Source organism: Dechloromonas hortensis, assembly GCF_009469765.1.
Taxonomy (GTDB): Bacteria; Pseudomonadota; Gammaproteobacteria; order Burkholderiales; family Rhodocyclaceae; genus Azonexus; species Azonexus hortensis.
This window is the reverse complement of the sequence record NZ_SSSQ01000008.1, coordinates 1-112,446: the sequence shown is the minus strand read 5'-3', so window position 1 is coordinate 112,446 and position 112,446 is coordinate 1. Positions and strand designations below refer to the sequence as shown.

Annotated in this window: 113 protein-coding genes and 2 riboswitches (1 of these 115 only partly in view); of the genes, 51 read left to right on the top strand and 62 right to left on the bottom strand. The window is 61.7% G+C overall.

Translation table 11 applies throughout. The annotated features are described in order from the left end of the window. Positions 1-36: the start of a PIN domain-containing protein gene (locus GH663_RS13810; RefSeq protein ID WP_153132300.1), read on the bottom strand. The gene continues 576 nt to the left of window position 1, outside the view; 36 of the gene's 612 nt are visible here — the first part of the coding sequence; it begins with the start codon at positions 34-36; its stop codon lies beyond the left edge, outside the window. Between the two features lie 133 nt (positions 37-169). On the opposite strand from GH663_RS13810, the gene GH663_RS13805 reads away from it, so the two are divergent. After that, a complete protein-coding gene (locus GH663_RS13805) occupies positions 170-439 on the top strand; it encodes a hypothetical protein (RefSeq protein WP_153132299.1) in 270 nt (89 codons plus the stop codon). A gap of 240 nt (positions 440-679) precedes the next feature. Further along, positions 680-2,326: a hypothetical protein gene (locus GH663_RS13800; protein WP_153132298.1), complete on the top strand. Its 1,647-nt coding sequence runs from the start codon at positions 680-682 to the stop codon at positions 2,324-2,326. Positions 2,327-2,618: 292 nt separating this feature from the next. Here GH663_RS13800 and GH663_RS13795 read toward each other — a convergent pair whose 3' ends face one another. The 5 genes from GH663_RS13795 to GH663_RS13775 all read right to left on the bottom strand — a co-directional run bounded on the left by GH663_RS13795 (position 2,619) and on the right by GH663_RS13775 (position 10,747). Continuing rightward, the gene (locus GH663_RS13795) at positions 2,619-3,533 is read right to left on the bottom strand and encodes a hypothetical protein (RefSeq protein WP_153132297.1); all 915 of its coding nucleotides are present in this window, start codon (positions 3,531-3,533) and stop codon (positions 2,619-2,621) included. 235 nt (positions 3,534-3,768) lie between these two features. Then, positions 3,769-4,446 (bottom strand): DUF2971 domain-containing protein, encoded by a 678-nt coding sequence (locus tag GH663_RS13790; RefSeq protein ID WP_153132296.1) that lies wholly within the window; start codon positions 4,444-4,446, stop codon positions 3,769-3,771. 232 nt (positions 4,447-4,678) lie between these two features. Beyond that, a complete protein-coding gene (locus tag GH663_RS13785) occupies positions 4,679-6,916 on the bottom strand; it encodes a DEAD/DEAH box helicase (RefSeq protein WP_153132295.1) in 2,238 nt (745 codons plus the stop codon). Next, positions 6,888-8,183 carry an ATP-binding protein gene (locus tag GH663_RS13780; RefSeq protein ID WP_153132294.1) on the bottom strand — a complete coding sequence of 432 codons (1,296 nt, stop codon included), beginning with the start codon at positions 8,181-8,183 and terminating at the stop codon, positions 6,888-6,890. Before GH663_RS13780 ends, GH663_RS13785 begins: the two co-directional genes overlap by 29 nt. Then, positions 8,180-10,747 (bottom strand): tellurite resistance TerB family protein, encoded by a 2,568-nt coding sequence (locus GH663_RS13775; protein WP_211371152.1) that lies wholly within the window; start codon positions 10,745-10,747, stop codon positions 8,180-8,182. Before GH663_RS13775 ends, GH663_RS13780 begins: the two co-directional genes overlap by 4 nt. A 696-nt stretch (positions 10,748-11,443) precedes the next feature. On the opposite strand from GH663_RS13775, the gene GH663_RS13770 reads away from it, so the two are divergent. Next, entirely contained in the window at positions 11,444-11,710 is a 267-nt protein-coding gene (locus GH663_RS13770; protein ID WP_153132293.1) for a hypothetical protein, read from the top strand. 462 nt (positions 11,711-12,172) lie between these two features. Here the strand turns inward: GH663_RS13770 and GH663_RS13765 are convergent, their stop codons facing one another. Then, positions 12,173-12,940, bottom strand: a complete 768-nt coding sequence (locus tag GH663_RS13765; RefSeq protein ID WP_153132292.1) for a hypothetical protein — start codon at positions 12,938-12,940, stop codon at positions 12,173-12,175. A 550-nt stretch (positions 12,941-13,490) separates the two neighbouring features. On the opposite strand from GH663_RS13765, the gene GH663_RS13760 reads away from it, so the two are divergent. Further along, complete coding sequence (locus tag GH663_RS13760; RefSeq protein ID WP_153132291.1) at positions 13,491-17,111, top strand: hypothetical protein; 3,621 nt, start codon at positions 13,491-13,493, stop codon at positions 17,109-17,111. Between the two features lie 228 nt (positions 17,112-17,339). After that, positions 17,340-20,453 (top strand): hypothetical protein, encoded by a 3,114-nt coding sequence (locus tag GH663_RS13755; RefSeq protein ID WP_153132290.1) that lies wholly within the window; start codon positions 17,340-17,342, stop codon positions 20,451-20,453. 103 nt (positions 20,454-20,556) lie between these two features. Here the strand turns inward: GH663_RS13755 and GH663_RS13750 are convergent, their stop codons facing one another. Beyond that, positions 20,557-20,982, bottom strand: coding sequence for a hypothetical protein (locus GH663_RS13750; protein ID WP_153132289.1), 426 nt, complete (start codon positions 20,980-20,982; stop codon positions 20,557-20,559). A 147-nt stretch (positions 20,983-21,129) separates the two neighbouring features. Between GH663_RS13750 and GH663_RS13745 the strand changes: the two genes are divergently transcribed. After that, complete coding sequence (locus GH663_RS13745) at positions 21,130-21,375, top strand: helix-turn-helix domain-containing protein (protein WP_153132288.1); 246 nt, start codon at positions 21,130-21,132, stop codon at positions 21,373-21,375. 482 nt (positions 21,376-21,857) lie between these two features. Here the strand turns inward: GH663_RS13745 and GH663_RS13740 are convergent, their stop codons facing one another. Beyond that, complete coding sequence (locus GH663_RS13740; protein ID WP_211371151.1) at positions 21,858-22,823, bottom strand: transporter substrate-binding domain-containing protein; 966 nt, start codon at positions 22,821-22,823, stop codon at positions 21,858-21,860. A gap of 143 nt (positions 22,824-22,966) precedes the next feature. Between GH663_RS13740 and GH663_RS13735 the strand changes: the two genes are divergently transcribed. Then, positions 22,967-24,544: a tetratricopeptide repeat-containing glycosyltransferase family protein gene (locus tag GH663_RS13735; RefSeq protein WP_170291427.1), complete on the top strand. Its 1,578-nt coding sequence runs from the start codon at positions 22,967-22,969 to the stop codon at positions 24,542-24,544. Between the two features lie 49 nt (positions 24,545-24,593). On the opposite strand, the gene GH663_RS13730 is transcribed toward GH663_RS13735, so the two are convergent. From GH663_RS13730 to rapZ, 5 genes are all read right to left on the bottom strand, one after another. Next, positions 24,594-25,226 (bottom strand): LON peptidase substrate-binding domain-containing protein, encoded by a 633-nt coding sequence (locus tag GH663_RS13730; RefSeq protein WP_153132286.1) that lies wholly within the window; start codon positions 25,224-25,226, stop codon positions 24,594-24,596. Then, entirely contained in the window at positions 25,226-25,834 is a 609-nt protein-coding gene (locus tag GH663_RS13725; protein WP_153132285.1) for a flavin prenyltransferase UbiX, read from the bottom strand. Before GH663_RS13725 ends, GH663_RS13730 begins: the two co-directional genes overlap by 1 nt. Then, complete coding sequence (locus GH663_RS13720) at positions 25,827-26,363, bottom strand: Gx transporter family protein (RefSeq protein WP_066883117.1); 537 nt, start codon at positions 26,361-26,363, stop codon at positions 25,827-25,829. Before GH663_RS13720 ends, GH663_RS13725 begins: the two co-directional genes overlap by 8 nt. Further along, the gene (locus GH663_RS13715; RefSeq protein ID WP_153132284.1) at positions 26,344-26,718 is read right to left on the bottom strand and encodes a NusG domain II-containing protein; all 375 of its coding nucleotides are present in this window, start codon (positions 26,716-26,718) and stop codon (positions 26,344-26,346) included. Before GH663_RS13715 ends, GH663_RS13720 begins: the two co-directional genes overlap by 20 nt. Before the next feature lie 82 nt (positions 26,719-26,800). Then, positions 26,801-27,646, bottom strand: a complete 846-nt coding sequence (gene rapZ / locus GH663_RS13710) for an RNase adapter RapZ (RefSeq protein WP_153132283.1) — start codon at positions 27,644-27,646, stop codon at positions 26,801-26,803. A gap of 71 nt (positions 27,647-27,717) precedes the next feature. Here rapZ and GH663_RS13705 point away from each other — a divergent pair, with 71 nt between their 5' ends. Further along, complete coding sequence (locus GH663_RS13705; protein WP_153132282.1) at positions 27,718-28,893, top strand: M20 aminoacylase family protein; 1,176 nt, start codon at positions 27,718-27,720, stop codon at positions 28,891-28,893. Positions 28,894-28,900: 7 nt separating this feature from the next. Here GH663_RS13705 and GH663_RS13700 read toward each other — a convergent pair whose 3' ends face one another. The 18 genes from GH663_RS13700 to GH663_RS13615 all read right to left on the bottom strand — a co-directional run bounded on the left by GH663_RS13700 (position 28,901) and on the right by GH663_RS13615 (position 44,650). Beyond that, the gene (locus GH663_RS13700) at positions 28,901-29,818 is read right to left on the bottom strand and encodes an MBL fold metallo-hydrolase (RefSeq protein WP_153132281.1); all 918 of its coding nucleotides are present in this window, start codon (positions 29,816-29,818) and stop codon (positions 28,901-28,903) included. After that, entirely contained in the window at positions 29,815-29,991 is a 177-nt protein-coding gene (locus GH663_RS21005; protein ID WP_170291426.1) for a DUF1289 domain-containing protein, read from the bottom strand. The genes GH663_RS13700 and GH663_RS21005 overlap by 4 nt, the downstream gene beginning before the upstream one ends. Positions 29,992-29,995: 4 nt before the next feature. Further along, positions 29,996-30,199 carry a DUF1289 domain-containing protein gene (locus tag GH663_RS13690; RefSeq protein ID WP_153132279.1) on the bottom strand — a complete coding sequence of 68 codons (204 nt, stop codon included), beginning with the start codon at positions 30,197-30,199 and terminating at the stop codon, positions 29,996-29,998. After that, entirely contained in the window at positions 30,200-31,189 is a 990-nt protein-coding gene (locus GH663_RS13685) for a hypothetical protein (RefSeq protein ID WP_153132278.1), read from the bottom strand. After that, positions 31,186-32,091, bottom strand: a complete 906-nt coding sequence (locus tag GH663_RS13680) for a hydroxymethylglutaryl-CoA lyase (protein ID WP_153132277.1) — start codon at positions 32,089-32,091, stop codon at positions 31,186-31,188. The genes GH663_RS13685 and GH663_RS13680 overlap by 4 nt, the downstream gene beginning before the upstream one ends. A gap of 30 nt (positions 32,092-32,121) precedes the next feature. Continuing rightward, the gene (locus GH663_RS13675) at positions 32,122-32,358 is read right to left on the bottom strand and encodes a hypothetical protein (RefSeq protein WP_211371150.1); all 237 of its coding nucleotides are present in this window, start codon (positions 32,356-32,358) and stop codon (positions 32,122-32,124) included. After that, positions 32,355-34,352: an acetyl/propionyl/methylcrotonyl-CoA carboxylase subunit alpha gene (locus tag GH663_RS13670; RefSeq protein WP_153132276.1), complete on the bottom strand. Its 1,998-nt coding sequence runs from the start codon at positions 34,350-34,352 to the stop codon at positions 32,355-32,357. The genes GH663_RS13675 and GH663_RS13670 overlap by 4 nt, the downstream gene beginning before the upstream one ends. A 2-nt stretch (positions 34,353-34,354) precedes the next feature. Continuing rightward, positions 34,355-35,140, bottom strand: a complete 786-nt coding sequence (locus GH663_RS13665; RefSeq protein ID WP_153132275.1) for an enoyl-CoA hydratase/isomerase family protein — start codon at positions 35,138-35,140, stop codon at positions 34,355-34,357. A gap of 10 nt (positions 35,141-35,150) precedes the next feature. After that, positions 35,151-36,758 (bottom strand): carboxyl transferase domain-containing protein, encoded by a 1,608-nt coding sequence (locus tag GH663_RS13660; RefSeq protein WP_153132274.1) that lies wholly within the window; start codon positions 36,756-36,758, stop codon positions 35,151-35,153. A gap of 54 nt (positions 36,759-36,812) precedes the next feature. Next, positions 36,813-37,412 (bottom strand): LOG family protein, encoded by a 600-nt coding sequence (locus GH663_RS13655; protein ID WP_153132273.1) that lies wholly within the window; start codon positions 37,410-37,412, stop codon positions 36,813-36,815. 7 nt (positions 37,413-37,419) lie between these two features. Beyond that, complete coding sequence (locus GH663_RS13650) at positions 37,420-38,025, bottom strand: 2-hydroxychromene-2-carboxylate isomerase (protein ID WP_153132272.1); 606 nt, start codon at positions 38,023-38,025, stop codon at positions 37,420-37,422. A 69-nt stretch (positions 38,026-38,094) separates the two neighbouring features. Next, the gene (locus GH663_RS13645) at positions 38,095-39,231 is read right to left on the bottom strand and encodes an acyl-CoA dehydrogenase family protein (protein ID WP_153132271.1); all 1,137 of its coding nucleotides are present in this window, start codon (positions 39,229-39,231) and stop codon (positions 38,095-38,097) included. Continuing rightward, a complete protein-coding gene (locus GH663_RS13640) occupies positions 39,231-40,142 on the bottom strand; it encodes a DMT family transporter (RefSeq protein WP_153132270.1) in 912 nt (303 codons plus the stop codon). The genes GH663_RS13645 and GH663_RS13640 overlap by 1 nt, the downstream gene beginning before the upstream one ends. Then, entirely contained in the window at positions 40,143-41,333 is a 1,191-nt protein-coding gene (locus tag GH663_RS13635; protein ID WP_153132269.1) for an acetyl-CoA C-acyltransferase, read from the bottom strand. Positions 41,334-41,361: 28 nt separating this feature from the next. Then, the gene (can, locus tag GH663_RS13630; RefSeq protein ID WP_153132268.1) at positions 41,362-42,510 is read right to left on the bottom strand and encodes a carbonate dehydratase; all 1,149 of its coding nucleotides are present in this window, start codon (positions 42,508-42,510) and stop codon (positions 41,362-41,364) included. 54 nt (positions 42,511-42,564) lie between these two features. Continuing rightward, a complete protein-coding gene (locus GH663_RS13625) occupies positions 42,565-43,737 on the bottom strand; it encodes an isovaleryl-CoA dehydrogenase (RefSeq protein ID WP_153132267.1) in 1,173 nt (390 codons plus the stop codon). Between the two features lie 24 nt (positions 43,738-43,761). Further along, positions 43,762-44,205 carry a PaaI family thioesterase gene (locus GH663_RS13620; RefSeq protein ID WP_153132266.1) on the bottom strand — a complete coding sequence of 148 codons (444 nt, stop codon included), beginning with the start codon at positions 44,203-44,205 and terminating at the stop codon, positions 43,762-43,764. Positions 44,206-44,257: 52 nt separating this feature from the next. Continuing rightward, the gene (locus GH663_RS13615) at positions 44,258-44,650 is read right to left on the bottom strand and encodes a MerR family transcriptional regulator (RefSeq protein WP_153132265.1); all 393 of its coding nucleotides are present in this window, start codon (positions 44,648-44,650) and stop codon (positions 44,258-44,260) included. A gap of 101 nt (positions 44,651-44,751) precedes the next feature. On the opposite strand from GH663_RS13615, the gene GH663_RS13610 reads away from it, so the two are divergent. From GH663_RS13610 to GH663_RS13595, 4 genes are all read left to right on the top strand, one after another. Next, positions 44,752-45,789: an MBL fold metallo-hydrolase gene (locus tag GH663_RS13610; protein WP_153132264.1), complete on the top strand. Its 1,038-nt coding sequence runs from the start codon at positions 44,752-44,754 to the stop codon at positions 45,787-45,789. A 16-nt stretch (positions 45,790-45,805) separates the two neighbouring features. After that, entirely contained in the window at positions 45,806-47,641 is a 1,836-nt protein-coding gene (locus GH663_RS13605; protein WP_153132263.1) for a PHA/PHB synthase family protein, read from the top strand. 109 nt (positions 47,642-47,750) lie between these two features. Beyond that, the gene (locus GH663_RS13600) at positions 47,751-48,035 is read left to right on the top strand and encodes a ubiquitin family protein (RefSeq protein WP_153132262.1); all 285 of its coding nucleotides are present in this window, start codon (positions 47,751-47,753) and stop codon (positions 48,033-48,035) included. A gap of 102 nt (positions 48,036-48,137) precedes the next feature. Beyond that, positions 48,138-49,388, top strand: a complete 1,251-nt coding sequence (locus GH663_RS13595; protein ID WP_153132261.1) for a SpoIIE family protein phosphatase — start codon at positions 48,138-48,140, stop codon at positions 49,386-49,388. Here the strand turns inward: GH663_RS13595 and ubiT are convergent. From ubiT to GH663_RS13550, 9 genes are all read right to left on the bottom strand, one after another. Beyond that, on the bottom strand, positions 49,374-49,829 hold the full coding sequence (gene ubiT, locus GH663_RS13590; protein ID WP_153132260.1) for a ubiquinone anaerobic biosynthesis accessory factor UbiT: 456 nt from the start codon (positions 49,827-49,829) through the stop codon (positions 49,374-49,376). The genes GH663_RS13595 and ubiT overlap by 15 nt on opposite strands. A gap of 2 nt (positions 49,830-49,831) precedes the next feature. After that, positions 49,832-50,734, bottom strand: a complete 903-nt coding sequence (locus GH663_RS13585) for a U32 family peptidase (RefSeq protein WP_153132259.1) — start codon at positions 50,732-50,734, stop codon at positions 49,832-49,834. 10 nt (positions 50,735-50,744) lie between these two features. Continuing rightward, positions 50,745-51,752, bottom strand: a complete 1,008-nt coding sequence (ubiU, locus tag GH663_RS13580) for a ubiquinone anaerobic biosynthesis protein UbiU (RefSeq protein WP_153132258.1) — start codon at positions 51,750-51,752, stop codon at positions 50,745-50,747. Positions 51,753-51,860: 108 nt separating this feature from the next. Next, positions 51,861-52,847: a septal ring lytic transglycosylase RlpA family protein gene (locus tag GH663_RS13575; protein ID WP_153132257.1), complete on the bottom strand. Its 987-nt coding sequence runs from the start codon at positions 52,845-52,847 to the stop codon at positions 51,861-51,863. Beyond that, positions 52,844-53,956 (bottom strand): rod shape-determining protein RodA, encoded by a 1,113-nt coding sequence (gene rodA, locus GH663_RS13570; RefSeq protein ID WP_153132256.1) that lies wholly within the window; start codon positions 53,954-53,956, stop codon positions 52,844-52,846. Before rodA ends, GH663_RS13575 begins: the two co-directional genes overlap by 4 nt. Next, the gene (gene mrdA, locus GH663_RS13565) at positions 53,953-55,863 is read right to left on the bottom strand and encodes a penicillin-binding protein 2 (RefSeq protein ID WP_153132255.1); all 1,911 of its coding nucleotides are present in this window, start codon (positions 55,861-55,863) and stop codon (positions 53,953-53,955) included. Before mrdA ends, rodA begins: the two co-directional genes overlap by 4 nt. 15 nt (positions 55,864-55,878) lie before the next feature. Further along, entirely contained in the window at positions 55,879-56,400 is a 522-nt protein-coding gene (gene mreD / locus GH663_RS13560; RefSeq protein WP_066882189.1) for a rod shape-determining protein MreD, read from the bottom strand. Next, positions 56,400-57,338, bottom strand: coding sequence for a rod shape-determining protein MreC (gene mreC, locus GH663_RS13555; RefSeq protein WP_153132254.1), 939 nt, complete (start codon positions 57,336-57,338; stop codon positions 56,400-56,402). The genes mreD and mreC overlap by 1 nt, the downstream gene beginning before the upstream one ends. 30 nt (positions 57,339-57,368) lie before the next feature. After that, positions 57,369-58,412 (bottom strand): rod shape-determining protein, encoded by a 1,044-nt coding sequence (locus tag GH663_RS13550; RefSeq protein ID WP_066882192.1) that lies wholly within the window; start codon positions 58,410-58,412, stop codon positions 57,369-57,371. A gap of 104 nt (positions 58,413-58,516) precedes the next feature. Between GH663_RS13550 and gatC the strand changes: the two genes are divergently transcribed. Genes gatC through gatB form a run of 4 tightly spaced genes read left to right on the top strand, consistent with a single transcriptional unit; the run spans position 58,517 to position 62,261 of the window. Then, positions 58,517-58,804, top strand: coding sequence for an Asp-tRNA(Asn)/Glu-tRNA(Gln) amidotransferase subunit GatC (gene gatC, locus GH663_RS13545; RefSeq protein ID WP_066882194.1), 288 nt, complete (start codon positions 58,517-58,519; stop codon positions 58,802-58,804). Further along, positions 58,801-60,258, top strand: coding sequence for an Asp-tRNA(Asn)/Glu-tRNA(Gln) amidotransferase subunit GatA (gene gatA / locus GH663_RS13540; protein ID WP_153132253.1), 1,458 nt, complete (start codon positions 58,801-58,803; stop codon positions 60,256-60,258). Before gatC ends, gatA begins: the two co-directional genes overlap by 4 nt. 2 nt (positions 60,259-60,260) lie before the next feature. After that, positions 60,261-60,791 carry a hypothetical protein gene (locus GH663_RS13535; protein ID WP_153132252.1) on the top strand — a complete coding sequence of 177 codons (531 nt, stop codon included), beginning with the start codon at positions 60,261-60,263 and terminating at the stop codon, positions 60,789-60,791. Between the two features lie 12 nt (positions 60,792-60,803). Continuing rightward, the gene (gene gatB / locus GH663_RS13530) at positions 60,804-62,261 is read left to right on the top strand and encodes an Asp-tRNA(Asn)/Glu-tRNA(Gln) amidotransferase subunit GatB (protein WP_153132251.1); all 1,458 of its coding nucleotides are present in this window, start codon (positions 60,804-60,806) and stop codon (positions 62,259-62,261) included. Here gatB and GH663_RS13525 read toward each other — a convergent pair whose 3' ends face one another. Beyond that, a complete protein-coding gene (locus GH663_RS13525; protein ID WP_153132250.1) occupies positions 62,262-62,909 on the bottom strand; it encodes a hypothetical protein in 648 nt (215 codons plus the stop codon). Beyond that, on the bottom strand, positions 62,902-63,543 hold the full coding sequence (gene pyrE / locus GH663_RS13520) for an orotate phosphoribosyltransferase (protein WP_153132249.1): 642 nt from the start codon (positions 63,541-63,543) through the stop codon (positions 62,902-62,904). The genes GH663_RS13525 and pyrE overlap by 8 nt, the downstream gene beginning before the upstream one ends. Positions 63,544-63,590: 47 nt before the next feature. Between pyrE and GH663_RS13515 the strand changes: the two genes are divergently transcribed. The 5 genes from GH663_RS13515 (at position 63,591) to GH663_RS13495 (ending at position 65,777) form a co-directional block, all read left to right on the top strand. Continuing rightward, entirely contained in the window at positions 63,591-64,370 is a 780-nt protein-coding gene (locus GH663_RS13515) for an exodeoxyribonuclease III (protein WP_153132248.1), read from the top strand. A 79-nt stretch (positions 64,371-64,449) separates the two neighbouring features. Next, positions 64,450-64,764: an ElaB/YgaM/YqjD family protein gene (locus tag GH663_RS13510; RefSeq protein ID WP_066882208.1), complete on the top strand. Its 315-nt coding sequence runs from the start codon at positions 64,450-64,452 to the stop codon at positions 64,762-64,764. A 4-nt stretch (positions 64,765-64,768) separates the two neighbouring features. Next, on the top strand, positions 64,769-65,176 hold the full coding sequence (locus tag GH663_RS13505; protein ID WP_153132247.1) for a phage holin family protein: 408 nt from the start codon (positions 64,769-64,771) through the stop codon (positions 65,174-65,176). After that, positions 65,173-65,466 carry a YqjK-like family protein gene (locus tag GH663_RS13500; protein WP_153132246.1) on the top strand — a complete coding sequence of 98 codons (294 nt, stop codon included), beginning with the start codon at positions 65,173-65,175 and terminating at the stop codon, positions 65,464-65,466. Before GH663_RS13505 ends, GH663_RS13500 begins: the two co-directional genes overlap by 4 nt. Before the next feature lie 2 nt (positions 65,467-65,468). Then, entirely contained in the window at positions 65,469-65,777 is a 309-nt protein-coding gene (locus GH663_RS13495; RefSeq protein ID WP_153132245.1) for a hypothetical protein, read from the top strand. On the opposite strand, the gene GH663_RS13490 is transcribed toward GH663_RS13495, so the two are convergent. Genes GH663_RS13490 through metX form a run of 3 tightly spaced genes read right to left on the bottom strand, consistent with a single transcriptional unit; the run spans position 65,761 to position 68,761 of the window. After that, positions 65,761-67,029, bottom strand: a complete 1,269-nt coding sequence (locus GH663_RS13490; protein WP_153132244.1) for an AmpG family muropeptide MFS transporter — start codon at positions 67,027-67,029, stop codon at positions 65,761-65,763. The two genes, GH663_RS13495 and GH663_RS13490, sit on opposite strands and share 17 nt — an antisense overlap. Then, positions 67,029-67,640: a methionine biosynthesis protein MetW gene (metW, locus tag GH663_RS13485; protein ID WP_153132243.1), complete on the bottom strand. Its 612-nt coding sequence runs from the start codon at positions 67,638-67,640 to the stop codon at positions 67,029-67,031. Before metW ends, GH663_RS13490 begins: the two co-directional genes overlap by 1 nt. Beyond that, the gene (metX, locus tag GH663_RS13480) at positions 67,637-68,761 is read right to left on the bottom strand and encodes a homoserine O-succinyltransferase MetX (RefSeq protein WP_153132242.1); all 1,125 of its coding nucleotides are present in this window, start codon (positions 68,759-68,761) and stop codon (positions 67,637-67,639) included. The genes metW and metX overlap by 4 nt, the downstream gene beginning before the upstream one ends. A gap of 260 nt (positions 68,762-69,021) precedes the next feature. Here metX and GH663_RS13475 point away from each other — a divergent pair, with 260 nt between their 5' ends. Both GH663_RS13475 and GH663_RS13470 read left to right on the top strand, forming a co-directional pair. Next, positions 69,022-69,627 carry a PilZ domain-containing protein gene (locus GH663_RS13475; RefSeq protein WP_170291425.1) on the top strand — a complete coding sequence of 202 codons (606 nt, stop codon included), beginning with the start codon at positions 69,022-69,024 and terminating at the stop codon, positions 69,625-69,627. 8 nt (positions 69,628-69,635) lie between these two features. After that, a complete protein-coding gene (locus GH663_RS13470) occupies positions 69,636-71,750 on the top strand; it encodes a TonB-dependent receptor plug domain-containing protein (protein ID WP_211371149.1) in 2,115 nt (704 codons plus the stop codon). A gap of 19 nt (positions 71,751-71,769) precedes the next feature. Here the strand turns inward: GH663_RS13470 and GH663_RS21370 are convergent, their stop codons facing one another. From GH663_RS21370 to bluB, 9 genes are read right to left on the bottom strand one after another with little or no spacing between them, the layout of a single operon-like run. Continuing rightward, complete coding sequence (locus tag GH663_RS21370; protein WP_153132239.1) at positions 71,770-73,866, bottom strand: diguanylate cyclase; 2,097 nt, start codon at positions 73,864-73,866, stop codon at positions 71,770-71,772. After that, entirely contained in the window at positions 73,863-74,759 is an 897-nt protein-coding gene (locus GH663_RS13460) for an ABC transporter substrate-binding protein (RefSeq protein WP_170291423.1), read from the bottom strand. The genes GH663_RS21370 and GH663_RS13460 overlap by 4 nt, the downstream gene beginning before the upstream one ends. Positions 74,760-74,812: 53 nt before the next feature. Continuing rightward, positions 74,813-75,403, bottom strand: coding sequence for an SCO family protein (locus GH663_RS13455; protein WP_153132237.1), 591 nt, complete (start codon positions 75,401-75,403; stop codon positions 74,813-74,815). Next, the gene (locus tag GH663_RS13450) at positions 75,400-75,732 is read right to left on the bottom strand and encodes a hypothetical protein (protein ID WP_153132236.1); all 333 of its coding nucleotides are present in this window, start codon (positions 75,730-75,732) and stop codon (positions 75,400-75,402) included. The genes GH663_RS13455 and GH663_RS13450 overlap by 4 nt, the downstream gene beginning before the upstream one ends. Positions 75,733-75,789: 57 nt before the next feature. Beyond that, positions 75,790-76,581, bottom strand: a complete 792-nt coding sequence (locus tag GH663_RS13445) for a cobalamin-binding protein (RefSeq protein WP_153132235.1) — start codon at positions 76,579-76,581, stop codon at positions 75,790-75,792. 6 nt (positions 76,582-76,587) lie between these two features. Then, positions 76,588-77,502: a cobalamin-binding protein gene (locus GH663_RS13440; RefSeq protein ID WP_170291422.1), complete on the bottom strand. Its 915-nt coding sequence runs from the start codon at positions 77,500-77,502 to the stop codon at positions 76,588-76,590. Beyond that, positions 77,499-78,491 carry a threonine-phosphate decarboxylase CobD gene (cobD, locus tag GH663_RS13435; protein ID WP_153132234.1) on the bottom strand — a complete coding sequence of 331 codons (993 nt, stop codon included), beginning with the start codon at positions 78,489-78,491 and terminating at the stop codon, positions 77,499-77,501. The genes GH663_RS13440 and cobD overlap by 4 nt, the downstream gene beginning before the upstream one ends. Further along, positions 78,484-79,374, bottom strand: a complete 891-nt coding sequence (gene cbiB / locus GH663_RS13430; RefSeq protein WP_153132364.1) for an adenosylcobinamide-phosphate synthase CbiB — start codon at positions 79,372-79,374, stop codon at positions 78,484-78,486. The genes cobD and cbiB overlap by 8 nt, the downstream gene beginning before the upstream one ends. Before the next feature lie 23 nt (positions 79,375-79,397). Continuing rightward, positions 79,398-80,153, bottom strand: a complete 756-nt coding sequence (gene bluB / locus GH663_RS13425) for a 5,6-dimethylbenzimidazole synthase (protein ID WP_153132233.1) — start codon at positions 80,151-80,153, stop codon at positions 79,398-79,400. Positions 80,154-80,194: 41 nt separating this feature from the next. After that, positions 80,195-80,382, bottom strand: a riboswitch (cobalamin riboswitch). A gap of 85 nt (positions 80,383-80,467) precedes the next feature. Between bluB and GH663_RS13420 the strand changes: the two genes are divergently transcribed. Beyond that, positions 80,468-81,934, top strand: coding sequence for a cobyric acid synthase (locus GH663_RS13420; RefSeq protein WP_153132232.1), 1,467 nt, complete (start codon positions 80,468-80,470; stop codon positions 81,932-81,934). On the opposite strand, the gene GH663_RS13415 is transcribed toward GH663_RS13420, so the two are convergent. The 4 genes from GH663_RS13415 to cobU all read right to left on the bottom strand — a co-directional run bounded on the left by GH663_RS13415 (position 81,931) and on the right by cobU (position 85,003). Beyond that, entirely contained in the window at positions 81,931-83,289 is a 1,359-nt protein-coding gene (locus GH663_RS13415; RefSeq protein ID WP_066882238.1) for a response regulator, read from the bottom strand. The genes GH663_RS13420 and GH663_RS13415 overlap by 4 nt on opposite strands. Beyond that, positions 83,289-83,897, bottom strand: coding sequence for a sensor histidine kinase (locus tag GH663_RS13410; protein WP_153132231.1), 609 nt, complete (start codon positions 83,895-83,897; stop codon positions 83,289-83,291). Before GH663_RS13410 ends, GH663_RS13415 begins: the two co-directional genes overlap by 1 nt. Positions 83,898-83,980: 83 nt before the next feature. Beyond that, complete coding sequence (locus tag GH663_RS13405; RefSeq protein WP_153132230.1) at positions 83,981-84,406, bottom strand: Pvc16 family protein; 426 nt, start codon at positions 84,404-84,406, stop codon at positions 83,981-83,983. A 36-nt stretch (positions 84,407-84,442) separates the two neighbouring features. Beyond that, entirely contained in the window at positions 84,443-85,003 is a 561-nt protein-coding gene (gene cobU, locus GH663_RS13400) for a bifunctional adenosylcobinamide kinase/adenosylcobinamide-phosphate guanylyltransferase (RefSeq protein ID WP_153132229.1), read from the bottom strand. Between the two features lie 36 nt (positions 85,004-85,039). Then, positions 85,040-85,222, top strand: a riboswitch (cobalamin riboswitch). Between the two features lie 80 nt (positions 85,223-85,302). On the opposite strand from cobU, the gene cobT reads away from it, so the two are divergent. The 18 genes from cobT (at position 85,303) to GH663_RS13310 (ending at position 102,744) form a co-directional block, all read left to right on the top strand. Further along, positions 85,303-86,352: a nicotinate-nucleotide--dimethylbenzimidazole phosphoribosyltransferase gene (gene cobT, locus GH663_RS13395; protein ID WP_066882246.1), complete on the top strand. Its 1,050-nt coding sequence runs from the start codon at positions 85,303-85,305 to the stop codon at positions 86,350-86,352. A 5-nt stretch (positions 86,353-86,357) separates the two neighbouring features. Then, positions 86,358-87,119, top strand: a complete 762-nt coding sequence (locus GH663_RS13390) for an adenosylcobinamide-GDP ribazoletransferase (protein WP_153132228.1) — start codon at positions 86,358-86,360, stop codon at positions 87,117-87,119. Positions 87,120-87,202: 83 nt separating this feature from the next. Next, complete coding sequence (locus GH663_RS13385) at positions 87,203-87,775, top strand: hypothetical protein (RefSeq protein WP_153132227.1); 573 nt, start codon at positions 87,203-87,205, stop codon at positions 87,773-87,775. Next, on the top strand, positions 87,775-88,371 hold the full coding sequence (locus tag GH663_RS13380; protein ID WP_153132226.1) for a DUF938 domain-containing protein: 597 nt from the start codon (positions 87,775-87,777) through the stop codon (positions 88,369-88,371). Before GH663_RS13385 ends, GH663_RS13380 begins: the two co-directional genes overlap by 1 nt. 54 nt (positions 88,372-88,425) lie before the next feature. Beyond that, the gene (locus tag GH663_RS13375; protein ID WP_153132225.1) at positions 88,426-88,758 is read left to right on the top strand and encodes a YnfA family protein; all 333 of its coding nucleotides are present in this window, start codon (positions 88,426-88,428) and stop codon (positions 88,756-88,758) included. A 57-nt stretch (positions 88,759-88,815) separates the two neighbouring features. Next, positions 88,816-89,274 (top strand): CopD family protein, encoded by a 459-nt coding sequence (locus tag GH663_RS13370; protein ID WP_153132224.1) that lies wholly within the window; start codon positions 88,816-88,818, stop codon positions 89,272-89,274. Further along, positions 89,271-89,783 carry an alpha-ribazole phosphatase family protein gene (gene cobC / locus GH663_RS13365; RefSeq protein ID WP_153132223.1) on the top strand — a complete coding sequence of 171 codons (513 nt, stop codon included), beginning with the start codon at positions 89,271-89,273 and terminating at the stop codon, positions 89,781-89,783. The genes GH663_RS13370 and cobC overlap by 4 nt, the downstream gene beginning before the upstream one ends. Before the next feature lie 25 nt (positions 89,784-89,808). After that, on the top strand, positions 89,809-90,906 hold the full coding sequence (gene rfaQ / locus GH663_RS13360) for a putative lipopolysaccharide heptosyltransferase III (RefSeq protein ID WP_246181587.1): 1,098 nt from the start codon (positions 89,809-89,811) through the stop codon (positions 90,904-90,906). Further along, on the top strand, positions 90,903-92,066 hold the full coding sequence (locus tag GH663_RS13355; RefSeq protein ID WP_153132221.1) for a glycosyltransferase family 4 protein: 1,164 nt from the start codon (positions 90,903-90,905) through the stop codon (positions 92,064-92,066). Before rfaQ ends, GH663_RS13355 begins: the two co-directional genes overlap by 4 nt. Before the next feature lie 33 nt (positions 92,067-92,099). Beyond that, a complete protein-coding gene (msbA, locus tag GH663_RS13350; protein WP_153132220.1) occupies positions 92,100-93,857 on the top strand; it encodes a lipid A export permease/ATP-binding protein MsbA in 1,758 nt (585 codons plus the stop codon). After that, positions 93,857-94,942, top strand: coding sequence for a glycosyltransferase family 4 protein (locus GH663_RS13345; RefSeq protein ID WP_153132219.1), 1,086 nt, complete (start codon positions 93,857-93,859; stop codon positions 94,940-94,942). Before msbA ends, GH663_RS13345 begins: the two co-directional genes overlap by 1 nt. Beyond that, positions 94,939-95,769: a polysaccharide deacetylase family protein gene (locus tag GH663_RS13340; protein WP_153132218.1), complete on the top strand. Its 831-nt coding sequence runs from the start codon at positions 94,939-94,941 to the stop codon at positions 95,767-95,769. Before GH663_RS13345 ends, GH663_RS13340 begins: the two co-directional genes overlap by 4 nt. A gap of 1 nt (position 95,770) precedes the next feature. Further along, a complete protein-coding gene (locus GH663_RS13335; RefSeq protein ID WP_153132217.1) occupies positions 95,771-96,919 on the top strand; it encodes a glycosyltransferase family 9 protein in 1,149 nt (382 codons plus the stop codon). Beyond that, the gene (locus GH663_RS13330) at positions 96,916-98,112 is read left to right on the top strand and encodes a glycosyltransferase family 4 protein (RefSeq protein WP_153132216.1); all 1,197 of its coding nucleotides are present in this window, start codon (positions 96,916-96,918) and stop codon (positions 98,110-98,112) included. The genes GH663_RS13335 and GH663_RS13330 overlap by 4 nt, the downstream gene beginning before the upstream one ends. A 23-nt stretch (positions 98,113-98,135) precedes the next feature. Further along, entirely contained in the window at positions 98,136-99,260 is a 1,125-nt protein-coding gene (locus GH663_RS13325) for a glycosyltransferase family 9 protein (RefSeq protein ID WP_153132215.1), read from the top strand. A gap of 108 nt (positions 99,261-99,368) precedes the next feature. Continuing rightward, the gene (locus tag GH663_RS13320) at positions 99,369-100,433 is read left to right on the top strand and encodes a CgeB family protein (protein ID WP_153132214.1); all 1,065 of its coding nucleotides are present in this window, start codon (positions 99,369-99,371) and stop codon (positions 100,431-100,433) included. Then, complete coding sequence (locus GH663_RS13315) at positions 100,430-101,722, top strand: O-antigen ligase family protein (protein ID WP_153132213.1); 1,293 nt, start codon at positions 100,430-100,432, stop codon at positions 101,720-101,722. The genes GH663_RS13320 and GH663_RS13315 overlap by 4 nt, the downstream gene beginning before the upstream one ends. Then, a complete protein-coding gene (locus tag GH663_RS13310) occupies positions 101,719-102,744 on the top strand; it encodes a glycosyltransferase family 9 protein (protein WP_153132212.1) in 1,026 nt (341 codons plus the stop codon). Before GH663_RS13315 ends, GH663_RS13310 begins: the two co-directional genes overlap by 4 nt. Here the strand turns inward: GH663_RS13310 and polA are convergent. Then, positions 102,741-105,461, bottom strand: coding sequence for a DNA polymerase I (polA, locus tag GH663_RS13305; RefSeq protein WP_153132211.1), 2,721 nt, complete (start codon positions 105,459-105,461; stop codon positions 102,741-102,743). The two genes, GH663_RS13310 and polA, sit on opposite strands and share 4 nt — an antisense overlap. Positions 105,462-105,464: 3 nt before the next feature. Between polA and GH663_RS13300 the strand changes: the two genes are divergently transcribed. The 9 genes from GH663_RS13300 to GH663_RS13260 are packed head-to-tail and all read left to right on the top strand — an operon-like array spanning position 105,465 to position 111,116. Then, a complete protein-coding gene (locus GH663_RS13300; protein WP_439329177.1) occupies positions 105,465-106,193 on the top strand; it encodes an LOG family protein in 729 nt (242 codons plus the stop codon). 33 nt (positions 106,194-106,226) lie between these two features. Continuing rightward, complete coding sequence (locus GH663_RS13295) at positions 106,227-106,556, top strand: DUF2782 domain-containing protein (RefSeq protein WP_066882289.1); 330 nt, start codon at positions 106,227-106,229, stop codon at positions 106,554-106,556. A gap of 3 nt (positions 106,557-106,559) precedes the next feature. Continuing rightward, the gene (locus GH663_RS13290) at positions 106,560-107,486 is read left to right on the top strand and encodes a homoserine kinase (protein WP_153132210.1); all 927 of its coding nucleotides are present in this window, start codon (positions 106,560-106,562) and stop codon (positions 107,484-107,486) included. A gap of 9 nt (positions 107,487-107,495) precedes the next feature. Further along, positions 107,496-108,245: a BPSS1780 family membrane protein gene (locus tag GH663_RS13285; protein ID WP_153132209.1), complete on the top strand. Its 750-nt coding sequence runs from the start codon at positions 107,496-107,498 to the stop codon at positions 108,243-108,245. Positions 108,246-108,247: 2 nt separating this feature from the next. Next, positions 108,248-109,021 carry a BPSS1780 family membrane protein gene (locus GH663_RS13280; protein ID WP_153132208.1) on the top strand — a complete coding sequence of 258 codons (774 nt, stop codon included), beginning with the start codon at positions 108,248-108,250 and terminating at the stop codon, positions 109,019-109,021. After that, a complete protein-coding gene (gene nadD, locus GH663_RS13275) occupies positions 109,014-109,679 on the top strand; it encodes a nicotinate-nucleotide adenylyltransferase (RefSeq protein WP_439329176.1) in 666 nt (221 codons plus the stop codon). Before GH663_RS13280 ends, nadD begins: the two co-directional genes overlap by 8 nt. After that, positions 109,679-110,044 carry a ribosome silencing factor gene (rsfS, locus tag GH663_RS13270; protein ID WP_066882299.1) on the top strand — a complete coding sequence of 122 codons (366 nt, stop codon included), beginning with the start codon at positions 109,679-109,681 and terminating at the stop codon, positions 110,042-110,044. Before nadD ends, rsfS begins: the two co-directional genes overlap by 1 nt. After that, positions 110,041-110,511, top strand: a complete 471-nt coding sequence (gene rlmH, locus GH663_RS13265) for a 23S rRNA (pseudouridine(1915)-N(3))-methyltransferase RlmH (protein WP_153132207.1) — start codon at positions 110,041-110,043, stop codon at positions 110,509-110,511. Before rsfS ends, rlmH begins: the two co-directional genes overlap by 4 nt. Next, positions 110,511-111,116 (top strand): Maf family protein, encoded by a 606-nt coding sequence (locus GH663_RS13260; protein WP_153132206.1) that lies wholly within the window; start codon positions 110,511-110,513, stop codon positions 111,114-111,116. The genes rlmH and GH663_RS13260 overlap by 1 nt, the downstream gene beginning before the upstream one ends. On the opposite strand, the gene GH663_RS13255 is transcribed toward GH663_RS13260, so the two are convergent. Together GH663_RS13255 and GH663_RS13250 are read right to left on the bottom strand one after the other, a co-directional pair. After that, a complete protein-coding gene (locus GH663_RS13255) occupies positions 111,088-112,146 on the bottom strand; it encodes a hypothetical protein (RefSeq protein ID WP_153132205.1) in 1,059 nt (352 codons plus the stop codon). The two genes, GH663_RS13260 and GH663_RS13255, sit on opposite strands and share 29 nt — an antisense overlap. 36 nt (positions 112,147-112,182) lie before the next feature. Further along, a partial coding sequence (locus GH663_RS13250) for an enoyl-CoA hydratase-related protein (RefSeq protein ID WP_246181536.1) occupies positions 112,183-112,446 on the bottom strand: 264 nt, incomplete at its 5' end.

Below are 112,446 nucleotides of genomic sequence, written 5' to 3'. Positions count from 1 at the left end.
ATTTTCAAAATCGACAAGAACGATATTGGTACGCAATCAGGTCTCCGCATGCTAAGTGGGTGCTCCTCCGTGCGCCCTTGGTAATCATAGCGCATACGCATTGGCACTTCATCGGCTCGCCACCAAAACTGGCGCTCCGCTGCCATCCATTTTGGTAATTGATTCGGTAATGAAGAACGTCAGCGAGCGGGAGAACCTGGAATTTTTCCAAGCCTTCTACAGCATGGTGTACGAACTTGCTGCGGGCGAACTTAAAGACACACAGTTCATTATCATTGATAAAGAGATGTTTCCCGTTCCCGAGGATTTGGATTTGGAATTGAAGTTCAGTTCCCATCACATGGCTCCAGGCAGCCGAGAACACCACCCTCTGGTGCCGTACTACAACGTGCCTGAGGATAAGAAGCAGTCACCAGAGTCAGACAAGGATGAGACTTAAAACAGATTGAATACCAAATGTTGCCAACGCGCTGCAAGGCCGACGCTTAGGAACGTTCGTTCTGTGAAATGGCTGATAGTACGGACTGTGACAATAGAACTTTTACAGATTTCACTCGTGAAATTATCAACGTATTGATTTTATGTAGATTGTGCGTTGCCCTAATGAAGAAAAATCCTTCGAAGTTATATATGGATTTAGTTTATAAATAGCGCTGTGTGACATATGTGAAAAATTAAGATGGCAGACGAACTAACTGACTACCTTCTGGAGCAAGGGCCGCAGATGAGCGGCGACCTTGCAGCTGCTCTTGCGAAGCTGAATGGCATCTCAGCCTCGGCGGCCCGGAAGCGAATTGAGCGTCGCAGCGATTCTATTCGAGCGCTTGACCTTCAGTTTTCTCGGGGTGCCCAGTTCCTGTACGTTGCGGGTCAGTATGGAAGCCCTAGGTTCTGGCGGAAATTGGCGGAAGCCTTGGTGAAAACCAATGGTGCCTACGCAAGGGCTATATGGGCCCTGAGCGCCCGTGGGGGAGTGATTCCTTTGACCAATTTTGCGTCAGCGGCTGGCGCCTCCAGTGGGCTTCGCCAACTATCTGGCGAAGCTGTGTACGGTCGATTGGTTTCTACTGGGCTTCTACAGGAATTAGAGATACCAGGTTTGGGAGCATGCATTGCATTCGCTAAGGGGGAGACCTTTATTGACGAATTGCTTCCGCCGTTACGAGCGCGTTTGATTGCAGAAACCGTACTGTTGCAATCGGTTCAAGAGTGGGCAGCCAAACTTGGTATTGGCAGTTTCCACAGTTTCAAGCTACGTAGTGACGTACCGGGTTCTGTGCCTACCGTGGCGAGTTTCGAGTGGGATTTGTCAGCACCGTCATTCTTAGGTCCACTGGCGACTTGGAGCAATACGGATAAGCCAAAGCCAGGTTTCGTCGTCGTGGACGTTCTTCTGACTGACGAAGTTGGAGCAGACGATGTTCGCCCATTTATCTACAAATGTGTGTCATTACGCCAGTTCCGTGGGGTGGGCCGCTGCTTGCAGTTTTTCGTCGCACATAGATATTCCAAGGATGCCCTGGACATGATTCGAAGGGCTGGTATCGTGCCGGCTACCCCCGAGTCTCTCTTTGGTACCGACGTTGCCCGGGCATTGATGGATTTAGCCAGCACGCTTATTCATGCTGCGACGCACGCGGTTGCCCCCGAAAAGTTTACTGAGCTGTTTGAGAGGCTGGGCAAAGTTGAAGGGGCAGCTGGCACGCTTCGAGGTGCTCTGTTTGAGTTCGTGGTGGCGGACGTAGTCCGAAAGACGACGCCCAATGTCGACATCACTATGAACAAGATATACAGAGAGGGCGGCAAGGACGTCGCTGAGGTCGATGTGCGCGCTATTGTCAAAGACCGGGAGATTCGCTTCATTGAGTGCAAGGGACTCCTTCCTGGCAATTTGCTGAGCGACAAGGATGTGGATGATTGGCTGACTAAACGGATTCCGCTTGTGAGGAAATATACGCTTCAGAATGCAGAATACCATCGGTATAAATTGAAATTTGAGCTGTGGCTAACGGGTAAGCTATCTCCTGAGGCCGAGATGAAAATCTTGATGGCTCAGCAGACTATAGGCCCGCAAAAGTACACAATTGAAGTGTTCTACGCTGATGAGCTCGAGAAGACGGTTCGGGAAACTAATGATTCGTCACTTCTCAAGGTGGTAAGTCAGCACTTTCTAAAGCATCCGTTGGCTTTTTTGGATGATGCAGTGAACCAACTTATCAAACGGCAAATACTCAAGAATCCGTTTGGGTTCGACGGCATCCCAGAAGAAATGGGTTCGGCCTCAGGCTTACTCGGCCAAAGTCTTCCCGCCCTACCTTCTGAGTGAACTATTGTCCAATTGCATATGCACAAATAGCATAATCGGTGAGCCTGGCCAGTTATTCAAACTAAATACCCTAGTCCCATAGCGAGCGCTCCTCCAAATTTGCAGTCGACTTGCGAACAACGTCAGCCATCAGCTGGTCAATCACAATGGCATCGCAATACAGTCTGTAAGTAGAGATATTTGCGACTTCGTAGAAGTAGCCATTGAATTTTCTGTGCGCAAGAGCCTTGTTCGTAAAGTTTCCACTCTTCCCCGAAGGGGAAATTCACAAATCAACAGACCCCGTGGTGGCTCATGTTGAATTTGCCGTTTCTTGAGTTGATTTTTCTTGAAGGGCGCAGATATCACTGCTCGCGGGGCGCGCAGGCGGAAACTCCGGGAATCGTGCCCATTCGCTCTCGTTTGTCATGAAGGCTGCCACCGCTCCAGTCGTGCAGAGACGGCTGAACCAATTATGGCCAAACGAACTCTTGTAGGTCGTAATTGCAAGCGGAGAGCACCATCCAACCAGTTCCTGCATCTCGGTATGAAGCTCGCGCAGCTTTTTCACTGCTCGGCTCCAATGTGTACCGTCAGCTCCTAACCAATGGTGCTTCCAGACAGCCTCGAAATGACACACGCGATTCCGGAGGTCTTGCAAACGTTTCAGCTTCAGCACGACAACTTCTTTGTTCTTGTCAAAAGACCAGTGTCGCCTAGCTGAATGCGGGTGGTGAGAGAAGACATCATTAAAGGTTTGCGGGGCGTAGCGTTGATTTAGCTCCTCCATGACATTTGGCCAAAACCCGAAAGACAACCTAGAAACCACTAGGTCAGGTGTTGGTTGTATTGCTTTACGGATAGGTGGTGTTCCTTCAAACAGCAAATTCTCTACCTTGGTTTGCGATTTTCCTTTCAGGATAATGCTGCCGTTTGCCGCCCGGTCATACCAAGGATATGAAGTGCTGGAGTCCTTTGAGCACTGCATAGACAGGCTTTGATGGATTGCATTACGGATGACTACTTCCGCAAATCCAAGAAAAGGATGGAGGCTGGCACTTACTGCTTGCCCCCACAGGTAGGCGCCGAGCTGTCCTTGGTCGGAGGCAGGCTTAAATGCTTGGACGTATGGCTGTAGACGTGGTGATGACAGGAGCTCCAGCATCTGGGCGGTAGGGCTCGGCTCGGTAGCCGTAGTTGAGGATACTTGTTCTTGGGTACTGGTCATCTCTTTTTTGAGGCGCTATACTTGCCTTGTAAGCACTGAGGACCCCACTCCCGCACCTGTCTCAGGTACCTAAGCCGGTGAAGCCCTCAGCAGCATAAGAGTTCAACGCCACCCTCGAGGTGGCGTTGCGCTTTGTGGCGTTCGTTTTCTCGATGAAAGCCAAGATTCTATAGTCTATTTGAAAAAATAGAGTTGGGCCGTACCTGTTAGTAGAGCACTTCTCAGTGGCAGACGCCTACTTGTTAGCCTTGATTGGTTGGAGTGAGGCCGAGTGGTTGTGCGAGTAATCTTCCAAGGTGCGTAGGTTGAAAACAAACTTCCGAGGGTCAGTCTGGCACACCAGGTGCTGGACGTGGCTTGCCTGCGGATTCTCAAGGAATTTGATGGCCTCCATCACTGCTTGTCCGTCGTGGCCGTGGATGATGGCAGACAGGGCGTCAAACGGGAATGGAACGGCCACGGCCTGCTCAGAAACTAGGAACCGTTCTTTTGCGGATAGATGACGCGGCAATTCGGTGAAGCAACGCCACTCGCGCTCATACGCCCACTCCTTGTTCTTTACCAGGAGGGCATCGCGTAGATTTTTAACCGTCGGTCGTTTCGTCTGATACCGGACCTTGTAAGGCTCGTGACGCTTGAAAAACTCCGAATCGGTATCGAACTCCAGTACGACGCCTTCACCTTTCTCACCGTAATGGCCCCACATAGGCGTAGATGTTGGGGTCTCGCAAAGACATAGGACAGGAATGGCCCCAAACTCATCCGTCGGATGTGAGCCAGCGGGGCGCATGTCAAAAACGTCGTTGAACTTGTTCGATAAACGAAACCAGATAGAAGGCTTTTCGAATAGGTTCGTTGCGCCATCAGACGACAGGTACTTGTAGAGCTTTCTTGGAGCGGAAAATGGGTTCATGTTTGCCAGAACGGTATTGTGGAGTGATGTTATTGTGAATGGCTAATATTCCATTGGGAATATGTTCTTACTCAAGCGGCACAACAAGGATTTAGTGGGGCATAGCCATCAGCCGTATGAGCGGAGGCTAAGGTAATGGCTCTTTCCATGAAGTCCGGTGCGATTCAGTCTGCCTGTGTTGGGGGCGAATCCCCACTTTCGTCAGTGGTGATTGACTGTAACCCCCATCTACTCAGCGCTCCTGCATGTATAACGTTCGGGCCGTATCCCTTGCTCCCTCCAGGTCGAGGCATAACGAGGCAAATGAACGTCGTGCCATTTCATCTGGCATGGCCCAATCCCACTTCTCTCTAAGAGTGTTTTTTGCTTCCGCAAGTAACGTGACGGGGTCGAGGTCTTCAAGTTGCGAGATACCCCGAAGCGCTTCAATAACTTTGTCCTTTGAGCCCCCTGAAACGCTGATTACCAGCCCATCATTGTTAGAAGCCAACCCTCGTTGGGTCAGAAGAAGGGCCAGAGCATCGTTCACCCAGTCTCCACGCCAAGTCAGTAGTTCGACCTCGGCACCCCGCTGAGTAACCTGAGTCGTTTTTAGGTCAGCGCGTCTGTAGTGCTCACGTCCCTCTTGAAGGAGTTGCTGGGCCTCATGGTCGAGAAACGCAACAGCATCGGTCTCGGCAAGCACCTTACGCATCTCTTGGCGAATTCGGTCGTGAACCATCGAGTGGCCACTCTCGAACATAGGAGGAGCTCCTCCTTTGTAGGGAGAAACAACAATCAACTTCTTCTCGGTATCGACATCAATCACCCGCCAACGTCTTCCCGCAAAAATCACACCCTGTTGAGGCAATAGCGGCCGGCTGAGCGGGAGCGTGCCTAGCGTTTTCCCATCACATACCAAGCGGAATTCCTCTTCCGTGGCAAAGGCCGCGTAGAAGGTGTAGTGGTTAACGAGTTGCTCCCCGACCTCACCGTGGAGAAGCAGGCCCGAGCTTTCCTGGGTGAGCACGCGTAACGTTCCCAAGTGCCGCAACAAGGCAACAAAGTCGTCTTTCGATACCCCCGCGAAGGGGCCATCGGACGCGACCAAGGCCGACCAGAGCTGTGCTGCCGTAGCACCGCCTCGCTCGGCAATAATCGATAAGATTTGTTGAATCAGTGTGGAGCCATGTAGCCCGCTTACCCGCGGTGGCTCAAACCACCCAGCTATCAGCAGGCGAATCATCGCGATTGACTGGACCAGTGCTTCGCGCAGGCAATCTGAGGTGGACGAGCTTTGTTCCAGTTGAGGCTCGATGCAGTAAGCCCTGAGGATGGCAGACTCGCCTTTGCGGCGCCCTGAACGCCCCAATCGCTGCCGAAGGCTTGCAACCGAGGGCGGCTCACCAACCTGGCAGATGCTCCTGACCGAGCCAATATCGATGCCAAGCTCAAGGGTGGTTGTGCAAATCGCCGTTGCCGGTCGACTTCCCTCCTTTAGCGCTTGCTCGGCTTCTTCTCGATATTCTTTCGAAAGGCTTCCGTGATGGGCCCAGAACTCGTTTGGAACACAGTCGCGCTCGCACTTCCTTCGAAGCAGGTCCGCGAAGGTCTCAACCTTTTGCCGGCTATTCGGGAACACCAGATTGTTTGTACCCCGCAAGACCTTGTAGAGATGAGAAGCCACATCAAGAATGCTTCCATTGACGACGTCTTCGGGTTCCGGGTTTGCCAGGTCAGGCTCAAGTTCAATCCGTGGGGGCTTGACCTCATAGCCCTTCAACAGGACTTTAAGCTCCTGACCACTGACTTTCGATTCAATGAGCTCAACCTTTTCGGGGTCGGTGCTACGGAGAAAATGCGCAGCCAATCGCATATCCCCCAGGGTGGCGGACAAGCCGACACGCGGTACATGATGACCAGCTACTCGCTCCAGCCGGTGAAGCAAAGACTGGAGTTGCTTACCCCGCTCCGAGCCAATGAAGGCATGGAGTTCATCAATGACCACATAGCGAAGGTTCGCCATGAGGCCGGACATCGAGGTGCCGCGCGTCACAAACAAGGCCTCCAGCGACTCGGGGGTAATCAACAAGACCCCTTGAGGCGACTTCAGAAAGCGATGCTTTTTACTGGCGGCGACGTCCCCATGCCAACCTACAACGGGGATGTCCAGGGATTCACACAACCCAGTCAGCCGCCCCCACTGGTCATTAATCAACGCCTTGAGCGGGCTGATATAAACAACTAGGCCGGAGGTGGATGGCTGCTGAAGCAGATGGGTCAGAATGGGGAAGAAGGCGGCTTCAGTCTTTCCGGCGGCCGTGGCCGCGGCCACAATGACATCACGGTCAGCATCAATAAGGGCCGGGATGGCCCTTTCTTGAGCGTCTCTTAGTGCGGTCCAGCCTTCAGTCCATATCCATCGCTGAATTCGCTCATCGAGTCGAGCAAATCCAGACGACTCAGAGTTGGAAGCTTGCAAGCTCGTCATCATCCTCAACCGAAAGGTCGGCCGCACCGCCGTTGTCACTGGCGATTTCGGTTAAACCGATGAGTTCTCGCCAATCGACGTCAGGGTTCTGCTCAAGTACAGCAAGCAGATTGATGAATGCCGTAATCGTCGTGCGGGGGGTTCGGAAGTATGCTTCACCAAGTCGGGAGGCGCAGTGCTCCATGAATGCGGGGATAGCCTCATCAGGCAACAGGTAGCGTGCAGCATCCCCTGAGGCGTAGACATGCCTCAGCTTATGAAGCAGCACATAGAAGTCTTCCGGGGTCAGGCTGGCAAGGCGCATTACCGGCCCCGAGTAATCAACCATTCCGGCCCGGGCAAAGGTGTTCTCGGCGAGCCGCGACTGGAGCGCTGCGTAGCTGTATAGGCCCCGCCGAGTGTCCAGCAGGAATTCCGGCGTCCCCCCGAGGACAAAGCCCAGTCCTTCAGCCGAACCCTGCAGCGAATCGTTCAGTATGCGAAGAATCTGCTCGTAGTTGGAGTTTCGGGCCTGGGTGTTCGCCAGCTTGTACAGATTGACGAGTTCATCCAGGCAGACCATGAGGCCACTGTAGCCCGCCAGGCGGACGAACCGGGCCAGCAGCTTCAACTGGTCATAAACGGAGGCGTCATCGACGATGGTACGGACCCCCAGCGCCGCCCGCGCATCTGTTTTGGTCGAGAATTCTCCCCGCAGCCATCGAATGGCGTCGGTCTTGAGCTGTTCATTGCCTTCCTCGAAACCACGGCAATAGGCCGCGATGACTTCCGCAAAGTCGTAGCCATTGACCATCTCGGCAAGCTGCCCTAGGCGCTGGCGGATGACGTCCTCCGTTGTCACCCCCCCCGCTTTCGCATCGGCCTTTGCTTGCGCCACGAATTTTTCGACAACGCCAGCCAGGGCGCCGCCCTCGGGTTTGGTCCGGGTTGCCATGCTCTTCGTCAGCTCGGCATAGAGAGAGCGTGCTTGGCCACTGCTCGCATGCAACCGCCTATCGGGATTCAGGTCCGCATGCATCGTGACCAACTTCTTCTCGAGGGCAATCGCGCGAACCAGGTTCAAGAAGAATGTCTTACCCGAGCCGTACTCGCCGATAACGACACGGAAGCCTGACCCGCTATCCGCAATGCGTTCAACATCGCGCATGAGCGCCTCCAGCTCTTTGACGCGGCCAACCTGAACCAGGTGCTGGCCGGCACGAGGGACCACGCCGGCGCGTAGAGATTGGACCAGGGCGTCGCGGTCCTTGGGTCGAATGGCACTCATAGGGGTAGCTGCTCCAGAAGTTCTTGGTTAATTTCGATGGGGTCATCACCCTCGGTGAGGGGCGCTTCAAATATGTCTAGCATTGCCTCGTTGATATGCTCGAGCGCGCCGTCCAGCATCAACTCCATGTCGGCAGCAACATCACCCAGGTCCTCCCGTGCCCAGAGTGGGCGGGATACTAGGTGGCGAACAAACGACGAGTAGTCCTCGCTCAGCCCGAGTATGCTGCTTTCAGCCTTGGCCGGCTCTTCTGCAGGCAATTCCTCCTGGGGCACCGCAGCCTCGTTAAGGGTGTCATCGGTGAAAATGCCGGCGAGCAAAGCGGAAACAGCTTCTGTTTCCTTGTGCAGTTGTGCGATGCGCTCATGGTCGAGGGTAAAGCTTTGGGTTGCCCCTGCCTTTTTCGGCTCAGTCCTCGATGCGGGCACGGCGACTGCAGCGCCCTTGAGGGGCGCCTCTGGTGCAACGTGAAGGTCCGAATAAACGAGTTGCGTGTCCAAGCCCAAGGTCTTGTAGACACGCTCAAGAAACTTGACCTCTTCCGGAGAGACCAGGCCGTCTGCTTGGCAGAGGTGCGCGAGGAATTGGCCGACCGCTCGCTTGGCTTCGCCGGACAGGGGCTCCATTTTCTTCTTTAGCGAGGCCAGCGTAGGGGGCTGCTCCAACCCCAAGCGCAGACGCGCCTTGAGCCGTTTTCGGTGGGCGTCACTAAGATGTGCCCATGAGTCAACTTGCCTGCTTAAATGGAGCATTTCATGTGGCGACACCTCCCCATCGGCACGAGCGGCAGCACAGCTTAAATCCAGCGTAACGGTTGCCGCTACGTAGGTTGGTGTGAGCCGCACTGCCCCATCTTCGGGCAGCGTCGGAAACAGCACGATTTTGTCTTCGGCTTTTGGCGCCTTGGTTCCAGCGATGACATCTGGCTCGATTCCCAGATTAAGGCTCTCGAGGGCATGTGCCAGGCCTAGCATCTTGTCGCGAGACAGGGGGCCGGAGCTCTTCAGCCGGCTGGCCAGCTCCCCAAAGGGTATCAAGACCATTCCATCACCAACGCGATTCTTCAAGGCCCCCAACTCGGCACGAACCTCAGTTGGCCAAAGAGCGACAGGAAGTAGTAGTAGCGCTTCCAGGGCCAGTGCCTTGTCTGGATTACGGCCAAGATAGCGGCTGTAGGCGTCCAGCGCATCGCTGCATTTGTTTGCGAGTTTGCGCAACTCGGCGACCGGCGCTGTCACGGCCGATACGTCGGGTAATCCTGGTAGCGTGCGGGAATACTCCGCATAGCGCAGTCCAGAGGAGGCGGGCTGGTAGCTGATTTTGAGTTTCGTCCGATTGACCTTCAGGCGAAGGCCACCCCGGAGCTCATCGGTGTACTGCTGCTTGAAGAGAGTCGCGAAATGTTCGTGGCACCTAAGGGCTGGCGTCCGGAGATAGGTGTTGGGGTCGGCACGTAGCCAAGCCAGTGCCCACTCAGCAGGGACTGGTTTTTGGTCACGAGCAAATAGTCCCAACCCGATTCGAAGGCTGAGGGGCAGCTCAAACCCCCTCTCTTCCGGGAGCGCGGGCGGGGCGCCGGGGGTCTCGGGGTCGGCGGGGGCAAAGGCGAACTCCAAAAAGCGGCTGGCGTAGCCCTTAAAGGAGCGATTGTGTCCGTACGCGGCTAGCAGCCGATGTATTTCGGCCTCAATCGCAGCTAGCTCAGGGCTCCCTCTATTCTCGCCGGTCATGTCTTCGAGAACGCGGCGCTCGAGCCCGTAGAAGAACAAAAACACGTACCCGATATCAGCTGAGGGGTACTTGCGGCCGCCAGCTAGCCACAATAGGTATGCCTTCCGGGCTTCCGGGGAAATGGTTGAGTAGCTGGGCCAGTAGCCCATCTGCTTCAACGTAAGGTTGGGACTACCTGATGCCACGGGAAGGCGGGGGTTGATAAGCGAGGGGTCTGGCTCTTGGTGGCTTTTCTGCGGCCCCGTGATGTACAGCATGCCGCCGGGTATCTCAAGCCCGCCTACGGAGACTGACTCACCGGGCTGCACCCAGCGAACCCCTTTTGATAGCCCCGGAGGGGCTGCTGGAATTGGGCGGTCCGTATCTTGGTGACTGGAGATGCGGACTGCTACGAAGCCATCCGCATCGGCAACCATGCGAGGGGTGTCTTGTTTGGCAGCGGGTATGGTCATAGGTGCTGGCATAGCAGGTGTGCTGCTGGCCGCCTGCGGAGCTGGTGTCAAGGCAATAGCCGTATCAGCGACGTTGGGCTTGGCTTCGCTGAGGTCCAGTTCTACACCGTTGGCGCTCGTTTCGTTCGTCTCCACTTCTTGAGGTGCCGCGACTTTGGTGGCGTTTGCCGCCCAGGCTTTCACTCCGGGCCGGACCTGTGCATTTTGGAGGTCAGGGATTGGTTCTGGTTGTGCCTTGTTGGGTCGTTGAATCTTGATGAAGGCGTACGCCACTAGGATGAAGCCGCCGAGGAGAAACAGCACTTTTTTCGGAATAAACACGAAAGCAAAAACGACCAGAGCAGCGCCGATAAGGAGAGGGGTGTTCTTCTTTTTTGCCACGGTTAGCACATCTTCATTGGTTAGCTCCTTGTCATGGTACGGGGTGGCATTTATCTAGGCAACCGAAGAAGCTAGCACGATGCAAGACGGTGCAAATAGCAGCCAATTTCACGGTGCATATCTATTTGGAGCAATATGCGATGGACTCAAAGTCGGGAGCAGAATCCCAGATGAGTTATGCAGCGAAGGTTCCGCGGAATGCGCTCGTTAGGCATTCTGGTCGTCGACGAGACGCAGAAATTGTTCCACGGAACCGTAAGGTGCTGATGACCTATTGGGTCTCGCCATCGAATGAACTCGGCGTATTAGTCCAATTTGTGGGCAGCAGAACCGCACTCGACTTAGTAACCGGAAGCTTTCGACAGGCACGGCGCTCGAGTGCCTTAGTCTGCCGGCAGGTTGAACGGCAGGAGTTGCCCAGAAGCAGAAGTTGATGCGTTACCACCAACGCCATGGGAATCTTTCCAAAATCCGAATGGCTAATACCTGCGGAAAAGCGGCATCAGGCTGTTGTCGGCCACAACCGGACAGTGTGGGGCTCTCGATAGCGGACATCGAAGCCAATTGCCTTGCTGCACAAGGGATTTGGTATGCATAATGGATGCGTGCATGTCAGTTTTTATACGGACTCAGGGGGCCGCCTATTAACTGTTTGGCACCACAAAACCCTTACTCAGCCTTTACTTGGAGATAGAAATGCGTTTATTCCGTGTGCTTACTAATACCTTAAATGACCATAGCGTTCACGAATACATCGTCATGGCAGAGGACGAGAATCAAGCTGCCTATATTGCTCAAGGCAATGCTAAAGCCAACAATCCTTCTGATGGCTATAACACCCCCGCCCAGGCTCAGCAAAACACCCGCGTCTTAGCCGTGCAAAGTACCAATGTGCAGGATTGCATCGAGGTGCATAAGTTCCCATTAGCTATGGCCCGGCAACTTATCGGCCAGCAGTTCTAGGAGCACGTGGTGCCCAACCCGGCAGTCGAGAGGGACAACCAAAATGCTGCGCTTTTTGGTTCCCTCCGTGCTACACGCTCCGGCGGCCGGCTATGCCCAACTTTGAATGAACGTCCTCTTTTCCAAACCCTGAGCGTCGCCTTTGGGGCGAAGGCGGCCCCTGGTCACAGAGGTGATTCCGCGTTGCAAAGAGGGCTCAATTTTGCTAAAACTGGGTATCGAAAGAGGCTGGCACCTCCCTCGTTTAGTTGTTCCAGGATAGTTCGAGTTTCATCTGGAGGTCCTCCTAATGGGAGGATTGGATTGACAGAAGCGGAGCCTGAAGTTCTCAGGCAGCAGGCGCCGCCCAGTCATCTCTGAGAAAGCCCCGTACGCGGGTTTTTTTTTGTGCGTGCAGTTTTCCGCCACTCGATAGGAGTTACCCTGAATGCACTCTTTAAAGTGCTGGCGTAGGGATTTTGCCTATTGCCCGAAGTGCTCCAGAAGTGCAGTGACGGCACCGCCAACCACTTTTGCTCCCTTCTGAAGTTTCTCGGCATCGCCACAAGCCTCAACCGCGCCCTTCCAGACCTTAACGAACCCTTCCATCACCTTTTTTGCGGTGCTGGTGCCAGCGGATGCCAGAACCTCCTCCTGGAGGTGTTCCGACTCTAGTTCGCATTCTTGCAGGGTCGTACGAACTGCTTTCTGTAGCGGTCTTGCGCCGGCAATGCGCGATTGCCGCAAAGCAGTTTGCATGAGCTTGAGATGGCTCAGCAAGAATAGTCGTAAGCTCACTGACAGTTCAGAGGTCATCAGCTCAGCTTCAAGGTCAGCCATCTCAGCCAGCAGCTTGGTGACATCCTCTTGATTGACGACGTGCGCATCTTCATTGAGTTCGTAGGCGAACCACTGAAATGCCAGCAAGGTATCTTGAGCGAAGTGCTGCACAACGTTATTCCAGGTGTTGTTGAGCAGTGTCGGCGACACAGCGTTTCGAGCCCTTTCAATGTAGGGAACGACTAGCCCCTCGGGAACCCCCTTACTCAGCAGCGTAGCCTTCATTGCATTCAGCTCAGCATCAGCGGCCGCGAGCAATGAGGTTGCTTCTGCCACAATGTCATTCGTCTGAAGACTACTGGGGAGCTCGAAGGCTTCAGCCCAGACGCTTAGAACCTGAGTGTTATGTTGTCTGCCTTGGTTGTCCTGGAACAAGCGAAGAAGTCTGCTTGCTGAGTTGTTCTTTTCCATCAGATTTGTCGAAATCATGGCTAGGCTGGGGTACTGCCCTAAACAGGCCAAAAAAAGAACAATGGTATCAGCTTCCAGCCTGAACTAACCTGCCCCAATAGGTTCCGTTTCAGACCAAAATTCCAAACCTCGCCTCCTACACTTGCTATACGATTTCACACCTTACGCGACAACGCGTTTGCATAAATATGTAAGGATTCATTACCTATCGTTCGAATGCGACTGGTCAATATCAGCTACGGCCTAGCGGCACGCAGCCAAGGACTTCATGTCCTTGGGTAGCCGACACAGGTGCACGTACACGACCGAGGTCCCCTCACGGCAATTCGGCAAGGTCTGTTCGAACGAGCTGATGTTCATCACTTAGGTAGCGACGCGCAAGACCGTCAGGTCATCCAGCAACATGGCGCGCTCAATGCATTCGAGATGTTCGGAGAAGGCGGGGTTGAATACTGTTGACCCGCTCGGTTGCGGTGAACTGAGCCATTTGCCGAGATGCGGCGGCTTCGTGACGTAACATGCGTGGCTGAGAGACTAGATAGGGGGATTCGTGGTCGGATTCGAAGAGGTGCGTCCGCTCGACGGCATGTGGGCACCGCTGAAGGTGCGTATCGAGCTGAGACAGATGTTCGAGCGTTGGTTGTCGCGGTCGCGTCACTTGCGCCCTATCTTCGGACAAGATGGGATAGTCGACGAACTCAGTCTTCTCGACCTTTGCCAGCACTACCGATTGGAGTTTCAGGGTGGAGCAGAGGACGTTGCTAAGGCCTGGGACGAATCAGAGCAGCGCATTGCAGAAGGCGGCCCGACGTTCGACGACCTCACTTGTTTGGGTTGGGTGTTCTTCGACGGCGGCCGCTGGATTGTGCAGAGAACACCTCTAGGCACACTCTCGCACATTACGTACCCGAGCCCGAGCACGAAGGCCTTTTTGACGGGACTCAGCAAGGTTCGGCTCGTTGCCAAGACTGACACGACACCTCCTCACGCCAAAGCGCTTGCAGCCAGGATATTGGAAGAGAACTGGCTCGACCGGCGCCTTCCTACCAAAGACCCAGACTGGCTTGCAGGTCGGCTGTGGGAACGACTCTGCCCGAAGCCACAGTCTCTTGCTGCGGACGAAAGCGGCAATGCAAGGCAGGCAGCTATTGTTGTCGATAACGAGGTTAGTGGTTCGTCGGAATTACTAGAAGCTAATGCCGAGGCTATCGACAGAGCCTTCTTGGAGTGGTCTGCGTGGTGCAAGGTCCTCGGCGGTACAGGCAGATGGGACATTGGCTGGGGCCAGACTGAGATGCGGTATTGCCGTGAGGCGGCTCAGCGAGCCTTGAAGCGACAGACCCTTTGGGGGACTTGGGACAACGATGTTGCGCACTATACAGACGCTCTCGAAAAGGTATTTGCGATTCCGCAGGACCAACTGCGGTATGCAAGGACTCCGAGGGTAGCTCCGCCGCGGACACTGGTGTCTCGGGGCGACTGGCTAAAATGGCCCGAGGTCGAACATCTCATGATGGAGCGCCTCGGCGCAAGCACGGTCAGCTTTGCATTTGGGCTGCTTTGCTCCGAGCTTGAGAAGAGCGATATCGGGCAGAGCGTCACGGGCACAGCGGCAACGGTTCTATCGTTCGCAGCCGAACACCCGATGGCATTGCAGCAACTCCTGTTCCATGTAGATGCCGTACCTGCGCTGTTGGTGGACATGCTGATGCACCAGCGTGCTGCAGGCCTTGCTGCCAAGTTGGCCATTGAATGGCGTTCGGAGTTAGGGCGAGATAGTGACCGAAATGTGAGCCGTGAAGCCCAGACCAAGGCGTTTGCTGTCCAGGACGCGCTATCGCTCCTAGCTTACCACTTACGTGAGGGCACGCTTGACCTCGAGGAATACGCATCTTTGATTACTTGGTGCTATGCCAGCAGCGATGGCAGAGGTAGGGCCGTTGCAGATTCGAGGAGACCCATCGGGCGGCAGCTTCTCGGGGTGGTCGCAAGGGAAACGGAAGAACTTCAGTCTGCGGTGTTGCACCACCTGGTGTCCCAGATGGCCTACGAAAATAACGTACCCCGTGCGTGCTTTGCGGGAGTGCTCACCGGGCTGAACTGCCTTTCGAACGTGCCAGTTGTCGACGCGCGCCCCATCGTCGCACTGTATTCAAAGTTTGCGCACGACCTGCACCTGGAATGGACCGACGCGCCCAGCTTGTCCACAGAACTGGCCGCGCGGCTCGTCGCTACTGCACTTACACAAGCCGAATCCGACCGAGATGCGCTGTTAATCCCATTCGATATCTCAAAGCTGCTGCGAGAGACGCCGGAGGATGAAAGACCATCCTTGCATTCATCGATTGCTCGAACCCTAAGAGGGCATGTGCGGTTGCTCGCTCGCGCCGTAGCGGGTTGGCCTGACGGAGACGTACCGGCAGAGCTTTGCGACGCATTTCAAGTGCTCATTTCGCGCAGTGCCATTGAGCATGCCGAGAAAGGACGCATCGGAGCCCTCACGGACAGGTACAGCCCACTTCCCTTTCTTGCACGCGAGGACGGCTCGCCGGCACAAGACCTCGCCGCCGCATGGCGTCGGCTAGACGGCAGTCATCAGGAAGCCATGCTGCAGGCGCTTGCTCAGTCCGACGACCCGGTGCTACTTGCTGAGCTTATCCAGCACCTACCCGCGACGGCTAAACCATGCATCCAAGCGAGGTTGCGGCAGCTGAAACCAGGAGAGGCTTCAACGCTTTGGACCTGGCCCGAGATACACCACCGCATCGAGTCCTTATTGGTCGCTGGTGAGTACGGGCTTGCCCGCGAGCATCTGGATGAAGCAGCACAGCACTTGGACCGTGCTCCCCAGGAGTTCCAGCTTGGTCTTTTTGGCCTCGGGCTTCGGCTACTGTTGAAGGAGAAGAACTGGATTGCACTTGACGACATGCTCGTTCCGTCCGCACTGAATGAGTTCACAACGCGACAAGCGCAAGAGCAACTGGACTTCTATAAAGCGACCTCCCAACTGCTGCGTCCGAACGGCAATTTGGCTCGAGCTAGGGACGTACTGGAACGCCTCGCAGCGCATCCCGGTGCGGCCTCTGCATACAAGGAGAACGCCTTTGCGGTTGCCATTCAACAGATTCTGGGGACAACCCTTCATCCATTGAGCGGTGCGGACAAAGTGACCGGCGAGGGCCTACTTGCAGAAATCAATGCCGCGGTCACAACGAACGAGGGGCAAGCCAGCAGCAACTTACTTGCAAACCGTGCGCTGCTATTGCTTGCCTTGGGAAGGCCAGAGGATGCATTGGAGAGCGTGGCTGCGCGTCGTCGGGAAAAGCGAAGCCCAGACCTTGAGCACATCGTCGTACTTGCAACATCAGAGATGGGGCGCCGGGACGAGGCGATGGCGATATTGGATGCTGCAATAACCGAGTTCGGTACTGACGACCAACTGATTGCCCTCAAGAATGACCTGGAGGCTGGCATTCCAACATCCAGCGTCACATCGCCAACAGTTACCGTCGATACGATTTCACTCATTCGGGCCGCCTTGCAGCAGTTGACCGAGCTTCCACCTTCTCAGGTTGGTAACGTACTCGGCCCCCCCGGGTGCGGAGTTCGAGGCTATCTCATACGGCAAGTCTCACGTGCCGTTGCCGCGCTTCAACACATGGCGGCGATGTTGCGTGACCGGAAAAATCCAGAGGACGAGGCAAGGCTCGAGGACGACCTCAACACAGCAGTGCGAGAGGTGTTGGGAGCTTCGCTCGCAGTGGCCAAGTGGGATGTCGCTGACCAGTCGCTCGGTGGGGCAACTTCAAACGGCAATCCAGGCGAACGGGACGCCGTTATTCGAGTCTCTGGTCAGGAATTATCCATCTATGAGGCGCTCGTCTGCACCAGCCTTGACCGGACTAATCTCAAAAAACATTTCGACAAGCTATTGTCGTATGGCATCTGTGATATCTATTTCCACGTCACTTACGCGTACGCGAAGGAGGTCAAACCTCTCTTCGAATATGTCAGGCGCATGCTCGAATATGAGGCTCCTCCCGGTCTCACATACCTTGACTGCGAGCATCTAGGGCCTCCCGATAACGAGACAAGCGGATATATCGCCACCTATCTAGCCGGACACAGAGAGGTCGCAGTGGCGTTCTTGATTGCGGACCTTAAGGCCTAAACATCTATTGCACTAAAAGGGAGGGGACGAATGACAAATACCGTCGAATGGATATTCAGCCTCATACTGCAATTTGTAGTCGCCGTAATCCCGCGACGCCTATTGGGCTCGCTCTCTTGGCACGTGGGCCAATACATATATCAATGGCAAAAGTTTGCCCCAGACCTCCGAAAGAACACTTGGTTTGAGCGTCTTTTGCTTGGCGCGGCTGCGCACCCCTGGAGATTCTTGCTGGTAGCCGCCTTTCTGTGGGTATGTGTCATAGCGTCACTGCTGACCCTTGCCGAACGTTGCTCACTATCTCTCGAGCTTTGGATTAAGTCTGACCTACCAACTTACTTCGGTACTGCTTGGTCGGTCCAGGCGACTGTCGTGGCCCTGGTGTATCCGTTGGTCATATCATTTGTGGCCTTCCTGCTGCAGCGACGTGCGACTGCGAAAGTGGCGCTAACGGCCTTTTTGCTCGAGACAGGTGTCAAGCCATCGGGGACCAGTTCGTTTGCCTTACTAGTATTGATGACGCTCCAGTACCTAGCTCTGCCTTGGATGTCGATACAGCAAGTTCAGGCAGCAATGGTCGCCAATGTCGTTTGGCTGGCCATCAATCTATTCCTTACTGGGTGGTTCCTCGCTCGCACCGCCCAATACCTGCAGGACGAACGGCGAGTCCAGACATTGCAGTGGCTCACTCAGTGCATCACCCTACCAAGAGAAGTTCGGACCTTTGCCATGGGCTTGGCGCTGCAGAACGCGCAGAAACAAGGTTGGGTACCAGAGACAAACCCATCGGACGAGGGCGCCAATCCGAAAGTTCTCTTGTTCCCAATGGGAGAGGGCAGCCCAGTGATAAATCGCCTCTTCTCCACGCCGAAATTGCTCGGCGATGTTCACTTTAAACTACTTGGCTGGGCTGTCACCAGATGGATGCATGCACCACGCTCCCTCCATGGCGGGCACCCGCTTCTTGAGTTCCCTTGTACTCCGGACAATCCTGCTGAAAAACACGTGCTGTGTCGGGTACGCGATGCCGACTCACCAGACATGTTTGCCCGGGTTGCTATTCGGGGGGCGTATCGGTTCATGCGTCCGACATTGTCAGCCATGCCATTCACCTCCGTGGAGGTGATGGAAGAACTCGGCCAAGAGGCAGCATCTCAAATCGAACTCGGTCGAGAACCTGGGTTCAGGCAAGCGCTCGATGACTTGGTGGAGGTTCACACTGGGTTGCTACGTGCAGCCCGATTTCGCTTGGGCGACGACTCCTTGGACAGTGTTTGTATGCTTCGAGACCCCTATGGATGGGGGTCTCAGGTCATGTGCCACGAATGGATGGAGCCGTATCGCACCATCGCAGAGGCTGCAGTTGCGGGGCTGGAGAACGACGACCGTTTTTTTCTACGTGCCTCAGCGATTTCAGCGCGACTAGCTCGCCAGGTCGAACAACAGCCTCAGGAGATACTGGTGCCCTTGCTCCTTTCGTCAACCCTGTTGATGTATCACCTGAGTCTTTGGTGGAGTCGTCGCGTAGCGTCAGAACCGACTCTCGCAGCACATGGCCCGCACCTCTTGTCGCTTCCTCTACGAAACGTCTATCGCGATGCGGTCCAAGGCTGGGTTGGCTCCTGGGAGAGCATCCACATCACTATCGAAGAGGATACAAACTGGCGCGATGCCAAACTGTGGCAAGCTCATGTCACACGGGTCAAAGTCTACGCGGCGCACATCGACGAAACGGCTCGACTTCTTCTTGCTGCTGTAGCACGAGGTGATGCCGAGGCGGCAAGGCGTTTGGAAGACTCACTAGTCAAGTGGTGGGGTGGGCGACAATTTGAATTCGATGCGGACCGCGGTGCGCCACAAGCCGGTTGGAACCTACTGACTCTGGCGGTTGCTGACCTGAGCTGGGACGAGGTTCGGATACATATTCCTGACCTTCCGGAAGGGGCTCAATCAAAAGAAGCGGCCACTCAACTCCTTGCCGTAGTCCTGAAGAGGTACTGGACAGACATCTGCATGGTGAGCGCCATCGTTTTGCTTGAGCACGCGGCTGGTATCGAATGCGCAGAAGATTCGTTGTGTATTGAAATCGTGGGTGCCCTGATAGGAGGGCGGGGCTACGATGCAGGAGGCACTGCCGAAGTTGAGCGGTATCAAAACGCCGGTACGGCAGTAGCTCGACTCGCCCGTGCGCAATTCGCTGACCCTACCTACTCGCAACGCTTGGATAAAATCGTCGAGCGGTTCCGTGCGGACACTAGAGAGCCTATGACATCAGGGCGCATTTACTCACTGTCGGGGGCCAACGATGTCGATGCGTTGGTCCTTGGGCAAGTCATGTACTTGACGACCTTGGCGGTTGGTCGCCGTGACGACGTTCGTACATTCTCAACCCTCGTCGAGACATGGCACGAAGACCTCAGACGACTTAGCCGCATCTCGCGGCACTTCAATGGACTTGCGACCAAGCTTGGCCAGGATGACATCAAAAGGCATTCGACTACTATCGAGAAGCTGCGTGATGTCCTTGAGCGGACTGAACCATTTGAGGAGGCCGTAACGTGGGCTGCCGCTGTCTGCGAGGAGGCTGCAACGGTAGCGTCAAAGGCTCATGAGACAACCGTCAATGATGCTTTGCTCGACCAAGCTCTATTGGTGGAGTTGGCGAAGCGAGTCCACTCCTGCGTTTTCAGCAACGAAGAACAGACAGAGTTCCCCATTGCTGTGACCACGAACTACGAAGCGACTGACGATGTACTCGAGTCAGCGAGCCAACGCTTCACAAATCTTTCTAAGTTGCCGTTCACAAATCTTCCGCTCGAAGCACCAGATGAGCAGCTCATACATTGGTTCGGTGAGTACACAGCTCGCCGAGCGTTTGCTGTTGCCTTGGTCAAGATGCAGCGAACGCGCGGTATCGAGCCGGTCCGCGACGACAACGTAGATGCCTTCTACGCAGACCTCAATGCAAGGATTTCTTCAGTTACTGCCGAAGGTGGGACTCCAGTCATACTTGTGGCCTCAGGGCAACGCGCAGAGCATCTATCCCCTTATCGTTTGCCTGAAGATGGTCCGGTGCCGACGGGGTTCGTCATTCGCCCACCTGCCAGCGCGAAGCGCGGCCTGTATTCCACTGTGAATGACGTGGAGGTTTATACCGTGCCAATGAGTTCAGCTAGGTATTTGGTGCTCCACAAAGAGTGGCTACAGAGGCTGCGATTTCAAAAGCGGCAGGGCGATAGTGGAATCGCGGTCCATGCGGGAAATGAATCTCAAGGAAAGGTGGACATAACATTTGAATTTGCCTGTGAGTTTGCGGCTTTACCGACCGACACAGAGGCATAGCGTTTGCTCCCTACCCCCTAGCAATAGCTTGCTTTGGAAATCATTCAATGTTGCCACCGAAATGCCCCACACCCGGGAATCCACCTTCAGAGTTGAGCCATGCTCATCTAAATGTCCATTTGGCTGCGGATATGATTGCTTCCGCTTGAGCTACCCCATACGAAAGTATTGAAGTCGCCATATTTTGCACACTATTCAGGTTCCCACGCGCAGTAATCCTTAGCTCAAGGTGCCCTGTTGAAGTCAGACAAAGATTGGCAGGTGCTACATCGATGCACTGCTCAATACAGTTCATCAAGAAGGCTGCTTCCATGCCTACCGGTACCTTCTGAACGACAGCCACGGTATGGATGCACTCATTATTTTTCTCAAGCTGATGCTCAAGGATTTCTATGGCAGCGACCAACTCTTGCGAGGCAGTTGAATTTTTTGCCAGCACCAGAGCCGTAGCCAATTGCGTATGCCAATCCCCGTCATAAAAGAGATTGTGAAAGCGATTTGGGCGATGCCCGAACAGTTTGCGTTCCAAATCTCCCTCCTCAATGATTCCAGGCGAGCCCACCTCTGCCACTTAAAGGCATGCTCATCAGTTATGACCACTTTATGGTGGAACACTTTGGTGTGTAGATTCTAACAGAAAAGCGCCTGAAACTCGGCCGAAAACCGGTGAGCAGGCATGACACGAATTGAAGCTTTGGGAGTTGTTATACGGGAAGCGCGTACGCGTCTGAACATTTCGCAAGAGAAGTTGGCTGAATCTGCCAAACTTCACAGAAATGGATTAGGTCGCATTGAACGCAGTGAGGTTGCACTGAACCTCAATACGCTTTGGCTTATCGCTGACGCAATGGGGATGAGCGCATCCGAACTCGTGCAGAAAGCAGAAACATTGGCTGGAGACAACACAGCTGGCGCCGTATAGTCGCCGTCACCAAGGAGCTATGCCCGTAACGCTATCGGCTTCTCTGTACCCAAATTTGTGAACAGGGGTACTGAAATGAATGGGACGGTGGAAACACCGAGTCTTAGGTTTGTATGTAGTACGGTATCCATACATACATCGCCAAAGCAGTTAAAACCAATTGTTGGCAACGAACTCAGCAGTCCCAGGTCAGCCGTGTATCAGCAGTAGGGTATAAGTGGCATGCGGGACGTGGAGCCAATAGGTGTAATACGCATCTAGATGCATAGTTTGTCCGCGAGCTAGATTTGCCAATTTGAATGGTATCCAGCCCACTCACACACTGTTTGTCGTGCTGTAACCCAATATAAGGGTTCGATTCCCATCGCCCGCTCCACATCGAATTCAGGCAGGTCGTTGATCTGTAAAAGAAAAAGCCAACCTTTCTCGGTTGGCTTTTTTGTTGTCTGGTCGATATCTGCTTGCCTGCCCCTTCGTCGCACCTAAAACTCCGGCTTGTCGCTCATCGCTTTGAGATTGGCCTTGAGTTGTTTGCTCATCGGCATGCCGAGGACCACGCCTTTCGGTGGAATCGGTGATTCGAACCACTTGGCGTAGAGCCGGGCAAATTCACCTGACTTCATCAGGCGGGCGATCGTCCCATCGACCAGTTTCTTGAAGGCTGGATCATCCTTGCGCAGCATGCAGCCATAGGGCTCGACCTGTAGCGTATCGCCGACCACTTCGAGTGAAGAGGGGGCTTTCGAATTGGCGCGCAGGCCGAAAAGCAGGACATCGTCCAGTGCAAGGGCCGCAGCACGATCTTCCTCAACAATCTGGAGCGACTCGGCGTAGTCCTTCCCCGAGATAAATTGCAGGTTGAGGTTGTTGTCGGTGCTGTACTTGCGTACGACTTTTTCATTCGTGCTGCCGGCGGGAGCGACAACCGTCTTGCCGGCAAGATCGGCGTAGTTTTTTATCTTGCTGCTGGTCTTCGCCAACAGCCGCGTCCCGGTATAGAAATGGCTGATTGCAAACGAGACATCTTTGCCGCGTGCCGCCGTATTGGTCGTCGATCCGCATTCCAGATCGTAGGTGCCATCGACCAGCATCGGAATGCGGTTCTGACCCGTAACCGGGATGCGAACCACTTTGAGGTTCGGTTTCTTCAGTTTGGCTCGCACGTCATCAATGATGGCATCCGTTAAATCTACCGAGAAGCCGACGGCTCGGGTCGGACTGAGTGCATAACTGAATGGCACCGCTGCTTCACGGTAAGAGACGGTAATCTGGTTGCTGCTGGCGATTTTTTCCAGGGTCTGTGCATTGCCGGTGCCGGGTAATGAGGCAACCGAAGCAAATATCAGGGTGGCAGTGGCCAATTTATTAGAGTTCATGTCATCCTCCGCGCTCAATGATCTGAGGCCGCGATCCAATAGATAGCGACCTCGCCATTCAATGATTGTCATCTGGCTGCTTCTCTGGCTGAAGCCTTCAGGCTTTAAAGCCTTAGCGACATCATGGTTTTGTTATAGGTCAACCGGGAAGATAAGGACAGAATCGCTTGTGGCGCACCTGAATGCAGATCCCTGTTTTGGCTGGTTGATGAATGATGGATAACCCGTTCCTACAGCATGCCGAGTTGCAGTTGCTCCGCGGGGCGCCGGCCGAGGCGCTGGCGGCGGCACGGATGGGGCTGACGCTATTTGCCGATGATCCGGCGCTGCTCGAAATTGCCGCGACCTGCGCTGTGCAACTGGCTGATGACGAATTGGCGGCCACCTGCTGGCAGCGGCTGATCGAACTTGATCCGCAGGCAACCGATGCCCGCAACAGTCTGGCCCTGGCCCTTGAACGCCTGCAGCGGCCGGTCGAGGCCGAAGCCCTCTACCGTGAAGCGCTCGCCTTGTTGCCGGAGGAGGCCAGCCTGCACGCCAATCTCGGCCTGCTGCTGGAAAACCTTGGGCGGTTTGCCGAGGCGGAGCGGCATCTGCGGCGGGCTGTTGAACTGGCGCCTGATTCGGCCGCCATTCATTCCAATCTGGCCGGCTTGCTGGCCCGGCTGGGTTTGCTGGCGGAGGCAGAGGCCGCTTACCGGACGGCGCTGCACCTGCAGCCGGAATTTGCGACAGCGCATTCGAATCTAGGCGTGTTGCTGACCGATCAGGGGCGAATGGCCGAGGCCGAGGCGTCCTTTCGCGAGGCGCTGCGCTGGCAGCCGGATTATCTGCAGGGTCGGATGAATCTCGGCCAGCTATTGCTGGCGCTGGGCCGGTTTGCCGAAGGCTGGCCGCTCTACGAAGGGCGCCAGCAGGTTTATGCCGAGGCGGGGAGCGGGCCGGCCGCCTTGCCGCCGGGCTGTCCGCAATGGCAGGGCGAGCCGCTGGCCGGCAAGACGATTGTCGTGATGCCGGAGCAGGGCCTGGGCGATGAACTGCAGTTTTGCCGCTATTTGCCTTGGTTGAAGGCGCAGGGGGCGGCGCGCGTGACGCTGGTCTGCCGGCCGAGCCAGCAGGCCTTGCTGCAGACGCTGGCCGGGCCGGATGTCGTGCTCAGCCTGAGCGAGGCCAAGCCCTGTTTGAGCGAACACGATTACTGGACTTTCCTGCTCAGCCTGCCGCTGCATGCCGGAACCCGGCTGGAAACGGTGCCGGCGGCGATTCCCTATTTGGCCGCTGAGCCGCAGCGCCAGGCCCGTTTTGCACCCAGCCTGGCTGGAGCGGGCTTGCGGGTCGGCCTGGTCTGGCGTGGCAATCCGAAGCACAGCAACGATGCCGAGCGCTCGTTGCCGGGGCTGGAGGTGCTGGCGCCCTTGTGGGCGGTCAGCGGTGTCCGCTTTTTCAGTTTGCAGAAATCGGACGCAGCCTTGCCGCCGCTGCCGGCCGCCCAGCCCTTAGTCGATCTGGCGCCGCTGATCGGCGATTTTGCCGATACGGCAGCCTTGCTCAGCCAGCTCGATCTGCTGATCAGCATTGATAGTTCGGTCGCCCATCTGGCCGGAGCGCTCGGCGTGCCGTGCTGGATCTTGCTACCGGCCTGGAAGACCGACTGGCGCTGGTTGCTCGGGCGGAGCGACACGCCGTGGTACCCGCGCAGCCGCTTGTTTCGCCAGCCGCAGCGCGGCGATTGGGCGACCCCGGTAGCGGAAATGGCGGCCGCACTGGCTGCTTGGCGCGACGAGCGGGGCTGAAAAACGGCGATTTTGAGCGGTCGACCGCAGGCATTGCGGCGCTGGCGTTTCAGTCGAGCAGTTTGCGCTGGTCGAGGTACTTTTCGAGGATTTCCAGGCGGGCGATCGGGTCTTCCAGTTCGAGCAGCTTCTGCTTGGCGAGATTCTGGATCGGCAGCACTTCGGTGATCCGGTAGCCGACCCATTCGGCTTCATCGAAACGATGTGGCTCGGGTATTCGTTCGCTGCCCAGGTCATTGACTACACGGCGCAGCAGCGGGAGCAAGCGCTCACGTTCGGGGGGCAGCGGGGTGGGGCCGGTTTCGGCGATCAGTTCGACTGTGCCTTCGAGCAGGCCGCCGGGGCCGGTGTGGCTGTCGAGGATGCGAAAGCGCCGGCTGCCGACGGCCGAGATCATCAGGATGCCGAGCTGCTCCATTTCCCAGTTGCCGATGCTGGCCAGCGTGCCGACGGCGTGCGGCTCGGCGCTGCCGCCCACTTCGCTGCCGCTGGCGATCAGGCAGATGCCGAAGGGGGTGTTGTCCTTCATGCAGGCCGCCGCCATGTCGAGGTAGCGCTGCTCGAATATCTTCAGCGGTAGGATGCTGCCCGGGAAGAGCACGGTATTCAGTGGAAACAGCGGAACGTGCAGGGTTTCAACGCTGCCGCCGGACGGCGAGCGGGCGAAATCGAACCAGCCCATCAGTTTTCTCCCCAGCGTTGCATCAGCGTGTGCGGCACGCCGATCTGGTCAAGGACGCGGGCGACGACGAAATCGACGATGTCCTGGACGCTTTGCGGATGATGGTAGAAGCCCGGGCTGGGCGGCAGGATGACGGCGCCGGCCCGCGACAGGCGCAGCATGTTTTCCAGGTGGATGGCCGAGAACGGCGTTTCACGTGGAACCAGTACCAGCTTGCGGCCTTCCTTGAGGACGACGTCGGCGGCGCGTTCGATCAGGTTGTCGGCCAGGCCCTGGGCGATGGCGGCCAGCGTGCCCATCGAACAGGGGCAGACGACCATCGCATCGGGTGGGTTGGAGCCGGAGGCGACCGGGGCGAACCATTCCTCGCGGCCGAAAACGGCCAGTTTTTCGCTGTCGACCGCAGGATAGCGGGCGAGCAGCGCGGCCTTGGCCTCGCTCGGCCGCGACGGCAGTTCGAAATCCATTTCCTGGCGGGCGACGACCTGCGATGCCTGCGAATAGAGCAGTTGCACCTTGCAGCCGGCGGCGAGCAGGCATTCGAGCAGGCGCAGGCCGTAGGGCATGCCGGAGGCACCGGTCAGCGCAAGGCAGATGGTTTTAGACATGGGTCGTTTCCGCAGGCTCAGGTTCAGCCAGCAGTTTAGCCGCGATCAGGCCGTTGATGGTGCCGAAGACCAGGGCTGCGCCGGCGAAGACCGGGGTGAGCAAAAAGACGCCGTCGTGCGGAATCAGCCAGGCGCGGGCGAGCAACAACTGGCCGCCGATATGGGCGAAGGCGGCGAGGATGGAGAGGCTGACCGGGCCGAACCAGCGGGCCGGAAGATGGCGGGCCAGACCGAGCGTCAGCAGGCTGAGCGTGGTCCCGGTCAGCGACAGGAAAAAGCCGGGGGCGAGGAAGAAGCCGAGTAGCAGGCTGCCGGCCAGCACGCGCAGGCCGCTGACCCAGACCGCGGTGCCCCAGCCGTAGCGGGTGAGGACGACCAGGGTGACGATATTGGCCAGGCCCGGCTTGACGCCGGGTAGCGGCGAGGGAATGGCGGCATCGACCAGCGACAGGGCGACGGCTGCCGTCGCCAGCCAGGCGACGCGGCGGTCCTGGTCGGTGACAGCGAGTTCAATAACTGATTGAGTCATAGACCTTGGTCCGCCCGGCGATCTGCAGGCTGACGCGGTTCGGGGCGCAGATGGCGATCTCGCCCGGGCGCATCAGCCAGCCCTGGCGCACGCAGTACTGGCGCGGCCCCGGGTCGGAGACGATGCGGGCGCGGCCGGGTTCGACGGCGATCAGCGTCGTGCCGAGCGGGCCGCCGACCTCGAATTGCTTGCGGCTGCGCAGATCGACTTCGGCAAAGACCTTGCCTTCCTGGCGAATGATGGCGCGGTCGGCGAGGCCGCCTTGCCAGAAGATGGGGATGCTGCCGCCGACGGTGGCCAGCCCGGCCAGCATCATCAGCCAGTCGCCGGGGCGGATCAGGCTCAGCCAGTGCATGGTCGGCCTGATTTTTGCCGCTGGCGGCCGGTCGACCGCAGGGCTAAGCAAAAATGGGCAGGCATGCCGAAATTCGGGCCGCTCAACTGCCGGCCAGTGTCCGGTGGCGGACCAGCACGCGGGCGCGCTTGGAAAATTCACGGCTCAGCCATTCGGCGATATACACCGAACGGTGCTGGCCGCCGGTGCAGCCGATGGCGACCGTCAGGTAATTGCGGTTGTCGCGGATGTAGCAGGGCAGCCAGGTGTCGACGAAGTGGGCGATGTCGTCACGCATGCGGCAGACTTCCGTTTCGTTTTCGAGGAAGTTGACGACCGCCTGGTCCTTGCCGGTCAGTGCGCGCAGTTCGGGGTCGTAGTGCGGATTGGGCAGGCAGCGGACATCGAAGACGAGGTCGGCATCGAGCGGAATGCCGTGTTTGAAGCCGAAGGATTCGAACATCAGCGTCAGCCCTTGGCCGGGTTCGGCCTCGATGAACTGACGCACCCACTCGCGTAGCGCATTGGCTTTCAGACCGCTGGTGTCGATGCGATGGCCGAGGTCGGCGATCGGGTCGAGCAGGGCGCGTTCGGCGCGGATTGCCTCTTCCAGCGATTGATCCGGGGTGGCCAGCGGATGCCGGCGGCGCGACTCGGAATAGCGCTTGAGCAGCGTTTCAGTATGCGCGTAGAGGAACAGGACGGTATGCCGCACGCCCTCGTCGGACAGTGTTTTCAGCTTGGCTGGCAGCAGTTCGATGCCGTGGCCGGAACGGCCGTCGATGGCGACTGCCACCTTCTCGGTATTCTCGCCCTGCAGCATGCGGACAAGTACCGTCAACATAACGACCGGCAGGTTGTCTACGCAGTAATAGCCGGCATCTTCGAGCAGGTTGAGGGCGACCGATTTACCGGAGCCGGAGAGGCCGCTAATGAGAATGAGTTCCATGGAGTGCAGCATAATGAACGCGGCGCAGCGCCGCAACCTTCGGCATAATAGAAATAAACAAGGAGACGACCATGCCCCCGACCCTTCCCCTGCTTGACCTGCCTTTTCTCGCCGAATTGACGGCCCAGCGCCGCGATATCCACGCCCATCCGGAGCTCGCTTTCGACGAAAACCGGACGGCCGAACTGGTGGCGCGCGAACTGGAGCGTTACGGCCTGGAGGTTCATCGCGGCATCGCCAAGACTGGCGTCGTCGGCGTGCTGCGGGCCGGCTCGTCGCCGCGCATGATCGGCCTGCGCGCCGACATGGACGCGCTGCCGCTGGCCGAAATGAACGAATTCCCGCATCACTCCCGGCATCAGGGCAAGATGCACGCCTGCGGCCACGACGGCCATACCGCGATGCTGCTCGGCGCGGCCCGCTATCTGGCCGAACATCCCAACTTCGACGGTACGGCCGTCTTCATCTTCCAGCCGGCCGAGGAATCGGAAGGCGGGGCGGCGGTGATGATCGAGGACGGCTTGTTCGAGCGCTTCCCGGTCGAAGCAGTCTATGGCCTGCACAACTGGCCGGGCATCCCGGTCGGCGAAATGATGGTCATGCCGGGGCCGGTGATGGCCGGCACCTGCGCCTTCGAGATCTTCGTGCGCGGTCATGGCTGCCACGCCGCGATGCCGCACCAGGGCGTCGACTCGATCGTCGCCGGGGCGCAACTGGTGCAGGCCCTGCAGACCGTGGTCAGCCGGACGCTGCATCCCTGCGAGTCGGCCGTGGTCAGCGTCACCCAGTTTCATGCCGGCGAAGCCTGGAACATCATTCCGGAAGAGGTCGTGCTGCGCGGCACCATCCGCAGCTTCAAGCCGGAGGTGCAGGACAATATCGAACGCGCTATCGAGCGCCTGTGCAGCGGCATTGCCGCCGCCAACGGGGCGCAGATCAGCGTCCAGTTCGACCATCGCTACCCGCCGACGGTCAACAGTGTTCCGGAGGCAAATTTCTGCCGCGAGGTTGCTGGTTCGGTGTTTGGAGGTGAGCGAGTGCTTACCGACATCCTGCCCTCGATGGGAGCGGAGGACTTCGCCTACATGCTGCGCGAAAAGCCGGGCTGTTACGTCTGGCTTGGCAACGGGCCGGGTACCGGCGGCTGCACGCTGCACAACCCGCATTACGATTTTAACGACGAGTTGCTGACCCTCGGCGTCAATTACTGGGTCAGGCTGATCCAGCAGGCGCTGCCCAAAGCCTGAGTCAGGCTCAGGCGCCGGCGACCAGCCAGCCGTCTTCGCGGCGCAAGGCGTTGACCAGCAGCAGTTCGCGCTCGAGGCGTTCGCTCAGCTTGTCGTCGGGCAGGCTCAGGTAGCGGGCATTGACGTCGACGGCGAAGGGCAGGCTGAGGACGAAGGCTGGGAAATCGGCCTGCGGCAGGCGGCGCCTTTCCAGCATTGCAAACGAGACAATGACCTTGATGGCGTGCCAGGCGAGTTGTTCGATATTGGCCTCGAAATTGCCGAGGCGACGGAAAGCCCGCTCCAGCGCACCGTCGACCGCAGCAAACGGGCGACCGTGGCCGGGAATGACGATGTCGATCGGCAGTTGCGCCAGCATGTCCAGCGTCGCCCGCGTGCTGGCCAGGCCATCGGCCTCGCCGAGCAGTTCCGGGAAGATGACGCCGAAGCCGTTTTCCCACAGCGCATCGCCGGAGATCAGGATGCGTTTTTCCGGGTTGTAGTAGGCCAGCGCTTCCATATCGTGGCCGGGTACGGCCAGCGCCTGCCAGTTGAGGCCGCCGAGTTCCAGTTCGCTGCCGGCGACGAGCAGGCTGTCGTGCTGGAAGCGGGCCGCCTGCTGGCCGAGCGGCGAGAGCAGCAGCGCATCCTCGTCCCATTCGGCAATCACCGCATGGAGGCCGGCCGGGACGATGACTTCGCAGCCGAAACGGGCCTGTACGGCAGCGTTGCCGCCGATGTGATCGGAGTGCGAGTGGGTATTGATCAGCCGGCTCAGGCGGCGACCGTCCAGCGCGTGTTCGACCAGGGCGACGGTCTGCTCGGCGTGCGAGACATAGCCGCTGTCGATCAGTGTCGCAGTGTCGCCCTCGAAAAACAGCACGTTGTTGGCCGACAGCCAGCCGCGCTCGAGGACAAGCAGCGACTCGGGCAGCTGGACGCTCATGCCGGGCTGTCCGGGTCGGTACTGGTCTGGCTGGGGGCGACCACCGGCTGGCTGATTTCGGCGACGATGGTCGGGCTGGCCAGCGGCGGGCGGCCGCAGCCCAGGCAGTAACCGGAGTCGGGGTCGGCCATGCAGATACCGACGCAGGGGTAGAGGTCTTCTTCGTTATTCATGGTTCTATCGCTTGCCATCGCCACGTACTTCGCCGGCCGTCGGGGGCTGCTCCAGTCGGCGCCGGGCGACGGCGGCCAGAATGCCGGCCCGGGTCGCATCGTCGGTCCGCGACCACAGGGTGATTTCGTCGAGGGTGCGGAAACAGCCGGTGCACAGGCCGCTTGTCGCATCCATCTTGCAGATGTTGATACAGGGAGATTGGAGCATTTAGATGAGCATGAAACGGTGTTGCTGATCGCGCACCATTTCAACGGCTTCGAGCGCTTCGTCACGGCTGATTCTGGCGAGCATGGCCAGATGCAGACGCTTGTCGCGGGCAGTTAGTTCCGGAAAGTTGAGGGTTTGCAGGCCGAGATCATTGCTTGGCTGCTCGCTGACCACGCCGAGCCGGTCCACGGTGATGCTGACCGGGCACAACCGAAGGGCGGTTTCGGGGGCCTGCAGGAATTCGGCCAACGCTTCGAGCAGTTGCTCCGGCATCAATGATTCGGCGTTGTCGCGCAACTTGCCGTCGAGATCGTCAAGATGGCGTGTCCGCACCTCGTATTCGTGGCCCGGTGTCGCGCCGCGCAGCACGGTCAGGTGTGCCCGCTCGACCGAAACATCGGCGCGTAGGCCCTCGCGTTCGTGGCGCAATGCGGCAACGTGGGCGTGAAAGGTGTGGAGCAGGCTTTCCAGCGCCTTGCTGCGCAGGCCAGTTAGGGTGGTTTCAAGGTGGCAGCAAGGTTCGACCAGCGTGTGGTCGGAAAAGAAGAGCACCTCCTGCGGCACGTCGCTGCGGATGACATCACCAATCCGCGCCATGCCCAGTTGTTTCTTCTGCTGGCGGCGAGCGGCGAACATGGCATAGAAATGATCGGATTCCCAGCACGACGGTTCGGCGAGAAAGTCGCGTACCGCCTGGCTGCGGCCGAGCATCTGGTCGATATCGTCGGCCGTGGCGAACAGCGCATGGACCAGCGGATCGTTGGCAAAGGACTTGCGGTTGATGTCGATCGGGCCGGGCAGGCCGGCGACCAGGCCATCGCAGTAACCGAGCGCATGCTGCAGCGGGAAGGCGAGGCGTTTTTCGAAATCGCCGGCGGCCTTGAGCATCGGGTCGACCAGTTCGGCCACCCGATCGAGCGCCTTGAGCAGGGCCGGATCGAGGGGCGGGGCGGGTTTTAGTAACTCGGCAACAGCGGAAAAAAGGCTCACTCGGTCCTGGCGCAAAGAGCCCGGCCGGCCTTGGCGCCGTTCGGACGATTGATGGTGCTGGAAATCCAGTCACCGATAGCTGCCAGTTTAGCCAGATCGATGCCGGTTTCAATGCCCAGGCCCTGCAATAAATAGACGACATCCTCGGTCGCGACGTTGCCGGAGGCGCCTTTGGCATAGGGGCAGCCGCCGAGGCCGGCGATCGAACTGTCGAAAACCGCCATGCCCATCTGCAGCGAGGCGTAGATGTTGGCGATCGCCATGCCGTAGGTGTCGTGATAATGACCGGCCAGCCGTTCGATCGGCACCACTTTGGCGCAGGCTTCGATCATGCGCTGGATCGAAGCCGGATTGCCGACGCCGATGGTGTCGCCGAGCGAGACTTCGTAACAGCCCATGTCGTACAAGGTTTTGGCGACGCTGGCGGCCTGCTCGGGAGCGATGGCGCCTTCATAGGGGCAGCCGACGACGCAGGACACATAGCCGCGGACCTTGATTTCCAGCGCACTGGCGGCTGAAACCACCGGTTCGAAGCGTTTCAGGCTCTCGGCAATCGAGCAATTGATGTTTTTGCGCGAAAATGACTCGGAAGCGGCACCAAAAATGGCGACTTCCGTGGCGCCAGCCTGTACGGCACTGTCGAAACCCTGCAAATTGGGCGTCAAAACCGGGTACACCGCCGCCGGGTGCTTGCGTATGCCTTGCATCACCGCCGTGTTGTCGCCCATCTGCGGCACCCATTTCGGCGAGACGAAGGAGGTGGCTTCGATGACGCGCAGGCCGGCTTCGGCCAGGCGGTTGATCAGTTCGATCTTGATTTCGGTCGGGACCACCTGCTTCTCGTTCTGCAGGCCGTCGCGCGGGCCGACTTCGACTATCTTTACTTGGGCGGGAAAGGACATGGCAGGGGCTCGCAAAAGAAGGAACGTGGACTAGGTGCTGCTCGAGGATGATTCGCCGGCCTGAAGCAGGGCGTGCAGATCGAGCGCGCGCAGGGCGCCGACCGCAACTTCCCAGCGCCCTTCGGCGCACAGGCCTTGGGCGCCGGCCGCCTCGTAGGCGGCAACCGCCGCTTCGAGGCAGGCACGGCGCACGGCTTCCGCCAGTTGCTCGGAGCTGTCAGCGGTGCATTGTCCAGCACCGCTGACGGGCAAAGGCGGCGTCTTCACTCGCCCTCGAACTCGACCAGTGCCGCGCCGTCGGCCACCTGTTCGCCGGCCGCGTAGCAGAAGGCCTTGACGACGCCGGCTGCGGGGGCGGTGATGGTGTGCTCCATCTTCATCGCCTCGAGGATCAGCAGCGGCGTGCCTTTGTCGACCTTCTGGCCGGCTTCGGCAAGCAGCGCAACGACCTTGCCGGGCATCGGCGCGGTCAGGCCGCCACCCTGCGCCCCGCCTGCTTCAACGAGATGTAGCGGGTCATCGCGCAGAAGTGAGTACGTGCTACCGTTGAGAAAGATACTGCGCTTGTCGTCGACCGCAAGAACGCTGGCGATCAGCCGGCGGTCGTCGAGTTCGACGGCAAAGGCATCGCCGTCCAGCTTGCGGCCGCGGGCCTGCGTCGTTTCACCATTCAGGGTGATCGACCACTGGTCGCCCCGGTAGCGGACCTGGGCTTCGACCAGCTTGTCACCATCACGGAAGCCGATCATCCGGGCGGCCGACAGGTTCATCCGCCAGCCGTCGCGGGCATGCCACGGTGACCAGGGGTCGCCGCTGTGCTTGGCGGCCAGTTTGGCGGCGTGCTGTTCCCAGAGCAGCTCGCCGACCGTGGCGACGAGCAGTGCGTCGCGCGGCACGGCCTGGGCGGCCGGGAAGAGGAAATCTTTCTGCCGCTCGATCAGGCCGGTGTCGAGATCGGCGCCGGCGAAAGCCGGGCAGCTGACGAGGCGGGACAGGAAGTCGATATTGGTCGTCACGCCGGCCACCCGGTAGTCGGCCAGCGCCTTGCGCATGCGGGCCAGCGCGCCGTCGCGGGTTTCGTCCCAGACGATCAGCTTGGCGATCATCGGGTCGTAGAACGGGGTGATTTCGTCGCCTTCCTCGACCCCGGTATCGACGCGGACATTCAGGCTCTCGGCCGGCGGCAGCAGGCGAACCAGCTGGCCGGTCGAGGGCAGGAAGCCCTTGCTGGCGTCTTCGGCGTAGATGCGGGCTTCCAGCGCGTGACCGCGAATCGGCAATTGTTCCTGGCTGAGCGGCAGCGGCTGGCCAGCGGCGACCCGCAATTGCCATTCGACCAGATCCTGGCCGGTGATCATTTCGGTGACCGGGTGCTCGACCTGCAGGCGGGTGTTCATTTCCATGAAATAGAAGGAACCGTCCTGATTGGCGATGAACTCGACGGTGCCGGCGCCGACATAGCCGACCGCCTTGGCGGCGGCGACGGCGGCTTCGCCCATCTGCCGGCGGCGTTCCAGCGTCATGCCGGGGGCGGGCGCTTCTTCCAGGACTTTCTGGTGGCGGCGCTGCACCGAACAGTCGCGTTCGAACAGGTAGACGCAGTTGCCCAGCGTATCGGCGAAGACCTGGATTTCGATATGGCGCGGCCGGGTAATGTATTTCTCGATCAGCACGTGCTCGTTGCCGAAGCTGGAGGCGGCTTCACGCTTGCAGGAAGCGAGCGCGTCGGGGAAGTCCTCGCTTTGCTCGACCAGGCGCATGCCCTTGCCGCCGCCACCGGCCGCCGCCTTGATCAGCACCGGGTAACCGATCTGGTCGGCTTCCTGGTGCAGCAATTTGGGCGTCTGGTCGTCGCCGTGGTAACCCGGGGTCAGCGGTACGGCAGCGTTGCCCATCAGTTTCTTGGCTTCGGACTTCGAGCCCATGGCGCGAATGGCCGAAGCCGGCGGGCCGATGAAGGTGATGCCGCTGGCGGCCAGCGCATCGGCGAAAGCGGCATTCTCGGACAGGAAGCCGTAGCCGGGATGCACGGCCTGGGCACCGGTGCGCTTGCAGGCTTCGATGATCTTGTCGGCGACCAGGTAAGACTCGCGGGCGGCGGCCGGACCGAGCAGCACGGCCTCGTCGGCCAGCCGTACGTGGCGGGCATTTGCGTCGGCCTCGGAATAGACGGCGACGGTGCGGATGCCCATGCGGCGGGCGGTTTTAATTACCCGGCAAGCAATTTCGCCGCGGTTCGCGATAAGGATTTTGTTGAACATGCTTATTCCCCAATCCAGCTGGGTGAGCGTTTGTCGAGGAAGGCGGCGATGCCTTCGCGGGCTTCCGGCGTGGCACGCAGGTGGGCGATGCGGTGCGCGGTTTCCTCGACCAGCGTTTCGTTGATCAGCTGGCCGTTGACCGCACGGATCAGGTCCTTGGCGGCGGCCTGGGCGAGCGGGCCGCCCTGCAGCAGCGCGTCGACGATTTCCTGCACCTTGGCGTCGAGTTGTTCCGGTTCGACCGTTTCATGGACGAGGCCGAGTTCGCGAGCGCGGGCAGCATCGATCCGTTCGGCCGACTGAAAGTAGCGGGTCGCCTGGCGGGCGCCGATGGCGCGCAGCACGTAGGGCGAAATGGCCGACGGGATGATGCCGAACTTGACTTCGGAGGTGGCGAACAGCGCCTTGCTCGAAGCGACCGCGATGTCGCAGGCGGCGGCCAGCCCCATGCCGCCGCCGAGGGCGGCGCCCTGGACGCGGGCAATGGTCGGTTTCTTCATCTCGGCCAGCGTGCGCAGCATCTTGGCCAGGGCGCGAGCGTCGTTCAGGTTGTCGTCGACGCCGTTGTTGGCGGCGCGTTTCATCCAGTTGAGGTCGGCGCCGGCCGAGAAGCTCTTGCCGCGCCCGGCGAGAACAACGGCACGAATGTCCGGGTCGGCGTCGAGGGCGATGCAGGCGGCGGTCAGTTCGGCGATCAGCAGTTCGTCGAAGGCGTTGTGCAGCTCGGGCCGGTTCATCCAGATGGTGGCGACCGGGCCGTTCAGTTCGATTTCCAGGGTCATGAACATGGTGCGCTCCTTACATCCGGAAGATGCCGAATTTGGTTTCTTCGGCCGGGGCATTCATCGAGGCCGACAGGCCGAGGCCAAGGACGCGGCGGGTGTCGGCCGGGTCGATGATGCCGTCGTCCCAGAGGCGGGCCGAGGCATAGTAGGGGTGGCCCTGCGTCTCGTACTGCTCGCGGATCGGCGCCTTGAAGGCGGCTTCCTCCTCGGCCGTCCACGTCTTGCCGGCCGCTTCCAGGCCGTCGCGCTTGACGGTAGCCAGTACGCCGGCCGCCTGTTCGCCGCCCATCACCGAAATGCGGGCGTTCGGCCACATCCACAGGAAGCGCGGCGAGTAGGCGCGGCCGCACATGCCGTAGTTGCCGGCGCCGAACGAGCCGCCGATGACGACGGTGAATTTCGGCACCTTGGCGGTAGCGACCGCCGTCACCATCTTGGCGCCGTCGCGGGCGATGCCGCCGTTTTCGTACTTGCGGCCGACCATGAAGCCGGTGATGTTCTGCAGGAAAACCAGCGGAATGCCGCGCTGGGCGCACAGTTCGATGAAATGGGCGCCTTTCAGCGCCGATTCCGAGAACAGTATCCCGTTGTTGGCGACGATGCCGACCGGGTAGCCGTAGATGCGGGCGAAGCCGCAGACCAGCGTCGTCCCGTAGCGCGCCTTGAATTCGTCGAAATCGGAGTCATCGACGATGCGGGCGATGATCTCGCGGACGTCGAACGGCTTCTTGCTGTCGGTCGGAATGACGCCGTACAGCTCACCACTCGGGTAGCGCGGCTCGACCGGTGCGGTCAACGTCACCGGCGGGGCCTTTTTCCAGTTGAGGTCCTTGATGATGCGGCGGGCAATGGCCAGCGCGTGCGCATCGTTCTCGGCCAGATGGTCGACGACGCCGGAAATCCGGGTATGGACGTCGGCGCCGCCCAAATCTTCGGCCGACACCACTTCGCCGGTCGCTGCCTTGACCAGCGGCGGGCCGCCCAAAAAGATGGTGCCCTGGTTCTTGACGATGATCGACTCGTCGCACATGGCCGGCACGTAGGCGCCACCGGCGGTGCACGAGCCGAGCACGGCGGCAATCTGCGGAATGCCCTGGGCCGACAGGTTGGCCTGGTTGAAGAAGATGCGGCCGAAATGTTCCTTGTCCGGGAAGACTTCGTCCTGCATGGGCAGGAAGGCGCCACCGGAGTCGACCAGATAGACGCAGGGCAGGCGGTTTTCCAGCGCGATTTCCTGGGCCCGCAGATGCTTTTTCACCGTCAGCGGGTAATAGGTGCCGCCCTTCACGGTCGCGTCGTTGGCGACGATCATGCATTCGACGCCTTCGACGCGGCCAATGCCGGCGATCACCGAGGCGGCCGGGACATCGCCGCCATACATGCCATACGCTGCGAATTGTCCTATCTCGAGGAAGGGCGTGCCGGGGTCGAGCAGGCCATTGACCCGCTCGCGCGGTAGCAGCTTGCCACGGGCCAGATGCTTCTGGCGCGCCGCTTCCGGACCGCCGAGGGCGATCTTGTCGACCTTTTCATGCAGGTCGGCAACCACCGTCCGCATGGCGTCCGCGTTGGCCTGAAAGTCGGCCGATCGCGGGTTCAGTTGGGTTTTCAGTACGGTCATGTCTCCTCGCTTTTTTGTCGTATCCGTTGCCTGAACAAATTGTCTTGTGCAGCCCTACAACTGCTTTTCCTCTTTCAGCCACTTGCTGACCGGTTCCGGCCTGTAGGCCGCCATCGCGTCGAGCAGCCGCTCGAGGTCGGTGTCGGCCAGTGCCATCGCGCGGTTCTGCTGGCGCAGGAAACCTTCGCCGACGGCCTGCTCGAACAACGCCAGCAGCGGGTCGTAGAAGCCATTGACGTTGAGCAGGCCCATCGGTTTCACGTGGAACCCGAGCTGGCCCCAGGTCAGCACTTCGCAGAATTCCTCGAAGGTCCCGAAGCCGCCGGGCAGGGCGATGAAGCCGTCGGCCAGTTCGGCCATCCGCGCCTTGCGGGTATGCATCGAATCGACCACTTCGAGCCGGGTCAGTGCCCGGTGGTCGACCGGGCGGCCGGCCACTTCCTTGCCCATCAGGGCTTCGGGAATGATGCCGATCACTGTGCCGCCGGCGGCCAGGCAGGCATCGGCGACGGCGCCCATCAGGCCGATGTTGCCGCCGCCGTAGACCAGTTCGATGCCGCGGGCGGCCAGCAGACGGCCGAGTTTTTCGGCTTCGTCACGGTAGATCGGGTTGGTGCCGGCATTCGAGCCGCAGAAGACGCAGATTCTTTCCATGGTGTTCTCAGAAGCCGCCGGTTGCGAGCCACTGCTCGATCTGCGGCAGGCGGTCGGCGCCGAAGAAAGCCTCGCCGTCGATGATGACGTGCGGCGAGCCGAAGACGCCGGCAGCGATGGCGCCATCGACTTCACTCTTGAGGCGGGCCTTGATCTCCGGGCTTTGCAGCGCGGCGGCGAGAGTGGCGCGGTCGACGCCCAGTTTTTCGGCAATATCGAGCACGGTATCGGGTGCCGAAATGTCACGGTCGTCGACGAAGAAGGCGCGATAGACGGCGCGGGCAAATTGCCGGGCCAGCACGCCGTCCTGGCCGTCAAGCCAGTAGAAGGCGCGGGCGGCATTCTGGGTCGGCAGCGGGAAGCGGCTCGGCGGGTTGTAGGGCAGGCCGAGGAAGCGGGCCGAACGATGGAAGTCGCGCAGCATGTAGGTGCCCTTGCTGCTGACGCCATCGGCCGGCGGCCGCGAGCCGGTGGCGTGGAAGATGACGCCGAGCAGGATCGGGTGCCAGTTGACCTGGCGGCCGTGGCGGGCGGCGACAGCGTCGATCTTCTCGGCCATCAGGTAGCCGTAGGGGCTGGAAAAATCGAAATAGAAGTCGATTGCGGCGGACATGCTTTGTCTCCTTGGGGGGCGGTCGCAGGCATTTTTGTGTTTTTTAGCCCGTCGACCGCAGGGGTTTGCCTAGTCGGCCAGCACGGCGCGGGCGATGACCAGTTTCTGGATTTCGGAAGCGCCTTCGTAGATCTGGCAGACGCGGACATCACGATAGATGCGCTCGACCGGGAAATCGGCCGTCACACCGTAACCGCCGTGCACCTGGATGGCGTCGGAACAGACTTTCTCGGCCATCTGCGAGGCGAACAGCTTGGCCTGCGAGGCCTCCTTCAAACACGGCAGGCCAGCGTCGCGCAGCGCGGCGGCATGCCAGACGGCCTGGCGGGCGACGTCGATCTGGGTCGCCATGTCGGCCAGCATGAAGGCGATCGCCTGATGCTCGGTCAGTGGCTTGCCGAAGGAGGTGCGCTCCTTGGCGTAGCGTACGGCGGCTTCGAGCGCGGCACGGGCCATGCCGATCGACTGGGCGGCGATGCCGATGCGGCCGCCTTCGAGGTTGGAGAGGGCGATCTTGTAGCCTTCGCCTTCCTTGCCGAGCAGGTTGGCGGCCGGAATACGGCAGTTCTCGAATAGGATCTGCGCGGTATCGGAAGCGTGCTGGCCGATCTTCTCTTCCAGGCGGGCGACGATGTAGCCAGGGTTGGCAGTCGGCACCAGGAAAGTCGAAATGCCCTTCTTGCCTGCCGCCTTGTCGGTAACCGCGAAGACGATGGCGACATCGCCCTCCTTGCCGGTGGTGATGAACTGCTTGACGCCATTCAGCACCCACTCGTCGCCTTCGCGGCGGGCCGTGGTGGTGATGGCACCGGCGTCGGAGCCGACGTGCGGTTCGGTCAGGCAGAAGCAGCCGAGCTTTTCACCACGGGCCAGCGGCTTCAGCCATTCTTCCTTCAAGGCATCCGAGCCGTACTTGAGCAGGATCATGCAGGCCAGCGAGTTCTGCACGCTGACGATGGTCGAGGTGGCGCCATCGGCGGCGGCGATTTCCTCGATCGCCAGGCCGAGTTCGAGATAGCCGAGGCCGGCGCCGTCCCATTCTTCCGGGACGACCATGCCGAGCACGCCGAGTTCGGCCAGGCCGTTGAGGGCGGCGCGCGGGAAAGTGTGGTTCTTGTCCCAGTCGGCGGCGAAGGGGGCGATCTGTTCCTGCGCGTAAGCGCGGATCGAGTCGCGGATCATTTCCTGTTCTTGCGTGAGAATCATTATTTACTTTCCAGAGAGGTCTTTTTCAGGGTGGTCAGCCAGACGCCGGCAATGACCAGCAGGCCGCCCGCCAGTACCGGCAGGCCGAGCCGCTCGTCGAGCAGGACGGCCGCCTGCAGCACGGCAAAGACGGGAACCAGATTGATGAAAACGGCAGCCTGGCCGGCGCCGATCCGGTGCACCGCAGCGGTGAACCAGGTGTAGGCGATGGCCGTGCCGAAAATGGCGAGGAAAAGCAGGCTGGCCCAGACGCGCCACGACCAGGCGGCGAGCTCGATGTCGCCCTGGAAGAGCGCGGCCAGACCGAGCAGCAGGGCGCCGCTCAGGCTGGCGTAGAGCGTCGTGGCGATCGGCGTAAAGGTTCGCGTCGCCTGCCAGCCGATGAAGGTGTAGGCCGTCCAGCTCGCGACGCAGCCGAGGATGAGCAGTTCGCCGAGGCCGACCGAGCCGTGCAGCAGGGCGAGCGGGTCGCCGTTGCCGATCACGGTCAGGCAGCCGGCCAGCGCGATGACGCTACCCAGGGCCTTGCGCGGCGTCATTCCTTCCTTGCCGGTCAACCAGGCGGCGATCACGATCACCACCGGGTTGAGGGCGACGACCAGGGCGCCGCGCCCGGCCGGAATGTGGCGCAGGCCGAAGAAGAAGCACAGGCCATAAAGGAAGATGCCGAAGAAGCCGAGCGCCCAGATCAGGCCCCATTCCCGGGCGCCCTGCGGCACCTGGATGCCGCCTTCGGCATAGAGGGCGACGCCGGCCATCAGCAGCGCGGCGAGCAGGAAGCGCAGGGCGGCCACGGCGAGCGGGGCCGACAGCTCCTGCGCGACGATGCGTCCGGCGATCCAGGTGCCGCCCCACATGGCCATGGCTGCTACCAGCTTGACGTAGGTGAACGAAGGCGCCCGTTGCGGCAATTACAGCATTTCCACGGCGAGGGCCGTGGCTTCGCCGCCACCGATACAGAGCGAGGCGATGCCGCGCTGCTTGCCGTACTTCTTCAGCGCGCCGAGCAGGGTGACGACGATGCGGGCACCGGAGGCGCCGATCGGGTGACCGAGGGCACAGGCGCCGCCGTGCACGTTGACCTTGGCCGGATCGAGCTTCAGGTCGTGCAGCGCGGCCATCGTGACGACGGCGAAGGCTTCGTTAATTTCCCACAGGTCGACGCTGTCCACGCTCCAGCCGGTCTTGGCCAGCAGCTTCTGCATGGCGCCGACCGGGGCGGACGGGAAGAGGGCGGGTGTGCCGGCATTGGTGGTGTGGCCGACGATGCGGGCAATCGGCTTGAGGCCGAGTTCGGCCGCCTTCGAGGCGCGCATCAGGACCATGGCGGCGGCGCCGTCGGAAATCGACGAGGAATTGGCGGCGGTGACCGTGCCATCCTTCTTGAAGGCCGGCTTCAAAGTCGGGATTTTTTCGACGTTGACCGCAAACGGGCCTTCGTCCTTGTCGATGACGACATCGCCCTTGCGCCCGGCGACGGTGACCGGGGCGATTTCCCAGGCAAAGGAACCGTTGTCGCTGGCTTCCTTGGCGCGGGTGGTCGAGCGGACGGCGAATTCATCCTGTGCTTCGCGGCTGAAGCCGTAGCTGCCGGCGCAGTCTTCGGCGAAGGTGCCCATCAGGCGGCCGCGGGTTTCCTTGGAATACGCGTCTTCCAGGCCATCCATGAACATGTGGTCGATGACCTGGCCGTGGCCGAGACGGAAGCCGCCGCGCGCCTTGGGCAGCAGGTAGGGGGCATTGGTCATCGATTCCATGCCACCGACGACGGTGATGGCGTTCGAACCGGCGAGCAGGCCGTCGTGGCCGATCATCGTCGCCTTCATGCCGGAACCGCAGACCTTGCTGACCATCGCGCAGCCGGCCGAGAGCGGCAGACCGGCGAGCAGCGCTGCCTGGCGGACCGGTGCCTGGCCGACGCCGGCCGGCAGGACGCAGCCCATCAGCACTTCCTCGACCAGATTGGCATCGATGCCGGCCCGCTCGACGGCGGCCTTGATGGCGACGGCACCGAGCTGCGGGCCGCTCAGGCCGGCGAAGCCGCCCTGAAAGCTGCCCATCGGGGTACGGGCGGCGGAAACGATAACGATCGGGTCATTCATGCTGATTTCTCCTGAGTGCTTGTTATGGCTAAGCTTCCAACGCCTTCAAGGCGGCGTCGTAGCGGGTGGGTAAATCTTCGGGGCAATCGATGGTGATGCCGAGATCGTGCATCAGGCCATCCTTCAGGCCATAAATCCAGCCGTGGATGGTCAACTCCTGGCCGCGCTGCCAGGCGTCGCGCACGATCGGGTTATGCGACACATTGACCACTTGCTCGAGCACGTTCAGCTCGCATAGGCGGTCGTGGCGCTGGGCTTCCGGCAGGCTGTCGACGGCCGCCAGGTGCTTGTTGTGCACGTCCTGGACATGGCGCAGCCAGAGGTCGACGATGCCGACCCGCGCCTTGTTCAGTGCGGCCTGGACGCCGCCGCAGCCATAGTGGCCGACGACCATGATGTGCTTGACCTTGAGGACGTCGACGGCGTACTGGATCACCGACAGGCAGTTGAGGTCGGTATGGACGACGACGTTGGCGACATTGCGATGGACGAACACTTCGCCCGGCAGCAGGCCGACGATCTGGTTGGCCGGGACGCGCGAGTCGGAGCAGCCGATCCACAGGAATTCCGGGGCCTGCAGCTTGGACAGCTTGTTGAAGTAGGTCGGGTCGACTTCCTGCATGCGCTGCGCCCAGGCGCGGTTGAAGTCGAACAGGTGGGAGAGGTTCTCGTTGCGGATTTCCTCTTCCGACCAGTTGTCGAGGTCGAGCGCCAGAAACATCGTGCCTTCGACCGGCGTCTGGTAGTAGTTCGGGGCCTCGGTGAAGCCCAGTTCGCGGTACAGCTTCACGGCCATCCGCATGTTGGGCAGGGTGTCGATGATCAGCTTGCGGTAGCCGATTTCCTTGGCCGCCTTGATCGCTGCCAGCGCCAGCGTCGCGCCGATGCCCTGGCCGCGCACTTCCGGATCGACGTAGAGGCGCTTCATCTCGCAGACGCCGTCGCTGTCGCTGAGTGGGCGGACGCCGACACAGCCCGCCGGTCGACCGTCGATTTCGGCAAAAAACAGGCGTCCTTCCGGGGCCGAGTAGGCGCCGGGCAGCGAGGCCATTTCCTGCTCGAAGTTCTGGTAGGACAGGTCGACGCCCAGCCAGGCCGCGTAGTTGCGGAAAAACTGGCGAACCTGTTCCAGCGCTTCGCTATCGTTGGCGGTGAGGGTGCGTAGGGTAACGGACATGCTGTTGAGCTCCTGTTGCGGTGCCCCCGGTCCGGGGGCGCCGGCGGGAGCTGTTTATGCGGTTTCGGCGAAAAGTTCGCGACCAATCAGCATTCTACGGATTTCGGAGGTGCCTGCTCCGATCTCATAGAGCTTGGCATCGCGCCACAGGCGGCCGGTTGCGTACTCGTTGGTGTAGCCGACGCCGCCCAGCGTCTGGATCGCCTCGCCGGCCATCCAGGTCGCCTTTTCGGCGGAATAGAGAATGGCGCCGGCGGCATCCTTGCGCAGCGTCCGGGCGTGGTCGGTCGCATCGCAGGCGCGGCCGACGGCATAGACATAGGCGCGGTTGGCCATCCAGGTCGAATACATGTCGGCGACCTTGCCCTGCATCAGCTGGAACTCGCCGATCGCCTGGCCGAACTGCTTGCGCTCGTGGAGGAAGGGGACGACGATATCCATGCAGGCCGCCATGATGCCGAGCGGGCCGCCGCAGAGCACGGCGCGCTCGTAGTCGAGGCCGGACATCAATACCTTGGTGCCGTTGCCGACGCCGCCCAGCACGTTTTCTTCCGGCACTTCGCAGTCATCGAAGAACAGAGGGAAGGTATTGGAGCCGCGCATGCCCAGCTTATCGAGATGGGTGCCGTGGCTGAAGCCCTTGAAGCCCTTTTCGACGATGAAGGCGGTCATCCCCTTGGCCCCGGCGGCGAGGTCGGTCTTGGCGTAGACGACCAGGGTGTCGGCATCGCCGCCGTTGGTGATCCACATCTTGGAACCGTTCAACACATAACGGTCGCCCTTCTTGTCGGCCTTCAACTTCATCGAGACGACGTCGGAGCCGGCGTTCGGCTCGGACATCGCCAGCGCTCCAACGTGTTCGCCGGAGATCAGTTTCGGCAAGTATTTCTGGCGCTGCGCTTCCGTTCCGTTGCGGCGAATCTGGTTTACGCACAAATTCGAGTGTGCACCGTAGGACAGGCCGACCGAGGCCGAGGCGCGGGAAATTTCCTCGAGCGCGACGATGTGGGCGAGGTAGCCCATGTTGGTGCCACCGTATTCCTCGCCGGCCGTCATGCCGAGCAGGCCCATGTCGCCGAACTTTTTCCAAAGGTCGGCCGGGAATTCGTTAAGGCGGTCGATTTCCGCGGCGCGCGGGGCGATTTCGGCGTCGGCAAAGGCCTTCACCGCATCGCGCAGCATGTTGATGTCTTGGCCGAGGCCGAAGTCGAGGCTGGGAATGTTCATATGGTTTGTCTCCGTCTTTTAAGTTTATTTTTCCGTCTTGCCGTGCATGACCATGATGGTCTGCTGCATCAGCGCGCACAGGGTTTCCTGGCCGTCTTTCAAGGCGAAGACTTCGGCCTGGGTAATGATCAGTGTCCGGCCCGGCCGCACGACCTTGCCGCGGGCGATAAGTTGCTCGCCGTCGGCCGGCGCGACCAGGTTCATCTTGTATTCCACGGTCAGCACCGAGGCGGTCGGCGACACCATGGTCATCGCCGCATAGCCGGCGGCTGAGTCGGCAATCATGCCGACCACGCCGCCATGCACGAAGCCGTGCTGCTGTTCGACGCCTTGCCAGTGCGGCAGGTGAATTTCGGTCCGGCCGTGCTCGATCACCGGCAGGCTGGCACGGATCAGGCTCATGGCGTTCTGCCGCTCGAAACTGGCGCGGACACGTTCGGCGAAATGCGGATCGGAAATTCGATTCATGGTGTGATTGTATTTACGTTGACGTTAACGTCAACTGGTTGTTCGAAAAATTTCAGACGCCATCGCGGCGGGCCAGTTCCTGCTGGCATTGCTGTTCGAACTGAGCAATTTCGGCCAGCATCGCCTCGATGTCTTCGCGTTGCTGCTCGAGGGCCTGGCGCCGGCTCGACATGATGCGCAGACATTCCATGAGCTGCGGCGTTTCGTCCTCGGTCGAGTTGTACATCCCGATCAGGTCCTTGATCTCGGCCAGCGACAGGCCGAGCCGCTTGCCGCGCAGCGCCATCTTCAGGCGGGCCCGGTCGCGGCGGTTGAATATGCGCTTGCTGCCTTCGCGGGCAGGCGACAGGATGCCCTGGTCCTCCCAGAAACGGATGGTGCGCGGGGTGATGCCGAACTCGCGGGCGAGGTCGGAAATGGCGAAAGTGATGGCCGGTTGGCTCAAGCTTGTCTCCTTGCAGGTGCGCGCCAGTAAATCAGAAGGAGGGGGATTTTTCAATCCGACACCGTATGGTAAGTTGTGCTTCCCCTCCGACAGGTTTGCCCATGTCCCTGCACTATCCGCACGACCAGCCGCCGGCCGCCGGCGAGTTGATCGAAGTTGCGCCCGGCGTTTTCTGGTTGCGCATGCCTTTACCGTTCCAGCTCGACCACATCAACCTCTGGCTGCTCCGCGACGGCGCCGCCTGGGTCATCATCGATACCGGCTTTTCCGACGACGAGGTCAGGGCTGTCTGGTCGCAGATCCTCGATCGTCTCGATGGTCCGGTGAGCCGACTGGTCGTCACCCACTTCCACCCGGATCACCTCGGCCTGGCAACCTGGCTGATCGAGAAGACTGGCGCCCCGCTGGCGATGACCACCGGCGAATTCCTGACTGCGCACGCCGTCTGGCACGAAGTCGGCGGCCACGGCGCCCGTTTCATGGTCGAACAGTTCCGCCAGCATGGACTGGATGCGGAGCAACTGGAGCGTTTCGCCAGGCGTGGGTCCGGTTACCGCAAGGCGGTGCCGGCGCTGCCCGAGTACTACCAGCGTCTGAAGGCAGCCGACACCCTGACGGTGAACGGCAAGAAATGGCAGGTTTTGATCGGTCATGGCCATGCGCCCGAGCATATGGCGCTTTACTGCGCCGAACTTGACGTGTTAATTTCTGGCGACATGCTTTTGCCAAGAATTTCCACGAATATCAGCGTTTTCGCGGCGACGCCGGAGGCCGATGCCCTTGGCTGGTATCTCGATTCGCTGGATGAAATGTCGCGGGAAATACCGGCAAATACCCTGGTGTTGCCTTCGCACGGATTGCCGTTTTTTGGCGTGCAGTCCCGGGTTGAGGCGTTGCACGCGCACCATGCAGAACGATTGCGTGCTCTGGAGAATAGCTGTGAAGATGCGCCAAAGAGCGCAGCCGAGTTGCTGGAGACCTTGTTCCAGCGAGCACTCGATACGCATCAAACCATGTTCGCGATGGGCGAAGCGATTGCCCATTTGAACCATCTAGAACAAGCCGGCCGGCTGTCACGCATGACCGACACTGACGGCGTGATTCGATATACGCGGTGTAAAGCCCGCACCGTGCACTGACAGAGGGAGTTTGAGTATGTCGCAGCAACAGAATGACCAGGCAATGAATCTGCCCAATCCGGCTGAAATCGCCAAGACCTATGCCGAAGTCGCCCAGCGCGCTTCGCGCCTGATTACCCAGTTCATGGAAAAGAAGGCCAAGGACGGCGTCAATGCGCCGGCTGACGAACTTGGCGTGGCCAAGGCTTTCATGGACCTCTCGTCGCGCCTGATGGCCAATCCGTACAAGATGGCCCAGACCCAGATGAACATGATGTGGGACTACTTCTCGCTGTGGCAGAACACGACGATGAAGATGATGGGCATGCCGGTGCATGGCCCAGTCGCCGCGCCGAAGAAGGGCGACAACCGCTTCAAGGACGAGGAATGGGAGCAGCATTTCCTGTTCGACTTCGTCAAGCAGTCCTATCTGATCACCGCCCGCCACCTGCATGACACGGTCGCCGGCACCGAAGGCCTCGACGAAGCGACGCAGCAGAAAGTCAATTTCTTCACTCGCCAGTACATCGACGCGCTGTCGCCGTCCAACTTCGCGCTGACCAATCCGGAAGTCTTCCGCGAAACGGTGAAGAGCCATGGTCAGAACCTGATCAAGGGCCTCAACAACCTGCTGCACGATGTCGAATCCGGCGACGGCCAGCTGCGCATCCGGATGACCGACACCTCGGCTTTCGAAATGGGCAAGAACGTCGCGACGACCCCGGGCAAGGTGGTCTTCCAGAACGAACTGTTCCAGCTGATCCAGTACGATCCGACGACGCCGGACCAGAACAAGAAGCCCTTCCTGATCGTCCCGCCATGGATCAACAAGTACTACATCCTTGACCTGCGCGAGAAGAACTCGCTGGTCAAGTGGGCGACCGACCAGGGCCACACCACCTTCATCATGTCCTGGACCAATCCGGACGAGAAGCTGGCCGCCAAGTCCTTCGAAAACTACCTGCTCGAAGGTTCGCTCGAAGCGGTCAACCAGGTCTGTGCCCATACCGGCGAAGACAGTGTCAACATGGCCGGCTACTGCCTGGGCGGTACGCTGCTGATGACGACGCTGGCCTACATGACGGCGAAGAAGGACAAGCGGGTCAATTCCGCGACCTTCTTCACGACCATGCTCGATTTCTCCGAGCCGGGCGAACTGGGCATCTTCCTCGATGAAGGCGCTGTCTCCGGCCTCGAAAAGCGCATGCAGGAACGCGGTTTCCTCGAAGGCTCGGAAATGGCCGGCACCTTCAACATGTTGCGCGCCAACGACCTGATCTGGTCCTTCGTGGTCAACAACTACCTGATGGGCAAGGATCCGTTCCCGTTCGACCTGCTCTACTGGAACTCCGACTCGACGCGCATGCCGGCCGCGATGCACAGCTTCTACCTGCGCAACATGTACCTCGGCAACCTGCTCAAGGAACCGGGTGGCATCACGCTGGGCGGCGTCAAGATCGACATCAGCAAGGTCAAGACCCCGTGCTACTTCATCTCGACCATCGAGGACCACATCGCACCGTGGAAGAGCACCTACATGGGCGCCCGCCTGCCGTCCGGCAACACCAAGTTCGTCCTGGGTGGTTCCGGCCACATCGCCGGCATCGTCAATCCGCCGGCCGCCAACAAGTATGGCTTCTGGACCAATGATGCGACCGACGGCAACCTGCCGGAAAGCCCGGACGACTTCCTGGCCGGCGCGACGCAGAACGCCGGCTCCTGGTGGACGCACTGGAACCAGTGGGTGAACAGCCTGCCGGGCGGTTCGGCCAAGGTCAAGGCGCGCAAGCCGGAAGACGGCGCGCTGAAGGTGATCGAGCCGGCGCCGGGCAGCTACGTCAAGTTCCGCCTGGATGCCCAGAAAAAGGCCTGAGCATAGCTGTTGGCAGTAGAAAAACGGGAGGCGGTAGCCTCCCGTTTTATTTTCAGAACTCGCGCCGGCTGGTCATGTCTCATGAACACAGACTGCAAGGAGGCCTGCCATGTTCGATTCTCCCGTCGTCTCCATTCACATTCCGCCCGATTTGCGCAGCTACGCCGGGGGGCATGACGAAATTACGGCCAGTGGTGATACCGTAGGTGAGCTTTTCGATGCGCTGTGCCATGAATATCCGGCGATCCGCTCGCATCTGATCGCTGCCGGTGGTGAATTGGCCCCGGGCTTCGCCGTCTATCTTGGTCCCCACAGCATCCGCGAGTTGGCCGGACTGTCTACCCCGGTTGAAATGGAGGAAGTGCTCAGCATCGTGCCGGTCGGCGCCGTCTGAGTGATGGATTTTCCCGTTTGAAGGTGGTTCACCGCAGCAATTACGGAAGGCGGAAGGCCGGGTGTATGCTTGTCTGCTAATGCCGACGAAGGGGAGGCCGTCATGTCGCAAGCCGTGGTTGCGCAAATTCGCGATGCGCTGAAGCATCAGGAACAGCATCTTTCCTTTGCCATCACCCTGATGGAACATCTCGTGGTGCCCACCTTCGTCCTCGATGCCGAGCGGCGGGTGCTGATCTGGAATCGCGCCTGCGAAAGGCTGACCGGTGTAATGGCGGCGGAGGTGATCGGCACGCGCCATCACTGGCAGGCTTTTTACGAGCAGGAGCGGGCCTGTCTGGCCGACCTGGTGGCAACCGCCAGCTACGAACAGATCGCCAATCTCTACACTGTTTTCGAAGACCCGGGCCAGCCGGTCTTCGGTGTTCATGCCGAAAACTGGTGCTGGATGCCGCGCCGCCAGCAACGCCTCTATTTGGCCGTCGATGCCGGGCCGGTCTACAACGAAACCGGTGCCTTGATTGCGGTTGTCGAAACCCTGCGCGACATCACCGAAAAGCAGCTGGCCCAGAGCAAGGTGGCGGAGCAGGCCAGTCTGTTGAAGGCGCATTACGACGAGCATCAGCGCGAGGCCGAACTGGCCCGGCGCATCCTCGAACACCAGATTCGCAGCGATCTGCTGAAACAGGCGGCGGTTGAATATTCGGTAACGCCGGCCGACCATTTTTCCGGCGACATGGTACTGGCGGCGCGGGCGCCATCCGGTTTGCGCTATGCCATCCTGGCCGACGCGACCGGTCATGGTCTGGCCGCCGCGGTCAGCATCCTGCCCATGGTCCAAGAGTTCTACCGGCTGGTTGAACTGGCGCAGCCCCTGGCCAGCATTGTCGAGTCGATCAACTTTTTGCTCAGTAACTCGCTGCCCTTGGGACGTTTTGTCGCTGCAGCCTTCGTCTGCGTCGATGACGCGGCGCAGCGCGGCCAGATCTGGGTCGGTGGCGTGCCCGACGTGCTGCGGATCGATGCGGCAGGCGACGTGCTGCAGCGCTTTGTCTCGCGCAACCTGCCGCTGGGCATTACGCGGGCACGGGGCGACGAGGCCGGCTTCGAGGACTTTTCCTGGCGGGAGGGAAATGCACTGGTGCTGCTCTCCGACGGTGTGCTGGAAGCCAGTGATCAGGCAGGCGAGCAGTTTGGCGAGCCGCGCCTGACCGCTGCCCTCAGGCAGCGTGGCGGGCTAGCACCGATTACAGCGGTCCATCAGGCCCTGGCCAGCCACCTGAAAGGGAATTTGCCGCATGACGACATGTCGGTACTCGTCATCGACCACTGCCAGTCTTCAGTGGCGCAGTAGCGGCAGGCGGTCCGATAGTTTCGGCCATTCCACCGCATCGAGCATGTTCTTGACGATCAGGCCGAGTTCGGTGTCGCCGGTGATTTCCAGCTCGCGGTTGAAGAACAGCGTGTCCGGGTCTTCCTGGCGAGCCAGCAGCTGCAGGTAGGCCGACAGGTTGGCGGCGAAGGCCAGGTCGGGTTCGCGTTCGGGCCGGAAGACCGGGCGGAACAGGCCGCCGCGGTAGGTGTAGCTGGCTTCACCACCGGTATCGAGCACGCGGACGCGGAACAGCTTGTCTTCCAGCGCGGTTAACTCGTCTTCAGGCAGCAATTTCATTTTCAGCGCCGCATTCAGCCCGGCAACAAGAGCCAGCGCATGCGGCCATTGCGGCAGCTTTTGCCCGAGGCTGGCGATGAAGGTCGGCAGGCGAAACTTCGGGATGGTGAAATTCGGATTCATGCTCAGGCTTCCAGTTGTGCAAGGGCTTGCGTGTGGCGCTGAACGATCCCGGCATCGCCGAACCAGTAGCCGTCAACCAGGCCGCTGGCGCTCCAGTCGCGGCTGTCGACGCTGACCGTCTGGCCGTTGCGGGCCGCATCGAAGGCGGCGATGATGGCGTCGAGATGCTGCTTCTGCGGGCTGATACGAACGATGTCGATGCCCATCTGCCGCATGTCCGGGATTTCGTGCAGCAGGTTGTAGCTTTGCGCCGACATCGTCTGGATACCGTTGATGGTCAGGAAATCCTGGCCTTCGCGGGTTTTCAGGGTCAGGCCTTCGGCATGGTCGAGGCACTTGAACTGACAGTCGTCCTTGTTCAGGTCGTAATGGCGGGCCGTGAAGCAGCGGGCCGAGAAGGCGAGCGGGATCTTGCCGAAAACGAAGACCTCGCTCTCGACGCCGGCCGGCTTGTTGCGGTGCAGGGTCTCGATCAATGTGCGTGGCGCTTCGAGCGGGGGCACCCAGCGCGTCATGCCATAGCGGGCGTAGGTGGCGAGCGTAGCTTCGTTGTAGATGTTCAAGTGCGGGCCGGCGACGAAATTCTTGCCCTGGGCGAGGTTGACCGCGCCGAGGTCGTTGGCTTCGAGGCTGCAGCCGGCATCGTCAATCAGGCGGCGTAGCGCCTTGAGGTCGCTTTCAGATTCGAGCAGGGCCTGGGCCGAGACGACGACTTGCTTGCCGGCATCGGTCAGGTCGCGGGCGAGACCGATCCAGTCGGCGGTGCGCAGTTGCTGGCGGCGCGAGCAGACGACTTCGCCGACGTAGATGATGTCGAGGGCAGGGTTCTGCGCCATTTCGGCGTAGAACTCCATGACCTCGGCTTTCGGCCAGAAATAGAGCAGGGGACCGAGCGAGAGTTTCATACGTCTTCCTTTAGCGCCATGGCCGGTTGTAGGCGCCGAGCGTTGCCTGGCTGCCTTCCGAGACCTTGGAGAGTTCGGCCTGCCAGGCCGGTTTCACGTGGAACCGTTCGCTGCCGTTGGCCAGCGAATCGAGCGCGGCGCGCAGCGTGCGGGTGACCTGGGTGACGTAGGCCGGGCTGCGCTGGCGGCCTTCGACCTTGATCGCCTTGACGCCGATCTTAATGATCTCCGGCAGGATGGACAGCACGTTGAGGCTGGTCGGCTCTTCCAGCGCGTAATAGGTTTCGCCTTCGACTTCAAAGCGGCCCTTGCACAGTGTCGGGTAGCCGGCCGGTTCGTCGTCGCCGAAGCGGTCGATCAGGATGCCGTTGAGCCGGGTTTCCATGGTGCCGGGCTGCTTGTCCCACTTGACGTACTTGGCCGGCGAGCAGGCGCCGACGGTATTCGGCGATTCGCCGCAGGCGTAGGAGGACAGCCAGCAGCGTCCTTCGTTCATGACGCACAGGCTGCCGAAGCCGAAGACTTCGATTTCGACCGTGGTGTTCTTGATGACGTGCTCGACCTGGGCCAGCGTCAGCACGCGGGGCAGCACGGCACGACGGATACCGAACTCGCGCTGACAGAAATTGATCGCCTCGTAGCTGGTCGCCGAGCCCTGCACCGACAGATGCAGGCGCTGCTGCGGGTGGCGGTTGCGGGCATAGTCGAGCAGCCCGACATCGGCCAGGATAATCGCGTCAACGTTCTGGTCGACCGCGGCATCGACCGCCTTCTGCCAGTCGGCGACGCGGCCGGCTTGCGGAAAGGTGTTGATCGCCAGCAGGATCTCGCGGCCTTTGGCATGGGCGTAGCGGATGCCTTCGCTCATGGTTTTCTGGTCAAAATTGAGACCGGCGAAGTTGCGGGCGTTGGTGTCGTTCTTGAAGCCGAGATAGACGGCATCGGCGCCGTTATCCACCGCGGCCTTGAGGGCAGGCAGGCTGCCGGCCGGGCAGATGAGTTCGGGCAGGGAGCTCATGGCATACGATCTGAAGAGTAAGCCGGCGAGTATAGCCAGCCGGCGCCGGGTGCCATTGATCCTCGTCAAACCACCGGCGGGTTGTTGCCCGGCCGGCTGTTTTCCGGCTCAGCGAACGACGATGGTCGGCTTGTAGCCGAGGGCGGCGCGAATTTTTTCGGCGACCTTGTCGGCATCGCCGCGGCTGGCGTAGGGGCCGAGCTGCAGGCGGTGGATGCCGCCGCCAGGGCTGATCCGCATCGCCTCGTTGAGCCAGTCCAGCTCACGCAGCAGGTGGTTTTTCAGGTTCTCGGCATTGTCGGCATTGGCGAAGGCTCCGAGTTGTAGGTAGACGCCCTTGGCCACGGTTTCGCCACTGCTGGCGCCTGAGTTGGCGTTCTGCACCGGGCGTTCTTCCTGTGCCATGCGCCGGGCTAGTTGCTCGATGTCGTCGCGCTCGCCGGCGGCCGGTCGGACCGGGGGCGTCACCTGGGCGTAAGCGGTGGCGGCCGGCTCACCCGGAATGATCGCTTCGACTTCAACCTGGCCGCTGCCGCCGTTGATCAGGCCCAGCTTGTAGGCGGCGGTATAGGAAAGATCGATGACCCGGTCGGCATGGAAAGGACCGCGGTCGGTGACCCGGACGATGACCGATTTACCGCTTTGCAACTGGGTGACCCGGACGTAGGAGGGGAGCGCCAGGGTGGGGTGGGCGGCAGTCATTGCGAACATGTCGTAAGGCTCGCCGATCGATGTTTTCTGGCCGTGGAACTTCTTGCCATACCAGCTGGCGATGCCGCGCGTCTTGTAGGGCCGGACGCTGTTGTTCGGGACATATTCCTTGCCGAGCACGACGTAGGGCTTGGTGGCCGGCTTGTGCAAGGGTTCCCACTTCGGTTCGGCATCGGGAATGTCGTCGAGGCCATCGGGAATTTCGTCGGCCGGGCCGTCATCCTTGTAGAAGCCGCCGCCCCTTTTTAAAACTGCCGTCGGCTTCTTGGTCGGCGTTTTGGAAATCGGCCCTTTTGTCGTGTCGACCGTAGCATCCGGCAAGGTCCTGCCGCCACAGGCGGCCAGCAACAGGACCAGAGAGCCGGCGGCCAAATGGCGAATCATTTTTTGACCAGCATCCGGTGGGTGTGGATCGACATCAGGATACCGATGCCGAGGAACAGGATGACCAGCGCCGTGCCGCCATAGCTCATGAACGGTAGGGGCACGCCGACTACCGGCAGGATGCCGCTGACCATGCCCATGTTGATGAAGGCGTAGGTGAAGAAGCCGAGCGTGATGGCGCCGGCCAGCAGCCGCGAGAACAGGGTCGGGGCACCGGAGGCGATGATCATGCCGCGGCCGATCAGCAGCGTGTAGAGGAAGACCAGCGTGGCGTTGCCGAGCAGACCCCATTCTTCGGAGTACACCGCGAAAATGAAGTCGGTGTGCTTCTCGGGGATGAATTCGAGGTGGGTCTGGGTGCCGTTCAGGTAGCCTTTGCCGATGGCGCCGCCGGAGCCGATGGCAATGATCGACTGGATGATGTGGTAACCGGTACCGAGCGGGTCGGTGGTCGGGTCGATCAGGGTCAGAATGCGCTTTTGCTGGTAGTCGTGCATCATCCCCCAGAGCAGCGGCGCGGCGGCAGCGGCGGCAGCGATCATGCCGACGATGATCTTCCACGGCAGGCCGGCGAAGAAAATGACGTAGAAGCCGGCCGAGCCGACCAGTAGCGCGGTACCGAGATCGGGCTGCTTGGCGATCAGCGCGAAGGGTACGAAGAGCAGCAGGGCGGCGACCAGATAGTGCTTCATCTTCAGCGTCGCCTCGTATTTCTGGAAGTACCAGGCCAACATCAGCGGCATCGCGATCTTCATGATTTCGGAGGGCTGGATCCGGGTAAAGCCGAGCGGCAGCCAGCGCCGGGCGCCATTGACCTTGATCCCGAACAGGAAGACGGCGATCAGCAGCACGACGCCGAGCACGTAGAGCGGAATGGCGAAGCTCATCAGTTTTTGCGGCGGCAGGCGGGAGACGAACCACATGATGACCATGGCCAGCCCCATGTTGCCGGCCTGCGACATCATCCGGTGCGAACTGTCGATGGTGGCGGAGTTCACCGTCGCCAAGCCGACCGCCATGATGGCCAGTGTGATGAGGAGCAGCGGGAAGTCGATATGGGCGATCAACTGTTGCCAGGCGCGACGCAGGGAGCCAGTGACATCGATCATTCTTCGTGCTCCTCTTCAATGGCGGCCGGATCATCCTTGGCCGCCCCGGCCGGCAGCTTGCCGAGCAGATAGTAATCCATCACCATGCGCGCGATCGGCGCCGCCGACTGGGCGCCAAAGCCGCCGTTTTCAACGAGCACGGCGAGCGCGATAGTCGGCTTGTCGGCCGGCGCGTAGGCGATGAACAAGGCGTGATCGCGCAATTCCTTCTTGATCGCGCCTTCCTTGTACTGCGCACCCTTCAGCGAGTAAACCTGGGCCGTGCCGGTCTTACCGGCCGCTTCGTAGGGGGCGCCGGCAAAGGCGCGGGCACCGGTGCCCTCCTTATTGACGCCAACCAGGGCACGCCGGATGACCTCGATATTTTGCGCTTTCAACTGCAGGTCGCGAATCGGCTTCGGTTCGACCAGCCGTTTTTCACCAGTCTTGGTATCGACGATGTGGCGGACCAGGTGTGGGCGGAACATTACGCCGTTATTGGCCAGTGTTGCGGTAGCCTGAGCCAGTTGGATCGGGGTATAGGCGTTGTAGCCCTGGCCGATGCCGATCGAGATGGTTTCCCCGGCGTACCATTTTTGCTGCTCCGGTTTTTTGAAGCGCTGGCGTTTCCATTCCTGTGACGGCAGGACACCCTTCGATTCCGAGAGGTCATCCTTGCCGAGATCAATGCCGGTCCGCTGGCCGAATCCGAAGGAACCCATGAACTTGGCGATATTGTCGATCCCCATGTCGTTGGCCAGAATGTAATAGTAGGTGTCGCAGGAATGGACGATCGACTTGTACATGTCCACCATGCCATGACCGCCCTTTTTATCGTCGCGGAACTGGTGGTTGCCGAAATTGAAGTAGCCCGGGTCGCTGATCGCCTGGCCGGGTGTCCGCTTGCCCATTTCCAGCGCGGCCAACGCCATGAACGGCTTGAAGGTCGAGCCTGGCGGGTAGGCACCGTTGATCGCCCGGTTGATCATCGGCTTGCTCGGGTGGTCGTTCAGTTCCTTCCAGTTGTCCGGCGTAATGCCATCGACGAACAGGTTGGGGTCGTAGGTCGGATTCGAGACCAAGGCCAGGATGCCGCCGGTCGAGGGTTCGATGGCGACCAGGGAGCCCTTGCGGTCGCCGAAGGCTAGCTCGGTAATCTCTTGCAGCTTGGCATCCAGGGTCAGGGACAGATTGTTGCCGGAGACCGGCGGAATGCGTTTCAGGCTGCGCAAGGCACGGCCGCCGGCGTCGATTTCGACCTCTTCGTAGCCGGTTTCGCCGTGCAGCTCGAATTCGTAATGCTGTTCCAGGCCGTTTTTCCCGATGTGATCGGTCCCTTTGTAGTTGGCCTGTTTCTCGGCTTCCTCGATCCATTTCAGGTCGCGGTCGGTGATCCGGCCGATGTAGCCGATGGCATGCGAGGCGACGTTGTTCAGCGGGTACTGGCGGAAGAGGCGGGCTTTTACTTCGACGCCCGGGAAGCGATAGCGCTGGGCGGCGAACATGGCGACTTCGGCGTCGCTGAGGCGGGTTCGGATGGGGATCGATTCGAAATTCTTGGCTTCATCCATCAGGCGCTTGAAACGCTTGCGGTCCTTGGCCTGGATGTCGATGACCTCGGATAATGCAGTGATCGTCTCTTCCAGGTCGCCGGCCCGGGAGGGAGTGATTTCCAGCGTGAAGGCCGAATAATTGTGGGCCAGCACCACGCCATTGCGGTCGGTGATGACGCCTCGGTTGGGGACAATGGGGATCAGTGCGATGCGGTTGTCTTCGGCTCGCGTCTGATAGAAGTCGTGCTGGATGACCTGCAGCCAGAAAAAGCGGCCGAGCAGGAGGCAAAAGGCGAATAGCACAAAGACCGCTGCAAAGCCGAGGCGAAAGCGAAAGCGGTCAAGATCTGCTTCGGGATTGTGGAAGTTACCCACGGGTGTAGGGCCTGCTTAAATGGGACGGTCGGGATCCTGCTCGACCGGTCGGTACTGAGGCAGGAGCAGAACGAAAGTGGCGGGTATCCAGAGCAGCGTCTCGATCAGCGGGGCGATGAAATAGCTCCAGCCCGGAAACTCGGCGCCGACGGCGAGCCGCATCAGGGCCTGGATCAACTGCGCACCGAACAGTAGCGGCATGACCTGCAAGGCCTGTTGGGCGAGCGGGAACCACAGTAGGCGGCGGGACAGCGAGGTCGAGACGTAGGCGAGCAGGACATAGGCAAAGCAATGCTGGCCGAGCACAGAGCCGTCGGCGACATCCATCAACAGGCCGAGTATGAAGGCCCAGCCCATGCCGACCCGGCGAAATTCGCGGACGCTCCAGAAACATAGAACGAGCGCCACCCAGTCCGGCATACCGGGCCAGTGCGCGGTGGGCAGGAAATTGAGGGCGACCGCCGCGATCAGGCTGAAAAAGATGAACCACGGCCGGACCGGCAGCAGGATTCGGGATGAGGAGAAGGTCGGTTGCATTAGTTGCTCTTCGCAGCGCGCTTCTTTTTCTGGCGCAGAGCGGCCTTGTCGCCGATGTCGCCGCCGCGGCCGGCGGATTCGGGCGGCGCCGGCGGTAGCGGCTGACGGGGGTCGAGTACCATGATTTCGCCGAAGTTTTCGACGCCGGCGACTGGTACGCAGAAAATGCGGGCGAAGGAATAGGCGCTGTCGCGTTCGATATTGACTACCTTGGCGACCGGGAAACCCGGCAGATAGACGCTGTCCAGACCCGAGGTGACCAGGATGTCGCCAACCTGGACGTCTGCATTGGCCGGCATGTAACGCAATTCAAGCTGGCCGTTGCCAAGGCCGAAAACGACCGAGCGATGGCCGCTGCGGACGATCTGCACCGGTACTGCCTGATCCTTGTCGGTAATCAGCGTGATTTCGGCCGAGAACGGGAAGACACGGGTCACCTGGCCGACTACCCCGGCTTCGTCGATGGCCGGCTGGCCAGCGACGATGCCCGACTGCTGGCCTTTGTCGACAATCACCTTGCGCGAGAAGGGGTCGCGGGCGGTGTAGAGAATCTGGGCTACCTGGCCGTTGGCTTTCTCGCGCTCCTTGACGGCGAGGAGTTTGCGCAGGCGCTCGTTTTCCGCCTCCAGTTGCAGCAGGCGCTGCAGATTGGGGGCAGTATTGAGTTGCGCATGCTTCAGTTCGCTGTTCTCGTGTTGCAGCTCGCGCATGCCTTGCAGATAGTTGGCGGCATAGTCGACCAGGCTGCCTGGTGTCTGGGCGACACGTTGTACCGGGTCGACGAGCAGCGCAATGCTCTGCCGCAAGAGGTCGAGGCTGCGGAAACGCAGGTCGACGACGAACAGGGCCAGCGAAATCGCGACGTAGAAAGTCAGGAGGGCCAGCGGTGCTGGCCCTCGCTTGAAAAACGGTGGCGGTGCGTGGTCGATGCCGGCCATCGCTTAATCCTGCCTTGCTGCGGTCAACGGTTAGTCAGAGGCAAAAATGCTGCCCAGCTTGTCCATTTTTTCCAGCGCCATGCCGCAACCGCGGGCGACGCAGGTCAGCGGCTCGTCGGCGACGATCACCGGCAGGCCAGTTTCTTCCATCAGCAGACGGTCGAGGTCGCGCAACAGGGCGCCGCCACCGGTCAGGACCATGCCCTTTTCGGCGATGTCGGCACCGAGTTCGGGCGGGGTCTTTTCCAGCGCCGATTTGACGGCGGAAACGATCTGGTTCAGCGGGTCGGTCAGCGCTTCGAGGATTTCATTGGAGGAAATCGTGAACTTGCGCGGGATGCCTTCGGCTTTGTTGATGCCGGAAACTTCCATTTCCTTGACCTCGGCGCCCGGGAAGGCGGAACCGATGTTCTTCTTGATGTTTTCAGCGGTGTTCTCGCCGATCATCATGCCGTAGTTGCGGCTGATGTAATTGATGATCGCCTCGTCCAGCTTGTCGCCGCCGACGCGCACGGAGCCAGCATAGACCATGCCGCCGAGCGAGATGACGCCGACTTCGGTGGTGCCGCCGCCGATGTCGACGACCATCGAACCGGTTGCTTCGGCCACCGGCAGGCCGGCACCGATTGCCGCCGCCATCGGTTCCTCGATCAGGTAGACCTGGCTGGCACCGGCACCGATCGCCGATTCGCGAATGGCGCGGCGTTCAACCTGGGTCGAGCCGGAAGGAACGCAGATGATGATGCGCGGGCTCGGGCTGAATAGCTTGGAGTCATGCACCTTCTTGATGAACTGCTTGAGCATCTGCTCGGTCACGGTGAAGTCGGCAATCACGCCATCCTTCATCGGACGAATCACGGTAATGCTGCCTGGTGCCTTGCCAAGCATTTCCTTGGCTTCCTTGCCGACGGCCTGGATTGTTTTTTTGGCGTTGGGGCCGCCTTCGAGGCGAATGGCAACAACCGACGGCTCGTCGAGCACAATGGCCCGGCCACGCACATAAATGAGCGTGTTGGCGGTGCCAAGGTCGATGGCGAGGTCGTTGGAAAAATATTTACTTAGGAAACCGAACATCTGTAGCTCCGCGTTGGGGGGGTGCGGTAGGGAAAACTTTTATGATACCTTATAACGCTTTCCATTTTAAGACTTTGTGCACTGCAAAAAAGTCTTTTAAGACAATGTCGCTCACATTAGAACAGGTTCAGCGCATCGCTCATCTCGCCCGTATCGAGGTCAGCGAATCCGAGGCTCTCGCCACCCAGGGGCACCTCAACGGAATTTTCCAGCTTATCGAGCAGATGCAGGCCGTTGATACCAGCGGCGTCGAACCGATGGCGCACGCTCAGGACCTGAGTCAGCGACTGCGTGACGACGTGGTCAGCGAAACGGATCGCCGGGCGGCCTACCAGGCGGTCGCCCCGGAAGTCGAAGCCGGTCTTTATCTTGTTCCGAAGGTGATCGAATGATCAATGCCAGCCTCAAGCAACTGTCGCAGGCGCTGGCCGCCAAGCAGATTTCCAGCGTCGAACTGACGCAGCTCTTTCTCGACCGCATCAACCGCCTCAACCCGGCGCTGAACGCCTTCGTTACGGTCGACACCGAAAAAAGCCTGAATTCGGCCCGTGCTGCCGATGCCCGCATCGCCGCCGGCACGGCCGGTTTGCTGACCGGCATTCCGATTGCCCAGAAGGATATCTTCTGTGCCGAAGGCTGGCGGACCACCTGCGGCTCGAAAATGCTGGCCAATTTCGTTTCACCCTACGATGCGACGGTGATCCGCAAGATGGAAGGCGAGGCCGGCCTGGTCTCGCTCGGCAAGACCAACATGGACGAGTTCGCGATGGGCTCCTCCAACGAAACTTCATATTTTGGTCCAGTGCGCAATCCGTGGGATAACGGGCGGGTGCCCGGCGGCTCCTCCGGCGGTTCGGCCGCGGCGGTGGCGGCGCGTCTGGCGCCGGCGGCGACCGGCACCGATACCGGCGGCTCGATCCGCCAACCGGCCGCGCTGTGTAACCTGACCGGCCTGAAGCCGACCTACGGCGTGGTGTCCCGTTACGGCATGATCGCTTTTGCCTCGTCGCTCGACCAGGCCGGCCCGATGGCCGCCAGCGCCGAAGATTGCGCCTTGCTGCTGAACAGCATGGCCGGCTACGACGAGCGCGATTCGACTTCGCTCGAGCGGCCGGCGGAAGACTACGCCCGCGATCTCGATAAGCCGCTGGCCGGTTTGCGCATTGGCTTGCCCAAGGAGTTCTTCGGCGAGGGCTGCGATGCCGAGGTGATGGCCGCGGTACGGGCGGCGATTGCCGAGTATGAAAAGCTCGGTGCGACGACCGTCGAGATTTCGCTGCCCAACTCGCATCTCTCGGTGCCGGCCTATTACGTAATCGCGCCGGCCGAGGCGAGTTCCAACCTGTCGCGTTTCGACGGCGTGCGCTACGGCTTCCGCGCCGAGGATTACGGCAATCTCGACGATATGTACATGAAGAGCCGGGCCCAGGGCTTTGGTGCCGAGGTCAAGCGCCGGATCATGATCGGCGCCTACGTGCTGTCGCATGGCTATTACGATGCCTACTACCTGCAGGCACAGCGCATCCGCCGCCTGATCGCCAACGACTTTGTCGAGGCCTTCAAGGTTTGCGACGTGATCATGGGGCCGACCTCGCCGTCCACCGCCTTCACGCTCGGTGAGAAAGCGGCCGATCCGGTCCAGATGTACCTGTCGGACATCTACACCATCGCCGTCAATCTGGCCGGCCTGCCCGGCATGTCTGTGCCCTGTGGGTTCGCCGGCGGCCTGCCGGTCGGCTTGCAGTTGATCGGCAATTATTTTGCCGAGGCGCAGCTGCTGAATGTGGCGCATCGTTATCAGCAGGCCTGCGATTGGCATCTGCGTCGGCCGGCCGGCATCGAGTAAATATGCGGCGGTACTGGGCGATTCTGGTGGCGCTGGTCGCGGCGGGGTGCGCCGAGGTCGACAAGCAGCCGGAGCCCGCTGCCGCAGAATCGGCACCGGAAAGCACGTCGACCGCAGCAACGCAGCCGAAATTCAAGTCGGACACGCTGAAGTATCTGGCCAAGCGCCAGATCAAGCCGCAGCCGACCCGTCCGCTCAACGTCAAATCGACGTGTTCGCACAAGGATGCGATCGGGACGGTGACCAAGCTCGACTTGCTGGTCAAGGAGGCCGAGGTCAAGACTTTCACCGCCCAGGTCAGCATGAAGGGGTACGGGACCTGCCGTTTCAACCTGAAGGAGTTCGACCAGGTCGAAAAGTTGCCGCAGGCCTTGCTCAAGCACAAGAGCGAAACCGGGTGCTCGGTGCGGATGTGGGAGCAGGGTCCCAAAGTCACGGTTGCTTTCAACAGTTGCCCCAAGTCCTGCGAAGGGGATGCTTTCAGTTACCTCTGGCCGATTGTGGTCGAGGCGAAATCAGGGCGTTGTTTCTGAACGGATAGAACTATGAATCAGTGGGAAGTGGTGATTGGCATCGAGACGCACGCGCAACTGGCGACCGTTTCGAAAATTTTCTCCGGCGCCTCGACGGCTTTCGGGGCCGAGCCGAATACGCAGGCCTGCGCGGTGGACCTCGCGTTGCCGGGCGTTTTGCCGGTGCTCAACAAGAAGGCAGTCGAGTGCGCCATTCGCTTCGGTCTGGCGATTGGCGCCGAAGTGGCGCAAAAGTCGGTCTTTGCCCGCAAGAATTACTTTTATCCCGATCTGCCCAAGGGCTACCAGATCAGCCAGATGGACCTGCCGGTCGTCGTCGGCGGCAACATTACGCTGCAGGTCGGCCAGGGTGACAAGGCCTATGAAAAAGTCGTTCGCCTGACCCGGGCCCATCTGGAAGAAGATGCCGGCAAGTCCCTGCACGAAGACTTTCACGGCAAATCGGGGATCGACCTCAACCGGGCCGGCACGCCGCTGCTCGAGATCGTTTCCGAACCGGACATGCGTTCTTCCGACGAAGCAGTGGCCTACGCCAAGGCGCTGCATGCACTGGTGCGCTGGATCGGCATCTGCGACGGCAACATGCAGGAAGGCTCCTTCCGCTGCGATGCCAACGTCTCTGTGCGCCCGAAGGGCCAGGCCGAGTTCGGCACGCGCCGTGAAATCAAGAACCTGAACTCCTTCCGTTTCCTCAAGGAAGCGATCGATTTCGAAGTGCAGTGGCAGATCAACGAGATCGAGGAAGGGCGCAAGATCCAGCAGGCGACCGTGCTGTTCGATCCGGATAGCGGTGAAACGCGGATGATGCGGAGCAAGGAAGACGCCCACGATTACCGTTATTTCCCCGATCCCGACCTGTTGCCGCTGATCATTTCCAGCGACTGGATCAACCGCGTCAAAGGCGAATTGCCGGAATTGCCGGGCCAGAAGCGCGAGCGCTTCGTCAATGAGCTCGGTCTCTCGGCCTACGACGCGATCACGCTGACTGCCAGCCAGGAAATGGCCGATTATTTCGAGTCGACCGTAGCGATTGCCGGCAAAGCCAACGCCAAGCCCTGCGCCAACTGGGTGATGGTCGATTTGGCCGCCCGCCTGAACAAAGAAGGCAAGGAACTGGTCGAGTCACCGGTAAGCGCTGCGCAACTGGCCGGCCTGATCCAGCGGATTGCCGACAACACCATTTCCAACAACATCGCCAAAAAAGTCTTCGAGGCCTTGTGGAATGGCGAGGGTGCCACGGCCGACGACGTCATCGAAAAGCAGGGCCTGAAGCAGATTACCGACAGTGGCGCCATCGAGGCGCTGGTCGATGAGGTGCTGGCCGCGAATCCTGCCAATGTCGCCGAGTTCAAGGCCGGCAAGGAGAAGGCTTTCAACGCGCTGGTCGGTCAGGTGATGAAAGCGGCCAAGGGCAAGGCCAATCCGCAGCAGGTCAACGACCTGCTGCGCCAGAAGCTGGCGGCAGGCTAACTACTGGGGCTGGGCCGCACCGCTGAACGGTGCGGCTGGCTTGGCCCGGCCGGTCAACTCGTTGTAGCGCTTGCGGTCGGCGTCGTACTTGGTCTTGATGGTCTCGAAATCGTGTTTCTTGATGTCGAGCAGCTCCTGCTCAAGCTTGATCTCGTGATCAATGGCTCGCAGCTCTTTCTCAAGCTCAGGCGGTAGCGTCTTCTTCTTGTAAAACTCGGCTTCCGCCTCGAATTTCTTGCGCTTCTTGCGCGCCACGTCGATCTTGGCCTGCGAGGCGGCAATCGCAAAATTGACATCGGCTTCGGCCTTGCGCTGAGCGAGGTCGATATCCTGCGGCAGCGCGTAGGTGTCGAGCAGGGCCTGATCCCGGCGCCGCTGCTCGCGGTCGGCTTCTTCCAGCTTCTTCTTGCGCCGGCTTTCCGCAGCGGCCAGGGCCTTTTCTTCCGGGCTCAGCGGCGGTCCGACTTCCTTGATGACGTTGCCGGCACTGTCCAGCAGACGGTAAGCCCGGCCCCGGCAGACGTCTGGCAAGGCGTCGCCACAGACGCGGCGCCCGTTGCCCGGGTCCTGGCAGCAGTAAAACTCGCCCCCGGCCTGGGCTGTTGTTGCAAGCAGCAGCAGGAGAGGGGCAAGCAGGCGTTTAGGCATTGACGCCGTATTGCTGGCGGTAGCTGGCAACCGCGCTGCGGTGCACGGAAAATTCGGCATGGTTTTCCAGGAAGGCCATCAGGTCGCCCAGCCCGGCCACTGCAATCACCGGAATGCCGTAGTCGCGCTGCACTTCCTGTACGGCGGACAATTGACCTTGGCCGCGTTCCTGACGATCCAGCGCAATCAGCACGCCAGCCGGCGTGGCGCCGGCGGCACGGATCAGTTCAACCGATTCGCGGACCGAGGTGCCGGCCGAAATGACGTCATCGACGATCAGGACGCGGCCGGCCAGCGGCGCACCGACGATGTTGCCGCCTTCGCCGTGATCCTTGGCTTCCTTACGGTTGAAGGCAAAGGGGTAATTCTGGCCGCGCTGGGCCAGCGCCATGGTGATGGCCGCCACCAGCGGAATACCCTTGTAGGCCGGGCCGAACAGCATGTCGAACTGAACGCCGCCGGCTTCGGCCGCTTTGGCGTAGAATTCGGCGAGTTGGCCGAGTGACTTGCCGTCGTTGAACAAACCGGCATTAAAGAAATAGGGCGAGAGCCGTCCCGCCTTGGTCTTGAATTCGCCAAAGCGCAATACTTGGCAGCCGAGCGCGAATTCGATGAAATCCTGACGAAAATCCATATTCTTCCATTCCTAACGGCCGTGAAAACTGCGCCGATCATTGCACAATGTTACGCATCATCTCCCTGAACCTCAATGGCATCCGCTCCGCCTGGAGCAAAAATGTGCTGCCCTGGGCCGCCGCCCAGCAGGCGGACATCATCTGCTTGCAGGAATTGAAAGCGCAGTTGCCCGATCTTTCTCCGGAAATGCTTGCGCCGGACGGTATGCAGGCTTTCTATCACTGTGCCGAAAAGAAGGGTTACAGCGGCGTCGGCATCTGGAGTCGCCGGCAGCCGGACCGCGTGATCGAAGGCTTCGATGGCGGCGAATTCGATAGTGAAGGGCGTTATATTCTGGCCGATTTCGGCAATCTGTCGGTGATCTCGCTCTACCTGCCTTCCGGTTCCTCGTCGCCCGAGCGCCAGGAGGCCAAATTCCGCTTTCTTGATGCCTTCTTCCCGCAAATGCTGGCCTTGCGTGCCGAAGGACGGGAAATCGTGTTGTGCGGCGACTGGAATATCGCCCACAAGGAAATCGACCTGAAAAACTGGAAGTCGAATCAGAAGAATTCCGGCTTCCTGCCGGAAGAGCGGGCCTGGCTGGGTAAGCTATTCGACGAACTGGGCTGGGTCGATGTCTATCGCCGGCTCTATCCGGATGCAACGGGCGAGTCCTACACCTGGTGGAGCAACCGTGGGCAGGCCTGGGCGAAGAATGTCGGCTGGCGGATCGACTACCAGATTGCGACGCCCGGTATCGCCGCTAAGGCACAGCGGGCCGAAATCTATAAGGCCGAACGTTTCTCCGATCATGCGCCATTGATCATCGATTATGATTTTGCCTGAGCCGTTCATGCGAATTGATTTCGGCGCGCGGACGGGCTAACCTGTACCCCTTGCTTATCTGTCACCAACGAGGTTGAAAATGTCCCAAGATCTGACTGCCGCCAACAAGGAAAAGCTGGTTTCCGACATGAAGGTTGTTATCTCCGACGCTGAAGAAATCCTGCGTGCGACCGCTGGTGCAGCCGGTGAAAAGGTCGGTGAGCTGCGTACCAAGATTGAAGTTCGTCTGCGTGATGCCAAGGAACGTCTGGCCGATGCCGAAGCAGCTCTGGTCGACAAGACCAAGGCCGCGGCGCGTGCGACCGACGATTTCGTGCATGACCAACCGTGGAAGGCAGTTGGTGTTGCCGCCGCCCTCGGTTTGGCGCTCGGCGTGCTGATCGGCCGTCGCTGAACGCATGACCCAGCAAGCAGGCGGTGAAGCAGGCCGCGCAGGTCTCTTTGCCGCCTTGAAAAACATGATCGCGACGCTGATCGCGATCGGGAAGACGCGCGCCGAACTGCTGGTGACCGAGTTGGAGGAGGAGAAACTCCGCCTCATGACGCTGTGGTCAAAAGCGATCGGTGCCGCTTTCATGCTCGCGCTCGGCGTCATCATGGCTGTGTTCTGTATTGCACTGGCTTTCTGGGAGCAGCGGGTCTTGGTCTTTGGTCTCTTTGCCGCGCTGTTTATCGGCGGCGGTTTATTGCTGATCGGCTCGATCAAGAAGCAGGCAAAGCAGCCGAGCAAGCTGTTCCGGGCCAGTCTGGCGGAGCTTGAAGCCGACATGGCCGAATTGCGCCGTTACGCCAAAAAACCGGAATGAACCAGAAACTGTTGTTGCTGGCGACCCGGCATGGCGCCCTGAAAGCCCGTATCGATGAGCAGCGCCGCACGCTGCGGCAGCAGGCGGCACCACTGGAAGCTGCGCTGGCCCGCGGTGATGCGGTGATGCAAGGCGTTGATTGGCTGAAACACCATCCGCTCGCCATCGGCGTCGCAGTCGCCGCCGTCGTGGTAGCCCGTCCGCGTGGCGCATGGCGCTGGGCGAAACGTGGCTTTTTTGTCTGGCGTGGCTGGCAGGCGATTCGAAATTCACTGGCTGGGATGCGTTGACCGTGGCGAGTAGCGAGCGGGCAGAGATTGCCATCCCTGCCTGGTGGCAGCAGATACTCTCTTCGCAGCGACGCGAAGCGCGCCGTATCCTGGCCGAACTGGTCGCGACGCGCGGCCTGATGCCCTTGCTGATGAAGGCGCGTAATGGCGGCCAATGGACGCCAGTCGAGAAAGAAGAAATTCTCGGCCATTTGCGCCGGATGGCGCACCTTTCGCCTTATCTGGTCGCCTTGCTCTTGCCCGGCTCGATGCTGTTTTTGCCAGCTTACGCCTGGTGGCTTGATCGACGCCGTCTCAACCGAGGTGACTGACTGCTTCCGCCGGTCTGTGCCACGGGGCGACTTTGACGAGCAGGAGCATGCCCGGCACGGCCAAGGCAGCGCATAGCCAGAAAAAATTGAACCAGCCCAGCGATTCCACCAGCCAGCCCGCCGAGGCGTTGATGAAAGTGCGCGGGACGGCAGCCAGGCTGGTGAACAAGGCCATTTGCGTTGCGGTATAGGCCGGGTGCGTCGAGCGGGCAATGAAGGCGACGAAGGCGGCCGTACCCAAACCAACGCCCAGTGCTTCTAGACCAATGACAAAGGCCAGGGCGAAGCGTTCGCTGGCGCCGATGCTGTCGTAATGACCCTGTGCGGCCAACCAGGCGAAGCCGAAAATCGAGACTAGCTGGACGACGCCAAAGAGCCACAAAGCCCGGTTGATGCCCAGCCTGACCATCCACAGACCGCCGAGCAGGGCGCCAATGACCGCGGGCCAGAGGCCGGCGTGCTTGGCGATCAGGCCGATGTCGGTCTTGGTGAAGCCCATGTCGAGGTAGAAGGGCGTTGCCAGCGCGGTGCACAGGCTGTCGCCGAGCTTGTAGAGAAAGATGAAGCCGAGTACCAGTGCGGCGCCGCGCCAGCCCTGCCGGCCGATGAACTCGTGGAAGGGTTCGGTCACCGCCTGGCGCAAGGTTTTCGGCGCTCCGTTGATGCGCGGTTCGCTGACCAGCCAGGCCATCGCCATGCCGGGCAGCATGAAGGCGCCGGTGATCCAGAAGACTTCGTTCCACGGCAGGCGGTCGGCCAGGATCAGGGACAGGGAGCCGGGAATCAGGCCGGCGATCCGGTAAGCATTGACGTGTACGGCATTGCCCAGACCGAGTTCGTGGTCGTCGAGAATTTCCCGGCGGAAGGCGTCGACCGCAATGTCCTGTGTTCCCGACAGGAAGGCGAGCAGGGCGGCCAGCCAGAGGATGGGCCAGATGTTTTCTTTCGGATCGAGACCGCCGAGGCTGCCGATGGCGAATAGCAGGCCGACTTGCGTGACCAGCATCCAGCCTCGTCGGCGGCCGAAACCTGGCACGCTGAAGCGATCGAGCAGGGGCGACCAGAGGAATTTCCAGGTGTAGGGGAACTGGATCAGGGCAAAGAAGCCGATCGTTTTCAGATCGACGCCTTCGCTGCGCAGCCAGGCCGGCAACAGGTTGAGCAGCAGGTAGAGCGGCAGGCCGGAGCTGAAGCCGGTGAAGATGCAGATCAGCATCTTCCGGGTGAGCAGGGCGCCGAGCCAGGCGGGCATCAACGGGCGCGCGTCAAGCGGTAGACCGCCAGGCTGCCGAGGAAATTGACTTCACGGTTGTCGGTATTGGCGACGATATTGCCTTGTTCGTCGAGGACATGGCGCTCACGGATGAGCAGCCCCATTTTTTCGCAGAGGGCTTCGAAATCGAGCAGCGTGAAAAAGCGGACGTTGGGCGAGTCGTACCACTGGTAAGGCAGATCTTCGGAAACCGGCATGCGGCCGTCGAGGACGGAGCGCAGGTTCTTCCAATAGGCGAAATTCGGGAAGGAAACGACCGCTTCACGGCCGACCCGCAGCATCTCGAGCAGGATACCTTCGGTGTGGCGGACCGTTTGCAAGGTGCGTGACAGCACGACATGATCGAAAGCCTGGTCGGCGAACTCGTCGAGGCCGCGTTCGAGGTTGCCCTGGATGACATTGATGCCATTCCTGATTGCGGCGAGGATGTTGCTATCGTCGATTTCGACGCCCCAGCCTTGTACACCGCGCGTCTCGATCAGATGCTTGAGCAGCGTGCCGTCGCCGCAGCCAAGGTCAAGAACGCGGTGGCCCGGTTCGATCCAGGCGGCGATCAGGTCAAAATCGGGGCGCCCCAGGGTATGCGTCATAGCTTGATATTCCGCAGGTAGGCATCGACCACGCCATGGTAATGGGCGTCATCCATCAGGAAGGAGTCGTGGCCAAAATTGAGGTCGATTTCCGCATAGGAGACATTGCGCCCGTTGGCGAGCAGGGCGGCGACGATTTCCTTCGAACGGGCCGGGGTAAAGCGCCAGTCGGTCGTAAACGAAGCGATCAGGAAATTAGCCTGGGTGCGGGCCATGGTCGCCGTCAAGTTGCCACCGTCTTCGCGCGACGGATCGAAATAATCGAGCGCCTTTGTCATCAGCAGGTAGGTGTTGGCATCGAAATAACCGGCGAATTTGTCGCCCTGGTAGCGCAAGTACGATTCGACCTCGAATTCGACGTCGAAACCGAAGGAAAAGGCGCTGTTGCGCAACTCGCGGCCGAATTTCTCACCCATCTGGTCGTCTGATAGATAGGTAATGTGGCCGAGCATGCGGGCCAGGCGCAGGCCGCGCACCGGGCGGGTGTTGTGTTCGTAGTAGTTGCCGCCATGGAAGTCAGGGTCGGTCAGGATGGCCTGGCGGGCGACATCGTTGAAGGCAATATTCTGCGCTGACAGCTTGGGGGCGGCGGCGATCACGATGGCGTTGCGGACCCGCTCGGGGTAGGTGATGCTCCAGCGCAAGGCCTGCATGCCGCCCAGGCTGCCGCCCATGACCGCGGCCCAGCTATCGATGCCGAGCAAATCGGCCAGCCGGGCCTGGGCATGGACCCAGTCATTGACGGCGACGATCGGGAAATCGGCTCCCCACGGTTTGCCGGTGGCCGGATTGAGCGAGGACGGGCCGGTCGATCCGTGGCAACCGCCGAGATTATTCAAGCCGACGATGAAAAATTTGTCGGTATCGAGCGGTCGACCGGGGCCGACGATGTTGTCCCACCAGCCGATGTTGTCCGGCTGCTCGGCATAATGCCCGGCAATGTGGTGGTGGCCCGACAAGGCATGGCAGACGAGAATGGCATTCGACTTGGCTGCGTTGAGCGAGCCATAGGTTTCATAGACCAGATCGTAGGCGGGCAGAACCCCGCCACTGCGCAAATGCAGCGGCTGGTCGAAGTGGGCGCGCTGTGACTTGACGGCGCCGACGGATTGTCCTGGCATGCGGTTCCTGAAAACAAAAAACCCAGTGGCGTTGAAGAAGGCTTCCTAAACGCGAACTGGGTGGTTCCCGTTTTAGCTGTATTTATGTGGCGCCCGCAATCAGAGCTCAAATCGGCGCGGCTGATGTCTTTCCAGCGTGTCGGTGACAATACCGAGCGAGCCGGGAAAAGTCAATTAAACAGGGGCGCGCTGCGCTGCGCTGCACGGTGGCTTTGCGGAGTTTTGTTAATATGTGAAAAAAACCAATCAACTGGAAAAACGTGGCGAGTAACCTACTGGATCAACGGCGACACCAACGCATTCGTTTCGGGAATCCTCCGCCTGTCCGGATTGGCTATGCCGGTTCGATCGGCCACGGCGTCATCGAAAATCTCTCGCTGTCGGGGCTGATGCTGCGGACCGATCTCGGCCTTGATATCGGCCATACAGCCGGTTGCGAATTTTCGCTCTTCGGTTCGCCGATCATTGATGTTCCCGCTGCGGTGGTGAGTCGGGTCGGCGACCTGTTCGGCGCCCGCTTTCAGACCGGACCGATCAACCAGGTGATGATCGACGATGCGATCAGCGGAGCCCTGGCGCAAGGTCAGGCCTCGATCCTTTCGGTGCACGAGCTGTCGGGGCGCAAGGTGATGCGAATCACCGGTGGCTTGAACGGCACCTTGCGCGGCGACTTCATGCATGCCCTGACCCGGGTTGGTATCGAGGAGATCGATCTGGCCGGAGTGACGATGGTCGATCAGGCGGGACTGGCGCTCTGTCTGGTGGCCACCCGCCGTCATGCCGTCAAGATCGGGGTGCAGGCGGAATGCTTTGCCGATGCCTGGAAGATTGCCCTTGCCGCTCCTTTCGACGTCGAAGGCCTATGAGAGATCGTTTGTTGGACCGTTCAATCAAGGCCTGGCCGAAGCCTCTGGCGCTCTGTATCGCCAGCCTGGGCGTCGCCGGCTCGGCCGTGGCGGTCGATGAAAGCATCTATTTCAGCGAATTGCCGGTGGTCGCTTCGGTCAGTCGCTTGCCGCAGAAGTTGGCCGAGGCGCCGGGCGCGGTCACGGTGATCGATCGCGACATGATTCGCGCCTCGGGGGCTCGCAACTTCGCCGACTTGCTGCGTTTGGTGCCGGGCTTCCAGGTCACACCGCCCAACCAGGACAGTTCGGTGGTGGCCTACCACGGCCTGAGCAACGAGGAATACACCCCGCGTGTGCAGGTGCTGATTGATGGTCGCTCCCAGTATTCGCCGCTCTTCAAGTCCGGCGTCAATTGGAACCTGTTGCCGGTGGTGCTGGAAAATATCGAACGCATCGAGGTCGTGCGCGGCTCCAACACAGTTTCCTATGGTTCGAATGCTTTTCTCGGCGTCGTCAACATCATCACCCAGGATGCTTCGCAGACGCAGGGCTGGATGGTGGCGGCCAATCACGGCAATGCTTCGATCCGGGACGAAACCTTGCGTTGGGGGGGGCGAGCCGGGCCGGTCGATGTTCGGATGACTTATCGCCAGCTCTCGGATGACGGTTTCCGAAATATGTACGATGGCGGACTGGGCTGGTTCGATCCGCACGACAGCAGGCATTCAAAAGTCTTCGATCTGCGGATTGATGCGCCGCTGACCGATCGTGACGAGTTACAGGTGTCGATCAGCCACGCCTCGGATGTCTCACAGTATGGCCGGCCGAAGAGCCAGAGCGATCCCTTCCGCGATCTCAGCCAGAGCAGTACCTCGCTCAGTGCCGAGTGGCGACGGGCGCTGGGGGCCGGCGAGGAAACCAAGCTGCGCTACTCGCACGTCGAGGACTGGGCGTCGGGGGCCTATCAGGAAGCCGTTTCCTATCGAAAGCCGAATGGCAAGCAGGTCTCCTACTACTATCCGAATAATCCAGGTGGTGAGTCGACGGTCGATGAACTGGAATTTCAGCACCTGTTCTCGCCGTGGCAGAAAACTCGCCTGGCCTGGGGGCTGGTCGCCAAGGCCAGTGCGGTCTCGTCCTACTATCAATTCACGACAGCCGACTGGCAACGTCGCACCTCCTATCGTGCCTTCGGTAATATGGAGTGGCGCCCGGCGGATGATTGGTTGTTCAATCTCGGGGCGAGCCTTGAGCACGATTCGGTGGTCGGTGAGATCTTCGATCCCCGATTCAGCGTCAGCTATCACGTGGTCAAGGATCACACCCTGCGTTTCATCGCTTCGCGTGCCCATCGCACGCCGAGCCTGTACGAGGCTTACGGGAATACTCAGAAGACCCCGGCCGGTGCGACATCACCGCTTGACCGCACCTATCTCGCGGTGCCCGGTCTGCAGTCTGAACGAATCGATACGCTGGAAGTCGGCTACCTCGGGGAGTTGAAGCCGGCCAGGGCCAGCCTGGATATTCGTGCTTTCCACGAACGGATCCCCGATCGCATCCAGATCCTGCCTTACGCCTTGCCGGCTTCGGCAGCCGAAGATCGCGACGACTTGGGGACGCGGAACAGCACCAGTAATAACACCAACTTTCCTTACGGTCGGGCCGACGGTGCCTTCAACATTGAAAGCGTGGTCATCCAGGGTTATGAATATCAGTTGCGCTGGCAGCCGTTCGAGACAACCCGCCTGCTCTACAACCACGCCTACATTCGTACCTATGCCAACCTGACCGACGAGTCGGTTGTTGCCGATACGCGCGGTGGCAACGTCAACAAGATTTCCCGGCAAACGACCGAGTCGGCGCCCCGCAATTCGCAGTCAGCGATGGTGGTCCAGCGCCTGCCCTACGATATCGAGGCTTCGCTGATGTACTACAAGAGCGGCTGGATGCGTTGGTTGCGCAATTCATATACCAGCCCCTACGAGCGGGTCGATTGGCGTCTGGCCAAGGCATTCCAGATCGGTGCGATCAAGGCGGAGGTCGCCTATACAGCGCAGATGGCCAATCACTCGATGGAAGGGCGGCGCAATACCCGGGTTGCCAACGAGATGCACTGGCTGTCGCTACGCCTCGATTTCTGACTTGCCCCGGGGCGGTCGGCTAGCCAGCCGACCGGATCACCGCCCCTTCCAGCCAGACTTCGAACGGCTCGCAGGGCGCGACGGCGAGGCCCTGGGCGTAGCTGATGCCGAGTTCTTCGAGCTGGTTGAGGGTGGCGGGGTCATCGACGTTCTCGGCGATCGAATAGATGCCGAGGTCGGCGGTGATTTCTTGCACTGCGCGCAACAATGCGGTGGACGCCCGGTTGCCGCCCAGATCGCGGGTCAGGCTGCGGCTGAGTTTGACGCAGCTCGGCGAAATCGCCCGCAGGTGGTTGAAGGACGACAGCCCACCGCCAAAATCGTCGAGGCCGACCTGGCAGCCGAGGGCGCGTACCTGGCGGGAAAACTCCATCGCCTGGCTGCTCTGGTGGGTTGTCACATCCTCCGAGAAAATCAGGCAGAGGCCATTGCCGGGAAGATTCTTGCTGGCCAGGAGGCGGGCGATCAGGTCGATCACCGAGCGCCGGCTCAATGAATTCCGCGACAGCGGGACCAGGCAGTGCAGTTCCTTGTTGTTGCGGCGTGCCCGGTCAAGGGCGGCGATTGCGGTTTCGATGAAGCGCTGGTCGATGATGCCGGCCAGATCGTAGCGTTCGGCCGCATCGATCAGGGCCGAGAGGGCGATCGGCGCCTGGCCAGGTTCGTTCAGGCGGGCGCTCAGTTCTACGCAGTGGCCGTTCAGCGTTTCGCTCTGCAGCGCGTGCAGCGGCAAGGCTTCGATCAGCAGACGGTCTTCGGCCAGGGCGCTGCCCAGGCGGGCTGCCCAGTTGTTGCTTTCGTGGCGGCGTTCCGGGGTGTTGGTGGCTTCCTGCTCGCAGACCTGGTTGCGGCCGCTTTCCTTGGCGCGGTAGCAGGCGGCGTCGCCAGCGGCGAGCACTTCGTTGATGTTGCGGACGCGCCGGCCGACCGGCGTCAGGCCGATACTGGCGCCGATCGAGAAGACCTTGTCCTGCCAGATGAAGCGATAGGCACCGGCCAGGCCGCAGATGTCCTCAGCGACCTGACGGGCGCGGCTGCCGCTGCAGTTGGCCAGGATGATGCCGAACTCGTCGCCACCGAGGCGAGCCAGCGTGTCTTCCTCGCGCAGCCGGCCCTGGAAAAGCTGCGAGATCTGGCGCAGTAGTTCGTCGCCGGCCAGATGGCCGCAGGTGTCGTTGACCGGCTTGAAGCGGTCGAGGTCGATGAACAGCACGCTGAATTCCTCGCCGCCGGCCTGCACGCTGGACAGCGCCTTCTCCAGCCGGTGCTCGAATTCGCGCCGGTTGAGGAGGCCGGTCAGCGAGTCGTGGCGCGCCTGGAAGGCAAGCTGGGCGGTGGCTTCCTCGATCCGGCTCTGCATCGAGCGATGGACATCCTCGATGTGGTTGGCCATTTCGTTGAAGCCCTGCTCGAGAATGCCGAATTCGGCGCTTGAATGATTCGGCACCCGGGTGTCGAAGCGTCCCGAGGACATTTCGCGGACGGCCTGGGCGAGGCGCTTGATCGGCCGGGACAGGCTGTCGGCCATGGCGATGGCCAGCGCGGCGATCAGGATCAGGCCGATGAGGACGATGAGCAGGCCGCGCAGCAGCAGGTCGCGCTGCTGGTTGATCAGTTCCGATTTATCGAATTCGACGAAGACATGCCCGATGACTTCCTGCGGGGCCGGTATGTTGTTGGTGGAGACCGGTTCGAACAGCGTGTCGGCTTCGTTCAGCGAGCGGAGGACCGGGGCGCCGAAGGCGATCCAGCGATCGCTCTCGGTGACCAGCGCGGGTTCGTTCAGGGACTGGCGCAGGGCTTCGCTGGCCAGCGAGACGCGGCCGCTGACGGCGATCGCCCGGCCCTTCGGATTGACGATGACGGCGGCCTTGACGCCGGACTCCTGGACGGTGGTCTGGGCCAGCCCGTGCAGGCTTTCCAGTTGGCCGGAAATAATCCCGTATTCGCTGATCTGAGCCAGGTAGCGGACGGTGGCCAGGGCTTTGGTCCGCAGCTCGCCCTCCAGGGTCCGGATGCCGCTCAGGGTGAAATAGGAGACCAGGGTTATGGCGATCACTGCGCTGGGCAGCAGTGACAGCAGCAGCAGGCGCTGGCGCAGGTTGAGGCGGCTCATCGGGCCTCCTTGTCGGCAAGCATGGCACGGCGGATGGCGGCTTCGTCCTGAATGTTCAGGTCGAGCGCCTGGGCGACGTTCGAATTGATGACTACCGCAAACTGGCTGGGCGGCATCGGGGGCGGCAGCGTGGCGCTGAACGACTGGGTCAGTTCAGCCGCCTGGCGGGCAATCTGGGCCGGCGTCGAATACAGCGCGGCGAGTGCCCCGGCATTAACGAAGGCGGCCGAGAAGGCGACCACCGGGCGCTGGTAGCGGTAGGTGGTGACGAGAATGGCCTTGATATTCTCGCGCCGGTAAATCTGAGTGTCGGGAATCGCCAGCAGCAGATTGACGCGGGGCAGCAGGCTGTTCAGGGTCGGCAGCAGGGTCTGTTCGGTGTCGCTGTCCTCGCTGTCCAGCGTCAGGCCGGCCGTGGCGAAGGCCTGGCGGAACTGGCCGACGGCGGCCCGGGTTTCGCTGCTGACCAGCATGCCAACGCGTTTCTTGCCGGGCAGCAGATGGCGTAAAAAAGCGGCCTGGCGGCTGGCGGGTTGGTCGAGATAGATCGCCGTCGTGCGGCGGCCGCGACCGGGATTTTCGGCGAGCAGTTTTTCGTAGGCCTGGCGCGGGATCAGAGTGGCGACGACCGGCGTCGAGCCGCCCAGGTTGAGGACCTGGCGGAAGGCATTGCTGCCAACGGCGATGATCAGGTCGGGGCTGCTGCCGGCCAGGCTGTCGCTGCCGCCTTGGCTGCCGATTTTCCAGTGCGAGCCTTCCAGGGCGTCGCGGTAGGTACTGGCGAATTCGGCATAGGGGCCGGAATTTTCGCTGAGGACCAGCGCGACGCTAGCGGCCCGCGCCGTTGAGGCGGCGAGCAGGAAAACGAGAAGGAGACGCAGGACGAGGAGCACCGCCGCAATATAGCTGCTCGCCCTATGCCGTTGCAATGGCGGATTACCCCGGGTTAGCGGGTGGCGAGCAGGGCGGAGATTTGCCGGCTGATTTCATCGACCGGCGTGGCGAAGGCAAATTTCTTGATGAACTGGCCATCCGGGCCGAGCAGGATCATCCCGGCCGAGTGGTCGACCGCGTAACGGTCGGCCGGCGTGCCCGGTTCGCGGACCTTGGCATAACGGATCTTGAAATTGTCGGCCGCCCGGCGGACGAGGGCGGGTGGGCCGTTCAGGCCGAGGATTCGTGGGTCGAAGAAGGCGGTGTAGGTTTTCAGCACCTGGCCGGTATCACGCTCGGGGTCGACCGAGATGAACAGCGGCTGGAGGCGGCTGGCCTGCTCGCCGAGTTCTTTCAGGATGGCGGCCATTTCGACCAGGGTGGTCGGGCAGATGTCCGGGCAATAGGTGTAGCCGAAGGCGATGAGCTGGAAGCGGCCGCGGAAATCCTCGCTGCTCACCGAGCGGCCGTTCGGGTCCTGCAGCAGGTAGCGGGGCACGATGCCGCCGTTTTCCTCCCTGAGCAATTGCAGGCTTTGCGTCGCCTGGGCGGCGGCCGGGCCAGCCAGCAGCAGGCCAAGGAGGAGGGCGGCGCAGCGGATCATCGGCTCGGGAACGCAGCGCTCAGCTGCTTTTCCGCCTCGCCCAGGCGTTTGGCCAGGGTCGCGGCGTCCGGGCAGGTCTTTTTGCCATTACCGAACTGCAGGTAGCTGGCGCTCGTTGCTTCTTCGAAAATCTCGCCGTTGGCACGGGTTTTCGGCGCCGTTGTCTGCACCGCATTGCGGGCCCGGCTGACGATGGCCGGTTGCTGGCAGGCCAGTGCGATGCCGTTGATTTCACCGAGCTGGCTGATGGCGGTATTGCCCTCTTCGGCGGCGAAGGCCGGGGTGGCGAACGGCAGGGCGAAGGCAAGGGCAAGGACAGCGATTTTCATGGGTAATCTCCGGTCGACAGGCCAGCGATTATAGCCAGCGTGGGCTGGCGATCTTTCTTAGAAATCAAATATCTCGAGCAATTGCGGCAGGCCCTCGCTGATCGCCACCGGCCCCGGGGTCAGGATCACGGCCGATTTGATTTCGTGCATTTTCCCGTTGTTGACCGCCGGAATGGCCTGCCAGCCCGGGCGGTCGGCGACGCGTTCGGGCCGGAAGTGCTTGCCGCACCAGGAACCGATGATGATGTCGGGGGCGGCGGCAATCACCGCTTCCGGCGTCGGCCGGCGATCCTTGGCCAGCGGCGAGCGAGCCTGCTCGGCAAAAACGTCCTCGCCACCGGCGATTGCTATCAGTTCCGAGGCCCAGCGGATGCCGCTGATCAGCGGCTCGTCCCATTCTTCGAAATAGACGCGCGGTTTACGGCCGGTGCGGGCCAGGCGCTCGGCGGCGATGGCGCGGGTTTTTTCGATTTCGGCTTCCAGACCGGCGACGATTTCCAGCGCCTTGGCTTCGGCGCCGACCAGGCGGCCAACGGTTTCGATCATGCCGAGAATATCCTCGACGCTGCGCATATTGAGGGCATAGACCGGCACGCCGGCCTTGATCAGATCGCGCGAAATCTCGCTTTGCAGGTCGGAGAAGGTCAGCACCAGGTCGGGCTGGGTGGCCAGGATCTTGTCGATGTCACCGCTGGTGAAGGCAAAGACCTTGGGTTTTTCCTTGCGCGCTTGCGGCGGCCGTACCGTGTAGCCGGAGATGCCGACGATGCGGTCCTGCTCGCCGAGGGCGTAGAGCACCTCGACGGTTTCGGTGGTCAGGCAGACGATGCGTTGGGGCAGGCGGGGCATGGTTTTTTACTTGGCGGGACGATGGCTTCTTGCGACATCGAGATGGGAACAAAGTTTCTCGGCCCCGTCGAGAATGCGCGGCGTGTGGCGCTGCATGATGTCGGGGTTGATGTGGAACAGGTTGTCGCGCTTGACCGCCGTCATCCGCGTCCATTTGTCCCAGTCGTGCAGCCATTCCGGCTTGGCGTCGCCCATGCCGGTGGCGACGATGGCTTCCGGGTCGGCTTCGAGCACCGCTTCGACGCTGACTGTCGGCGCCATCTGCTTGAGGTGGCCGAAAACATTGTCGCCGCCGCAGAGCAGGATCGCATCGCTGATGATCTGCGGGCCGCCGACCGTCATCAGCGGCGATTTCCAGATCTGGTAGAAAACGCGCACTTTCGGCTTGTTGGTATTGGCCGCGCGCAGCCCTTCCAGGCGCTTGCGGAAACGTTCGGCGGCGGCGTTGGCGGCGGCCTCGGTGCCGGCCAGCTGGCCCATGCGAACGAGCTGGTCGGCGACGTTTTCCATCTTGTTCGGCTGCGAGACATGCACGGTCAGGCCGAGCGCCTTCAGCTTGCCGATCTGCGGCATGTTGTTGCCGCTTTCCCAGGCCAGCACGAGGTCGGGCTTGAGCGCGGCGACGGCTTCGAGATCGACCCGCGAATAACCGCCGACGCGCGCCACCTTCTTCGCTTCCGGCGGGTAGTCGCTGTAATCGACGGTGCCGACCAGCTTGTCGCCGGCGCCGGCGGCAAAGAGGCTTTCGGCGATGTGCGGGGCGAGGGCGACGATGCGCTTGGCCGGCGCCTTGAGGCGGACTTCCTGGCCGGTATCGTCCTTGACCACGATATCGGCCTGGGCGGTGGACAGCGTGGCGAGTCCGGCGGTCAACGCCGCCAGCAGGCGAAAAACGGGCAGGGCGGGAGTTGTCTTGATCATGCGGGTTTCCATCCGGCAAGGGCGGTAGCCAGGCGCTGCCAGCCGGCTTCGTCGCCGGGCAGGCCGAAGCGGAGCAGCGGCTGCTGGTCGAAACGGCGGGTCAGGATGCCTTGGCGGGCGAGGGCTTCGTGCAGTTCGCTGGCCTGCGGTGTGGTCAGCGTCGCGAAGAGGGCGGTCGATTTGACTTCGCCGAGCGGTGCCAGCAGTTGGTGCAGGCGTTGGCCGGCGGCCAGCAATTGCTGCCGGGTGCTCGCCTGCCAGGCGTGATCCTGCAGGGCCAGTTTGGCTACTTCGCGGGCCGGGCCGCTGATCGTCCACGGTCCCATTGCCTCTTGCATTTTGTTCAGCAGGTCGGGGGCGGCGAACAGGAAGCCGACGCGGGCGCCGGCCAGGCCGAAGAACTTGCCGAGCGAGCGGAGCACGATCAGGTTCGGCGCTTCGGCGCTGCCGGCCAGCGGCGTCAGGCTGTCGGCCGGCGTCGGGTCCATGAAGGCTTCATCGACGATCAGCCAGCCGCCGCGTTTTTTCAGCTGTTGGGCAGCATCTACCGCCAGCTCGTGCGGGTGGCGATCGCCGGTCGGGTTGTTCGGGTTGCAGAGCAGCACGTAGGGCGTCGCCGCGGCTAAGGCGCGCGGCAGCATGGCGTTCTGCAGGAAGCGCAAGCGGTGGCCGGCCCGTTGCCAGGCCTGCGGGTGCTCACTGTAGATCGGAGAAATGCAGGCGACGACGGCGCGCGGCAACAAGGTCGGCAGCAACTGGATGGCGGCCTGCGAGCCGGCGACCGGCAGCAGGTTGGCGTTGCCGTAATAGGCCGCGGCGGCGCTTTCCAGGCCGTCGCCGCTCTCCGGCAGGCGATGCCAGACCTCGTTCGGCAAGGCCGGCACCGGCCAGGTTTGCGGATTGATGCCGGTGGACAGGTCCAGCCAGCGGTCGAGCGGGATATCGTAATGGGCTGCGGCTACGCGCAGGCGTCCGCCATGCTCAAGCATGCAGGGCTCCGGAAATGATGAAGAGGACGGCCAGCCACAGCCAGAGGCTGCGCCGGATCAGCGTGATGGCGCGCAGCAGGTCGGCGGCGACCGGGGCCGGCCCGTCGCCGAGCGGCGGGCGGATTTCTTCGTGGCCGTGATAGATCGCCGCGCCGCCGCAGCGCACGCCGAGACTGCCGGCGCCGGCTGCCATCACCGGCCCGGCATTTGGGCTGTCCCAGCCCGGTGCCTGCGTCCGCCAGCAGGCCAGCGCCGTCCGCGTCCGGCCGAGCAGGGCGTAGCTCAGCGCGGTCAGGCGGGCCGGCAGCCAGTTCAACGCGTCGTCGAGGCGGGCGGCCGGGCGGCCGAACAGGTTGTAGCGTTCGGTGCGGTAGCCCCACATCGCGTCCAGCGTGTTGGCCAGCCGGAAGAGCAGGGCGCCGGGCCCGCCGAGCAGGGCGAACCAGAACAGCGTGCCGAAGATCGCATCGTTGCCGTTTTCGAGTACCGATTCGACGCCGGCCTTGGCGACGCCGGACTCGTCGAGGCTCGATGTTTCACGGGAAACAATCCAGCCCACCCGTTGCCGAGCTTCGTCGAGCCGGCCTTCCTGCAGAGGCTTGGCGATGGCTGCGGCGTGTTCGCACAGGCTTTGTGCGCCGAGCGCGAAATAGAGCAACAAGACGTCGATGGCGAACGGCGCCAGCGGGCGCAGCCAGACGGCGAGGCCGACCCAGGGGCCGACGGCGACCAGCCAGGCGACGGCGCCGCCGGCCAGCGTACGGCGGTTGAGTTGACGTTCGAGCCGCGCCGCCAGTTGGCCGAAACCGACCAGCGGGTGCCAGCGGCTGACTTCGCCGAGCAGGCGGTCGAGCAGCACGGCCGTCAGGGCGGCCAGCGGCATGGCAAAGGGCTCGAAGACCAGGGTCACTTCGGGAAAACCTGGTTTTGCTGGATGGCGGCCTGCATGTCGCCGAGGGCTGCGGTCAACGGGTCGTTTTGGGCCAAATCCCTGGCGCCCCATTGTTCGAAATAGAGCAGGTCGTTGATCGGCAGGCGCGGCAGCCAGCCAGCCTTTTCCAGCTCCGGCCGGTCCTTGAAGTGGCTGACGTAGCCGATGCACAGGTAGGCGACGGGCACGATGTGGTGGGGGATGCCGAGCGCGTCCTGCAGCGCCTTTTCGTGAAAGATGCTGACCCAGCCGACGCCCAGCCCTTCGGCGCGGGCGGCCAGCCAGAGGTTCTGCACGGCGCACACGCTGCTGTACAAATCCATGGTCGGGATGTGCGTGCGGCCGATGACAACCGGGCCGCTGCGGCTGCGGTCGCAGGTGATGCACAGGTTGATCGGCGCTTCCAGGATGCCCTGCAGCTTCAGGCTGCTGTAGATCTCGCGCTTTTCGTCCGGGAACATCTGCGCCGCTTCGCGGTTGGCGGTGGCGAAGATGTCATGCACGCGCTGCTTCACTTCATCCGAGCGGACGAGCAGGAAGTTCCACGGCTGCATGAAGCCGACCGACGGCGCATGGTGGGCGGCCATCAGCACGCGGCTGAGCACTTCGTCGGGGACCGGCGTCGGCAGGAACTGGCCGCGCACGTCGCGACGGTTGAAAATGGCTTGATAGACCGCCGCCCGGTCGGCGTCGGAAAAAGGGTGTGCGCTGGGCGCGTTGTGGTTTTCCATGGATTCCCCTTCTGGAAAAACGAGAGCTGCCTGGCCGTGCAGCCTTGCCTTGTCTCCCGGCCGGTCTTCTGACTCGGATTCACCCCCTCGACACGCCTTCCCGGCAAAAACCAGTGGCCTGATGCGTCGAGCGTCATCCTTACAGCGCTGGGCACGTGGCGGATTCGCACCGCCTTCCCGATTCTCCGCCCGGCGCGAACCGAACGGCACCCGGAGACACCTGCCCAAGCAATTTGGGCGGGGCCGATGCTAAGCGAGGCGGCGCAGCGAAGCAAGTGCCATAATTACCGGCTTTGCTTCCGATCGCCTACCCCATGTCCTGCTTTTCCCTGATGGTGCAAGGCACCACCTCCGATGCCGGCAAATCGACGCTGGTCGCCGCCCTGTGCCGGATTTTCAAGCGCCGCGGCATCAATGTCGCGCCCTTCAAGCCGCAGAACATGGCCCTCAATTCGGCGGTCACCGTGGACGGCGGCGAGATCGGCCGCGCCCAGGCGCTGCAGGCGCTGGCCTGCGGCCTGCCGCCGCATACCGACTTCAACCCGGTGCTGTTGAAGCCGACCACCGACAAGAAGGCGCAGGTCATCATCCACGGCAAGGTGGCGATCGACCTCGATGCCAAGGCCTATCACGAGTACAAGCCGCGGGCGATGGGCGCCGTGCTCGCCTCCTGGGGGCGCCTGACCGCCGCCTACGACTGCGTGCTGGTCGAAGGCGCCGGCTCGCCGGCCGAAATCAACCTGCGCGCTCGCGACATCGCCAACATGGGCTTTGCCGAGGCAGTCGATTGCCCGGTCATCATCGTCGCCGACATCGATCGCGGCGGCGTCTTCGCCCACCTGGTCGGCACGCTGGAACTGCTTTCGCCGTCCGAGCAGAACCGGGTCAAGGGTTTCGTCATCAACCGTTTCCGCGGCGATATCGGGCTGCTCGAATCCGGCCTGAGCTGGCTGGAAGAGCGCACCGGCAAGCCGGTGCTCGGCGTGCTGCCCTATCTGCACGGCCTGATGCTCGATGCCGAGGACGCCATCGCGACCGCTGCGGTCGACGGCAAAAAAACGGCAAAATTGAAAGTGGTCGCCCCGGCCTATCCGCGCGTTTCCAACCACAACGACCTCGATCCGCTGCGCCTGCACCCGGAAGTCGATTTCCGCTGGATCGGCCCGGGCGAAACGCCGCCCGCCGCCGACCTGATCGTACTGCCCGGCTCGAAGGCGGTGCGCGCCGACATCGAATGGCTGCGCACGCAGGGCTGGGAGGCGGCGATCAACAAGCATCTGCGCTACGGCGGCAAGGTGATCGGCCTTTGCGGCGGCTACCAGATGCTCGGCGGCATGCTGCACGACCCGCTCGGCCTCGAAGGCCAGCCTGGCAGCACGCCGGGCCTCGGCGTGCTGGACGTCGAAACGACGCTGGAAACGGAAAAGCAGCTGCGCAATGTCGCTGGGCATCTCGCTCTGCCCGGCTCGCCGGCGATGCGCGGCTACGAGATCCACCTCGGCATCACGCGCGGCCCGGGCCTGGCCCAAGCGGCGGTGCAACTGGCCGATGGGCGCAGCGACGGTGCCATTTCAGCCGACAACCAGGTCTTTGCCACCTATTGCCACGGCCTGTTCGACCATCCCGATGCCCTGACCGCCTTGCTCGCCTGGGCCGGCATGACGGAGAGCGCCCAGGTCGATTTCGCCGCCCGCCGCGAGGCCGATCTCGACCGCCTGGCCGATTCGGTCGAAGCGGCGCTCGACTGGTCGAAAATGGGGGCGTTCCTGCCGCTGGCCTAGCCGGGGCCGGCCGCCGGCACGTCGTCGTGGTGGATGCGCTTGAGCGCCACCTGGCGCTGGATTTCGCGGAAATCGTTTTCCCGGCCGTGCAGCGCGTACTGGCTGCGGATGGCGCTGAACACTTTTTTCGCATCCGGGCTGGCCATCAGGTGTTCAGCGTGGCGGTCGGCCAGGTCGTTGTCGGTGAGCGACAGCGCCGCCCGCATCACGTCGAGCCGGGTTGCCGGTTCGAGTTCGCTGGCCAGTAGCGCCGGGCGCAGACCGGCAAAACGCGGTTTGCCCTTGTCGACCGAACTGATCGCCAGCAGCGCGGCAAAGCTGGCCTGGCCGTCGAGACCGAGAACCATGATTTCGCTGTCTCGCAGGCCGACCAGGACCTTTTCGGCCGAAATCTTGTCGCCCTTGTCGATATGGCTACGGGCCAGGCTCAGCCGGTCTTCGGTGGTCACCGCGCCGGGCATGGTGTCGTTGGCGACGACATCGGCCAGCGCCGCCCGCGCCGTCTCCATATCGCCGTTCAAGGTCGCGGCCTCGGCCAGCAGGCGCTTGCGCAAGTAATTGCGCGGCGTTTTCTTGCTCACTTCGTCGAGCACCTTCTGCGCTTCGGCGTGCTCGCCCTGGGCCATGCAAATGTTGGCCTTGATGTCCGAGGCATCGAAGAAGTGCGGCGTGCCGGCGACGACGCGCTCGATTTCGTCGCGCGCCTCGGTCAGCCGGTTCTGCTTGTGCAGCGAGCGGGCGACGCCGGCACGCGCCCAGGGAAACTCGTAATTGTCGAGAATGTTCCGGTAGCTGGCTTCGGCCGCTTCTGCATCGCCGCTGGCGAGCTGCACTTCGGCCTCCTGGCGGAGGATTTCGAAACGATAGGGCCGGCCTGCCTCGCTGTCGCGCTGCGCGTTGAGGATGGCCAGCGCCCGGGCATATTCCTGCTGCCGTTTTTCCTTGTAATAGGCGGCGAAGAAATTCTTCTTGGCGACGATGCGTTCCAGCCGCAGCAGCAGCTTGTCCGGCGAAAAGGGCTTGATGATGTAGTCGTCGGGGACCAGTTCGACGGCGGAAACCACCTGTTCGTAGGCCTGTTCGCCAGTCACCATCATGAAGATGCATTCGTCCGGCAGCAGGTTGAAGCGGCGCAGTTCTTCGAGCAGTTGCTGGCCCGAGCGACCCTCGCCGAGCACGTAGTCGCAGAGGATGATGTCCGGCGTGTTGTTGCGGATGCGGTAAATGGCGTCCTGGTAGTTGGAGGCGAACTCGACGGCAAAGGCGCCGACCGTCTGCGCGATGGTACGCAAGGCATCGCGCGCCAGCGGCTGGTCGTCGATGACGAGAAAGCGCTTCTGGCTGAAATCGGCCATCACGGCAGCCTCAGTTCGAAGCGGGCGCCGCCTAGACTGGACGAGTTGTCCAGGCGCAGGCTTCCTTGCCGGCCCTGGCGGACATGCAGCAGGGCCAGGCGTTCGGCGACTGTCAGGCCGACCCCGGCGGCCGGTGGCAGGCTGGCGAAGCCGGGGCCATCATCCTCGACCGCCAGCACTAGGCCGTCACCGTCGCGGCGGGCGCTGAGGAGAACGGCACGGCGCGCAAAGCGGCCGGCGTTCTGCACGGCGTTGTTCAGCATGTCGCCGACCAGATCGCGATCAAGCGGCCATTCGTCGGCCAGCGGACAGTCCACCGTCAGTTCGATGTTTTGCCGGGCAAGATGGCTTTTCTGGGCGAGAGCGACTTCGGCACAGAGGTCGCTGACGATGACCGGGGTGACGGCCGGGGTCGCGCTATGGCGCAGCAAGCGGTAGGCCGCCAGCGTCCGCGACAGGCGGTCGGCCGCCGCTTCGATGGCATAGCGGGCTTCACCCAGTGCAATGCCGTGCTGGGCTTCGGTGGCGGCAATCAGCGATTCGGCGACGAACATCTGGTTCTTCGCGTCGTGAATGCCGGAAGCGAGAATATCGAGCAATTTGTCCAAAGCAGTCCCTCTCCAGTGACATCTGTCGTGTCTTTTCTGGCAAGCATACCCCCGCTGGCGCTAAAGCGGGATAGTCCGGCGCTTCAGGCCGAGGAGCGCAGCGTGTAGGCCAGGCAGAGGCGGAGCGGGATCGCGGCGGCGGTGAACAGGTCGGTCAACTCGCTGGCCGTCAATACTGCCGGAGCAACGCTGACCCGGCCGTTGCCGGCTTCGAAGACCGGAGTTTCGAGCAGGGCTAGGCGGGCGGCTTCGAGCGTGGCGATCGTTGCTTCGTCAAGCTGGGTGCCGGCCAGCACGAGAAAGTGAATGACCGGGGCCGGGACGCGGACCAGCGGGTCGTCGCCGGCTAGGCGCGGCAGCGGCGAATTGCGAACCCGGGAATCTTCCTCGATGCGCCAGGGCCAGATGAACAGGCCGGGGGCGTCGTCCGGCCGGCTGATCCGGACCGGCAGCGTGGCGTGTTTCTCGATGACGTGAGACAAGGCAGTCAGGCGGGAGAAAAGGGGCATGGCGACCTCCTGAAAATGCCGGTTAGATTCTTCAGGTTAGCACAGGCCGGGTGCCTTGAGAGTCAGCGGCAGGCCCGCCGCGACCAGCGTCACCTGGTCGCAGGCGGCAGCGACGCGCTGGTTGAGGCGGCCCTGCTCGTCGGCAAAGAGGCGCGACACCGGATGCATCGGCACGATGCCCCAGCCGACTTCATTGGAGACGAGAATGATGTGGCCGGGCAGTTGGGGGAGCAGGGTGATCAGCTCACCGGTTTGTTGTGCGAACAGCGGGCAGTCGATGGCTTCGCCGGCCTCGGCCTGGCTGGCCGCGCGGCCGGCGAAGAGCAGGTTGGAGAGCCACAGGGTCAGGCAGTCGACCAGCAGGCAGGTGTCCGGCGCCGCCAGTTCGTGCAGTTTGGCGGCCAGGTGCAGGGTTTCTTCGGCGCAGCCCCAATCGGCCGGGCGGCGTGCGCGGTGATGGGCGATGCGGCGGGCCATTTCGCCGTCGCGCGCTTCGGCCGTCGCCAGGTAAATTACGCGCCGGCCGCTGGCCGCGGCCCGCTGTTCGGCGAGCAGGCTCTTGCCCGAACGGGCGCCGCCAAGAATCAGTTCTTTCATGGCCGGCACTTTAGGTGATTGCGCCCCCAACCGGCAAGCCGGATAATCCGGGCCGATTCGATAAAACGGAACACGGTGCAAATCCGTGGCGGGCCCGCCGCTGTAATCGGGGACGGATGTCGCGACAGACCACTGCCTATGGGGAAACAGACCCGGCGGGAAGGTGCGGCAGACGGCTGATCCGAGAGCCAGAAGACCTATCGTTTCAGTTTGGGCTGGAAGCCTGTGGACAGGGCTTCGCGGCAGCGTTTTTGCGAACGCCGCCGCGAGGCCCTTTTGCGTTTTCAAGGAAGAATCGGATGCATTCAAAATTCAATATCGTCGCCCCGGATCAGGGGCTCGCCGCTGCGTTGCAGCACAAGATCGACCAGAAGACCAAGCCGCTCGGCGCCCTCGGTCAGCTAGAACAGGTCGCCAAAAAGCTCGGCCTGATCCAGCAGCGGCTCGATCCGCAGTTCGGCCAGCCGCACCTGCTGGTTTTCGCCGGCGATCACGGCGCGGCCAAGGCCGGCGTCTCGGCTTTTCCGCAGGACGTGACCTGGCAGATGGTCGAGAATTTCCTGGCCGGCGGCGCCGCGATCAATGTCTTCGCGCGCCAGGCCGACATGCACCTCGCCGTCATCGACGCCGGCGTGGCGCATGATTTCGGCAAGCGCAGCGGCCTGATCAACGCCAAGGTGGCGCCGGGCACGGCCAATTATCTCGAACAGCCGGCGATGACCGTCGAGCAGTGCGCCACGGCCATCGAGCGCGGCGCCGAAATCAGCCGCAATCTGTTCGCCAACGGCTGCAATATCGTCGGTTTCGGTGAAATGGGCATCGGCAACACGGCCGCCGCGTCGCTGATCACCCACTGCCTGACCGGCGTCTCGTTGGCCGATTGTGTCGGCCGCGGCACCGGCCTCGACGATGCCGGCCTGGTCCGCAAGCAGGGCCTGCTCGAACAAGCCCTCGGCCGCTATCGTGCCGCTGGCGGCAACAATGAGCCGCTGGCCGTGCTGGCCGAATTCGGCGGCTTCGAGATCGCGATGATGGTCGGCGCCATGCTGGCCGCGGCGGAAGCCAAGATGGTGCTGCTGATCGACGGCTTTATTGTCAGTTCGGCGGCGTTGACCGCAGCCACCCTGTTCCCGGCCTTGGCCGATTACTGCGTCTTCTGCCACCGCTCGGCCGAACCCGGCCATCAGGCCCAGTTGCGGGCGCTGCAGGCCGAGCCGCTGCTCGACCTCGGCCTGCGCCTCGGCGAAGGAACGGGCGCCGCGCTGGCCTATCCGCTGGTCCAGGCGGCGGCCAATTTCCTCAACGAGATGGCCAGCTTCGAATCGGCCGGCGTTTCCGACAAGGCCTAGGGCGCATGCTGAAGCGCGAAGTCGAGTATTTCTTCGGTGCCGTCCGTTTCTTCACGCGGCTGCCGGTGCCCGGCTGGGTCGGGCATTCGGCCGAGGCGCTGAACCACTCGGCGCGCTACTTTCCCGCCGTCGGCCTGCTGGTCGGCGGCATCGGGGCGCTGGTCTATCTTGCCGCGGTGCTGATCTGGCCGCCGGCGGTGGCCGTGCTGCTGTCGATGGCCGTCACCATCTACGCGACCGGGGCCTTCCACGAGGACGGGTTGTCGGACACCGTCGACGGCCTCGGTGGCGGCTGGGACAAGCTACGCATCCTGGAAATCATGAAGGACTCGCGGGTCGGCAGTTATGGCGTCGTCGCCATGGTGCTTGCCCTAGTCGGCAAATTCACGCTGCTGGTGGCGCTCGACCCGGCGCTGGTGCCTTTTGCGCTACTGGCCGGCCATGCCGTGTCGCGCTTCTGCGCGACACTCTTGTTGGCAACGATGGACTACGTGCGTGAAGACCTGCTGGCCAAGGCCAAGCCGCTGGCCACCCGGCTGTCCACTGGCGCCCTGTTCTGCGCGCTGTTGTTCGTCGGGCTCGCCCTGGCCCTGCTGCCGCTGGTCAAGGCCGTCGCCGGCTGTCTGCTGGCGGGCTTGGCCACCTTCTGGCTGGCCGCCAAGTTCCGACGCTGGCTCGGTGGCTACACCGGCGATTGCCTGGGGGCGACGCAGCAAATCAGCGAAATCGCTTTCTACCTCGGCTTGCTTGCCCAGTTCGGTCATTAGCCGCCGTACGGGCCAAGTGTGGCGTATGCTCACGGGGATCAGTTGTCCTCGTTGTCGCCAGACTTGAACGAAAGGATCGGCCTGTGAATCCCGCGAAAATCAATGAACTCTTCGATCTGCTGCGGGCCGCCTGTGCCCGCCAGTTCGCCTTCAACCCGAAGCGGGTCACGGCGGGCATGCGCTACGTCGGCAAGGAAGGGCACGGCAAGGACATGGTGCATGTCTTTCGCGATGCCGGCACCCATTCGCAGATCGTGCTGCAGAGTACTTCGGCCATTCTGCGCGAAAAACACGGCGACAAGCCGCACTGGACCGAAGCGGAAAAAGCTCATTACCGCAGCAGCGATGCCGAAATCGAGGCGGAAATACGGGCCAAGGAGGCCGAGCTTGAATTCATCCGCCACAGCCCGCTGTATCTTGACCATCGCACCCAGTTGCTGGCGCACTACAAGGACTGGCCCGGTTACCAGGCCGGCGGGCCGAATCCGCGCGAGGCGGCGAGAGCCCTGATCGTCGCCCTCGGCGAAGCGCAGGATGCGCGGCTGGCCGCCTTTGCCGAGCATCTCGGTTCGTCGGACCCGGAGCATCTGGCGCATCTGCTGTTGGCGCCGTGCCATCTCGAATTGGAGGCCGTCCGGAAAACTACGGACGACTGATGGAAAAACCCGACGCTCCGTCCTGCGCCAAGAATCGCGAGCCGATCCTCGGCGTATTGCGCGACCATTTCGCCGATTGCCGCGCGGTGCTGGAAATCGGCAGCGGAACCGGCCAGCACGCCATTTTCTTTGCCGGGCAGCTACCCCATCTGACCTGGCAGACTTCGGATTGCCCGGAAAACCTGCCGGGCATCGCCGCCTGGCTGGCCGATGCGGCGTTGACCAATACGCCGGCCCCGCTGGCCTTCAACGTGCTCGAGACCTGGCCCGAGCGCCGGGTCGATGCCGTGTTCAGCGCCAACACCTTGCACATCATGCCGTGGCTGGCTGTCGAACGGCTGTTCGCCCGCTTGCCGGAAATCCTGTCTGAGCAGGCCAAGCTCGCCATCTACGGCCCCTTCAATTACGGTGGCGGCTTCACCAGCCAGAGTAATGCTGCCTTCGATGCCTGGCTCAAGGACAAGGCGGCGCATCAGGGGATCCGCGATTTCGAGGCGGTTGATGCACTGGCCGGTCAGGCCGGCTTGCGGTTGCTGGAAGACCGGGCGATGCCGTCGAACAACCGTTGTCTGGTCTGGCAGCGTACCGGCGCCTAGTGGCCCCGGTCGCTGTGGCAGAATTCCGGGCATTGATATAACGGATGGGTTGCCTTGGAATTGTTGCGTCTCGCCGCGCTGTTTGCCGTCACGGCGCTGGCCGAAATCGTCGGTTGCTACCTGCCCTGGCTCGTCCTCAAGCAAGGCAAGCCGGCTTTCCTGCTGCTACCCGCGGCGCTGGCGCTGGCAGCCTTCGCCTGGTTGCTGACCCTGCATCCGAGCGCTGCCGGCCGGACCTATGCCGCCTATGGCGGCATGTATATCGCCGTCGCCTTGCTCTGGCTGCGTCTGGTCGACGGCATCGCCCTGACGCGCTGGGATCTGGCCGGGGTCGCCATTGCGCTGGTCGGCATGGCGGTGATTGCGCTGCAACCGACGACCGCTTGAACGCCGCGCTCGGTCTGATGATCGAACCCTCGAACCATTACTGAAAGCATCCCCAACATGCGTGAATTCCTGCTTCTGCTGCATCTCGCCGGTGTCATCGTCTGGCTGGGCGGTATGTTTTTTGCCCATTTCTGCCTGCGCCCGGTTGCCGCCGGGCAGTTGCCGCCGCCGCAGCGCCTGCCTCTGTTGGCGGCGGTGCTCGGGCGCTTTTTCGTGGCGGTCGTCGTCGCCATTGCTGCCATCCTGCTTTCCGGCTTTGCCCGTCTGGCGCATCTGGGCTTTGCCCAAGCCCCGCTGCACTGGCATCTGATGGCCGGGCTCGGTCTGCTGATGGCGGCGATCTTCGCGCTGATCATCGTCCGCCATTACCCGCGCCTGCGGGCCGGTGTCGCCGCCGGCGACTGGCCGGCAGCCGGTAATGCCATGAACGGCATTCGCCAGTGGGTGGCGACCAATCTGGCGTTGGGTGGGCTGACCTTGCTCGTCGCCACGCTAGGCAGTCGGTTCGCCGCATGATCCTGCACCTGATCCGGCACCCGAAGCCGGTGGTCGAGCCGGGCATTTGCTACGGTCGACTCGATATTGCGGCCGATAATGCCGCTGCCGTTGCGGAGATTTTGCTCAGCGAATTGCCGGCCGGGTTGCCGGTGTGGAGCAGCCCGCTGCGGCGCTGTCGGGAACTGGCCGAACTGCTGCATCCGCAGCCCCGGTTCGACGAGCGACTGGTCGAAATGAATTTCGGCCTGTGGGAAGGTCGACCGTGGGATGCCATTCCGCGTGCCGAACTCGATGCCTGGGCGGCGAATGTCGCAGGTTATGCACCGCCCGGTGGCGAGTCGCCGCTCGCCCTGCAGCAGCGGGCGCTCGATTTCGTCGCCGGATTGGCCGTGCCGGAAGCGGTTATCGTCACCCATGCCGGTGTGATCCGCACCTTGTTTGCCCATTGGCAGGGCTTGCCGCCGGGCAAATGGACGGAACTGGTCTTTGCCTACGGTTCGCGGACGCGGGTGGTGCTGCCCGGCTAATCCGACAACGGCTAGAATGCCGGCCATGGAAACCTTCAATCCCCTGCGTGATGCGGTGCCGCTTGGCGAAATCAAGCGGGCGCTGGTCATCAAGTTGCGCCACCACGGCGATGTGCTGGTCAGTTCGCCGGTCTTTTCGGTGCTCAAGGCACAGGCGCCACAGGTCGAAATCGACGCCTTGGTCTATGCCGATACGGCCGAGATGCTGACCCTGCATCCGGCCATCGCCCAGGTCCATACGATCGACCGCAAGTGGAAGCAACTCGGCACCGTCGGCCAGGTCAAGGCCGAACTGGCGCTCTACAACACGCTGAAGGCGCGCGGTTACGACCTGATCATCCATCTCACCGAGCACTGGCGCGGCGCCTGGCTGTGCCGGCTGCTCCAGCCGCGCTGGTCGGTCGGGCCGGTTGTCAAAGGGCGTAGCAAGCGCTGGAAACAGAGCTTTACCCATCTCCAGTCGGCGCCGGGCAATGCCTTGCGCCACATGGCCGAAGCCAACCTGGATGCGTTGCGCCGGATCGGCATTCAGCCTGGCCCGGACGAACGGCGCCTGACGCTGGTCCCGGGGGCGGCGGCCGAGGCGGTGGTGGCCCGGCATCTGCAAGGCTTCGGGCTTCAGGGCGGCGATTTCATTCACATCCATCCGGCCTCGCGCTGGTTTTTCAAATGCTGGCCGGTGGACTCGATGGCGGCGCTGGTTGCCCGCCTGCAGGGCGAAGGCCATGCCGTGGTGCTGACCGCGGCGCCGAGCCGGGACGAGCAGGCGATGCTGGAAGCGATCCAGGCCCGGCTGGCGACGCCGGCCTTCAGCCTGTCCGGTCAGTTGTCGCTGAAGGAGTTGGCGGCACTGACCCAGGTTGCGAAGCTGTTCATCGGCGTCGACTCGGCGCCGATGCATATCGCGGCAGCCGTTGGCACGCCGACCGTGGCACTGTTCGGGCCGTCCGGCGACAAGCAGTGGGGACCCTGGGGCGTGCCTTTCCGCGTCGTTGCCAGCACCCGGCATCCGTGCCGGCCGTGTGGCATCGACGGCTGTGGCGGCGGCAAGGTCAGCGACTGCCTGACTTCGTTGAGCGTTGAAGAAGTGCTGGCCGCGGCGCACGAACTGCTCGCGCCGTGAAGATCGCCATCGTTCGCCAGCGCTACAACCCGTTCGGCGGTGCCGAGCGTTTCGTCGAGCGGGCGCTCGGCGCGCTGGCCGGCGAAGGGGCTGAAGTCTCGCTGATTACCCGGAACTGGGATGGCGCACCGCGCGAAGGCTTTCGGCAGATTACCTGCGATCCGCCGTATTCCCGGCTGTTCGGCGGCCGGGCGGCGCGCGACCGCAGTTTTGCCGCGGCGGCCCAGCGTGAAATGGCGCGCGGTGGTTTCGACATCACCCAGTCGCACGAACGCATTCCCGGCTGCATGATCTTTCGCGCCGGCGACGGCGTGCATGCCGCCTGGCTGGCCCATCGGGCCCGCGTCCTGAGTCCGTTGCAACGGCTGAGCCAGCGCTGGTCGGCCTATCACCGTTATGTGGTCAATGCGGAAAAGGCGATGTTCGAACACCCGGCGCTGCAGGCGGTGATCTGCAATTCGCAGATGGTGGCCGATGAAATTGCCCATTTTTACGGGGTCGACCGCAGCAAGTTGCCGGTGATCTACAACGGCGTCGATACCACGGCTTTTCACCCCGGCCTGGCCGACGAGTTCCGTACCGTCACGCGGGCGACGTTGAATATTCCGGCTGCCGCGCCAGTCCTGCTCTTCGTCGGCAGCGGTTTCGAACGCAAGGGCGTACCGCAACTGCTGCGCGCCGCGACGCGGATGGAGCGGAGCGATGCGCAGATCGTCATCATCGGCGCCGACCGCAAGCTGAAGGCGATGCGGGTGCTGGCTGAAGGGTTGGGGCTGGGCCAGCGTGTCCATTTCACCGGGCCGCTCAAGGATGTCCGTCCCTGGTACGGCGCGGCCGACGGTTTCGTGTTGCCGACCCTCTACGATCCCTGTCCGAACGCGGCGCTGGAGGCGCTGGCTTGCGGCTTGCCGATTGTCACCTCGACGACCTGCGGCGCCCAGGAGTGGGTGCAGCCCGGCCTCAATGGCTGGGTGGTCGATGCGGTCAATGAAGCGGCCTTGTCGCTGCGTCTCGATGACCTGGCCGGGATGGCCGGCAATGTAGAGGCCCGGGCGGCGGCGCGGGCCAGCGTTGAGGCGCTGACCCTGCCGGCAATGGCCGACCGCCTGCTCGCTCTCTACCGTTCGCTCGGTCCGGCCTGGGCCGGGCAGCAGGTATAATTCCGGGTTCCACTTTTTGTTTCAAGGATTTGCATGGCCAGTGACATGACCAGCCGTGACCTGTACCTCCGGTTGCTGACCTATGTCCGTCCGTACTGGAAGGTTTTTGCCGCGGCGCTGACCGCGATGGGCCTTTCGGCGCTGGCTGAGCCGGTTTTCCCGGCGATGATGAAAAAGCTGCTCGACGACGGCTTCTCGACCGCGGCCGGGCCGTGGGACTGGCTGCTCTACCCGCTGGCCATCATGGGTATCTTCCTCGCCCGTGCCGTCTTCGGTTTCATCGGCGAATACGCGATGAGCTGGGTCTCGAACAACGTCATCACCGAACTGCGCCAGGCGATGTTCGCCCGCATGGTCCGCCTGCCGACCCGCTACTACAGCGACAACCTGTCCGGTCGCCTGATGTCGCGCATCGCCTACGATGTGACCGGTGTCGCCGGCGCGGCGACCAATGCGCTGACATCGCTGATCAAGGATTCGCTGGCCATCGTCGGCCTGATGGCCTGGCTGCTCTACCTGAACTGGCAACTGACGCTGATCACCTTGTCGGTGGTGCCCTTCATCGCCGTCGTCGTCCGTACCTTCAGCAAGCGCCTGCGTACGGTCGCCAAGGGCCAGCAGGAGTCGATGGGCAAGATCACCCAGGTGCTGCAGGAAACCATCGAAGGCCACAAGGTGGTCAAGATTTTCGGCGGCCAGAGCTACGAGGAAGCGCGCTTCTACAAGTCGGTGCGCGAGCAGCGCCGCTTGGCCATGCGCGCCACCATGGCGACCGCGGCGCAAAGCCCGATCGTCCAGTTCTTCGCCGCTTCCGGCGTCGCCATCATCATGGGCGTCGCCTTGAAGCAGGCGGCCGGCGACCAGACGACGGTGGGTAGTTTCGTTTCCTTCATCACCGCGATGCTGATGATCCTGCCGCCGTTGCGCCGGATTACCGACGTCAATGCGCCGATCCAGCGCGGCCTGGCCGCGGCCGAAAGCGTCTTTTCGCTGATCGACGAAGCAGCCGAGGAAGACAAGGGTCAGGAAGACCTTGGCCGGGCTCGGGGCCTGGTCGAGTTCGACAATGTCAGCTTCACCTATCCCGGTGCCGACCGTCCGGCGCTGGCCGGCGTCTCGTTGACCATCCGCCCCGGCGAATCGGTCGCCCTGGTCGGCCCCTCGGGCAGCGGCAAGACGACGGCGGCCAACCTGCTGCCGCGCTTCTACGCCATTGACGGCGGCGAAATCCGCGTCGACGGTCACGCCCTGCCCAAGATCCGCCTCAACAGCCTGCGCGACAACATCGCGCTGGTCAGCCAGGATGTCGTGCTGTTCAACGACACCATCGGCGCCAACATTGCCTACGGCGGCAAGAGCACGGCGACGGCGGAAGAAATCCGCGCCGCCGCCAAGGCCGCGCATGCGCTGGAGTTCATCGACGCACTGCCGGAAGGCTTCGATACGATGATCGGCGAAAACGGCGTCAAGCTGTCCGGCGGCCAGCGTCAGCGTCTGGCGATTGCTCGCGCCATCCTGAAGGATGCGCCGATCCTGATTCTCGACGAGGCGACCTCGGCTCTCGACACCGAATCCGAACGCCACGTTCAGGCGGCGCTCGACGAACTGATGCGCGGCCGCAGCACGCTGGTCATCGCCCATCGCCTGTCCACCGTCGAACGGGCCGACCGCATCGTCGCGCTGGCCCACGGCCACAAGCAGGAAGAGGGCTCGCACGCCGAACTGCTCGCTCATGACGGCCTCTACGCCCGCCTCTACCGGATGCAGAAGGCCGAAGAGGCGGCAGCCTGATGCGCATCCTGCACACGGAGTCCTCGACGGGCTGGGGCGGCCAGGAAAACCGCACGATGAACGAACTGGTCACCATGCGTGACCGGGGGCATGAACTGGCCGTGCTCAGCCGGCCCGGGGCACGCATTATCGAGCGGGCCAAGGAACTGGGCTTCCCGACCTTTGCGGTCGACATGCGCGGCGCCATCGATTTCCCGAATGTCCTGCGCTTGCGCAGCGCCATCAAGCGTTTTGGCGCCGACATCGTCAATACGCACAGCGGCCGCGACACGCAACTGGCCGGCATGGCGGCGCGTACGCTGTTCAAGCGGCCGCGCATCGTTCGCACTCGCCACCTGGCGCTGCCGATCACCTCGAAATTTACCTACAGCGTGCTGCCGGATCATGTCGTCACCGTCAGCAAGTACGTCGAGAACTATCTGGTCGAGGCCGGTGTGCCGCGCCAGGGCATCACCACCATCCCGACCGGCGTCGATTTTGCCCGCTATGACCGGTCGACCGTCGCCGGCAACCTGCGCGAGGAGTTGGGCCTGGCGGCCGATACGCTGCTCGTCGGCACCGTTGCCATCCTGCGCGCCAAGAAGGGCCATGCCGAGATTCTCGACGCGGCGCCCGAGGTCCTAAAGCGCTTCCCCAAGGCGCATTTCGTCTTTGCCGGCGATGGCCCGCAGACCGCCAATCTGCAGGCGCGCATCGCTGCCGACGGGCTGGCCGGGCGCATTCATCTGCTCGGCCTGCGCCGCGACGTGACCAACGTGCTGGCTTCGCTCGACGTCTTCGTGTTGCCGACGCATCAGGAAGCGCTCGGCACCGCCTTCATCGAAGCGGGGGCGATGGGGCTGCCGGCGGTTGCTTCCAATGTCGATGGCGTGCCGGAAGTCATCATCGACGGCCAGACCGGCCTGCTGGTGCCGGCCCAGGACGGCAAGGCGCTGATCGAACCGATCTGCCGCCTGCTTGGCGACCCGATCTTCCGGCGCAGTATGGGCGCCAACGCCACCGAGTTCGTCCATCGCAAGTTCGCCCGCGAAACGATGGCCGAAGGCATGGAACGCTTGTACGAGCACCTGCTGGAGGCACGATGAGCCTCGGGCAGCCGTTGCCCGTGCTGATGTACCACCACGTCAGCCCGAAGCCCGGGCTGGTCACCTGCTCGCCGGAAAACTTCCGGGCGCAGATGCAATGGCTGGCGAAAAACGGCTGGCGGACACTGTCCACCGCCGGCTTCGCGGAGGCGCTGGCCAGTGGTCGGGTGCCGCAGAAAAGCGTGCTCGTCACCTTCGATGATGGCTATCTCGACAACTGGGTCTATGCCCACCCGGTGCTGCAGGAGTTTGGCCAGCGGGCGACGATTTTCCTGATCACCGGCTGGATCGGCGACGGCACGCCGCGCCCGTATTCGGGTCAGCCCGGCACGCCGGACGTCCCGACCCACAAGCAGGCGATGGCGGCGGCCGCCGACGGCAAGCTCGATGCGGCTTTCCTGCGCTGGTCCGAAGTCGAGGCGATGCGGGCGGCCGGTACCTTCGATTTTCACTCGCACACCCATACTCACACGCGCTGGGATCGCCAAATTGCGGCTCAGGCCGAACGCGATGCGGCGCTGGCCGAAGACTTGGCCGTTTCACGTGAAACGCTGGCCGCCCGGCTGGGCGAAGCCAGTCCGCATCTGTGCTGGCCGCAGGGCTATTTCGACGCCAACTATCAGCGCGTCGCCCGAGCGGCCGGATTTACGCACCTGTACACCACCGAACATGGCGTTGTCCGTGCCGACGTCGACCTGAGCCGCATTCCGCGCCTGGTCGCCAAGGATAAGCCGGCGGCTTGGTTCGGCCGAAGGATGGGCATCTACGGTCGGCCGCTGCTGTCGGCCCTCTACCTCGGCCTGAAGTCGGGCAAGAAGGGGCATTGAGATGCGCCTGCGCCTGAGGGAACCGCTGCTTTACCGTTGGCTGAAAATCAAGCGGGCGCTCGACAAACGCCCGCGTCCGGCTGGTGAACTCGGCAGCCCGGCCATCCGCCGCATTCTCGCCATTTCCTGCACGGCGCTCGGCGACACGCTGCTGTCCACGCCCGGCCTGCGCGCGCTGCGCCAGACTTATCCGCAGGCTCACATCACGCTGCTCGTCCATCCGGCGTTGCAGGCCCTGTTCACCGGGCTGGCCGGGGTCGATGAACTGCTGCCCTACGATGGCAAATGGCGCGGTTTCGCCCGTACGGCGAAGAGCCTGAAGGGCTACGACCTCGCCGCCATCTTCCATGGCAACGAGCCGCAGGCGACGCCGTTGGCCTATCTCTCCGGTGCCCGCTACGTCTTCAAGCTGCCCAACAACAACCGCTGGAATTTCCTGCTCAGCAACCGCGAGCCGGTACTGGGCTGGGACGATCTCGGCCACGGCATCGAGCAGCGCCTGGCGGTGGCCAGGCTGGCCGGCGCGCTCGGCGATTTCTCGCCGCGCATGACGGTGCCGCTGCATGCCGCAGGCGCCGAGGCATTGGACAAGGCGCTGGCCGAACGGGGCTGGCAGCAGGCGAACATCGTCGCCTTCCAGCCCGGCGCCTCGACGATGAGCCGACGCTGGCCGCGTTCGCGCTTCATCGCTGCGGCGGCGCAACTTGCGCAACGCTGGCCGGAGTTGCGCTTCGTGGTCACCGGTTCGCCGGCCGAAGCGGCGCTGTGCCAGGAAGTGGCGGCCGGCATCGAGGCCGCCGCACCGCTCGCCGGCGGTACGCGGGCCTGGGCCTCGGCCGGCCAGTTGCCGCTGGTCGCCTTGCCGGCCTTGCTCAAGCGGGCCAGTTTGCTGGTTACCGGTGACACCGGGCCGATGCATCTGGCGGTTACCGTCGAGACGCCGGTCGTCGCGCTGTTTGCCGTCTCCGACCCGGCCCGCTCCGGCCCCGGCTACGATTTGGAGCAGCATGTCGTGATTCGCAAATGGCGGACCTGCGATCCCTGTTTTTCCAAGAACTGCCCCTACGCCGAGCCGATCTGCATGGACAACATCGCGGTCGACGAGGTGATTGCTGCGGTGGACAGCATTCTGAGCCGAAAAACCGCATGAGCCAGCCAAAACGCATTCTGCTGCTCGATACCGGCAACGAGTGGGGCGGCGGCACCAACAGCATGTTCGAACTGCTCAAGCGCCTCGACCGCCAACGTTTCGCCGTGACCTGCTGTTTCTACAAGGATTACCGCAAGGGTAGGGATGGCCGGCTATTGTCCGAGGAACTGGCCGAGATCGGCATTCCGCTGCGCCTGCTGCCGACGCGTAAGCAGCCGCTGTGGGCAAAGCTGGCCAAGGAACTGGCGCGCGGCATTTTGTCGTGGTCGGCCCGACTCAAGAAGCGGGCTGTGCTGGCCATCGAAATGCAGTGGCGGATCAAGCCGCGCGTCGCCGCGTTGCGCACGCTGCTCGAAGAGGGCGGTTTCGATCTGCTCTACATGAACAACCAGCCATCCTCTAACCTGGAAGGCTATCTGGCCGGCGAGGCGGCCGGCCTGCCGGTCGTTCAGCATTGCCGCATCGAGCCGACGCTGCAACTGGGTGAGGCGGCCATCGTCAATCGCGTCGCGACCCGCATCATCTGCGTGTCGCAAGGCGTCGCCGACGTCCTCGCCGCCCAGCATGTCGCCGAGCACCGGCTGCGTGTCGTGCATAACGCGATCGACTGCCGAGCCGCACTGCCGGCGCCGATCAAGTTGCCGCCGACAACGCAGCGCCTGGTCATCGGTACGGTCGGGCAACTGACCGCGCGCAAGGGTGTCGCCCATCTGCTGCAGGCCCTGGCCAAGCTGAAAGACGAGGGGCTGCCGGTCAGTTGCCTGATCCTCGGCGAAGGGCCGCAGCGCGCCGAACTGGAAGGCCTGAGCCAGCATCTTGGCTTGGGCGAGCTGGTCGGCTTTGTCGGCTTTCAGCCGGTGCCGTTGGCCTGGGTGCAGGCGATGGATGTCTGCGTCCTGTGTTCGAGCAAGGAAGGCCTGCCGCGCGTCGTGCTCGAAGCCATGCTGGCCGGTAAGCCTGTGGTCGGCTCCGATGTCACTGGCACGCGCGAATTGATCGTTAATGAAGAAACCGGTCTGCTCTACGCCTACGCTGACGTGCCGGCACTGACCGCCGCACTGCGCCGCCTGCTCGGCGATCCGCTGTTGCGGCGGGCGATGGGTGAGGCTGGTCGGCGTCGCGTCGAGGCAGGCTTTTCGATCGATGCCTACGTCAATGGCGTGGCACAGGTGCTGGCCGAAGTGTTTGAATGATATTTATAGGTAAGGAGTAGAGATTGCTCTACGTACTTTTAGCACTCTTGGTGTTGCCTTTCGTAAGGCGTCGGGTGGGGGCCGAGATACGGACTATCCTGGTTGTTCAGACAGGAAAAATTGGTGATTTTGTCTGTACTACACCATTGCTTCGTGAACTGAGGAAATCTTTTCCAAAAGCTCATATTGTAGTGGCTCTGCATCCTGTCAATATGGCCTTGGCGGCCCAACTGCCCTTCTTCGACCAGCTATTAGAAATTCCTTCCGGTAGCTTATCTGGTTGGCGGCATAAGTGGTTCCGGATTCGGCAAATTAGGCAACTACGACCGGATGTCGCAATTTGCTGTAGTGGCGGGCTGGCGTGGCCATTTATTTTGGCAATGAGTGGTATTCCGCGGCGTCTCGGGCTAACCCCGAATCTGATGGGGAAAAGTACTCGCTTTGCGCAACGTTTGTGGACCGATAGTGTTCTCCACGATGGCAACCAGCTTATCGGATTAAGTTATGCAAAATTGGTTGCGTTACTTGGTTGTCATTTGGTTGATATGCGCAAGGAGGTGATCGCTTCTCCCGGTGCCGAGCAATCCGTTTCGGAATTCCTGAGCGCCGCCGGCTGTCTGACTAGTATGAGTCTAGGAGGCGTAGCCATTAGTGCTGCAAACAAGTTAAAGGAGCTTGGTTTGCCGTTGCTCGAAGGTGTATGTCGAACGTTGCTGGAAAGAGACCCAACAATATGTATTGTTTTGTTGGGAGGGCTCGGGGATCGCTCCTTGGCCGATGAGCTGATCAAAAAACTGGCTTCACCTCGTGTCATCGACAGTTGCGGCATTTTCTCGCTAGATGCTGTACCCGCATTGCTAGGGCGTTTGGATGTCTTTATTGGGGTTGATTCTGGACTAACTTATATGGCCGATAGCCTTAATATTCCATTGGTTTCCTTGGCTGGTCCTTGCAATATGCGAGAAACTCGGCCGGTCAATAAGCATGCCGTCATCCTTCAGGAAAAACTGCCTTGTGTTCCATGTGCCCATATATTTAAAGCCCCATACTCCTGCCGGATTGGTACTCGCTCCTGCATTGTCAATGTGTCGTCAGATCGGATAGCCGACGCTGCCCTTCGCCTTCTTGCAGAAAAACACATTAATTAAAGGTATGAAGTAGTTGGGAAAAATAAGTCAGTTTTTGCTCATTCGATCTGATGCTTGTCGAGACTTATCCGGCAAAGACCGATTGGTCTATCTGTAAATACTAATTAAATGTATTTGAAAAAAATTCTTATCGTTTATTCAGCTAATCCGCCGATTATCGCTAATCTTGCCGAGGCTTTTGCACGCCACGGTGTTGTCGCCGACTTTTTACTAGCAGATCAAACGCATTGGTTTGATCGCTGGGTTATTCGTAAGATTAATAAGCAGTTCCATAATTTCCGTGTTTTACCAAAGCATAAAACCGTATTTTCAAAGCACCCTTTGGCGCATCAAAATCACCGTAGTAATCGCCTTGCTGCGAAAATCGCTGAGTTATCTCCAGATGCAGTTTTTCTTGTGCGTGGTATTAATTTCAATCATGACGTGTTGGCTAAGGCACCAACCCTGATTGGTTGGTGGGTTGAGCGCGAAGAGCGTGTTGCTGAGGCACTACGTGAGGCCGAGTTTTTCGCTTGGTACTTTTTTATCAGCCGCGCGGCAACCGAAACACTGCTCCAGGCTGGTTTTCCGAATGCCAGTTACCTGAGTCACGTAGTAAATCCAGAGCGATTCTATCGCCTATCTGCAGTCGAAAAAAAATATGATGTCTGTTTTGTCGGCAACTGGTCTCCACATCGCCAGCGCCATCTGGAGGCAATTCTTGAAGTTACTCCTAACGTGGTGATTTACGGCCGGAAATGGCGTCGTAATAATTTGACCAATCGACGTTTGTTAGCGGCTGTAAAGGGGCGCTGGATCGATGGTGAGCCACTCAATATGCTGTATAACCAGTCGCGTGTGGTTTTCAATGTCACCAACTGGGGGGCGGGTGCTGGAAAAGCCCGGAGCGGCATGAACATGCGAATTTTTGAAGTACCGGCCAGCGGGGCGTTTTTATTGACGGACGAATCGCGGGAGATGGATGAGTTCCTGATGCCGGGCGAGCATGTTGGGACTTATGGTGATGTCAGCGACCTGAAAGCTCAGCTACGTCGCTACCTTGCGGCGCCAGCCGAGTTACGGCGTATTGCCGACAATGGTTACCGGCATGTTCGCCAAAACTATACCTATGACGTTGTCGCGCAACGAGTTATCGAGGTCTATCAAGGCCTGAAAGGTGGGAGGGCAAGGTGAACGCTAAGTTTAGCGAACTACACGGATTTCACCAACTGGCATGGCTGGCGTGGGGGCTCGCGCTCTTCTTGCTGCCGTTCAACAAATTTGGTGCTTTGCGCAATGCCGCTTTCGTCGCTTTGCTGGTTGCCCTATTGGCACTTTGGCGGATGGTGCCGTCGGAACGTCGGGTTGGGAACCGGGGTGGCTGGATCCCGGGGGGGCTAATTGTGCTTTGGGCAGTGTTCGTATCGGTGATTGGGCCTTATCCAGCCGATAGTCTGCATGCAATTAGCAGGGATCTGTTCCTCCAGATACTGCTAGTCGCTGGAGCCTGGCGTTTAGTCCGGACAGAGAGTGATGTGCGCTGTTCCCTGCTGATTGCGCTGGCCGGATTCGTTGCCGTCTCGGTGTTATCGGTTGGTGAAATCCTCGATAGCGGTTTTGCGGCACTGTTTTCGGCGAGTATCGAGGAGGCTCCGCGCCGGCATAATGCTTTCTGGGGGGGGTACGCTGCCTCGGCCTCGGTCTATCTGCCCTTGTTGATCGGGATTGCCGTGCTGCTGCCGATGCGTATCGTTTTGCGGGCCGGGACGATTATCCTGATTCTGTTTGTTTTGCTACTGACGGCACTTTATGGTTCGCGCAGTTCCATCCTGATCGTTACCTTAACCGTGGCCATTGGGTTTCTTCTGGCGCGGCGGTACCGCATGCTATTGGCCTTGGCAGCTCTGTTGGGGACGCTATTGATTGGCCTCTACAGTCAGGCTGATCTAGGTTATCTGAATAAGTATAAGTCGCTGGCCAACCCAGAAACCTATGTTACCAACCAGGGTTTGGGTTTGCGCTTGGCGGTTTGGCAAGGGGTCGTGGAAGTGATTCGGGAACGGCCGTGGCTGGGTTTTGGCTATGGATGGAAAAAGCTGGCTTGGGCCATTAATGACGGAGGATTTGCCAGCCGCTGGCATGCCGAGGATCCTGATCTGGCTCAGTATTATCTGGGTGATGCGGATACTGCGTCCTATGGTCGAGTGAACCCGCATAATTATCCTTTGCAGGTGGTTTTTGAGATTGGTGTGATTGGCCTGATCTTAGTACTCGCTTTCTGGGGTCTGGTTGTCGGTGCCTGTGCCCACCTTGTCCGCAAGCAGGATGCGATTGGTCGTTGGGGAGGCGTCCTTTTGCTGACCTTGGTTGGTTATTTTTTGAGCAATATAAATAATGGGTACTGGGTTGGTGGGGTGGCCAACTTGGCTGTGGCGATTGCCGGAATGGCATTAGCGTTGCGCGATGAAAGTGCCAAGGCGTGAAAATCCTCATCATCCGCCGCGACAATATTGGTGACCTGATCTGTACGACGCCCTTGTTCGAAGCGATCCGCCGGCAGTATCCGCAGGCCTATATCGCGGCGCTGGTGAATAGCTACAACGAGCCGGCGATTCACGGCAATCCACATCTCGACGCCATCTTTGCCTACACCAAGGGCAAGCATGCGGCGGGCGAGTCGGTCTGGCAGGCCTATTGGCGGCGGGCGAAGCTCCTTTGGCAATTGCGCCAGATGAAGTTCGACTACGCCATTCTGGCGACCAGCGGTTTTGCCGGCCGTTCGCTGAAACTGGCCAGGATGCTGGCGCCCGAGCATATTGTCGGCTTCGTCACTGAACAGGCGACTTCGGCCCGCATCGATCTGGCCATTGAGCACGCCGATGGCGGCGTGCTGCATGAAACCGAAGACATGTTCCGGCTGCTGGCGCCGCTCGGCATTTCCGGCCCGATTCCGGCGTTGACCGTCGCTGCCGATACGGCGCAGGCCGCCGCCTTGCGCCAGCAACTGCCGACAGCGGTCGCCCAGGGAAATGGCCCCCTGGTCGCCCTGCACATTAGCGCCCGCAAGGAAAAACAGCGCTGGCCGGTGGAGCGTTTCAGCGAATTGGCACACCGCCTGCACGCCCAGCATGGGGCGCGTTTCCTGGTCTTCTGGTCGCCGGGCGACGAGAACAATCCCTTCCATCCCGGTGACGACGGCAAGGCGGCACGCCTGCTGGCGGCGCTGGCCGATCTCCCGGCGGCGCCACTGCGTACCGAGCATCTGTCGGAACTGATCGCTGGCCTGTCGCTGTGCGATGCGGCGGTGCTCTCCGACGGCGGTGCGATGCACGTCGCGGCCGGCCTCGGCAAGCCGCTGGTCTGCTTCTTCGGCAATTCGTCGGCGGCACGCTGGCACCCCTGGGGCGTGCCCTACGAGTTGTTGCAAAAGCCGTCACACGATGTTTCGGAAATCAGCGTCGACGAGACCGTCGACGCCTTCGGCCGGCTGCTCGCCCGGCGCTAGTGCGCCGCTTCCCAGTTCGCTCCGACGCCGACCTCGACGACCAGCGGCACCTTCAACTCGGCGACCTGGCCCATCAGGCGCGGCAAGTGCAGGCGGACCTCGTTCAGTTCGCCATCCGGCACTTCGAGCACCAGTTCGTCATGCACCTGCAGCACGAGGCGGGATTGCAGGGCTGATTTTTCCAGCCAGTTCTGGACGGCGATCATCGACATCTTGATCAGGTCGGCCGCCGTGCCCTGCATCGGTGCATTGATTGCGGCCCGCTCGGCGCCCTGGCGGCGATTTCCGTTGCTCGAACGGATATCCGGGAACCACAGCCGGCGGCCGAAGGCGGTTTCGACGTAGCCGGTCTGGCGGGCGGCTTCGCGAGCTTCTTCCATGTAGCGGGCAACGCCCGGGTAACGGTTGAAATAGCGTTCGATGTAGGTCTGCGCCGCGCTGCGTTCCAGGCCGAGCTGGCGGGCCAGGCCGAAGGCGCTCATGCCGTAGATCAGGCCGAAATTGATGCTCTTGGCGACGCGGCGCTGGTCGGGGCCGACTTCGAGCGGCGTGACGCCGAAAATTTCGCCAGCGGTGGCGCGGTGCACGTCCTCACCTTGGGCAAAAGCCTCGAGCAGGCGCTCGTCACCCGAGAGATGCGCCATGATGCGCAGTTCGATCTGCGAATAGTCGGCCGAGACGATGCTGCTGCCTGCCGGGGCGATGAAGGCGGTGCGGATTTTCCGGCCTTCCTCGCTGCGCACCGGGATGTTCTGCAGGTTGGGGTCGCTTGAGGCGAGGCGCCCGGTAACGACTGCCGCCTGCGAGAAGTGAGTATGCACTCGCCCGGTCTGTTGATTGACCATGCGCGGCAGTTTGTCGGTGTAGGTGCCCTTGAGCTTGGACAGGCTGCGGTGTTCAAGCAGCAGCTTGGGCAGCGGGTAGTCGAGGGCCAGTTCGGTCAGCACTTCCTCATCGGTTGACGGGCCACCGGACGGGGTTTTCTTCTTGACCGGCAGGCCCTGCTTTTCGAACAGGATCTCGGCCAGCTGCTTTGGCGAAGCGAGGTTGAACGGCTGCCCGGCCAGCTCGTAGGCCTGGGCTTCGAGCGCCATGATCTTCTGGCCCATTTCATGGCTTTGCCGTGAAAGCACGCTGCTGTCTATCAGGATGCCGTTGCGTTCGATCTGCCAGATCACCTGGCGGGCCGGCATTTCGAGCTCGTGGTAAATGTAGGAGAGGCCTTGTTCGCCGGCAAACTGCGGGTGTAGCGCCTGATGGACGCGCAGCGTGACGTCGGCGTCCTCGGCGGCGTAGGTGGCGGCCCGTTCGAGATCGACCTGGTCGAAGCCGATCTGCTTGGCGCCCTTGCCACAGAGGTCTTCATAGGCGATGGTTTCCAGCCCGAGGTGGCGGCTGCACAATTGGCCGAGGTCGTGGCCCTTGTCGGACTCAAGGACGTAACTCTGCAGCATGGTGTCGTGGGCGATGCCGGCCAGCACGATGTCGTGGTTGGCGAAGACATGTTGGTCGTACTTGGCGTTCTGCAGCACTTTCCGGCGGTCGACCGCCTCCAGCCAAGGTTTTAGCCGGGCAAGCACGGCCTCGCGCGGCAACTGGTCGGCGACACCGGGCGCGGTGTGGGCGAGCGGGATGTAGCAGGCTTCGCCGACCTTGACCGACAGCGAGATGCCGACGATGCGGGCGGCGAAGGAATCGAGGCTGGTCGTTTCGGTATCGAGCGCGGTCAGTTCGGCACTTTCGATCTTGTTCAGCCAGATTTCGAATTGCGGCCAGGTCAGCACCGTTTCATAGCTGACCGCGATGGCGCCGGCCGGCGCTGTCGGTGTGGCGGCCAAACCTTCCCTGGGCGGCACGGCGGCAGCCGCTTCAGGGCCATCGATCTCGGCCAGCCAGGAGCGGAACTGGTAGCGGGTATAGAGTTCGCGCAGGGTGTCGGTGTCGCGTGCGGTCGTGACCAGGCTAGTCGGTGCCGGCAGGTTCGACAGGTCGCAGGCGACGGTGACCAGTTTCCGTCCGAGCGGCAGGAAGCCGAGGTGGTCGCGCAGGTTCTGGCCGACGACGCCACCGATCTGGTCGGCATGGGCGACGATTTCGTCGAGCGACCCGTACTGGTTGAGCCATTTCAGTGCGGTTTTCGGGCCGCATTTGGCGACGCCGGGCACGCCGTCCACGGTATCGCCGACCAGGGCCAGGTAATCGACGATCTTGCCCGGCGGCACGCCGAATTTGGCTTCGACGCCGGCTTCGTCGAGCAGTTCGTTGCTCATTGTGTTGTACCAGCGGACCAGCGGATTGACCAGTTGGGTCAGGTCCTTGTCGCCGGTGGAAATCAGCGTTTCGATGCCGTCGACCGCAGCCTTGGTGGCCAGCGTGCCGATCACGTCGTCGGCCTCGACGCCGTCGACCATCAGCAGCGGCCAGCCGGCGGCCTGGATGGCGGCGTGCAGCGGTTCGATCTGGCTGACCATCTCGGGCGGCATCGGCGGCCGGTGGGCCTTGTATTCCGGATACCAGTCGTCGCGGAAGGTCTTGCCCTTGGCGTCGAAGACGACGGCCTTGTAGTCTGCCTTGTAGTCGCTTTCCAGCCGGCGTAGCATGTTCAAAACGCCGTAGATGGCGCCCGTCGGCTCGCCGGCCTTGTTGCGCAGGTCGGGCAGGGCGTGGAAAGCGCGATAGAGATAGGACGAACCGTCCACCAACAATAAGAGAGGCATAACGTGACTGAGAGCGATAAGCTGGTGATGGGTGTCGAGACCGAGGCCATGCTGAAAAGCACGACGGCCCGCGAGTCGTGGCGGATTTTCGGCATTATGTCAGAGTTCGTCGAGGCGACTGAGCGTCTGGCGGCGATCAAGCCGGCCGTGACTTTGTTTGGTAGCGCCCGCGTCCGTCCGGACTCGCCGTATTACATGCTGACCGAGCAGACGGCGCGCCTGCTCTCCGATTCCGGTTTTTCGGTGATCTCCGGCGGTGGCCCGGGCATCATGGAAGCAGCCAACAAGGGCGCATTCTTCGGCAAGTCGCCGTCGGTCGGCCTCAATATCCAGTTGCCGCACGAACAGGCCAACAATCCCTATCAGGACATCTCGCAGACCTTCCGCCACTTCTTCGCCCGCAAGTACATGTTCGTCCGCTTTGCCAGCGCCTATGTCGTGATGCCGGGCGGCTTCGGTACGCTCGACGAACTGATGGAAGCGCTGACGCTGATCCAGACCGGCAAGGCGCGCAAGATTCCGCTGATCCTTGTCTGTTCGGAGTTCTGGCAGGGCATGATCGACTGGTTCAAGGACCGGCTGATCGCCGAAGGCATGGTCGATCCGGAAGACATCAACCTGATCCAGGTCATCGACGAACCGGAGAAAGTGGTCGAGGCCATTTTCAAGCATTACGAGGCTCGTCCCTTCGGTCCGCTGCCGAACGAGCACGAGATGATGCTCAACCTGTAATAAAATCGGGTCTGAACCAACAAGGAATTTTTCATGCGCCGTCTTCTTCCCATCCTGCTTCTTGCGTCGCTGCCTGCCTGGGCGCAAAACGGCGATCTTCAGCCGTTGCCGGCCGTGCCGCCGCCGCCACCCGGCATGGAAGCCTTCGATGCAGCGCTCGAGCCGCAGGTGACCATCGTCAAGGCCGAGAAGGAAACCCGCGAGGAATACCGGATCCGCGGCAAGCTGTACATGGTCAAGGTAACGCCCAGCGTCGGGCCATCCTATTACCTCGTCGACCGCCAGGGCGATGGCCACTTCATCGAAGCTGATATTGCCCAGCCGCCGATCAAGCCGCCGATGTGGATCATCCACAGCTGGTAAGCCTTGTCCGTCTATACCACCGTCGGGCACGCTGAACTTGCGGCCTGGCTCCAGCCGCTCGGGCTGGGCGAGTTGATCGGCCATGCCGGCATTGCCGCCGGCATGCAGAACTCCAACTATTTCGTGACGACTACGCGTGGCCGCTACGTGCTGACCCTGTTCGAACGCATGGCACCGCAGGCGCTGGAGTTCTACCTGGCGCTGATGAGCCATCTGGCCGGGCATGGCATTCCTTGTCCGCAGCCGCTGGCCGACGCCGAAGGCCGGCGCTGGCGGCCACTGGCCGGCAAGCCGGCGGCGCTGCTCAGTTGTCTGCCCGGTGCCGGCGAAGAAACGCCGACCGTGGATCACTGTCGAATCGTTGGCGAAACCCTGGCCCGCCTGCATCTGGCTGGTGCCGACCTGGCCAACCCGCTGCCCAATCCCTGCGGCGCGGCCTGGCGGCAAAGCGTCGGCGCCGCCTTGCTGCCCGTGCTGGCGCCGGCTGAAGGCGAATTGCTGGCCGACGAACTGGCTTTCCAGGCGGCGCAGGATTATTCCTCGTTGCCGCGCGGCGTCATCCATGCCGACCTCTTTCGCGACAACGTCTTGTGGGATGCCGACGGTCGACTGTCCGGCGTACTCGATTTCTATTTCGCCGGAGAAGACGCCTTGCTCTTCGATCTGGCTGTCGTTGCCAATGACTGGTGTGTCGATGACTGCGCGCTGAGCGGACTGCTTGCCGGCTACACCGCCCACCGTCCGGTGATGCCGGCCGAGATGGCCGCCTGGCCGGCAATGCGGCGGGCGGCGGCGCTGCGTTTCTGGCTGCTGCGCCTGGAGGCGCGGGCGCAGCCGCGCGGTGGCGAAGTGGTGACGATCAAGGATCCCGAGCATTTTCGCCACATGCTCGAGCGTTTTCGTCTTGCCCCCGAAGCCTGGCCCCGTTAGCATCCGCGAATGAACGAAACTCCCGTATTTCCATTGGCACCGACGCCTTTCAAGGGCGAAAGCCGCGAAGTCGATGCTGGCGCCTGTTTTGACTGGCTGCGCCAGGGCTGGGCCATGTTCCTGGCCAATCCCGGGGTCTGGATCGGTTGCTCGGTTTTGCTGCTGATCATCCTGATGGCGATCTCGATCGTTCCCTTTTTCGGCCAGGTCGCGGCCCACCTGCTGGTGCCGCTGTTCGGGGCCGGCATGGTCCAGGTTTGCCGCCACCTGTCGGAGGATGACAAGACAGCAGAAATTTCCGACCTGTTCGCCGGTTTTCGCCATAACGCGGGCCAACTGATCATGGTCGGCGTTTTCTTCGCGGCCGGCGTCTTCGGCCTCGCCTTCATCGCCTTCCTGCTGATCAGCGGTGGCGTGCTCGGCGGTGTCGTTACCGGCCGGGTCGGCGGCGTCGGCATCGCCTTCGGCGGTATCATGCTGGCCGGCCTCTTGGTCATGGTGCTGTCGGTGCCGGTCATCATGGCGACCTGGTTCGCGCCGGCCCTGGTTTTCTTCCACGACATGCAGCCGGCCGCTGCGATGCGGGCCAGCTTCGATGCCGGAGCCAAGAACTGGCTGGCGATGGTCATCTTCGGCGTCTTCCTGGTCGTTGCCCTGTTCTTCGCCATGCTGCCGCTCGGTCTCGGCCTGCTGCTGTTGCTGCCGGTCTTTTCCGGCGCGGTCTACGCGTCGTACCGCGACATTTTCGTGGGCGTTTGAGCGTGCGCGCCCAGACTCTTCCCGCGGCGGCCGGCTGGCGCTGGATCATTGCCGGCTTCGCGATCTTCCGGCGCAATCCGCCGGTGCTGTCGATGCTGGTCGTCACCTACTGGTTTACGGTGATCTTTCTCAATGTCCTGCCGCTGGTCGGGGCGCTCGCCGCCTCGCTGGTCGTCCCCGGCCTCTCGGTTGGCCTGATGCAGGCGGCGCGCAATCTGGAGCGCGGTGTGCCGGTCGGCCTGCCGACGCTGTTCGGCGGCCTGAAGGAAAACACCCGGACGCTGCTCGGCCTCGGGGCGCTCTACCTGTGCTGCACGCTGGGCATTCTCGGTGTGTCCACGCTGGTCGATGGCGGCGACATGTTGCGCTACATGCTGGCCAACAGCCGGGCCGAGCGCGCCGCCGTCGAAGATGCCGATTTCACGCTGCCCAGCCTGGTCGTCATGCTGTTGCTGGTGCCGGTGATGATGGCCTACTGGTTCGCGCCGGTGCTGGCCGCCTGGCATCGCCTGCCGATCACCAAGTCGCTGTTCTTCAGTTTCGTCGCCTGCTGGATGAACTGGCGCCCCTTCCTGGCCTATAGCGCTGCCCTGCTGATCGTAGCCGGCCTGATTCCCGGTGTCCTGCTCGGCTTGCTGTTGCTGCTCTTCCCGGAGGGGCAAAGTTTCATCACCGGCATCGTGGCGGTACCGATGGTGCTGATCATTGCGCCGGCCGTTTTTGCCAGCTTCTACGCCAGCTATCGCGACATCTTCGGTATTTCCGAAATTGTCTGACGGCTTGCCTGCGCCGCTCGGCTTGTTCGGCGGCACGTTCGATCCGGTGCACTTCGGCCATCTGCGCCTGGCCGAGGAGTCGATCGGCCATCTCGGGCTCGGTGGCGTGCGCTGGATTCCGGCCGGCCAGCCGCCGCATCGCGGTGCGCCGCAAGTGACGGCAGATCAGCGACTGGAGATGGTCCGGCGGTCGACGGCTGGAAATGAACGTTTTTCAGTCGATGCCAGCGAAGTCGAAGCAGCGGCTCCCAGCTATACCGTGCATACGCTGGAACGTTTGCGCCGCGAACTGGGGCCGACCCAGTCGCTGGTTTTGCTGGTCGGGGCCGATGCCTTTGCCGGTTTGGCGAGCTGGCATCGCTGGGCCGACATTTTTTCGCTGGCCCACGTCGCGGTCTCGCACCGGCCAGGCTTTCCGGTCGAAACCGGCAGTTTGCCGCCGGAACTGGCCAGCCAGTTCAACGCCCGTCGGCTGAGCGATGCCGGCAGCCTGAAAGACGCACCGGCTGGCGGTATCGTCACTTTTGCGATGACCCAGCTCGCCATTTCGGCGACCCAGATCCGGAAACTGCTCGCCAACGGCCTTTCCGCGCGCTATTTGCTGCCGGATAGCGTTCTCGACTATATTCAGACACATTCCCTTTACAGAAATAGCTAATGGACATACGTAAGCTGCAAAAAATCGTCGTTTCCGCCCTCGAAGACATCAAGGGCAAGGATATCGAAGTCATCAACACCACCAAGCTGACCTCGATGTTCGATCGTCTGGTCATCGCCACTGGCGACTCCAATCGTCAGGTCAAGGCACTCGCCCAGAACGTCCAGGACAAGGTGCGCGAAGCCGGCGGCGAAGTACTGTCGACGGAAGGTGAGGACGGCGGCGAATGGGTGCTGGTCGATCTGGGCGACATTGTCGTGCACGTCATGCAACCGACCGTGCGCCAGTACTACAACCTTGAAGAGCTCTGGCAGGCGACGCCGGCCCAGCGCCGCAAGGCGGTGGAGCAGGCCGCTTCGGAATGAAGCTGAGCGTACTCGCCGTCGGCCATCGTCAGCCCGACTGGGTGAGCGAAGGCTGCGCCGAGTACCTCAAGCGCATGCCGCGCGAACTGCCGGCCAGCGTTACCGAGATCAAGCCGGAACCGCGCGGTTCGAAAACCCGCGAGCAACTGCTGGCGGCCGAGAAAAGTCGCATTCGCGATGCCCTGGCGGCGGGCAGCCGGCTCGTCGTCCTTGACGAAAAGGGCGACGACCTGACCACGCTGAAGCTGGCCAAACGCCTCGAAGTCTGGATGCAGGACGGCCGCGACGTGGCCCTGCTGATCGGCGGTGCCGATGGTCTGGACGAAGAGTTCAAGCTGCTGGCCGACGACAAGCTGCGCCTGTCCAGCCTGACCCTGCCGCATGGCATGGCCCGCCTGCTGCTGTGCGAACAGCTGTACCGGGCAGTCAGCGTGCTGAAAAACCATCCATATCACCGGGAGGGCTGATGCGCCTCTATCTAGCCTCGCGTAGCCCACGCCGTCGTGAACTGCTCAATCAGATCGGCATTGCCTTCGATACGATCGTCTTTCGCGGTGGTTCGCGGGCCGATTCAGAAACCGACGAGACCCCGCACGCCGGTGAAGACCCGCTCGTCTATGTCGAGCGGGTCGCCCGGGCCAAGGCCGAGCATGGCCTGAAGATCGTCCAGGAACGCAAGTTGCCATTGCGGCCGGTGTTGTCGGCCGACACGACGCTCGAATTCGAGGGCGAAATCATCGGCAAGCCGCTCGATCAGGCCGACGCCGCAGCCATCCTGCGCCGTCTGTCCGGACAGACGCATCGCGTGCTGACCGGGGTCGCAGTCAATCACCTTGGCCATACCGAATACCTGCTGTCCACCAGCGAGGTCCGTTTCCGCCAGATCGACGACGAGGAAATCCGGCACTACGTACTGAGCGGCGAACCGATGGACAAGGCAGGTGCTTATGGCATTCAGGGCCGGGCCGGGTTGTTCGTCGAACATCTGGCCGGCAGCTACAGCGGCGTCATGGGCCTGCCGGTCTGCGAAACCGGCGAATTGCTCAAACGGCTGGGCTTCCGGCCGCTCTAAGCAGGGCGGCCGCTTCGTGCGCGCCAGCCGCCTCCGGGCGGGGGGGCGCCGGCTGGCGCCAGAGGCTGGCCAGCGTTGCGCCGAATCCGCCGGTCAACAAGGCCTCGGCGGCAACTTCCCGGCACTGCCCGTGCCGCGCCAGCCATTCGATCAGGCAATCCTGTTCCGGCCAGTCTGCCCGACGCTGATAGAGCACCGGCGTGCCGTTGCAGGCGGCTTCGGTGAAGGTGCCGTAGCCGGGCTTGGTAATGATGGCGTCCACCGAGCATAGCAGGTCGGTGAAACTGAGGCCAAAGGATTCATAGGCCAGGGCATCCCGGTGGCTGCATTGCCAGTCGGCGGCGACCAGCCAGCGAATGCCGGGCAGGCGTGGCCAATCTTCGACCGGTAGCCGATGGCTGATGCCGCCGAGGGCGACCAGCACCGCCTTGTCGCCGTTCAGGCCAAGATCGCGGACCCGGCCGAGGGCGGCGATCGGGCCAACATTATGGCAATTGCCGAGTTCGGACATCGGCATGCCCGGGGTGACGCGCAGGAAGCTGCTCGCCGAGCGGTAGGCGGCCAGCATTTCGGCATGGATGGCCGGCGCCCAGCTTTCGTGCCCGAAAAAATGCCGGAAGAGGTCGGCCCAGTTCAGCGAGCAGAGGCTGACGGCGGGAATGCCGGCAAGGCTGGCGGCGGCAAGCGGCAGATAGCTGACGTTGGTGAGCACGAGGTCGGGCTGCAATCGGCGCAGGAAACTCGCCTCCCGCGCCACCCGCCCGGCCCAGTCGGCATGTGCCTGACGGTAGGCCGCGGCGCTGGCCGGCCGATCGATATGGATGGCGTCGCGCATCACGTAGCCGAAATCGCTGCTGCCATGGATCAGTTCGTACGGAACATGGATACGCTGGCGCAATTTGGCGGCCGGCAAGCCGCTTCTGACGGTCAACCGCAAATTCGGGGCAATTTCCGCCAGCGCATTGAGGACCGGGGCGGTAATCGCCAAATGGCCGAAGCCGTGGCTCGAAATATCGACGAACAGGTGCATGGGGCGCCCCGCGCCAAGCAGCGCGGGGGAGGGTGCTCAGCGGTTCTTGAAGCTCGGCTTGCGCTTCTCGGCGAAGGCGGCCATGCCTTCCTTCTGGTCTTCCAGCGCGAAGGCGGCATGGAAAACGCGGCGCTCGAAGAGCAGGCCTTCGTTGAGCGACGACTCGAAGGCGCGATTGACCGATTCCTTGATCATCATCACCACCGGCAGCGAGTAGCCGGCGATGGTCTGCGCCGCTTTCAGGGTTTCCTCGAGCAGTTGCTCAGCCGGAATGACCCGGGCAACCAGGCCGGACTTTTC

Excerpts from the sequence above, each read along its gene's own strand:
- GH663_RS13260 (WP_153132206.1), top strand. The coding sequence starts at position 110,511 with ATGCGCCTCTATCTAGCCTCGCGTAGCCCACGCCGTCGTGAACTGCTC.
- GH663_RS13595 (WP_153132261.1), top strand. The coding sequence starts at position 48,138 with ATGTCGCAAGCCGTGGTTGCGCAAATTCGCGATGCGCTGAAGCATCAG.
- GH663_RS13635 (WP_153132269.1), bottom strand. The coding sequence starts at position 41,333 with ATGAATGACCCGATCGTTATCGTTTCCGCCGCCCGTACCCCGATGGGC.
- GH663_RS13735 (WP_170291427.1), top strand. The coding sequence starts at position 22,967 with ATGGATAACCCGTTCCTACAGCATGCCGAGTTGCAGTTGCTCCGCGGG.
- GH663_RS13790 (WP_153132296.1), bottom strand. The coding sequence starts at position 4,446 with ATGAACCCATTTTCCGCTCCAAGAAAGCTCTACAAGTACCTGTCGTCT.
- GH663_RS21005 (WP_170291426.1), bottom strand. The coding sequence starts at position 29,991 with ATGAATAACGAAGAAGACCTCTACCCCTGCGTCGGTATCTGCATGGCC.
- rfaQ (WP_246181587.1), top strand. The coding sequence starts at position 89,809 with ATGGAAACCTTCAATCCCCTGCGTGATGCGGTGCCGCTTGGCGAAATC.
- GH663_RS13335 (WP_153132217.1), top strand. The coding sequence starts at position 95,771 with ATGCGCCTGCGCCTGAGGGAACCGCTGCTTTACCGTTGGCTGAAAATC.
- GH663_RS13720 (WP_066883117.1), bottom strand. The coding sequence starts at position 26,363 with ATGACTCAATCAGTTATTGAACTCGCTGTCACCGACCAGGACCGCCGC.
- rlmH (WP_153132207.1), top strand. The coding sequence starts at position 110,041 with ATGAAGCTGAGCGTACTCGCCGTCGGCCATCGTCAGCCCGACTGGGTG.
- GH663_RS13715 (WP_153132284.1), bottom strand. The coding sequence starts at position 26,718 with ATGCACTGGCTGAGCCTGATCCGCCCCGGCGACTGGCTGATGATGCTG.
- GH663_RS13320 (WP_153132214.1), top strand. The coding sequence starts at position 99,369 with ATGTATTTGAAAAAAATTCTTATCGTTTATTCAGCTAATCCGCCGATT.
- GH663_RS13605 (WP_153132263.1), top strand. The coding sequence starts at position 45,806 with ATGTCGCAGCAACAGAATGACCAGGCAATGAATCTGCCCAATCCGGCT.
- pyrE (WP_153132249.1), bottom strand. The coding sequence starts at position 63,543 with ATGGATTTTCGTCAGGATTTCATCGAATTCGCGCTCGGCTGCCAAGTA.
- cobC (WP_153132223.1), top strand. The coding sequence starts at position 89,271 with ATGATCCTGCACCTGATCCGGCACCCGAAGCCGGTGGTCGAGCCGGGC.
- cobU (WP_153132229.1), bottom strand. The coding sequence starts at position 85,003 with ATGAAAGAACTGATTCTTGGCGGCGCCCGTTCGGGCAAGAGCCTGCTC.
- GH663_RS13420 (WP_153132232.1), top strand. The coding sequence starts at position 80,468 with ATGTCCTGCTTTTCCCTGATGGTGCAAGGCACCACCTCCGATGCCGGC.
- GH663_RS13740 (WP_211371151.1), bottom strand. The coding sequence starts at position 22,823 with ATGACAATCATTGAATGGCGAGGTCGCTATCTATTGGATCGCGGCCTC.
- GH663_RS13440 (WP_170291422.1), bottom strand. The coding sequence starts at position 77,502 with ATGATCAAGACAACTCCCGCCCTGCCCGTTTTTCGCCTGCTGGCGGCG.
- GH663_RS13285 (WP_153132209.1), top strand. The coding sequence starts at position 107,496 with ATGAACGAAACTCCCGTATTTCCATTGGCACCGACGCCTTTCAAGGGC.
- GH663_RS13660 (WP_153132274.1), bottom strand. The coding sequence starts at position 36,758 with ATGACCGTACTGAAAACCCAACTGAACCCGCGATCGGCCGACTTTCAG.
- GH663_RS13610 (WP_153132264.1), top strand. The coding sequence starts at position 44,752 with ATGTCCCTGCACTATCCGCACGACCAGCCGCCGGCCGCCGGCGAGTTG.
- ubiT (WP_153132260.1), bottom strand. The coding sequence starts at position 49,829 with ATGAATCCGAATTTCACCATCCCGAAGTTTCGCCTGCCGACCTTCATC.
- gatC (WP_066882194.1), top strand. The coding sequence starts at position 58,517 with ATGTCGCTCACATTAGAACAGGTTCAGCGCATCGCTCATCTCGCCCGT.
- GH663_RS13445 (WP_153132235.1), bottom strand. The coding sequence starts at position 76,581 with ATGCCCCGCCTGCCCCAACGCATCGTCTGCCTGACCACCGAAACCGTC.
- cobT (WP_066882246.1), top strand. The coding sequence starts at position 85,303 with ATGCATTCAAAATTCAATATCGTCGCCCCGGATCAGGGGCTCGCCGCT.
- gatA (WP_153132253.1), top strand. The coding sequence starts at position 58,801 with ATGATCAATGCCAGCCTCAAGCAACTGTCGCAGGCGCTGGCCGCCAAG.
- GH663_RS13510 (WP_066882208.1), top strand. The coding sequence starts at position 64,450 with ATGTCCCAAGATCTGACTGCCGCCAACAAGGAAAAGCTGGTTTCCGAC.
- GH663_RS13805 (WP_153132299.1), top strand. The coding sequence starts at position 170 with ATGAAGAACGTCAGCGAGCGGGAGAACCTGGAATTTTTCCAAGCCTTC.
- rodA (WP_153132256.1), bottom strand. The coding sequence starts at position 53,956 with ATGATCGATGTCACTGGCTCCCTGCGTCGCGCCTGGCAACAGTTGATC.
- GH663_RS13500 (WP_153132246.1), top strand. The coding sequence starts at position 65,173 with ATGAACCAGAAACTGTTGTTGCTGGCGACCCGGCATGGCGCCCTGAAA.
- GH663_RS13415 (WP_066882238.1), bottom strand. The coding sequence starts at position 83,289 with ATGGCCGATTTCAGCCAGAAGCGCTTTCTCGTCATCGACGACCAGCCG.
- rsfS (WP_066882299.1), top strand. The coding sequence starts at position 109,679 with ATGGACATACGTAAGCTGCAAAAAATCGTCGTTTCCGCCCTCGAAGAC.
- metX (WP_153132242.1), bottom strand. The coding sequence starts at position 68,761 with ATGCCAGGACAATCCGTCGGCGCCGTCAAGTCACAGCGCGCCCACTTC.
- GH663_RS13655 (WP_153132273.1), bottom strand. The coding sequence starts at position 37,412 with ATGGAAAGAATCTGCGTCTTCTGCGGCTCGAATGCCGGCACCAACCCG.
- polA (WP_153132211.1), bottom strand. The coding sequence starts at position 105,461 with ATGCCTCTCTTATTGTTGGTGGACGGTTCGTCCTATCTCTATCGCGCT.
- GH663_RS13795 (WP_153132297.1), bottom strand. The coding sequence starts at position 3,533 with ATGACCAGTACCCAAGAACAAGTATCCTCAACTACGGCTACCGAGCCG.
- GH663_RS13575 (WP_153132257.1), bottom strand. The coding sequence starts at position 52,847 with ATGATTCGCCATTTGGCCGCCGGCTCTCTGGTCCTGTTGCTGGCCGCC.
- GH663_RS13800 (WP_153132298.1), top strand. The coding sequence starts at position 680 with ATGGCAGACGAACTAACTGACTACCTTCTGGAGCAAGGGCCGCAGATG.
- GH663_RS13680 (WP_153132277.1), bottom strand. The coding sequence starts at position 32,091 with ATGTCCTTTCCCGCCCAAGTAAAGATAGTCGAAGTCGGCCCGCGCGAC.
- GH663_RS13730 (WP_153132286.1), bottom strand. The coding sequence starts at position 25,226 with ATGGGCTGGTTCGATTTCGCCCGCTCGCCGTCCGGCGGCAGCGTTGAA.
- GH663_RS13645 (WP_153132271.1), bottom strand. The coding sequence starts at position 39,231 with ATGATTCTCACGCAAGAACAGGAAATGATCCGCGACTCGATCCGCGCT.
- GH663_RS13665 (WP_153132275.1), bottom strand. The coding sequence starts at position 35,140 with ATGTTCATGACCCTGGAAATCGAACTGAACGGCCCGGTCGCCACCATC.
- cobD (WP_153132234.1), bottom strand. The coding sequence starts at position 78,491 with ATGCTTGAGCATGGCGGACGCCTGCGCGTAGCCGCAGCCCATTACGAT.
- GH663_RS13255 (WP_153132205.1), bottom strand. The coding sequence starts at position 112,146 with ATGCACCTGTTCGTCGATATTTCGAGCCACGGCTTCGGCCATTTGGCG.
- GH663_RS13390 (WP_153132228.1), top strand. The coding sequence starts at position 86,358 with ATGCTGAAGCGCGAAGTCGAGTATTTCTTCGGTGCCGTCCGTTTCTTC.
- GH663_RS13670 (WP_153132276.1), bottom strand. The coding sequence starts at position 34,352 with ATGTTCAACAAAATCCTTATCGCGAACCGCGGCGAAATTGCTTGCCGG.
- GH663_RS21370 (WP_153132239.1), bottom strand. The coding sequence starts at position 73,866 with ATGAGCCGCCTCAACCTGCGCCAGCGCCTGCTGCTGCTGTCACTGCTG.
- cbiB (WP_153132364.1), bottom strand. The coding sequence starts at position 79,374 with ATGCCGCTGGCCGCCCTGACGGCCGTGCTGCTCGACCGCCTGCTCGGC.
- GH663_RS13535 (WP_153132252.1), top strand. The coding sequence starts at position 60,261 with ATGCGGCGGTACTGGGCGATTCTGGTGGCGCTGGTCGCGGCGGGGTGC.
- ubiU (WP_153132258.1), bottom strand. The coding sequence starts at position 51,752 with ATGAGCTCCCTGCCCGAACTCATCTGCCCGGCCGGCAGCCTGCCTGCC.
- can (WP_153132268.1), bottom strand. The coding sequence starts at position 42,510 with ATGTCCGTTACCCTACGCACCCTCACCGCCAACGATAGCGAAGCGCTG.
- GH663_RS13345 (WP_153132219.1), top strand. The coding sequence starts at position 93,857 with ATGCGCATCCTGCACACGGAGTCCTCGACGGGCTGGGGCGGCCAGGAA.
- rapZ (WP_153132283.1), bottom strand. The coding sequence starts at position 27,646 with ATGGAACTCATTCTCATTAGCGGCCTCTCCGGCTCCGGTAAATCGGTC.
- mreC (WP_153132254.1), bottom strand. The coding sequence starts at position 57,338 with ATGGCCGGCATCGACCACGCACCGCCACCGTTTTTCAAGCGAGGGCCA.
- GH663_RS13525 (WP_153132250.1), bottom strand. The coding sequence starts at position 62,909 with ATGCCTAAACGCCTGCTTGCCCCTCTCCTGCTGCTGCTTGCAACAACA.
- GH663_RS13785 (WP_153132295.1), bottom strand. The coding sequence starts at position 6,916 with ATGACGAGCTTGCAAGCTTCCAACTCTGAGTCGTCTGGATTTGCTCGA.
- GH663_RS13690 (WP_153132279.1), bottom strand. The coding sequence starts at position 30,199 with ATGCTCCAATCTCCCTGTATCAACATCTGCAAGATGGATGCGACAAGC.
- GH663_RS13620 (WP_153132266.1), bottom strand. The coding sequence starts at position 44,205 with ATGAATCGAATTTCCGATCCGCATTTCGCCGAACGTGTCCGCGCCAGT.
- GH663_RS13585 (WP_153132259.1), bottom strand. The coding sequence starts at position 50,734 with ATGAAACTCTCGCTCGGTCCCCTGCTCTATTTCTGGCCGAAAGCCGAG.
- GH663_RS13295 (WP_066882289.1), top strand. The coding sequence starts at position 106,227 with ATGCGCCGTCTTCTTCCCATCCTGCTTCTTGCGTCGCTGCCTGCCTGG.
- msbA (WP_153132220.1), top strand. The coding sequence starts at position 92,100 with ATGGCCAGTGACATGACCAGCCGTGACCTGTACCTCCGGTTGCTGACC.
- GH663_RS13380 (WP_153132226.1), top strand. The coding sequence starts at position 87,775 with ATGGAAAAACCCGACGCTCCGTCCTGCGCCAAGAATCGCGAGCCGATC.
- GH663_RS13505 (WP_153132247.1), top strand. The coding sequence starts at position 64,769 with ATGACCCAGCAAGCAGGCGGTGAAGCAGGCCGCGCAGGTCTCTTTGCC.
- GH663_RS13455 (WP_153132237.1), bottom strand. The coding sequence starts at position 75,403 with ATGATCCGCTGCGCCGCCCTCCTCCTTGGCCTGCTGCTGGCTGGCCCG.
- mreD (WP_066882189.1), bottom strand. The coding sequence starts at position 56,400 with ATGCAACCGACCTTCTCCTCATCCCGAATCCTGCTGCCGGTCCGGCCG.
- GH663_RS13780 (WP_153132294.1), bottom strand. The coding sequence starts at position 8,183 with ATGAGTGCCATTCGACCCAAGGACCGCGACGCCCTGGTCCAATCTCTA.
- GH663_RS13705 (WP_153132282.1), top strand. The coding sequence starts at position 27,718 with ATGCCCCCGACCCTTCCCCTGCTTGACCTGCCTTTTCTCGCCGAATTG.
- GH663_RS13765 (WP_153132292.1), bottom strand. The coding sequence starts at position 12,940 with ATGGAAAAGAACAACTCAGCAAGCAGACTTCTTCGCTTGTTCCAGGAC.
- GH663_RS13370 (WP_153132224.1), top strand. The coding sequence starts at position 88,816 with ATGCGTGAATTCCTGCTTCTGCTGCATCTCGCCGGTGTCATCGTCTGG.
- bluB (WP_153132233.1), bottom strand. The coding sequence starts at position 80,153 with ATGGAAAACCACAACGCGCCCAGCGCACACCCTTTTTCCGACGCCGAC.
- GH663_RS13490 (WP_153132244.1), bottom strand. The coding sequence starts at position 67,029 with ATGCCCGCCTGGCTCGGCGCCCTGCTCACCCGGAAGATGCTGATCTGC.
- GH663_RS13600 (WP_153132262.1), top strand. The coding sequence starts at position 47,751 with ATGTTCGATTCTCCCGTCGTCTCCATTCACATTCCGCCCGATTTGCGC.
- GH663_RS13745 (WP_153132288.1), top strand. The coding sequence starts at position 21,130 with ATGACACGAATTGAAGCTTTGGGAGTTGTTATACGGGAAGCGCGTACG.
- GH663_RS13650 (WP_153132272.1), bottom strand. The coding sequence starts at position 38,025 with ATGTCCGCCGCAATCGACTTCTATTTCGATTTTTCCAGCCCCTACGGC.
- gatB (WP_153132251.1), top strand. The coding sequence starts at position 60,804 with ATGAATCAGTGGGAAGTGGTGATTGGCATCGAGACGCACGCGCAACTG.
- GH663_RS13340 (WP_153132218.1), top strand. The coding sequence starts at position 94,939 with ATGAGCCTCGGGCAGCCGTTGCCCGTGCTGATGTACCACCACGTCAGC.
- GH663_RS13550 (WP_066882192.1), bottom strand. The coding sequence starts at position 58,412 with ATGTTCGGTTTCCTAAGTAAATATTTTTCCAACGACCTCGCCATCGAC.
- GH663_RS13625 (WP_153132267.1), bottom strand. The coding sequence starts at position 43,737 with ATGAACATTCCCAGCCTCGACTTCGGCCTCGGCCAAGACATCAACATG.
- GH663_RS13405 (WP_153132230.1), bottom strand. The coding sequence starts at position 84,406 with ATGCCCCTTTTCTCCCGCCTGACTGCCTTGTCTCACGTCATCGAGAAA.
- metW (WP_153132243.1), bottom strand. The coding sequence starts at position 67,640 with ATGACGCATACCCTGGGGCGCCCCGATTTTGACCTGATCGCCGCCTGG.
- GH663_RS13725 (WP_153132285.1), bottom strand. The coding sequence starts at position 25,834 with ATGTCTAAAACCATCTGCCTTGCGCTGACCGGTGCCTCCGGCATGCCC.
- GH663_RS13700 (WP_153132281.1), bottom strand. The coding sequence starts at position 29,818 with ATGAGCGTCCAGCTGCCCGAGTCGCTGCTTGTCCTCGAGCGCGGCTGG.
- GH663_RS13770 (WP_153132293.1), top strand. The coding sequence starts at position 11,444 with ATGCGTTTATTCCGTGTGCTTACTAATACCTTAAATGACCATAGCGTT.
- GH663_RS13515 (WP_153132248.1), top strand. The coding sequence starts at position 63,591 with ATGTTACGCATCATCTCCCTGAACCTCAATGGCATCCGCTCCGCCTGG.
- GH663_RS13450 (WP_153132236.1), bottom strand. The coding sequence starts at position 75,732 with ATGAAAATCGCTGTCCTTGCCCTTGCCTTCGCCCTGCCGTTCGCCACC.
- GH663_RS13330 (WP_153132216.1), top strand. The coding sequence starts at position 96,916 with ATGAGCCAGCCAAAACGCATTCTGCTGCTCGATACCGGCAACGAGTGG.